We start from the raw sequence: 115,343 nt of genomic DNA on the forward strand, positions 1-115,343 counted from the left end.
GCTGCGCACCCGCGACACGCGGCTGCCCTTCGGCCCTTACCTCTCCATCGGCTGCTTTGCGGCGATGCTCCACGCACAGGATATCGCCGCGCTCTTCGACCGCCTCGCCTCCGCCCTCCAGCCCACGCTGCAATAGGGACGCGACTGAGCATGACAAGGCCCCCGCCAAGCGATGCTCGACGGGGGCCTCGGCGTTGCGGAGGGAGACCGCCTAGCCCGCATTTCCCACCAGCCCGCCAGCCTGGGAGTGCGGAACGCCCCCTTCTTGTCATGCTGAGCCTGTCGAAGCACCTTTCGGAGGAGCGGCCGCCGACAACGGAGTGTGCCCTGTGATGTCAGTCTGCCCCCTTGAAAGGTTCCTCGACTTCGCTCCGCTCCGCTCGGAATGACAGGGTTTCTTGCGCGGCTCCTGCGGGGCCGGTGAGAGATGCGGGCTAGAACCGCGCGATGCCGGCGCAGATGAGGGTCACGGCGAAGAGAATGGCCGCCACGTAGACGATGGCCTGCCGGCGCGGCGCCTGCGTGGTGTGCTGGAACACGTGGTAGAAGAGGAGGATGCTGGCCGGCATCGCAGCGACGACCAGCCCCTGGAACCACAGGTGCAGCCAGCCGAACACGAAGGCCACGGCCGAGGCGGCCACGATCGGGACGTAGGAGATCGCGAGCACGGCCAGGGCCTTCGGCAGCGCCTCGGGCACCCGCAGGATGGCCGCCATCACGAGCATGAGCGCGGCGAAGAGAATGCCCACGGCGATCGCGTCCATGAGCATCGTCTTGAAGAAGGTCGCCACCGCGCTCTCGCCATAACCCCCGCCGCCGCCCGCCATGGCCCGGCCGAGGGCCTCGAAGGCCCCCTCCAGGCCGCTCGCGCGGCTCAACGAGGCGTGCACCTGGAGGGCCAGAAGCCCGGCCAAGAGCACCTTGAGCCCGATCCACACGGCGGCGAAAACGGGGCACTTCTTGTCGGCCACGGCGGCGGAACCCGCATCGGGGTCTCGCACGATGGCCATCGTGTCGCCGAGCAGGCCCGTGAAGAATTCCGCGGCAGGGCTGGGGCCGGCCGGCCCGGCGGGGGCCGCGGGCGGCGGGCCGGGCGGGAGCGATTTCGCCGCTTCCGCGAACTCCGGCACGTCGGCGACCGGTTTCCATTCGGCCATGCCCTCCTTCCACACCACATCGCCGCGGCCCACCTCGCCGCGGCCCAGCATGGCCCGGACGTCCTCCTCAGCGAACGGCCCTTTCTGCTGGCCGCCCTGGCCGACATACCAGATCGCATCTGCCATCGCGGGTCTCCTTGACGGGATCGTGCGGGAAGCCGGCCCTTCGGGCTGTGCTCCCTACGACGAGCGGTCGGTGTTCCGCGCGATGCGGAAGATCGCGTAGGCGATCTCGACGCCCAGCATCGCGAGCAGGTAGGCCACGTAGGCCAGCAGCGGGGCCACGCCGGCCGCCATCACCAACTGGTTAGCCATCTCGTACGACATGGCCGCGGACATCACGGCGAACTGGTCGCTGCCCCACGTGCCGAACATCGAGAAGGTCGCCCACACGGTGCCCGCCGCGGCACCCGCGCCGAGGACGACGGGGGTGACCGCCAGCACGCAGCGGTAGACGAAGGTGAGGATCGCCAGGGCCGTCTCCCCCGCGCGCGCCTTCTTCGGGTCGTGCTCGATGTTCAGGCATTCCTTCGGGTTGAGACAGAAGATCGCCAGGTGTGCGAGCAACGCGCAGGCCACAAGCATGGGCAGCAACGGGCTGAACGCCCGCATGTTGATCGCGGTGATGACGCCGTTCACCAGCGCGCCAATCGCCCCGAGGGCCGAGAGCAGGCCCAAGCAGTCCATGAACGCCTTCGACGACATGACGTGGGTTTCGCCGGCGAGGATCTGCTGGCCGGCGTTGCCGAACTTGGCGGCGATATAGTGCAGCACAACGGCGATAAGGACCCCCTGGAGGCCGCCCAGGACGGGGCTGAAGCTCGATGCCTTGATGGCGCCCACGATGCCGGCGACCAGCCACACGAGGCCCGCGAAGACGAGCGCGATGCAGCCGATGCGGGTGAGGAGGCGCTGGTAGCGGCGGAAGCCCTCGGGCCGCGCGCCCAGGAACCGCACGCAGCCGAGCAGCTTCTCGATGAGCGATACGATGGGCGAGCTGACGGCCTCCTCCGCCGTGCCGCCCGCAAAGAGGTCGTGGAAGAACTTGCCGAAGGCGCTCGGCCCGGCGGGCGCCAGGGGCGCCACGGGCGCGCGGGGCGGGACCGGCGGCCCGGCCGGCGCCGCGCCGGCGAACCCGGGCACGGTGCCGATCGCTGCCCATTCCGCCATGCCGTCCCTCCACACGAGATCGGCTGCCGTGATCTCCCCGCGGGCGAGCATGCCCCGGAGGTCGGCCTCCGAGACGGGGCCCCGCTGTTGGCCGGCCTGAATCACGTACCACGCCGCGTCCGCCATCTCTCGCCTCCTACCCAGAGAACGGAGCGCCATGGCCTGAGGCCAGGGCGCCTTGCGCCGCGGCCCAGACCCTGTCTGCCGGCAACGCGCCTTACGGCACGACGACGGGCTTCATCGGGTTGCCTACGCGATCCTTGACCTTGCCCAGGGCGCCGACCAGGTCGGCCAGCTTGTACGTGTGGCTCACGAGGGGCGACACATCCACCAGCCCCGTGGCGAGCGCGCCCAGCGCCGTCTGCCACACGTTGGGCGCCAGCCACGAGAAGCGAATCGTCTTGTCCCACAGGATGCTCTGGAGCGCGGGCACGCGGATGACCGCCTTGTCGCCCGGCAGGCCGAAGTAGACGATGACCGAGCGGCGCCCCGAGATGGCGAGCGCCAGCTCCATCGCCTCCACCGAGCCCGTGGCCACGACCACGCGGTCGGCCATCTTGCCCTTCGTGAGATCGGCGATCTTTGCCTTGATGTCGGCCACGTAGTAGGGCGAGTTCTTCTCGCCGTCGTTGATGATGAGGTCGGCGCCCAGCTTGCGGCCGATCTCGAGGCGATAGTCGCGCGTGCCGAGCAGCGCGACGGCGCCGGCGCCCGACTTCTTGACGAGCTGCACCATCATGCAGCCGATGGCGCCCGGGCCGATGACGACGACGAACTGGCCGGGCTGCACCTCGAGGTTCTTGACGGCGTAGGTCGCGCACCCGAGCGGCTCGGTGAGCGCGCCGTGCTCGAACGACACGTTGTCGGGCAGGGGGTGGACGCCGGTGTATTTGGACTTGGAGTATTCGGCGAAGCCGCCGTTGCAGGAGACGCCGAGCACGGCCTTGTTCTCGCACAGGTTGGTCTGGCCGCGGTAGCACACGTCGCAGGCGTTGCAGTACTGCACGGGGTCGAGCACCACGCGGTCGCCGGGCTTGAAGAGCTTGAGGCTCTTGGGGATGTCGCCGACCTCGACGACCTCGCCCGTGTATTCGTGGCCGAGGACAAGGGGCCCCTTGCCCGTGGGGGTCTCGAGCGAGCTCATGCCGTAGTAGTAGGCGATGTCGGAGCCGCAGATGCCGCAGGCCTTCACGCGCACGAGCACCTCGTCGGCGGCGATCACCGGCATCGGCGCGTCCTCATAGGCCATCTTGAGCGGCTCGTAGAACACCTGGGCCTTCATCGTCTTGCCAGCGGCTTTCTTGGCCATGCGCGCGTCCCTCACTTTCCATACTTCTTGATGTAGGGCTCGAGGAATTTCTTGGCCGCGTCGGTGACGTTCCACGCCTCGGGCCAGAAGCACAGGTCAATCACCCACCACTCGCTCTTGTAGCCGGCCTTGAGGATGGCGGGGATGATCTTGTCGAAGTCCAGCACGCCCTCGCCGAAGGGGCGGTGGGTGCTCGTCTCGTTGCCGTGGAGAGTGTTGTCGGAGTCGATCAGGTGGATGTGGTTGATATGGCCGGTGAGGTTCTTGATGAGGTCGAGTTCGCCGTTGGGGAGGATTTCGACGGGCTCGGGCTGGCGGGCGCCCACGGCGGCGACCATGTGCGCGTGGCAGGCGTCGAGCAGGATGCCGAAGTTGGGGTGGTTCACCTTCTTGGCGATGCCGACGATTTCGCAGGGCTTGTTGAAGCAGAAGCCGGGCTCGAACTCCCAGGTGACCTTGACCTTGGCCTTGGCGGCCGTTTCGGCGCACTCGCGCCAGAGGTCCGCACACTTCTTCAGCGCATCCTGCCGGGCCTTGCCCACGGGGCCTGGGGGCGGGGCCACCGTGTCCACGCGGATGCACGGGATGCCGATGGCGACGCAGAAATCGAGGTTCTTCTTGAAGGTCGCGCGATAGCCGTCCTGCTTCTCCCAGGGCACAAGGGCATCGGACCAGAAGTCGGCGGCGATGGCGGAGACCTGGAGGCCGTTGTCGGCCAGCAGCTTGCGCAGCTCGGCCTGCTTGGCGGGGGTGGCGTAGTCGTCGGGGTGGGCGTGGGGGCGGAAGCCGCCCAGCTCGATCCCGTCGAAGCCCAGCTCGCCGAGCTTCTTGCACACCGTGGGCAGGTCAATGGGCGCCTTCGCATACGGCCCGAAGGTGTAGGCCCAGCTCCCGATCGACAACTTGACGGCCATTCCTGACCCTCCTTACACGAGTCCTCCCCGGAGTCCGGTTGTGCTGGCGAGTATAATGCCCCTCATGCGGCTTGTCAAGCGTTGACAAGCCGCACGCCGGATTGCTATAATCCCCCGCAGTCACGGTCCGGCCCTCGTGCCGCCGCTGTCGGCAATGGAGCAGTTCATGAGCGACGAGCAGGAACGGGCGGCAGGCCCCGCTGCCGAAGAGACCCCTGGGCAGTCTCCCGACGCCGAGGCATCGCAGCCGCAGCCCGAGGAGAGCGGCGCGCCGACGCCCGGCGACGCCTCCGCGCCGCCGGAAGGCGAGGGGGCTGTCGCGACCTCGCTGCCCGAAGGGGCCGGCGAGCCGGACTCCGAAGAGGAGGGGCCTCCTCCCGAGCCCGAGCCCGCTGCAAGGCCCGCCGCGCCCCCCGAGATGAACTACGACGGTCTCGAGAGCGGCCTGGCGTGGTTCGGCGCCGAGTCGTTCGAGCCGCCCGCTCCGGTGGGCTATGCCCCGGTGGCCGAGCAGGCCGCGGCGCCGCCCCGCGAGCTGTCGGAGCAGGAGCTCGACCAGCGCCGCCGCCGCATCCACGGCCGGTTCGAGACCCGCCGCAAAGAGGTAGAGACGCAGAAGCCCTGGTACCGGAAGATCCCGATGGGCGCGCTCAGCATGCTGCCCATCCTGGTGGTGCTGGCCGTGGTCGCCATCCTCTATCCGCCGTGGGGCGGAGGCAGCACCTTCCCTGCGTCGAAGCAGCCGCTCGACGAGGCCCTCCTCACGGCACAGCCCGTGGCCGATCCGGCGGAGGCGCTCCGCAAGCTGGGCGTCCAGGAGGCCATGCCGCACACCTGGGAGGTGCTGCCCGGCGACATCCTGCGGATGGCCGCCACCGAGACGGCGGCGAAGCTGGTCTTCGCCATTCCCAAGGGCCTCGGCAAGTTCGAGATCGCCTGCGACCTGTGCTTCGTCGAGCGCGACTCGGCCTCCTGGGGCGCCGCGCTCACCCTCGACCAGGCCGTAGGCATCACGCTCCAGGCGCACCCGAGCAAGCCCGGCAGGGACTACGTGGCCGGGCGTCGCTCCGGCCTCACCCTCGCCGGCCACGAGCACGTGATCCAGCCGCGCACGTGGAACGAGGTGAAGATTGTGCTCGACGAGGCGACGGCGCGCTACTTCTTCAACGGCAAGGCGCTGAATGCCGCGCCCGCGCGGCCGTCGGGCCTCACCAAAGTCGAACTCACCACCTACAACACCCGCCTCATGGTGCGCAACTGGCGGATCAAGCCGATCGAGTAAGCACCTCGGGGATGCGCCAATGGCTCCCGGCCGATGGATGGCGACCGCCGCTCTCGCAGCCGTGATGGTTGCCCGGGCGGCCGGAGGCGATCTGCCCCGGCCCGGCATCGGCGTCTTCTTCAGGGCGGACGAAGCGGCGGCCCTCCGCGAGAAGGTGCAGAAGCCGCCCTGCAAGGCCATCTACGAGCAACTGCTCAAACGGGCCAACGAGGCCCTGGCGAAGTGGCCCGAAGACAAGGCGAAGCTGCGCTTCGAGGAGCTGATGCCGAAGCTCCCCGACATTCAGACCGAGTTCGTGCCCAAGGAGTTCCTGCCCGAGGGCGGCAAGGAGGCGGGGATGGCCCTCGGGAACTACGGCAAGGACGGCGCCCCCGCCGCCGCGTTCGTTTATCTCATTACGGGCGAACGCAAGTACGCCGACTTCGCGTGGGAGGTCTTCGAGCTCTGCGCCAAGGCCAATCGCTGGGGCTGGTTCCCCTGGAGCGGCTCGCACATGCCGCAGATCCACTTCGGCATCCTGAGCCGCGGCCTGGTGCTCGTGGCCGATTGCGTGTGGGACACGCTCACCCCCGCCCAGCGCCAGCTCGCCCGCGAGGCCATCGCCGACAAGTGCGTCGAGCCGTACTTCCGCATCGTCCTCCACACGCCGGGCATGGGCCTCTTCCACCTCCGCTCGCTCAACCAGGGCAACAACGCCCTCGCCGCCGCTCTCATCGGCAGCATTTTCGTGGGCGGGACGTCCCCGTCCCGCAATACGCGGCGTGGGGACATGCCGCCCACAATGGAGGACAACCGCATCTGGTTCAACAGCCTGCTCCAGACCTTCCACTGGGCGATCACCCACGACATCGGCTGGATGGGCCAACACCTGGAAAGCGGCCTCGGCGGCTACTGGAGCGTCTCCATGCAGAACCTCTACACCGCCGCCGCCGCGCTCTGGAACGTCCGCGGCATTGACCTCCGCCCACACCCTGGCTTCGACCAGGCCACCTACTACCCCATCATCCACGAGACCACCGTCCCAGCCGTCAACCAGTTCACGGAGCCGATTGACCCGCTCTCCAAGGCACTGCCGGGCATCATCTCGGGCAAGCCCATCGAGCTGCCCCACGGCGGACGCTGCGGCGCCTGGTGGCTCGACTACGCGGCCAAGTTCCCCGACTCTCCCGCCCACTACTTCGTCCGCAAGGAAATGGTCACCCCTGACCGCCTCAACGTCGCCGATGCCCATCAGGGCGCACTCGGCCAGGTGCTCGGCATCGCCTGGTGGGACGATAAGCTCCTCGCCGACCCCAAGCCGCCCACCAGCCTCGCCCAGTTCACCGACCGCATGGCCGGCATCCGCAGCGGCTATGGGCTGGGGCAAACCTATCTCTACTTCAACGGCGACCTCTTCCTGAGCGCGAAGAACGAAATCCTCTGCACCACCTCCGGCATGTCGTGGCATTTCCCCTGGCACCAGTATCAGATCGCCGAGACGGGCATCGAGACGGAGGGGGAGCCTTTCGCCCCCAGCATGATCATCAAGGAATCCTACAACGACGAGCGGTTCGCCTACTTCCGTGCCGAGAGCGGCTTCAGCAACGTCGCCTACTACCCACGCCCCGGCCAGCGCGAGAGCCACACCCACTACGACAAGCGCGAGCGGAGCATCCTCTACGTCCGCCCCGCTGACGACGCGCCCGACTACTTCGTCTTCTCCGACGTCGTTCGCCACAAGGATGAGAAGCCCCGCTGGCACGCCTGGACCTGGCACCTGTGGAACCACGCCGAGAACTCGAAGAACTTCGGCCGCTTCGTGCCGCTGGGCGACAACGCCGTTCGCGCCGAACGGCCCAACGCCGACCTCTATATCAAGTTCCTGACCCCCGACAAACTCGCCTTTGAGCAACATGGCGTCCCCTCGCAGCCCTGCGTCTCCTACCAGATGGACCACAACGGCCAGATGCTCCGCGCCATCGCGGGCGGCTACGAGCCGACGGATGCCAAGCCCGTCACCATTCCGCCCTCCGCCTGGAGGGCCCTGGCCCCTAACCTCCCGAAGGTTCCAAACCTTCGGGAGGTTAAGCTCGACGATGCCCCCGATGTCCCTGCCTTCCTTCATCTCTCCCCGCCTCCAACCGAAAAGACGGTCACGAGTGAAGTCGTCAAGGGCCTGACGGGTGGCATCCGCTACCGGGCCTCGCTCAAGTGCAAGGAGGCCAACTACCGCGTCTACGAGGCCACGGCCTGGGAGATCGGGTTGGAGCTTCTCGACAAAGATGGGAAGGCCATCGCCAAGCCCGAGACGCCCTACGGCCATCCCGACCCGCTGAAACTCGGCGCGCCCAAGAGCGACATCAAGACCCACGACTGGACTGAAACCGTGTCGTACTTCGACGCGCCGGAGGGCGCGATCGCCTGCCGGGCCAGCTTCCGCGCCGTGGGCAGCGCCCACTACTTCACCCTCGGCGAGCTGTGGTTCGGCGAGATCAAGCTGGAGCCTGTCGGCAAGCCGCACCGGGAGCGCGAGCAACGCTTCCTCACTATCGTCATGCCTCTCGCCAAGAATGCGAAACCGCCGGAACTCAAGATGACCGAGAAAGGCATTCTCGCATTATTCCCCGATCCTGCGAAGAAGGGCGGCGCGAGCGCCCTGACCACCAACTCGGACGCGAATGCGAAGCAGCTTCTCGCGGGGCTGAAGCCGGTGCTCGACCAGCTTGCCGCCGAGCGCGATGCGGTGACGAGTAAGGGGAGAAAGAACCTCGCTCTCGACGCCAAGGTCACGGCGTCCGCAAGCCGCGACGAGCGGTTCCCGCCCTCGAAGGTCATTGACAACCAAGTGGCCGAATACCCGCTCGACGGGCATCTCGACTACACGCTCGGCATCGTGTGGACCTCCAGCCGCTTCGCAGGCTACGGCTCGGGCAAGGAATCGCTCCTCGACAACCGCGACTACTTCCCGCTCTACGTGAAACCCACCTACTGGCTGTTGCCAGAGAACACGCTCGGCCACGTGGAGCTCAAGCTGAAGGAGCCGGCCGCCGTGGACCTCGTGCGCCTCTTGAACACCAGCAACGCGGGCCTCAACGACTTCGCCGCCCACACCTTCCGCGTTGAACTCTACAGCTCTGACCGCAAGCTCCTCTCGTGGAAGGAGGACGCGTTCGGCAAGGTCTTCGACCGCCCGTTCCAGCACGCCTTCTTCGCCCCCAAGTGGTTCAGCCGCTACACGCCGACGTTCGCGGGGATGCTGGAGCCGGGCGTCACCGTGCCCTTCGGCGATGGCTGGAAGGAAATCGCCTTCGGCGACGTGAAGGGCGTCAAGCTCGTCCGTGTCGTCCTTACCAAGTTCTGGGGCATCGGCGGCGGGCTCAACGAGGTGCAGGTCTACGGCCGCTGAGGCTCCCCCACCCGGCTTCCAGGGGCCGCCTGAACTGCCAGAGGGGCCGAGCCGCGGTCCTTCAGGCATCGTTGCGAGTGCCGGGCGCTCTGGCTACAATCTGACGGCCGGCAAGCGCGCGCCGCCCTTTGCGACAGTGGCCTTGTTTCGGAGGAGCCAGCATGAGAAGCAGAACCCGGGGCATCCTTCTCCTGGGCGTTGTGGCTGGCGGGGCGCTCCTCGCCTCGTGCGCGGACATGCTCGAGCGCTACGAGCCTGAGGTCCTGCCCAGCGTCGGCAAGGCGCCCTACGGAGAGCTGCCCGACGGCAGTTCGGTGGACCTCTACACGCTGGCGAACGGCACGGGCATGCAGGTCAAGGTGCTCAACTATGGCGCCATCCTGGCCAGCGTGGAGGTGCCCGACCGGGAGGGCACGGTCGCCGATGTGACGCTCGGCTACGACTCGCTGGAGGGCTGGATGAAGAACCCCGCGTACTTCGGCGCCACGGTCGGCCGCTACGCCAACCGCATCGCGCGCGGCACGTTCACCCTCGACGGCCAAACCTTCAAGCTGGCGACGAACAACGGCGAGAACCACATCCACGGCGGCCTCGTGGGCTTCCACAAGGTGCTCTGGAACGCCCAGCCGATGGTCACCTCCACGTCGGCGGGCGTGCGCCTCACCTACGTCAGCCGCGACGGCGAGGAGGGCTATCCCGGCACCCTGAGCGTGACGGTGGTCTACACGCTCTCAACCCGCAATGAGCTCAAGATCGAGTTCACCGCCACCACCGACAAGCCCACCGTGGTGAACCTCACGAACCACGCCTACTGGAACCTGGGCGGCCCGGGCTCGGGCGACGTGCTTGGCCATCTCCTCACCCTGTTCGCCGACCAGTACACGCCCGTGGACAAGGGCCTGATCCCTACAGGGGAGCTCAAGCCCGTGCTGGATACGCCGATGGACTTCACGGCCCCGACGCCGATCGGCAAGCGCATTGCCGAGGTCGAGGGCGGCTACGACCACAACTTCGTCCTGCGCAACCAGCCGCCGCGCGTGGGCATTGCGGCGCGCCTCTACGACCCCAGGAGCGGCCGCCTGATGGAGCTCCTCACCGACCAGCCGGGCCTTCAGCTCTACACCGGGAACTTCCTCGATGGCTCCATCGTCGGCAAGGGGGGCGTCGCCTACGGCAAGCATGCGGGCCTGTGCCTCGAGGCCCAGCGCTACCCCGACTCCCCCAATCGCCCGAATTTCCCTTCGCCCGTGCTCCGGCCCGGCGAGACCTACCGCCACACGCAGATCCTCCGGTTCTCCACCCGGCCATTGCCGCATTCGAACGCCCGTTGAAAAGTGCTCTTGGAACCGGTATGATACCTCGGTCCCCCGCTCAAGCAGCTCCGGGTAACGGTGCCATGCCAGACGCGCGGCCCGCAGGCGGAACCTACTACTACCTGTCGAACCTCCTCGGCGCGAGAGTGTTCGTAGAGGGCGAGGGGCCGGCGCTGGGCCGGCTGCGCGACATCGGCTTTGCCGGCGGCGCGGCCTACCCGCCCGCCGTGAGCCTCGAGGTGGCCGTGCGCAAGAACGGGGTTCGGGTGTTGCCCTGGTCCGCCGTGGTGGAGTTCTCCGCCAAGGGCATCCGAACGCGGAGAACGGACGAGCCGGCGCCGCCGGCGGACTTCTGGGTGCGGCGCGACGTGCTGGACGACCAGGTGGTGGACCTCTCGGGGGCCAAGGTGCGGCGGGTGAACGACGTGCAGTTCCTCTACGCGGAGGGGCAACTGGTGCCCGCCCACGTGGAGATTGGCGTCTACGGCCTCTTGCGCCGGCTCGGCGTGGCCCGGGCCGTGGCCGGGCTCCTCCGCTGGCTCTTCGACTACACGCTCAAGGAGCGTTTCATCACGTGGCGACACGTGCAGGTCGTGAGCCCGGGCGGCTCGCCCGGCGGCGTGCGCGTGACGGCCCTCGCCAGCCGCCTGGCCGACCTCCACCCCGCCGAGCTGGCCGATATTCTCGAGGAACTCGGCGCGAAGGAGCGGCAGGCGCTGCTGCGCACGCTTGACCCCGAGACGGCTGCCGGCGCCCTCGAGGAGGTGACCCCCGACGTCCAACGCACCATGCTGGCCCAGGAGGAGCCGGGCAAGGCAGCCGATATCCTCGAAGAGATGCCCGCGCAGGAGGCCGCGGACCTCCTGCGCGAGCTGCCCGACCCCGAAGCCCAACGGATCATCAGCCGAATGGACTTCGAGGCGGCGGAGGACGTGCGCGAACTCCTCGCTCACGAGGATGAGAGCGCGGGCAGCATGATGTCCACCTCGTGCATCGAGGCGGCGCCCGACGACATCGTCGCGGATGTCCTGGAGGCCATCCGCCGCCGTGCCGAAGAGATCGGCGTGTTCAACATCATCTACGTGCTCGACGAGGGCCGGCGCCTGGTGGGCGTGGTGAGCCTGCGCGAGCTGTTCGCCGCCTCGCCCGACGCCCGCATCGGCCGCCTGATGACCACGCATCTGATCAAGGTGGGGCCCGAGGCACGGCTGCGCGACCTCGCGCGCCTCTTCGCGAAGTACGGCCTGCGGGCCGTGCCGGTGGTGGACGAACGCGGGGGCTTCCTGGGGGCCGTGCGGCTCAAGGACGTGTTGAACGAGCTGGCGCCCCTGATACGGGAGGAGCGATGAGCACCTGGCGGCGATGGCGCGTGCGTCTGGCCCTGTTCGCCATGGTGGTGGGGCCGGGCATCATCACGGCGAACGTGGACAACGACGCCGGCGGCATCGCCACGTACTCGGTCGCGGGCGCGAAGTACGGCTACATGCTCCTGTGGGTTCTGATCCCCACCTGCATTCTTCTGGTGCTGGTCCAGGAGATGTGCAGCAGGATGGGCGTGGTGACCGGCAAGGGGCTCTCGGCTCTCATCCGCGAGCGGTTCGGCCTGAGGGCCTCTTTCTATCTCATGGTTGCCCTCGTGCTCACGAACCTGGGCAATGCGATTGCCGACTTCGCAGGCGTGGTGGCGGGAGCCGGCATCTTCGGCATCCCGGAGTTCATCTCCGCCCCGCTCAGCGCATTCATCCTCTGGCACGCGGTGGTCAAGGGAACGTACCGCTCTGTCGAGCGCTGGTTCTTCGTGGCCTGCCTGTTCTACGTGGCGTACATCATCTCGGGGATTCTGGCCAAGCCGGACTGGGGGGCCGCCTTGCGCGGCACCTTCGTGCCGCGGATGACGTGGGACGCCGGTTGCCTCTACATGGTGGTGGGCATCATCGGCACCACGATCGCCCCCTGGATGCAGTTCTACCAGCAGGCCAGCGTCATCGAGAAAGGCATACCGCTCAAGCACTACCGATACGCGGTGGCCGACACCGTGATCGGCGGGGTCATCGTCACGATCGTCTGTTACTTCATCGTGCTGGCGTGCGGCGCGACGCTCCACCCCCGAGGAATCGAGGTGGAGACGGCCGACCAGGCGGCGGAGGCCCTCTACCCCATTGCCGGCAACTACTGCGCCACGCTCTTCGCGATCGGCCTCATCGCGGCCTCGCATTTCGGCGCCACGATCCTGCCGATCTCCACCGCCACCAGCGTCTGCGAGGCCATGGGGTGGGAGACGGGCGTAGACAGGCGTTTCTCCGAGGCGCCTCATTACTACTCCATCTACACCTTCACCATCGTGATCGGCGCCACCGTTGCCGCCGTGACCAGCACGGCCATGCTAGTCAAGATCATGCTGTTTTCCCAGGTCGTTAACGGCATCCTGCTCCCCGCGGTGGTCTTCTTCATGCTCCGCATCACCAGCGACAAGAGCATCATGGGCAACTACACGAATGGGCGGTTCTTCAACATTGTGGCCTGGCTGGGCACCGGCCTGGTCGCTGCCATGAGCCTCACGATGGTGGTTCTCACCTTCCTGCACGGCGGCTAGGAGCCTGCTCCTAGGAGGCGGTTGACCCGAGCCGGCCTCCGTAGTACTATGAGAGCTGGGGAGCCCGCGATTCCCCCGAGCCGTTGAAAGGAGACGGAAGATGAATGCCAAGCGTTCGCTAGTGATGTTGGGTGTAGCGCTCACTGCGCTCGTCAGTTCGGGCTGCGCGCTGCTGCTCGTGGGCGCCGGCGCTGCCGCGGGCGCGGGCACCGTGGCCTATCTCCAGGGGGAACTCAAGACCAATCAGGACGCCCCGCTCGACAAGGTGCTGAAGGCCACCGACGCCACGCTCAAGGAGATGAAGCTCACGGTCCTCGAGCGCACGGAAGGGGTCGAGCGCGCGAAGCTCACGGCCCGTGTGGAGGCCGACAAGCGGGTGGAGATCACGCTCACGAAGCTTACGCCGAAGGCGACGGCCATCTCCATCCGCGTAGGCGTGTTCGGCGACGAGGCCCTCTCGCGCCAGATTCTCGAGAAGATCCTCAAGCGCCTCTGAGCGGCCTCGCTACTTCCCCGGCGGCGTCTGCCGCACGCGGTAGAGCACCTTCGCCCGGTGCGCCAGGTACTCCACGGAGCCGTCCGGACGCCACGCGGGGCCGTTGGGGATGATGCCGTCGTAGGCGGGGCCGGCCTGGCCGTCCAGCACGATGAACGACTGGCTGGCCTTGGCATCTCCCCGTTTGGCGCGGCAGGCGACGTGTCGCCCGTCGGGGCTGAAGGCCGGCGGCGCGATGTCGTCGAACTCGGGTCCCGTCTGTCCATCCACGACCACGAATTTCCTTGTGGCTCTGCCGGCGACGTAAAGAAGGCGCGAGCCGTCCGGGCTGAAGGCCACGGTGCCCTCGCCGATGCCGCCGAACTCGGGGCCGGGCTGGCCGTCGGCCACCACGAGCCAGGCGTCGCCCTTGCGCGCGCCGTAGGCCAGCCGCTTGCCGTCGGGGCTGAAGACGGGCGTGCGCGACTTGAGGCCGTCCCACGGCGGGCCGGGCTGGCCGTCCACCACCATCAGCCACTTCTCGCCGCGGCGCGCGCCGTAGGCCACCCGCCTGCTGTCGGGGCTGAAGACGGGTGTGCGGTCCATGATGGCATCGAAGTCCGGCCCCGCCTTGCCATCGAGGATCACGGCCCACTTCTGCCCCTTCTTCGCGCTGTAGGCCACGCGCGTGCTGTCGGGGCTGAAGACCGGGTCGCCGCGGCCCAGGGCATCGAAGGGGGGGCCGGGCTGGCCGTCGAGGAACAGGTGGTGTTTCTCTCCCACGCGCCCGCCCCAGGCCAGGCGCGCGCTGTCGGGGCTGAAGGTCGGGCTGCCCTCGGCGAGGGCGTCCATCTCCGGCCCGGCCCGGCCGTCCAGAAACACCACGTGCTTCTTGCCGAGTTGCGCAGCGTACGCTAGGTGCTTGCCATCAGGGCTGAAGAGCGGGCTGCCGGGGAGAATGGCGTCCACCGGGGGCCCCGCCTGACCGTCCACGACGACGACCCACTTGGCGCCCGACTGCGCGCCGTAGGCCAGACGCGTGCCGTCGGGGCTGAAAAAGGGCGCGCCGGCCTGGATCGCGTCGAACTCGGGGCCGGCCTGCCCGCCCACGATCACGGACCACTTGTCGCCCCTCTTGGCGGCGTAGGCGACGCGCGTGCCGTCGGGGCTGAAGACGGGGTTGTCGGCCAGGATGGCGTCGAACTCCGGGCCGGGCTGGCCATCGAGCACGACGGTCCACTTCCCGCCCCTGTGGCCCGCATAGGCCACGTGGGCGCCATTGGGGCTGAAGAAGGGGTGACGCTCGAGGATGCCGTCGAACTCGGGGCCGGCCTGGCCGTCAATCACGGCAAGCTGTTTCTTGCCCTTGGCGGCGATGTAGCCGAGGCGCTTGCCGTCGGGGCTGAAGCGCAACGTGCCCGGGGCGATGGCGTCGTAGGCGGGGCCGGGCTGGCCGTCGAGCACGACGATCACCTTGCCCTCGACGGCGGCGGCGTAGGCCAGGCGCTGCCCGTCGCGCGTTGTGCGCCAGAGCAGGATGTTGTCGTGAAGCGGCCCGAGCTTCTGCTCCTCCACCTTCGCAACGGGCGGGGCCTCGCCGCCACGCGCCACACCCAGGAGCATTACGCAGGACATGACACACAGGACGGTTATGCGCAAACGCTTGCCTCCTAGTGACCACTGCACCAGCAAGGCGACACGCCTGCTTGTGCACGAGGCCGTTCTAGCAGCCCACGAAGTGGGCTACGGCTCAAACGCCCCCATTCCGGGGCTAAGACGACTGCGCTCCTCCTCCCATGGTCAGGGCTTTGTGGGGACGCCTGCTCCCCGCTGTAGCCGTACGGGCGCCTCGGTCATCGCCTCGGCATTATCGTAAATCGCTGTCAGATTGTCCAGTTGCACGCTGCGGTCGGCCACGGGCACCAGGTCGTTGACGTAGATGTTGTGCGTGCGCATCTCGAGGATGATGCGGGTGAGCTTCACCGGCAGGTCTACGATACCCTCGGCCGAGTGGTTCCACCAGACGGTGTCCTTCTCGCGGTAGTTGTCGCCGGGCAGGTTGTTGGGCAGGGGGAACTCGAGCCAGCGCCAGCCATCGAAGTTGAAGTAGGACCACGAATGGATGTCGTCGCAGTTCCACTCGTTCTTGGTGCCGATGCTCTGCCACACTTCGCCCTTAGCGTCCTCGATCTCGTAGATGATGCGGCCCCAGTTGGAGTGGCCGTTGGCCCAGACGCCGAGCGCCCGTGCCTTGCCAGGGATGGCGAGGGGCTTGGGCGGCGTGAAGACGCCGTACCAGGCGGCGAGGGGGCGCTCCTTGTCAGGGTCGGCCAGCGTGATCTGCCAGACGTTCGACTTCCGTTGCTCGGATGCCACGCCTTCGGATTTCATGGGCCCGGGGAAGCGGGGCAGGTCCCAGTGGTTCTTGGCATAGCGGTCGTAGGGCGCGGGGTCGTAGTTCCAGGGCTTGTCGAACTTGTCGAGTACGAGGCTGTGTCCGGCAGGCTGCTCGGCGTGCTGGGGCCGCCAGAGATCGATCTTCGTGATGGGCTGGTCGGTCGTGACCCAGACGGGTGTGGGCGTTAGCTCCACCCCCAGCGCGAGTGTGATCCAGGGCTCCGCGGGCCTCTGCTCATTGCCGCTCTCGTCCGTGAACACCACGGTCTTCGCCTTGGGGGCGTGGAGCATGGCAGGGCGACTCCCTCGAATCGTCCAGAGGCAGTAGATGAACTGCGTCCCGCTCTTGAAGCGGACGCAGTAGGCGGACTGGGAGCCGGTGGGCACGTAGCCGTCGAAGCTCGCCTGGTCGAGGAGGCGGGTCATCGTGGCATAGGCGGGGAAGGCGGGCTTGGGGTTGAACTCAGGCCGCGGCCCCGTGATGCCGATGCAGCCATAGTGGTTGCTGCCCCAGTAGTCCGCGCAGTCGTGGAGCGTGAAACACCACATGAACTTCGCCGTGCCCAGGGCGAGCGACAGGACGGAGGTGCGGACGTAGTGGTCGGCCGCCGTCCGCGGGCCGAGGGCGAGGGGATGGCTCGATGCGAAGTAGCTCTCGGTGTGGATGATGGGGATACCTTCGTAGCCGCAGCGTTTCATCTCCTCGCGGAGCATCCACAGGCGGTTCGGGGCGACCGAGCGAATGGGCATCTCGGGCATGCGCTCGAACTGCGGGGTGTCCAGGCCGATGGCGTCCATCAGCTCCTTCGGGAACTTCTCCCACATGAAGGGCACGCTGAAGATGGGCTCGCACCAGCCGAAGGATATCTTGGCCTTGGGCGCGTGCTTGCGGATGCCTTCGCAGGCAGCCTTGCCCGTGACGATGAAGGCGCGGAGGCGCGCCCTCTCCTCGGCGGTCAACTGCTGTTCGCCCTCGCCCACGAAGCGCGAGAGGATGCCGTAGGTCAGCGTCTCCGAGATGGCCTGCTCGGTGAAGACGCAGAAGTAAGGGATGTCGGGCGACTCCTTGAGCATCTCGGCAACCTTGAGGCCGATCTCGTCGCCGAACTTCTCGTACTCCTTCGGGTCGTGGGGGTCCTGGAAAGCCCACTTGGCGGGGCCGCCGAGGACGTGGGCGGGGTTGGGGATCATGCCCCACTGGCGGCGAGTCTGGATGTCCTTGGCCGCGGCGATGCGGGTGCCGGCGGCGCGGAGGAGGTAGAGGTCCTCCGCCTCGTTGGGGTTGGTCAGGTGGCCGCCGCGCCACCACCAGAGGCCCCAGCGGCTGCTGGACGCATCGGCCTTCCGTGTGTCGGGCGGGAGCTGGACGAATGTGCCCTCCTGCGCAAACGTCTCGCCGCCGACCTCGGCCTCGGTCTTCACGCGGTGCAGGCCGACCACCTGCGGCGCGAGGGGGAAGTCGAGTTGTCCGCTCAGGCCCGGCCCCAGCCGGCTCTCGCCCTCAAGGATCGCCTGCTTGCCATAGGGGTCGGTGATGGTGAGGCGGATGGCGGCGCGCATCTCGCGGCTGCGGAGATTCGCCAACTTCACCTGCCAGACGGGCGTTTCGGGGCTGACGAAGGCGTTGCCCGTGCGGTTGCTGGACGCGATGAGGCGGACAGGCGCCTCCTCCAGCGTCATGGCGAAGATGCGCACGCCGCTCGGCAGGCCGCCCTGGAACCGGTCGTAGACCGCAGGGTCGGGGAACATCCGCCAGTCGTGGACCTGCTTTGTCAGCTCAAGGGAGAGCGTGTGCTCCTCGCGGAAACGCGAGGCGATGGTCACGCTGTCCAGCTCGATGGGCACGAGCCACAGACTGCCGCTCTCCCCATTGGCCCGCGTCACAGGCAGGCGCTGCGTCCCCCTGGGCGCATTGTGGGCCGGGCCTCCGCGCCCCGCGAATGTCGGCACCTCGGCGGCCGCATCCACGGCGAAGCCTGCCCGTGGACGATAGAAGCGGGCGGTGACGACCGGCACCTTGTTCGGCTCGCCATCGGAGGCCGCGACGAGCCACAGCCGCCGCCAGGGGCGGTTGGGCACGCTGAAGCGAATCCGCGCGGGGTCAATCAGCCACGGTTCAGGCCAGGTCGTGAGTGCATCTATGTAGTCGGCGTGGTTCCTGAAGCGGAACAGACTGGCGCCGACGTCCACGTGGTCGAGGCCGCCCCTCTCCCACCAGGCGAACTGGAAGGGCACTCCGCGCACGGCCACGGTGCCAAAGCCCGGCGGCATGGACGCACGGTCGAGCATCCTTGCGGGGCCGGCCATGGCCTCAGCGTTGCACGCCTCCTGGATGCGCACCGGGCAGAAGCCCTCCGGGTTCGTAGTGCGGGCTTCAGGCCGTATCTGAGGAGGCGGGCTGAAGCCCGCACTACGAACGACGCGGAGTGAGGCAACGCGGACGTTGCCTCGGAGCCAGAGGCCCACATCGCCCGTGATGCGCCCCGGCGGCCGCCGCTCGGCTACGAGGAACCCGCCCTTGTAGAGGCGCACAGCGTCCGGCTCAAGCTCGATCCTCAGCGTGAACCACGTCTCAGGCACTCTCTTGATCCTCGCCATCGCCGCCTCGAGCTCCGTCCGTAGAGGCTCGGGCCAGTACTTCGGCATCTCCCTGAAACGCTCGGCGATTGTGACTGGGTGCGGCCACTGCATGCGGACGGGGTCCTCGATGGCGGGCCGAGAGGTCTGGTAGACGCGGCTTCCCGCCATGCCCATCATCGGGGAGAGGGTGAGGTGAAAGCGGCCCGTGGCCGGCGACGAGGTGGCCTCCAGCGCGTAGTCCCACTCGGGCGCAGCGCTCAGCCCCCTCACGCCGCAGGCAAGGGTGGCCCCGTGGCCGCCGGCCTTCTCCTCGGTGATGCGGACGTGTGCGATGATCTCGCAAGGCCCCTCGGCGGCCCTCCGCGTCCGCAGGAAGCCCACGGCCCCGCCCGAGTGCTCGAGGACGGTGGCGCCGAGCGACTCGTCGCCGACCGCCTTCAGCCCCGGCCCCACCTCCCAGTCGTCCTGAGCCTTCTCCGTGCTCATCGGCAACCGGGCGATGTCTTCGCCGGCGGGCACCTCCCTCCACCACCTGCCGCCGAAGAGGCCCGCGTGGGCGGACGCGGCTATGCAGAGCGCCATCAGGCACGGGGCTGGGATTCGGCGCATCGGCATCCTCCTTCATCCTCGAGGCCGCGCTCCCCCTCCGCCGCCGCATTATACACCTTGCGCCCTGTCTTGCCAGTCACGCGCGTAGCCGCAACCGACCCGGTTGCGCTCGGCAAGCGGAAGGCTTGACACTAGGCCCTTACGTACGGCCTGAAGGCCGCACTACGAACTCGCGCGCTTGACGCCTCGCCGCCTTTCTGCGATCATCGGATTCGCGCCGATTCGCGTGATTCGCGGTCCAATGTCTCTCGGGGAATCTGCCTGATGGAGATCAAGCTGAAGTACGGGCTGAACCCGCATCAGAAGTTCGCGCGCCTCGTCATCGAGCGCGACCCATCGCCGCTGAAGATTCACAACGGTACGCCGGGCTACATCAACCTGCTGGACCTGCTGGGCGCCTGGCAACTCGCGCGCGAGCTCAAGCAGGCGACGGGACTGCCGGGGGCGGCGTCGTTCAAGCACGTCAGCCCGGCGGGCGCGGCCATCGCCAAGCCGCTCGACGAGGGCTTCCGCGTCTCGCAGTTCATTCCCGAAGGCGAGCAGCTTTCGCCCGTGGCCACCGCCTACGCGCGGGCGCGGGGCGCCGACCGCCTGTGCTCGTTCGGCGACATCGCGGCCGTGAGCGACGTGGTGGACGTCTCGCTCGCCAGGCTCATCGCCCGCGAGGTCTCCGACGGCCTCATCGCGCCGGGCTACGAGCCCGAGGCGCTCGAGATTCTCAAGGCCAAGCAGGGCGGGCGCTATCTGGCCATCGAGATGGACCCCGCCTACGAGCCGCCCGAGCTGGAGTACCGCGACCTCTTCGGCTTCCGCATCGAACAGACCCGCAACACGGCGAAGATCACCCGCGACCTGCTCAAGAACGTGGTGTCGAAGAAGAAGGCCATCCCCGAGGACGCGGCGCTCTCGCTCCTCGTGTGCTCGGTCGCCCTCAAGTACACGCAGTCGAACTCGGTGGGCCTGGCCTACGACGGGCAGGTGATCGGCATGGGCGCGGGGCAGCAGTCGCGCGTCCACTGCACCCGCCTGGCCTGCGGCAAGGCCGACAAGTGGCTCCTCCAGCAGCACCCGCGCGTGCTGAGCCTTCCCTTCAAGAAGGGCCTGGGGCGTCCCGAGAAGACGAACCTCGTGGACGCGTATCTGCTGTGGGACGAGTTGGCCGCGGCCGAGCGGGCCTGGGTGCTCGACCAGCTCGACGCCGCGCCCGAGCCGCTGAGCCGCCAGGAACGGGAGGAATGGGTGGCCCGCTTCGACGGCATCGCGTGCTCGAGCGACGCGTTCTTCCCGTTCCGCGACTCGATTGACCGCCTGAGCCGCAGCCACGTGCAGTACGTCATGCAGCCTGGCGGCTCGGCCCGCGACGACCTGGTCACCGAGGCGGCCGACCAGTACGGAATGGTGATGGTCCACACCGGCCTGCGGCTGTTCCTCCATTAGGAGGGGATCTGTGGCTGCTCCACACTGTGGGCGGGGCGTCCCCGCTCCGCGAGTTCTGGCCTCCCTGGTTCTTGTCGCTGGATCGGGCTTGCTCGCCGCCGAGATGCCCCAGGTCGTGCACGTCGGCATGGCGGCGCCCGACATCATCGAGGTCGTCGTGCAGGCCGGACGGGCCGAGTACGGCGACCAGGTGCCCTACGAGGCGAAGGCCGGCGATAGCTTTGACCGCAAGACCCACCAGCGCTGGGTCCACCGCGATGGCAAGTTCATCGGTGCATTGGTCGGCAAGGACGAGAGGATTCTCTACACGCCCGACCGCGTGGTGGGGGACAAGCTGGACCTGGCCTGGGCCGACAAGCCCGAGAGCTACGGGGTCCGCTGCCCCGACGACCCCAACTACGCGGGCGACGGCACGGCCCCCGTCGCGGTCCATCGCAAGAGCAAGCCGAGCGACTTCGCGCGGGTCGGGCCTTGGCAGATGGAGGCGCCCGTCGAGCACCATCTCTATCTCCAACTGCCCAAGCCTTTGGTCGTGGGGCGCGACTACCTTGTCTGCTTCCGAGGCGGGCGCCTGCTCGCCACGGGCTTCACGTGGAAGCCCACCGAGCTGCGCAGCGAGGCCGTCCACGTGAGCCACCTCGGCTTCCGCCCCGACGACCCGGCCAAGGCCGCCTTCCTCTCGTGCTGGATGGGCAGCGGCGGAGCCGTGACCTACGGCGGCGGCCTGCGCTTCGACGTGCTCGACGAGGGCGGCAAGAGCGTCTTCCAGGGCAAGGTCGCCCTCTCGAAGGGCGCCGCCGAACCCGAGGATGCCTACAAGCACAACTACAGCGGCGCGCCCGTCTACGAGATGGACTTCTCGCCGCTCGCGACGCCCGGCACCTATCGCGTGGCCGTCGAGGGCGTCGGCTGCTCCTTCCCCTTTGCCATCGCCGACGACGCCTGGCGGAAGGCATTCACCGTCTCGGCCCGCGGCTTCTACCACCAGCGCAGCGGCATCGCCCTGGGCCCGCCGCACACCACCTTCAAGCGCCCACGTGCCTTCCACCCCGACGACGGCCTCAAAGTCTACCACTCGAACTGCGGCCTCATGGACTCGGGCAACGGCCTGAATCGCAAGGACGACGGCAACTTCGGCAATCTCAACAAGGGCCGCACCGACCAGCTTGTGGCCAACGCCTGGGGCGGCTACATGGACGCGGGCGACTGGGACCGCCGCATCCAGCACCTCGCCGTCACGCGGCTGCTCCTGGAGCTGGCCGAGCTCTTCCCCGATTACTTCGCGGCCGTGCCGCTCAACATCCCCGAATCAGGCAACGGCCTGCCCGACGTGGTGAACGAGGCGCTGTTCGGCCTCGACTGCTATCGCCGCATGCAGACGCCCGAAGGCGGCATCCGCGGCGGCATCGAGAGCGAAGAGCACCCGCGCCACGGCGAGGGGAGCTGGCAAGAGTCGCTCACCGTCATGGCCTACGCCCCGTGCGTGTGGTCGAGCTACGTCTACGCGGGCGTCGCCGCCCGCGCCGCGCTCGTCCTGGGCAAGCTCAGGCCCGCGCTGGCCGAGGTCTACCGCGACAGCGCCCTTCGGGCCATGGCCTGGGCCGAGAAGGAACTGAAGGCTGCCGGCGACAGGCAACTCCCCATCGAGGTGCGCGACGCCCGCAACCTCGCTGCCATCGAGCTGTTCCGGCTCACGGGCGAGGCCGCCTGGCACGCCCTCTTCCTGGCGACCACCGTCTTCCACGACCCCAAGGCCGACCTCTTCGTGTGGCAGAAGCACGAGCAGCGCGACGCCGCCTGGCTCTACGCCCGCACCGAGCGGCCCGGCACGGACGCGGCGGTGAAGGCCAACTGCCGCGCCGCCATCCTCCGCGAGGCGGACGAGCGGCTGACCTCGCAGGCGCAGTCGGGCTTCCGCTGGATGAAGCACTTCTGGCGCCCCTTCGGCTGGGGCGCGCCCGTCACGCCCGAGGCCGAGAGCGTCGCCCGCGCCCACGTCCTCACCGGCGAAGCCAAGTACCTTCGCGCCCTCGTGCTGGCCTGCCAGTTCGGCGGCGGGGCGAACCCGCTGAATCTGTGCTACACCACGGGCATCGGCCCCCGCTGGCCCCAGCACCCGCTGCACATCGACTCGCGAGTCACCCACCAGCCGCCGCCCCCTGGCCTCACCGTGTTCGGCCCGCAGGAGGTCGAGCGCGCCAAGGGCGATTGGGGCCAGAAAAACGTCGCCCGCTTCGCCTTCCCCGCCGTGGCCCAGTGGCCCACCGCCGAAGCCTACTGGGACGTCTTCTGGTATCCCTCGGTCTGCGAGTACACCGTCCAGAGCCCCATGGCCGCCAATGCCTACCTTTGGGGCTATCTGGCTGCGAGGAAGTGACCGGGTGGTGGCCACAGCGGCCCCGGAGAGCACGACGGCAATGGGTGGCGGGACCGGCCTTCCTGGACGTGTCATGCCCAGCCTGTCGAGGCATCTCTCTTTCCTGGCGCCATGGCAAGAGAGATTCCTCGACTTCGCTACGCTTCGCGCGGAATGACGCACTGTTGACAATGGGATGGTCCCTCTGAGACCTGGCGATCGCTCTCGACAAGCGCCGCCCGACATGGTAATGTAGTCGTACCCCGTTTCCCATCCCCGGACAAGACTTCCCGGAGGCGATAGCCATGGCCAGGCTGTGCATCGTGGTAACGTGTCTTGCGGGCCTCGGGCTCGCGGCGACCGGCGGTGAGGGCGAGGCGCCCGACGAGACGGCGAAGCTGATCAGCTACCTCGCGCAGGAATTCAACTTCGCGCTCAACGTCGTCGGCGCCACGCCGACCAAACGCCTCGAGGAGATCGTGGCCGACGACGCGGTGATCGTGTGGTCCAACGGCGAGCGCTCGAACGGCAAGGCCGAGTACCTCACGCGCCTCGCCAAAGCCCGCGAGGATATCCGCGGCCTGTTCAAGGACCTCACCGTGTCCTACGAGGTCCAGAAGGTGCGCTTCCTTGGCGACGCCGCGATCATCCTCGGCAAGGTGGCGCTCGTGGGCACCCTGGCCGAGGACGAGAAGCCCTACCGCCGCACGACGTGGCAAACGCTCGTCTTCGCCAAGGCCGACGCCGGGTGGCGCCTCGTCCACGAGCATTCGAATCCGCTCGCCGCCTCCAGGCCCGCCGAGCCCCAGCCGAAGGACGCCCCGCAATGATGACGCCCGCCGAGAACCTCCGCCGCCTCTTCGCCAAACAGCCGGCCGACTACGTGCCGCTCTTCGACAGCCCCTGGGGCGACACGCTACGCAAGTGGGTCACCCAGGGCTACCCCACCTTCAAGAACAAGCGAAAGGTCACCGAGAACGGCCAGGAGGTCGAGAAGGAGTTCGACGACCCCGTCAGCCCCACCGAGCACTTCGGCTTCGACATGGCCGGCGTGGGCGGCTGGTTCGACATGATGCCGCTCAAGGGCGTGTCGGAACTGGTCGAGGAGACCGACGAGTGGCGCGTCACCCGCAACGGCGCCGGCGCCGCCTTCAAGTACTGGAAAAACAAGTCGGGCACGCCCGAGCACGTGGACTTCCGCATGACCAGCCGCGCGGTGTGGGAGCGCGACTACCGTCCCCATCTTCTACAGGTGGACCGCACCCGCGTGGGCATCGAGGGCGCGAAGAAGGCCCTCGAAGAGTGGCGCGGCAAGCAGCGCTGGACCTACTACGGCCACCTCTTCATCTGGGAGTGCATGCGCCAGAGCCTCGGCGACCTGTGCCTCTACCAGAGCCTGCTGCTCGACCCCGCCTGGATCCACGACTACGCCCGCGTCTACACCGACTTCTACAAGGGCCACTACAAGCTGCTCTTCGACGAGGCCGGCGTGCCCGACGGCATGTGGATGTACGAAGACCTCGGCTACAACAAGGGCCTCTTCGCCTCGCCCAAGGTGCTGGCCGAGCTGATCTTCCCCTACTTCAAGGAGGTGGTGGACTTCTTCCACGGCTACGGCCTGCCCGTGGTGCTGCACACCTGCGGCAGCACGCGCGAGGCGCTCCCCATGATCGTCGAGGCCGGCTTCGACGGCCTCAACCCGATGGAGGTGGCCGCGGGCAACGACACGCTCGAGTACGCCGAGAAGTACGGCGACACGCTCCTCTTCGTCGGCGGCTTCGACAAGCGCATCCTCGAGTCGGGCGACCGCCGCCTCATCCGCCGCGAAGTGACGAGGTTCATGAAGGGCATGAAGGCCCGCGGCGCGCGCTTCGTCTTCGCCTCCGACCACTCCATCTCCACCAACACCGACTACGCCGACTTCCTCTACGCCCACCAGGTCTATCGCGAGCACAGGCTCTACTGACCCGCTCAATCGCGCGCCCTGTGGGCAGGACGTCCCCGTCCCGCGGTTCACAGCGTGTGGACACGCTGCCCACCATGTCCGCCGCAGGCGGGGGCGGCTATGTCACACGGTCACCCACTCTCCTGTTTCGCCCCTCGCTCTCACTTGCTCGCCTCCCCCTTGCCCTTAGCGGGAGCGCGCAGCTTCAGCCAGTCGTGCATCTTCTGGAGGTTGCGCGTCAGCTCCCACCAGCCGTTCTTGAACGCCGCGTAGTCGGGGCCGGACATCGCGGAGGCGTAGCGCACTGAGTTCGCGTAGAAGAGCCACTGAGCCACCCAGGCCTGCTCGATGGCCTCGTCGAAGGGGTTCGCCTTGTCGGCCAAGCCGGCGTCCCACGCGCGCACGAGCAGCGTCGTGGCGGCGGCCACCATCTTGTCGGCCTCGGCGATGCTTGCGTCCATCTTGGCGAAGTGCGCGTTGGCCCAACTGCTCCCGTGGCAGCTCTGGCAGATGGCCTTCATCCCCGCCTGGCGGCGCTTCGCCTCGGCCTCGTCAATCAGGAACTCCGCGGCCGGCTTGCCGCCGAACGTGGTGGGCAGCGGCAGGCCGTCGGCGTTCCTGATCGTGTGTGTGGCGCCCTCCCTGGGCTGCGGATGCGAGTAGATGAGGCCGAAGAGGCGCACCCAGAGCCGAGCGCCGAAGTCGTGGCTCCGCTTCGCCACCACCGCCCCGTCGGGCGTGGCGAGCAGGCTGTTGTGGCAGGCGGCGCAGGTGGGGGCCTCGAAGTCGCGCCCCACGGCCCACGGCACCCGGTCCCACGCCTCCTTCGCCTTCAGCGCGTCGTGGAGGTTGCCGTGCTTGCTCTCCTTGTAGACGTTGTAGGCCGGCACGTCGGGCTCGAGGTGGCACTGGCCGCACGTTTCGGGCTTGCGGGCCACCTCGATGGAGAACGTGTGCCGCGGATGGCACGCGGCGCACGAGCCCTGCGAGCCGTCGGGGTTCACGCGCCCCACGCCCTGGTTCGCCCAGCCGGTGAGCACGGGCACCTGGATGTCGCCCGCATCCGTCTTCACCGTCCGCATGCCCTCCACGCCCACCACGGTGCCGTGGCAGGCGTAGCACGTCTCGGCCTTCGTGGTCTCGCTGCCCTTCGCGCCCGTGATGGCGCCGCCCTCGGCCACCGTCTTCAGCCCCGTCACCGTGTCCACCAGCGCGTGGTAGACGGGGTTCTTCTGGAGATTGCCCAGCGCGTGCGCCTTCTTGCTCCTCGCATACTCGTCGGCCTCGGTGGGGTGACACGTCTTGCAGTCGTTCGGCGTCACGACCATGTTGATCCGCGTCTCGAAGTGATCGAAGCTGTCCTTGTGCGCGGCCGTGTTCAGGCTGTGGCACTCGTAGCAGCCCACGGCCACCGCCTGGAGCGCCTCGGGCACGGCCTGGGCCGAGATGCGGCGCTCGAGTTCGGGCGCCGCCATGCCCATTGCGGGCGACGCCTGGGCGTGGCGGCTGCGGCGCCACGACTCGACGATGCCGGGCTGCACGGCCTCGTGGCAGTCAATGCAGGCCTGAGTCTGCTTGCTCACGCGGAGCGGCTTGGGCGCCGCCGCGGCCCCCTCGCCGCCCCAGGCGGCACACGCACACGCCCCCAACAACAGGCCAGCCGCAGAACGAAGCACGGCGTCTCGCATGGCTCGCTCCTCGGGGTTGGTGCCCGGACTCCTGGCGATGCTCTTATCTTACGCCAGGCGCGCGCACAGTCAATACGTTCCCACGGCGTGTGACACGGGAGTCTGGAAAACCAGACATCCTGCCCTCATACTTGCTCACCTCGCCCCTCCCCGCCAGGTGAGCAAGTATGGCGCTTTGGCGATCCGGCGGTTTCTACGGCCATTCCCGCCATACTTGCTCAATTTCCTCCCCCCCAGAGTTGAGCAAGTATGGGGCCGAAGCGGACCGGGGTCTCCAGTCGCCTCCCCCCGCAGAAAAGCGTGATCTGAACGGGGTTCGCAGTTCGCCAGCGAGAAAATCCTTGCTTCATTGACCGATATAGTGTACATTACCGAAAAGGGCCGGCTTCGACCGCAACGGGCCGGGTCAGGAGGTCGCCCCGTGAGCGACGTCGAGGCCAACGCGCTGCGCCTCAACCAGATGATCAGCGGAGCCTGGATCACCCAGGGCATCTACGTGGCGGCCGAACTCGGCCTGGCCGACCTCCTCGCGGGGGGGCCGCGCACGGCCGCCGAGCTGGCCCGCCAGGCCGGCGCGCACGAGGGCGCCCTCTACCGCCTCCTGCGCGCGCTGGCCAGCGTAGGCATCTTCGCCGAGGACGACCAGCGCCGCTTCACCCTCACGCCCCTCGCCCAGCGCCTGCGCAGCGACGCCCCCGCCTCCCAGCGCTGGTTCGCCATCATGATGGGCGCCGAGTTCTACCAGTCCTGGGGCCACCTCGCCGCCGCCGTGCGATCGGGCCGCGAGGTCTGCCGCCAGACGTTCGGCATGCCCTTCTTCGAGTACACCACCAGACACCCCGACCGCGGGCGCATCTACGACGCCGCGATGAACGGCATCCACGACGCCGAGACCGTCCCCGTGCTCGATGCCTACGACTTCTCGGCGTTCCGCACCGTGGTGGACGTGGGGGGCGGCAACGGCCTCGCCCTGGCCGGCATGCTCCGGCGGCATCCGGGCCTCGAAGGCATCGTGTTCGACCTGCCCGCTGTGGCCGAGGGCGCCCGGGCCACGCTCGACCGCCTGGGCCTCGCCGGCCGCGGCCGCGCCATCGGCGGCGACTTCTTCACGGCGGTCCCGGCCGGCGCCGACGCCTACGTGCTGCGGCACATCCTGCACGACTGGGACGACGAGCAGGCCGCGGCCATCCTGCGCAACTGCCGCGATGCCATGGCCCCGGGCGGCAGAATCCTCGTCATCGAGAGCGTCATCCCCCCGGGCAACGCCCCGTGTTTCGGCAAGTGGATTGACCTCATGATGCTCATCGTCGGCGGCCGCGAGCGCACCGAGGGCCAGTTCCGCCGGCTCTTCGCCGCCGCGGGGCTGGACCTCCGCCGCATCGTGCCCACCGCGCACGAGGTGTCCGTCATCGAGGCGGTTCAGCCCTCCCGTCCCTCGGCCGAGCGCGGCGGGGCCAGCCCGGCCGCGGCCTCCCTCGAGCCTGTGAGCTATGGACGCCAGGAAGCAGAATGACCCATGCGGCGGCGTGCTGGCCCTGCCGAGCACGGTGCGGCTCGACGCCCCGGGCGCCACGGCCCCCGCGACGCGCTCGCGCGCCCTCTCGGCCGCCGAGGAGGCCGCCGAGAACAACTCCCACGCCGAGCGCGAACGCCGCGTGATCCTTCACGCCATGCGGGTGAGCCTGTGGGTATGGCCGGCTTTCGCCCTGCTCGACGTCTACATGTGCCTCGTACTCTACCCGGGCGCGCCGCTCCTCCTGTTCGCCGCCTACAGGGCCGCCATCGAGGCCGTCCTCTACGCCGTCTACCGCATCGTGCGGCGGCGAAGCGCCCCGCTCCGGGTGCTTCGGGCGCTGGAGCGCGGGGCCTTCTTCCTCGCCGCCTTCGTCATCGCGCTCATGGCCATCCACCTCGGCGGGCTGCGCAGCGCCTACATGCACGGCATCTCGCTGGTGTGCCTCGTGCACGCCGCGGTCATGCCGCACCCCTGGCGCCAGTCGCTCGTGAGCTTCCTGCCCATCGGCCTCATCTTCCCCGTGGTCATGGGCGTCGCCGCCGCCGTGTCGCCCAGCGAGCGCGCCGAGTGGTACAGCCTGGAGTCCCTGGCCATCTTCGCCAGCCACTACGTCTTCGTGGCCGCCTCGGCCGTGGTCGGCCTGGCCAGCGGGCACGCCGTGTGGACGGCCCAGCAGCAGCTCTACCGCGCCCGCAAGCTGGGCCGCTACCGCCTCCAGGCGCCCATCGGCGCCGGAGGTATGGGCGAGGTGTGGCTGGCGTGGGACGGCGTGCTGCGCCGCAACGTGGCCCTCAAGTTCCTGCGCGTCGGCGGCCCGCTCACGCGCGAGCTCGTCCGGCGCTTCGAGCGCGAGGCCCGCGCGGCCAGCCAGTTGCGCGGGCCGCACACCGCGCGCATCTTCGACTTCGGCGCCAGCGACGACGGCATTTGCTACATCGTGATGGAATACCTGGCGGGCGCCGACCTCCACGCCCTCGTCTAGCGCCACGGGCCGCTCGACCCCGCGCGCGCCGTCGCCCTCGCCATCCAGGCCTGCCTCGCGCTCGAGGAGGCGCACGACGCCGGCATCGTCCACCGCGACATCAAGCCTCAGAACCTCTTCGTCACCCCGGCCCGCGACGGCCAGGAACTCGTCAAGCTCCTCGACTTCGGCCTGGCCCGGTTCCACACCGTCGAGGCGAGCGTGCAGCTCACCCACGCCGGGCTGCTGCTGGGCACGCCCGCCTACATGGCCCCCGAGCTCTGGCAGGGCGGCGCGGCCGACCCGCGCTCCGACCTCTATGCCCTGGGCGCCACCCTCTACTTCCTGCTCGCCGGCGCGCCCCCCTTCGAGGGCACCGCGGCCGGCGACTTCCTGCGGGCCCACGTCGCGCGCCGGCCCGAGCCGCCGTCGGCCCGGCGCGGCAGCGCCCTGCCCGAGGGCCTCGACTCGATCGTCCTGCGGTGCCTGGAGAAGGCCCCCGCCGCGCGATTCCAGGCGGCCCGGGACCTCCGGGCCGCGCTGTCCGCCGTGGGGGCCTCTGCCCGCACCTGACGCGCAGGACACGGGCTGAAGCCCGCACTACGGACTCCCCCCCTCGGCCGACGTGCTACGGCGAGATGAAGTCGGAGATCACGCGCACGAACGGCGCCACGGTGGACTGGCTGTACCCCAGGATGAAGTCGTACGAGCCGTCCCTCTTCTTCAAGTCGGGCATGAAGCACCGGACCACGCGGTCGAGGTCCCGCCAGCCGTCCTTCCCCTCGAAGGCGATCGCCAGGTGCGGGTGAACGCTCAGGCGGCCCTGGGCGTCCACCGCGATCCGGCTGAACTGGATGGCCGTGGCCTCGGGCGCGAGCGGCGCCGTGAGGACGAAGAGCTGGCCGTCGGGCGACGCGAAGAGGAACTCGCTCGGCCGGTGGAACTCCATCGGCTGGACCGGCGCCCCGGAGGGCGCCGTCAGCACGAGCCCGTCGGTGAACTGCTTGTGCGCAATGCCCCAGGAGTAGAGCACGCCATCCTGCGTCAGAATGACCAGGAAGCGGTTGCAGGGGGAGAGGGCGATGTGGCTCTCGACGGGTCGGCCATCCTGCCCGGGCGGCAGCGAGAAACCGTAGAGATCGCGCAAGCCCCCCTTCTCGGCCACCTCGTAGCAGAAGACCTTCGCGTCCAGATTGCTCGGGGCGAGGGCCTTGTCCTCCTCGGCGAGTTCGTTGATGAACTGCCGTCGCACCGAGCCGCTGGCGCCGAAGACCTCCTGACGCCGGCTGCCGTCGCGCGCGTTCCAGACCAGCCGGCTCCGCAGTGTGTTGAGCGCGAAGCACCGGCTCAGGTAGGCGGCCGTCTGCGCGGGCACCGGGCCGCCGCCCGAGAGCTGCCGCGGGTCGAAGAGGCAAAGCCCCGTGGACAGCGCCGTGCCGCCGCGCCCCCCGATGCCGTAGCCGGTGTCTATCAGGCGCCCGCCGAAGACGGGGAGGAGGCCGTCCACCTTCTTCAGGCCGGCGCGCGCATAGCCGTCCGTCGCCTCCGGAGCCAGACGCCGCCCGTAGACGTCCGCGGCAATCGCCGTCAGGGCCTTGCCGCCCCGGGCGTACTGCACGCGCGACATGCCCGTGTAGCCGTTCACGTAGAGCCAGAGCTCGTCCCCGTGCCGCACCCAGCGGGAGCAGTAGGGGCCCAGCCCCACCGAGGTGGGGGCGGTGGCGGGCAGGTAGCGCTTGCGCACGATCCCCTTCTCGTGAAGGGCCGAGAAGTCAAGCACGGACAAGGGGTAGCCGGTGTACTCGCACACGGCCACGGCCGTGTCGGCCTCGCCGGGAACCGCCGAGACCAGGAAGGCGGGCCCCAGGCTCGGCCCGCCGCTCAGCGACGCCGCGAACGCGCCGCGGACCTGCGGCGCCTTCTTGAGCTTCTCCACCAGGTCGTACTGGATCGTCAGCGTCCCCTGCGGCGCCCCGTCGTAGGTCTGGAACGCGCCCTTGCGGATGGAGGCGTGGGCCTTCGCCATCATCTCCGCCGGCCCGTCGAGCAGGAGCAGGCGCACCGAGCCGCGGGGCAGGGTGATCTCGCCGTTCGCCACCTTGAGCAGGCTGCGCCCGCCCCCCGACAGGGGATTCCACACCCGCCCCTTGGGGATGCCGTTGACCAGCACCATCCGGGTCGGCGGCAACGGAGTGCCGTCCGCCGCCACGGGGTCGCCGATCGCACGCACCTCGCCGAAGAAGGTCGTGTTCCCCTTCTCGTCCACGTCGAGCCGCCACGGGCCGCCCTCGAAGGTCGGCCCCGCCGAGATGAGGAAGCACCCGGTCTGTGTGGCCACGCACGCCCCCAGCTTTCGGAGAGCCGTGTCGGGCTTGGGCGGCGTCTTGTACAGCGCCGGGCGCGCGCTCTCCCAGCTTCCCGCGTGCAACCGAATGTCCGCCGCGAAGGCCGCCGCGTCGTCCCAACGGTCCTGCGGGATCGAGAAGACCCCGCCGATCCGCCGCGGGTGAGGGTTGTTCCGCGCGCTGCTCAGGGTGTCGCTGCACAGCGTGAGGAAGACGCGGCCGCGCGCGCAGGTCACTCGGCACAGCGACTCGTCCAGCAGGCCCACGCCGTCGGGAACCAGCTTCTGGAACTCCAGGGGAACGGGCGGCTGCTCGAATCTCCGGCCCTTCGGGTCGAACCGCACCACGTAGGCGCCGCCCCCCTCGACCCGCCAGTAGATCCGCCCCCGGTCGTCGGTGTCTATCTCGCCCTTCTGGCCGAGGTCGCCATCGCCCTCGCCCAGCATGTTCCGGCCGCTCGGCGCGCGCTCCTCGGTCAGGTGCACCTCGAACTGGTCGGCGGCGAGGGTCAGGCGCTCGTCTCCCTGCCCATCGGCCCAGTGGCGTTGGATAGGCACCTCGACGAGGAACTTCCGCCACCGCGCCACGTGCGGCGGCTGGCCCTCGTAGATCGCCTTCTTGTAGGCGAGGTAGAGGCTGGCCTTGGACGGGTCGTCGGGCGCGGCCGTCTGCCGCGACACCACGGCGCCGCCTACCAGCGGAAAATCGGTGTCCGACACCACCGGGAAGGTGATCGCCGCCTTGGCGACCCGCCGGCTGGGCGGCTCGAGGCTCACACGCCGCAACTGCCCCACGTCGGGCAGCACGATTCGCGGCGGCACCGGGCCGCCTCCCGCGGGCGCCCTGCGCATCGCGGTCCCTGGCTCGATGTAGGCGTACTGCTCTCCTGCGGTGGGCTTCCCCGGTTGCGGTGCGGCCACGTGGCTCTCGGGCGGGGCCTGGGGAATCGGAGCGATCGCCTGGGCGGCCACCGTCTGCCCCGCCGAGTCCCTCACCGTCACGCTCACCCCGTCGCACCGGCCGAACTCGGCCAGGTCCACCACCAGCGCACCCTGCACGGCCTCATCGTCCAGATCGACCAGAAGGTCCCTGTCCTTACCATCCCCGCGCAGGGTGAGCGCGGCCGTGAGCCCCCGATGGGCCTGCCGGAGCACGTCGAGCCGGCCCAGGCTCACGACCAACTCGTCCCCGGCCCGGAAGGCGGAAATCGGCTCTCCCGCATGCGCGGCGGCAGAGGCCAGGAGCGCGAGCAGGGCGACAAGCGCGGCGCCGCTGAGCTGATGTTGCGGCACGGCCGATTGGCGATCGCGATTCTGCAAGTCCGCGGCCTCCTTCACGATAGGGCTGCCGAGAACGGTACCTCGCCCTCTGAGCCCGCATGTTACCCGCACCGGGCAGGGGAATCAAGTGTCCAGCATGCGGGGGTCTGGCCCGACCGGATCACCCGGCCGGCGACAGCCTCTCCGGCATGTCGGGATGGGGTTTGGGCTGGGCGATGTAGGGCGCGAGACCGAGGATGTCGTGCAAGATCAGAAGTGCCGCCTGCTTGTCGGGGATGCGGCCACGAACCGACGAATCAAGGTCGCTCAGGGCGAAGGCCGGCACGGCGGCCCCGACGCAACTCGGGCAGCCGTCGCGGCACGCGCACTGGCTGACGACGGTGTGGACGCTCTTGAGCAGGCCCTCGATGGCCTCTGCGCACCGCTCGGCGTAGCCCATGCCGCCGGGGTAGCGGTCGTAGAGGAAGATGGCGTCCTTCCCAAGATTCGTCGCATCCACTGTAGTGCCAATGTCTTGCACGTCGCACATCACGAACATGGGGGCCACCTCGACCATCGCGTTAGCGATGCCTATGAGGCCCTCGGCGAACACGCGGCCCTGCTCGGCCACCCGCTGGCGAGCCTCGTCCGACGGCACGAGCCACATCGCCACGGTCTCGAGCTCCTGTGGCGGCAGCTCCAGCTTCTCGAACCCCAGACTGTCGCGGCTGCTGAACTTGACCTTCTTGAACATCGGGATGTGGGTGGTCACCGTCACATCACCGAGGCCGACCGTGGAGGCGCCCCAGGGCTGCTCGCGGTCCCTCGCGTCAATCCTGATCTGCGACGATTGGATAGACTGGGTGTAGTAGTCGAGGTCGCGGCGCTCGACGAAGGCGATCTTCTTCTCAAGGTCGAGCTTGTTGACGATGTAAGTGTCTCCGCTGTGGATATATACGGCGTGGTCATGAAGTTGAGCAAGAGCCGAAATCTCGTCCATTGTCCCGATGACCTGGTCGCCCTTCGTGGTGTCCTGGATGGTGTAGACAGGGCCGCAGAGGGTGCGCAGATTGGTCTCGGCGGCGGGGTAGTCGCCGCTCGCCCAGTACCACTTGCCCTCGATGTGTCGGGCCACGCCGCCATCGGCCAGGAGTTCGAGGATCGGCTCGGCGTAGGGGCCGAAGGACTCCACATCGGCATCAGGGAGGGGGAGTTCGTGAAGGGCGCACTTGATGTGGCCGACCGCGATGTGGGGGTTGTCTGGGTCAATGACCGCACGCTCGGGCGAGCGCCCGAAGATGAAGGCGGGGTTGTACATAAGGTACTGGTCAATGGGCGAGTTCTGAGCGACGAGGATGACGAGGGCATGGTCGGCGCCGCGGCCGGCGCGGCCTGCGCGCTGCCAGAGGCTGGCGATTGTGCCCGGGTAGCCGACCAGGATGCAGGCGTCGAGCGAGCCGATGTCAATGCCGAGCTCAAGGGCATTGGTCGAGGTGATGCCGAGGATTTCGCCCGAGGCGAGGCGGCGCTCGATGTCGCGCCGCTCCTCGGGCAGGTAGCCGCCGCGGTAGCTCTGCACACGCGTGGCGAGGCGAGGGTGGTGCGGCTCCAGCAGTGTGCGTGCGTGCTTGAGTATAAGCTCAGTGCTGAGGCGGGTTTGCGAGAAGACGATGGTCTGCGTCTCGCGGCGGACCAGGTCGGCGAGCAGCTCGACGGCGGTCCAGAGCGCGCTGCGGCGCTCGCCGCCGACGGCAGGCTGCTCGTTGGCCGGCCGGTCGCGGCTGAGCAGCGGGGGGTTCCAGAGGAGGAACTTCTTGGGTCCGCGAGGCGAACCATCGTTGGTCACCAGCTCGGCCGGCCCGCCGATGATCCGCTCGGCATGCTCCCTGGGGTTGGCGATGGTGGCCGAGGAGCAGATGAAGAGGGGAGTGCTGCCGAAGTGCTTGCAAATGCGACGCATGCGGCGAATGACATTGGCCACGTGCGAGCCGAAGACGCCTCGGTAGGCGTGCACCTCGTCCAGCACCACATAGCGGAGATTGGTGAAGAACCGCGCCCAGCGGGCGTGGTTGGGCAGGATCCCCTGGTGGAGCATGTCTGGATTGGTAAGGATCACGGAGCCTCGGTCGCGAAGCTTGCGCCGCTGAGGCGCGGGCGTGTCGCCGTCGTAGGGACCGGCGACAAGCCTCAGACCCTCCACCCCGGCCGCCAGGTCCGAGAGGCCGCGGAACTGGTCCTGGGCCAGGGCCTTGGTCGGGTAGATGGCCAGCGCCGTGGCCGAGGGGTCAAGCTGTAACGCTTCCAGTATCGGAATGTTATAGCAGAGGGTCTTGCCGCTCGCGGTGCCGGTGACAACGACCACGCTGCGCCCCGCGCGTACGTGGCCGATGGCCTCGGCCTGATGGGTGTAGAGGCGATGAATGCCCCGGGCGGCGAGCGAGGCAGCGACGCGGGGCTCCAAGGGGAGGTCGGCAAAGGAGGCCGGACGCTCGGGCAGGTCCCCCACGTGGTAGATCTGCTGCCGGGTCGCTCGGTCGCGCTGAAGGCGGGCAAGAAAGGCATCCAGTTCCATGGCGCGCTATCCTACTGATCCCCGGGCTTCTTGTCGAGGCCGGGTTTCTTTCGTCTGCGGGCGAGCGCGGCGAGCGGGTCGCCGGCCTTAATGGGAACGGGGCCCGGGCCGATGGGCGATGTCGGACTTGTCTGATCCGTCAGACTGGTCCGACTGGCCTGACCCGTCGGGCCGGCCCGACGGCCGGAACGAAAGGCGGGCGGAATCTGCGGCTCCGGGGTGGAGGGGGTTGGCTTGCGCTGGCCGCGGGCGATGGCCTTCTCGTGGCGGAGCATGCGAAAGACGCGCCGCGCCACGTCGGCGTTGGACAGCGCGCCGCGCTCCTCGGGCTGCGGGAAGCCTGTCTGAATGTTGTGCTCGATGGGGTGGACGGGATGGGGGAGCAGCGGCTCGCGCGCGTGCTCGAGGCGACGTTGAAGAGCAAGGCGAAGGTGTTCGGTGTCTGGTGTTCGGTGTTCGGGTACGAAGGAAGAGTCTGGTTCGCAGAGCAGGGTGAAGTCCCCCAGGAGGTTTTCGAGCATGAAGAGTGCGGCGCGCTTGGAGGGGATCGAGCCTTCGCCGCGCTCGACGTTCCAGGTGGCGTCCTGGCGGAGTGGCTTGCCGACACAGCAGGGGCAGCCGTCGTCGCAGTCGCAGCGGCGGATGTGGTCGAGCACGGCGGGCATGAGGCGGCCGGCCAGCTCGTAGGCGCGCTCGGTGAAGCCCAGACCCAGGGGATAGCGCTCGTAGACGAACATGGTGTTCCACGGGGCATTCACGGCGCCCACGGTGTGCGAGAAATCGAGCGTTTCGCAGCGGACGAAGAGGGGGAGGACCTGGCGCGTGGCGTATCCGATGCCGCGGCAGCCGGCGTGGGGGTCAATGTCCTGCGCGAGGGCGCGGCGGCACAGTTCCTCGGGCGGCACGAGCCAGAAGGCGTGGGTCTCGAACACGAAAGTCGGCAGGTCGAGGGGGTGGCGCGAGAGGGCGTCGAGGGTGTAGAAGTGGATGCGTTCGTAGCCCCAGGTGTGGAAGTGGGTGGTCACCTCGCCGAAGCACAGGGTGCCCGTGCCGAAGGGCCGCTCGCGCAGGCGGGCGTCAATGTGGTGCACGTCGGTGCCGCCCAGGGGCTGCGTGTAGTAATCAACGTCCACCTTTCGGACGCGGGCGAAGGAGCGGTCGAGGTCGAGGGCCTCGACGAACCAGGTGTCGCCCTGGTGCAGGTAGATGGCCTCGGGATGCACGTAGACGGGGGCGTCCAGCTTCGGCATCTCGCCGATGATCTTCTCGGTGGCCGCGTCCACCACCACCACGTTGCGGTCGTCCATCGCGCGGAGCGAGACCTCGTGCTGGGGCGTCTCGGGCGCGCTGTGGTGCCACACGCGGTGCGGCTGGTCGTGGAGGACCTTCTTCTGGCCCTCGAGGACTTCGAGGGCGATGGGCGCAGCGGGGCCGAAGCGACCGACCTCGTCATCGGGCAGCGGCAGCTCGTGGGTGGCGCAGCGGAGGTGGCTAACGACGATGTGCGGGTTGCCGGGCTCCAGCACGCCCTCCTCGATGGGCCGGCCGAAGAGGTAGTCGGGGTGCCGCATCACGTATTGGTTGATGGCGGTGTCGAGTCCCACGAGGATCACGAGGGCCGGCTTGTCGCGGCGGCCGGCGCGCCCCGCCTGCTGGAAGAAGCTGGCGAGGGTGCCGGGGTAGCCGACGATGAGGCTGGCTTCGAGGGAGCCGACGTCAATGCCGAGTTCCAGGGCGCGTGTGGAGCTTACGCCGAGGAGCTCGCCGCTGAAGAGCTTGTGCTCGATCTCGCGGCGCTCGGCGGCCAGGTAGCCGGCGCGATAAGGCGTCACCTTGTCGGCCAGCGGCGACGCCAGGCGTTCGAGCGATTCGCGCACGTACCGGTAGATGAGTTCGGCGGTGACCTTGGCCTTCGAGAAGGCGATGGTGGGCGTGCCGGCGAGGACGAGCGCGGTCATCAGCTCCTGGGCTTCCACGTTGGCCGAGCGCCGCGAGCGCCACGGCGTCGAGCGGATGACGGGCGGGTTCCAGAGCACGTAGGTGCGGGGGCCGGCGGGCGAGCCGTCCTGAGCGACGAGTTCGGCCGGGCGCCCAAGCAGCCGCCCCGCCACCTCCAGGGGATTGGCCAGCGTGGCCGAGCAGGCGAGGAATTGCGGGCGTGAGCCGTAATGGGCGCACACGCGGCCGAGCCGCCGAAAGAGATTCGCCACGTGGGCGCCGAAGAGGCCCGTGTAGGTGTGGAGCTCGTCCACCACGACATGCGTGAGGTGCGAGAAGAGGCCCGCCCAGCGCGGGTGCTGCGGCAGAATGCCCGCGTGGAGCATGTCGGGGTTTGTGAGGATCACGGACGCCTTGTCGCGGAGCTGGCGGCGCTGGGCGGCGGGCGTGTCGCCGTCAATCACCCCGACCGTAACCTCCCGCGGGCTGAGAGCCCGCGGGAGGTTGGCGGGCGGGAGGTTAGCGTGGCGCAGCGCCCGCTCGAACACGCGGAGTTGGTCTTGCGAGAGGGCCTTGGTGGGATAGAGGGCCAGGATGCGGGCATCGGGGTTCCGCTCCAGTTGCTCGACGATGGGCAGCAGATAGCACAGCGTCTTGCCGCTGGCCGTCGAGGTCGTCACCAGGAAATCGCGCCCCGCCCGTGCAAGGTCGAGCGCCTGGGCCTGATGCGAATAGAGCCGCTCGATGCCCATTCCCGCGAGCATACGCTTGCAGGCCGGCGATAGCGGCTCGCTCGGCTCCGCGCAGCGCGCCGCGCGCGCCGCCACGCGGTGCACGTGCACGATCTGGCCGCGATAGCCGGCCGAAGCGCGTAACTGGTCGAGGAATGCGTCGAAGTCCATCACGGTCAGCCTCGGTCTCGCGATTGCCGCGAGACCTGGAGTTCAGTCGGGGACGCCACCCACGGCGAAGCCGCTCGCCTTGCGTCTCCCCCTCACGCATCACGTGTCGCGCATCGAGAGCATCTTCGCCATCAGCTCGGCCACGGTGAGGAGGTCCTGGCGGTTGTGCTGGATGATGAGGGCCAGCTCGCGCGCATCGCCCGTGCGCACGAAATCGTGATAGGCCCGGCCGATGTCGGCGCCGGCAATGTCGCCGACCCGGTGGCGGCGGCACAGGATGCGCTCGAGGGTCTGAAGGCGGCAATCGGGCAACGTGTCGGCATAGCGCCGCCGGGCGATGTGCAAGAGGTCGAAGTGAAACCGCGGCTCGGGAAGCTCGACCCCCGCGGCCGCCGCGCGGGCGCGCAGCGACGGCACGTCGAAGGTCTTGCCATTGAAGGTCACGAGCAACGGCGTGCGGCCGGCCTGCTCGGCGAAGGCATGGAGGATGCTCGCCTCTTCGGCGTACGTGCGGGCCAGGAGCTGTCGGCAGACCGGTTGCCCCCCGCTCCACACGAGCGTGCCGATAAGGAAGGTGAGCGCCGTGCCCAGGCCGGTCGTCTCGATGTCCAGGAAGCAGGCGTCGTTGGGCGTAAGGGCGACGCCGGAGTCAGGCGACAATGCCGCAAGGGCGCGGGGCACCGCCGAGGCGAGGGCCTCGCCTGCCGGCGACTCGATGAGGTAGAAGCCCGGCCCTCTCGGGCTCGGGGCCTCGATGCCCTGCACGAGGCGTTCGAGCGGGATGCAGATGCCGCCGGGATCGGCGGGCGCGGTGTGGGGCGCTGCGCGCGGCAAGTCGCGGCGGTACACGATAGCGCTGGCCGGCGCAGCGGTGAGCGGCGTGGGCGCGCTCTTCGCTAGCTTCTTGTGCAGGCTGCGCAGAGCATCGCCCCTGCGGGCGGGGGCGGAGTCGTCGGGTCTGTCGGCGTTCACAGCGCAGGGTCCAGAGCGGGAGAGAATCCAATGGCCACAGGCGAGATGCCCGTGCCACCCGCGATGCGGGCGCACATCGCTTCTGGGTTCTACTGTACCGAGTCGCGGGCCGCGTTGCAAGCGCATTGTCGGAGGCCCCTGGGGAGGAACTTCTTGGAAGACAGTTCCTCCCCAGACCCCTCCTCAAATGTGAGAGTTCTTTGGAGGATGGGGCCTGGGGAAGGCACCTTTCTTGCAAGAAAGGTGCCTTCCCCAGGTGCCCTATGTGTCGGGCTTGCCGAGGTCATCGAAGACCTTGCGGATGGCCTGAAGCTCGGCGGCGGAGAGGCGGATGCTGGCGGCCTGGGCGTTCTCGCGGGCTTGTTCGGGCGTGCGCGCGCCCACGATGGCGGCGGTGACGCCGGGCTGGGCGATGGTCCACGCGATGGCCACCTGGCCGAGCGTAGCGTTGTGGGCGGCGGCGATGGGCTTCACCCGCTCGAGCGCATCGAGCACGCGCTGGCGGTTAGCCGGCTGGAACCAGGGCCGGCCCGCGCGGTAGTCGCCCTCGGCGAAGGTGCGGTCCATCGTCACCTTGCCCGTCAGCAGGCCCTGCTCGAGCGGGCTGTAGACGATGACGCCGATGTTGTGCTGGCGGCAGAAGGGCAGGACGTCGGCCTCGATGTCGCGTGCGAGGAGGCTGTACTTCGGCTGATCGCTCGCGAGAGGGCCGTGGCGGAGGCACTCGGCCATCATCTCGGGCGTGAAGTTGCTCACGCCGATGGCGCGAACCTTGCCCTGCTGCTTCAACGTCACCAGGGCGTCCATCGTCTCGGCGAGGGGCGCCGAGCTGTCGGGCCAATGGCACTGGTAGAGGTCGATCACGTCGGTGCCCAGGCGCCGGAGGCTCTGCTCGACCTCGGCGAGGATGGCCGCCTTGCGCAGGTTGCGCACCACGGTGCGCTCGGTGCCGTCGAGGCCCTTGTAGGTCCAGGGGTTCGAGCCCTGGCCGGGCGTGTCCCAGCGCAGGCCGCACTTGGTGGCGAGGAGCACCTCGTGGCGGCGGCCTTGGATGGCCTTGCCCACGATCTCCTCGCTGTGGCCCATGCCGTAGATGGGCGCGGTGTCAATGCAGGAGATGCCGGCGTCGAGGGCCGCACGGATGGCGCGGATCGACGCGGCGTCGTCCTGCCCGCCCCAGTACCAGCCGCCCACGGCCCAGGCGCCGAAGATGATGGGGGGAACCCTGAGGCCGCTCGTGCCGAGTTGGCGATGCTCCAAGGGGTGCTCCTCTCACCACGTGTCATAGTGGATCTTCGCCGGGTTGTAGTAGTCGGCGGGCGTCTTGTGCTCGGCGGGCACGCCGACGGCGATGACGGCGAACGGCGCGGCGGTGTCGGGCAGGGCGAAGAGCTTGCGGAAGCCCGCCTCGCGCTCGGGGCGCGGATGCACCCCGCACCAGCAGGTGCCGAGGCCCATGTTCGCCGCCGCGAGCAGCAGGTTCTCGGTCGCCGCCGCGCAGTCCTGTGGCCAGTAGCACTTGTAGTTCTCGTTCGACAGGTCGCCGCACACCACGATGGCGAGCGAGGCGGTCTTGAGCATGGCCGTGTAGGGGTGGAGCTTCATGATGGCGTCGAGCTTCGCGCGGTCGCGCACCACGATGAAGGCCCAGCCCTGCTGGTTGCCGGCCGAGGGCGCGGACATGGCAGCGCGGAGCAGGGTCTCGACCTGCTCGTCGCTCACCGGCGCGCCCTTCACATACTGGCGGATGCTCCGCCGCCTCTGGATGAACATCAGCACCTCGTCCATGGCCGTCCTCCTTCCCTCCCGGGAGCTCCGATGTCTTCGGCGGGGTGCCGCCCGGGAATGCAGAGCGCCGCCGCTCTACCCCCGACGGGGTCGGACCCTTCGGAAAAGGGCGGGGTTCAAACAATATAGGGGGCCGGCAGAGCGGAGTCAAACGACTTGACGGGGCGCGCGTCGAGCGCTAGGATGCACGAGAGCGGTTTCGTGCCCCTCGTCGCGGCAAAGGAGACGCAGCATGGCCGACATCCAGATCGGGCTGAACACCGAGGCGTTCCGCCACGCCGACAAGTCGCTCGAGTACTGCCTCGACGCCACGGCGCGCCTGGGCTACAAGTACGTGGAGCTCAACGTGCAGACGGGCCGCGACCTGTTCAGCGAGGCCGGCTACTCGGCCTCGGTGAGCATGGAGCGCGACCCGCTCGAGATCAAGGCGATGCTGGACCAGCGGGGCCTCAAGGTGAGCGGCCTGAGCTGCCACGCGCCCATGGCCCAGCCCGAAATCAGCGTACCCTTCCACACGCAGGCCATCCTCTTCGCCCACGCGCTCGGCGCCCGCTGCATCAACACCGACGAGGGCGTAGTGCCCGCCTGGATGAGCGACGACGAGGCCTTCGAAATCATCAAGTACTCGCTCCGGCGCATCCTGCCCGTGGCCGAGCGCCACAAGGTGCACGTGGCCCTCGAGCAGCACCAGAAGTTCACCGTCAAGCTGCCGCTCTACCAGAAGATCCTCGACCTCGTCCCCTCGCCCTACATGAGCTGCAATCCCGACACGGGGAACATCTACATGTCGGGCGGCGACCCCTATGCGACCCTCGAGGCCATCGCGCATCGCGTGGTCCACGTGCACGCCAAGGACGTGAAGGTGTCGAAGGAGGTGGGCAAGGTGACGGGCGTGCCGAGCGGCTGCGCCTGCGGCGACGGCGAGATTGACTGGCCGCGCGTGGTGAGGATTCTGCGGAAGGCCGGCTTCAAGGGCGTGCTCGCAGTGGAATGCGGCACCGAGGAGCAGGCAGCCCGCAGCATCGCCTACCTGAGGAAGGTGCTGCGCGCCAAGTAGGCCGCGACAACCCGGCGGCGGCGCGTGGAGGAGCCCGAGCCATGCGCATCATCCTCTATGCCGGCAAAGGCGGCGTGGGCAAGACCACGCTGTCCGCCGCTACGGGCGTCGAGTGCGCCCGCCGCGGCCAACGCACCCTCGTCATGTCGCTCGACCCCGCGCACAGCCTGTCGGACTCCTTCGACCTCTCGGGCTCGCTGATGGACTTCGGCGGCGGGCAGCCGGTGGCCGTGGCCGACAACCTGTGGATTCAGGAGCTGGACCTCCACCGCGAGCTGGAGGACAACTGGGGCGAGGTGTTCCGCTACCTGGCCTCGCTGCTGCGCACCACCGGGCTGCGCGACGTGCTGGCCGACGAGCTGGCCATCTTGCCCGGCATGGAAGAGGTCGCCTGCCTGCTCCACATCAACAGCTACGCGCGCGAGAAGCGATTCGACGTCATCGTGCTCGACTGCGCGCCCACGGGCGAGGCCATGCGCTTCATCAGCATGCCCACCAGCCTCGAATGGTACATGCGCAAAATCTTCCGGGTCGAGCGCAACATCCTGCGCGTCGTGCGCCCCGTGGCCAAACGACTCACCAACGTGCCCATTCCCGAGGACATCTACTTCGACGCCATCCAGCGCCTCTTCCAGCGCCTCGACGGCATCGAGAAGTTGCTCCAGGACCCCGCCGTTACCACGGCGCGCCTCGTGACCAATCCCGAGAAAATGGTGCTCAAGGAAACCCAGCGCGCCTTCACCTACTTCCACCTCTTCGATGTGACGGTGGACGCGATCATCATCAACCGCGTGCTGCCGCCCACGGTGCAGGACGCGTTCTTCGCCACCTGGCGCGAAGCGCAGCAAGGCTACATCGAGGAGGCCGAGAACTACTTCGCGCCCGTGCCGCTGTGGCAGGTGGAGCTGGGCCGCCGCGAGATGCTCGGCCGGGCCGAGCTGGGCCGCCTCGCCCGGAAGCTGTTCAGAGGCATGAACCCTGCCGACATCTTCTTCGCCGAGAAAGCATTCGAGTTCACGAAGGAAAACGGCCGGTACGTCCTCTCCATCCGCGCGCCGTTTCTCAAGAGCGGCGAGATTGACCTGGTGAAGAGCCAGGACGAGCTGATCGTGCGCATCGGCTCGTTCAAGCGCTACGTCACCCTGCCGCGCAGGGTGGCGGCCCTGGAGCCATCCGAAGCCGCGCTGAAGGGCGGCACCGTGAGAATCGTTTTTGGAGGCGACGCCGATGGCGAAGCAGACGACTGACGCGCGCGACTTCCGCTGCCCGGTCTACGAGGTGCTCGACCGCCTGTGCAGCAAGGGCAAATGCCCCTCGGAGTTCGTCAACCACCTCAAGAAGGCCCAGGTCGAGCTGCTGCTCGCCGTGCGCAGCGTGATTGACCAGCGGGTCGAGAAGCTCACCCGCGAGGGCAAGACGAAGCCCGGGGCGCAACGGATCAAGGTCACCGACCAGGCCTGAGCCTGGGCAACCACTCCCCGGGTGGATGCCGCGCAGAGAGGCGGTACGTGGAAATGGACGCAACGAGGGGCGCCCGGAGCGCCACTCGCCGCAGTGTTTGCGGCGGACGGCCTACTCGTTGGCAGCAGGCGCGGCCCCCTCGCCCACGGCCGCGCGGCGATAGCGGGTGCGCCAGGTCTGCTTCTGCTCGTCGGTCAGCACGCTCTCGATATTGGCCAGCCAGGTCTGGTTGAAGGTGGCGTACTTCTTCAGAGTCTCGGTGTACTTCTTGCGCAGCTCCGCATATTCCTTGTGCTCTTCTTCAGTCTTCGGCTTGGGACGATTCTGGAAGGCGGCCGTCGCCTGCTCCAGGGCGGGCCGCGGGTCCTCTGCCAGGAGTTTGGCCTGCTTGGCCACGAGCTGACTCACCTGGTCCTCGTTCAGCTTCAGCCAGTCCACCACCGGCTGCACCTGGAGCCGCACGTCGTACTCGGCCGCGCGGTCCTGCGCCAGGCGGTCCCGGATGAACTTGTGCAGGGCGGCCTCCTGGCTGCCGAGCGCGGCCACGGCATCGTCCACGCCCTTCTGGGCAGCCTGAAGGGCCTTCTTGGCCTCGGCCACCTTCTCGAGCAGCGCGCCCCGGGCCTCGTTGAGGCGGGCCACCTCGTCCTTCACCGCCTTCACGTCGTCGGGCGACATGCCGAGGCCTTTGAGGAGATTCTCGGAGACGGTGATGACGGGGCTTCCGGCCGGCACGCGGACGCGGGGCTCCAGCTCGACGGGTTCCGCACCGTACGCGGCCAGGCCGAAGGCGGCCAGCACAGCCAGCAACACGAAACGCATCGCCTCACTCCTTCGCAGCACCGGGTGGAACGTGGTCATCCGTGGCAACGGAATCATAGCGCCCCACGGGGCGAAAAGCAAGCGCAATTGGCCGTTGCTTGACACGCCGGCGGAGCCTATGGTATAACCATCCGCCCTGACCACCAAGGAGAGACCGTGGCCAAGAACGTCGTTATTGTCGAGTCCCCCGCCAAGGCGCGCACCATTGCCAAGTTCCTCGGCAAAGGGTTCCAGGTAGAGTCCTGCATGGGGCACGTCCGCGATCTGCCCGAGAAAGCTTTCGGCGTGGAGATCGAGGACGGCTTCCGCCCCCGCTACAACGTGCTGCCAACGCGCCGCCAGGTAGTCGCGAAGCTGGCACGCGCGGTGAAGAGCGCCGACACCGTCTACCTGGCGCCCGACCCCGACCGCGAGGGGGAGTCCATCGCGTGGCACCTGGCCGAGGCCCTCAAGCTGCCCAAGAGCAAGGTGCGGCGTGTGACCTTCAACGAGATCACCCAGCGCGGGGTCCGCACCGGCTTCGACCACGCGCGCGACATAGACATGAACCTGGTGAACGCCCAGCAGGCGCGGCGCATTCTCGACCGCGTGGTGGGTTATCAGCTCTCGCCGCTGCTGTGGAAGAAGATCCTGCGCGGCCTCAGCGCGGGCCGGGTCCAGTCGGTCGCGCTCCGCCTCCTCGTCGAGCGCGAGAAGGCCGTTCAGGCCTTCAAGCCCGAGGAGTACTGGAAGCTCACAGCCCGCCTCGCCCCCTCGGGTGATGCGGCAGGGGCCCAGGCCTTCTCCGCCGAGCTTGCGGAAATCGAGGGCGAGAAGGCCAAGCTCTCCACGGGCGACCAGGCGAACGCGCTGGCCGAGCGGCTGCGTGGCGAGAGCTTCGTCGTGGCCTCAGTGGCCACCGAACGGAAGAAGGCTGCCCCGATGCCGCCCTTCGCCACCAGCCAACTCCAGCAGGCGGCCTCAGTGCGCCTGGGCTTCCGCCCGAAGAAGACCATGATGCTGGCCCAACAGCTCTACGAAGGCGTGGAGGTGGGCGCCGAGGGCTCCGTGGGCCTCATCACGTATATGCGCACCGACTCCTTCCGCGTCGCTGCCGAGGCGCAGGAGGAGTGCCGCAGCTACATCCGCCAGCGTCTGGGCGAGAGGTACCTGTCGGAGAAGCCGCGCCACTTCCGCTCGCGCCGCGGCGCGCAGGAGGCCCACGAGGCCATCCGCCCCACCGCCGTCGAGCGCACGCCCGAGGCCCTCGAGCCGCATCTAACCGCGGACCAGCTGAAGCTCTATCGCCTTATCTGGCAGCGATTTGTGGCCTCGCAGATGGCCGAGGCCATCTACGACGTCACCCGCGTGGCCGTGAGCGCCGCCAACGCCGAGTTCCGCACCAGCGGGCGCGCGGTGGTCTTCGACGGCCACACCCGCATCTACGAGCCGCTCCACGGGCGCGACGAAGAGGACCAGCAGCCCCTGCCGCCGTTGAGCCCGGGTCAGCACCTGCGCTGCCTCGACCTCACCCCATCGCAGCATTTCACCAAGCCGCCGCCACGCTACACCGAGGCTTCGCTGGTGAAGACCCTTGAACGCGAGGGGATCGGCCGCCCCAGCACCTATGCGCAGATCATCTCGACGATCCAGGAGCGCGGCTATGCCACCGTGCGCGATAAGGTCTTCTATTGCAATGAGTTAGGCATCGTCACCAACGACACTCTGCTGCCGTATTTCGAGAACATCATCAACACGAAGTTCACCTCGGAATTCGAGGACCACCTCGACAGCATCGAGGAGGCGAAGCGCGACTGGCAGGAGGTGTTGCGGGAGTTCTACGAGCCCTTCAGCGCCGACCTGGCGAAGGCGCAGGCCGAGATGCCCAGCGTGAAGAAGGAGTTGGCCGCGCCCACCGGTATCGCCTGCCCTCGATGCGGTGCCGACATGGTCATCCGCCTGAGCAAGCGCGGGCGTTTCATGGCCTGCTCTGGTTTTCCCAAGTGCCGCTATACCCAAGCCTTAGATGAAGAGGGGGAGCCCACCAGCGTGGAGAAACTCGACGAGAGGTGCCCCGAATGTGGCGAGCCGCTGGTGGTGCGCACCGGCCGCCGAGGCAAGTTCGCCGGCTGCTCCGCATACCCGCAGTGCCGCTATACACGCAACATGGAGAACGAAGCCCCCGCCGGAGGCGCCCCGGAAGGAGCGGCGCCCGCCCCGGCGCGCAAGGCAGCCGAACCCACGGGCGAAAGCTGCCCCCAGTGCGGCAAGCCGCTCGTCGCCCGCGAAAGCCGGCGCGGCAGGTTCATCGGCTGCACGGGCTATCCGCGCTGCCGATTCACCCGCAACCTCGAGGCGGATGAGACGGCGCCCGCCGCCGAGGGCGGCGCTCCGCCCGAAGGCGCGGCCCCGCCACGCAAGGCGCCCGAGCCCACGGGCGAGAACTGCCCCCAGTGCGGCAAGCCGCTCGTGGCTCGCGAGGGCAAGCGCGGCAAGTTCATCGGCTGCACGGGGTATCCCAGGTGCCGCTTCACCCGCAATGTCGAAGGCGAGGGGGCAGCCAGCCCCGACGCCACCGACGTAAAATGCGACAAGTGCGGTGCGGAAATGCGGGTGCGCCGGTCCAACCGCGGGCGCTTTCTCGCGTGCTCCGCTTACCCCAAGTGCAAGAACACCAAGCCCTTGAGGAACGCCGGCCCCGCTCCCGCACCCACGAAGGTCGGGCGCGACTGCCCCGAGTGCGGCAAAGCGCTCGTGCAGCGGCTTGGGCCTCGCGGCACCTTCATCGGCTGCACCGGCTACCCCAAGTGCCGTTACACCGAGAGCGCGGCGAGCGCCGACGCGAACGACGACAGCGCCTCTGAGGGTTAGAGCTGTAGGAGAATCCCGTGAGCGAGGCGAAGAGCCCAGGCGGTGCCGCGCAGGCCACCGAACTCCAGCGTGGGCTGCCCATGGTGGCCAAGTGGGACCCCGAGGCCCTGGCCCGCGAGAAGGCGATGCTGGCCGACCTGGAGACAAAGGGAATGTGGGCGCGGCTGGCCGGCTACTCGAGGAAGATGGGGCCGGGCTGGATGCAAAGCGCCCTCACGCTCGGCAGCGGCAGCTTCTTCTCGTCGTTTTTCGCCGGCGCGATGTTTGGCTACTCGCTGCTCTGGGTGCAGCCGCTGGGCATGCTGCTGGGCATCATCATGTTCATGGCCATCGCGCATCAGACGCTCTCGACCGGGGCGCGGCCTTTCGATGCCATGCGGCGCTACGTGCACCCCGCGGTGGCCTGGGCCTGGGCGCTCACGTCGCTGGCTGCCACGGTGATCTGGCACTTTCCGCAATACTCGTGCGGCGGCACGGCCGCGGCCGATCTCGCCGAGTACTTCGGCTGGGCAGGCGCCGCCAAGCTCGTCGGCGCCCGCCTGTTCTTCGGCGGGGTGATGCTCGCCATCTGCATCGCCGTCACCTGGCTCTACGGCAGCGGCTCGCGCGGAATCCGGCTCTTCGATAAGCTGATCAAGCTCATGGTCGCCGTCATCGTGGTGTCCTTCATGATCGTCGTCGTCCGCACCGGGATTCGCTGGCAGGCCCTTTGGGAGGGCCTCACGCGCTTCCAGGTGCCGAAGACCAAGGTGGGCATCGAGGTGATGATGGGCGGGCTGAGCGCGGCCGTGGGCATCAACATGACCTTTCTCTTCCCCTACGCGCTCCTGGCGCGCGGCTGGGGCCGTGAGCACAGGGGGCTGGCCAAGTTCGACCTCGCCCTGGGCATGTGGCTGCCCTTCGTGCTGGCCACAGGCTTCCTCGTGATGGCCGCGGCCAACACGCTCTACGACCCGGCCAACCCGGTCACCACGCGGATCGGCCCCGACAAGGCGGCCCAGGTGCTCGGCGCCGCGGCCGGGCCGGTGGTGGGCCGCCTGGTCTTCGACCTCGGGGTGCTGGCGATGGTCATCTCCTCGATCATCCTGCACATGCTCGTCGCGGCCTTCATCGCCTGCGAGATCTTCGGCCTGGAGCCCACGGGCTGGCGCTACCGCCTCACCTCGCTCATCCCCATCCCCGGCGTGCTCGGTACGGTGGTGCAGTTTCCCCTCTGGCTGCCGGTGGTGACCTCGGGCATCTGCTTCATCTTCCTCCCCATCGCCTACGTGGCATTCTTCGTGCTGCACAACCGGCGCGACTACCTGGGCGCCGACAAGCCCACGGGCGCCCGGGCCTGGGCGTGGAACATCGCCATGCTCATTGCCATCGGCGTGGTGACCAGTTACGCGGGCTGGTGGCTCGTCGAGATCGGCTTGCCCAAGCTCTTCGGCAGCTAGGAGCCTGTCCGAGAATCCGCGTGAGGCTGCGACGCCGCGACTCGCATCCAGCCCGCTGACGCCGGCAACGCAGCCCACGGGGATTCTTGGACAGGCTTCTAGCAGACACCGGGCGCGCGTATCCGCACCCGGAGGCCTCACTCGGGCAGCGGCTTGCCCTTGGTCTCGGGCGCGAACCAGATGAGGACGAGGCCCACGGCGTAGATGAGGGTGATGGTGGCCCCCGCCCGCGCATAGCTGCCGCCGAAGAAGCCCACGAGCTGCCCCATCTGAAGCGCCCCCGCCGCGGCCAGGATCCGCCCGAAGTTGAAGCTCAACCCCTGCCCCGTCGCCCGCACCCGCGTGGGGAACAGCTCAGGCAGGTAAAGCGGCGACCAACCGTAGAACGCCGCCGTCACCAGCCCCGCCAGCCCCGACGTGATGAGGAAGACCGTGTCGTAGCGGTTCAGCACGCGGAACAGGTAGGCGCACACGCCCAGCGAGAGCAGGCAGAGGACGAAATAGGCGGGCCGCCGCCCGATGCGGCCGCCGAGGATGGGCGCGAGCAGGCAGCCGAGGATCGCCCCGATGGACACGGCCACCTGCACCGCCGCCTTCGCCGCGGGCACCTTGCCGCCCGTGAGCTGGTCCACCCACACGGTGAGCCACCCGCTCACCGCGCCCCACGTGCCGATGAGCGCAATCGAGGCGAACGCGATGGCGAGGAACGTGCGCCTGCGCAGGCCGCGGGCGAAAATCTCATGGAGCGGCTTGGCCACCCCGTGGCTCACCGACGCCCGCCAGCGCTGCGACTCGGGGACGCACAGGGCCACATAGGCGGCCAGCAGGGCCGGCGCCGCGCCCACGAGGAACATCCAGCGCCACGACTCGCGCGTGGCCGGCATGCACGTGCCCAGAATGGCGATGAGCAGGAAGCCCACGTTGGCCGACGCGCCGATCACTCCGGCCATCAGGGGCCGCAGCCGCTCGGGCCAGCACTCCACCACGAGGGCCACGCCAAGCGTCCACTGGCCGCCCATTCCCAGGGACGCGATGAAGCGCAGCACCGCGAGCTGCGGGGGTGCCGTGGCGAAGTACTTGGCCCCCGTGAACAGCGAGAAGGTGAGGATGCTGAGCACCATCGCGCGCACGCGGCCCAACCGGTCGCCCAGCCAGCCGAAGACCACTCCGCCCGCGGCGGCGCCCAGCAGGAAGCAGGCGATCATCGTGCCGTTCCACGAGCTGACGAGTTCCTCGGTGCGCTTGAGCAGCGCCGCCACGGCCTCGTCGCCGCCCCGGCCCTCGGCCTCGAGGGTCGCGCGGGCGCCGGGCTCCACCAGGCTCTGGAGCGCCGGCCGCGCCACGATGGGGAACAGCCCCTGCTCGACGCCGCAGAACATCCAGCCGAGGAAGGCCGCTACCAGCGCCGGCCAGCGGCCGTGGGAGGGGGACCTCTCGTCATTCACTGGAGCTTCCTTCTCTCAGCCAGGGCTTCGCCAGACGCGGGGCGCGTGATACGCGATGCGTGATGCGTGGGAAGAGGCCGATCGAACATCCTCCTTCTTGTCGCGGTTCACGTATCACGGTTCACGCATCACGTCTCCCGCATCGCCTCTCGGATGGCCTTCACGTGCCGCGGCAGGGCGGTGAGCGGGTCCTCCTTGGCTTCGTACTCGATGGAGAGGTACCCGCGGTAGCCGGCCTTGCGCAGGATTCTCACGATACGTGGGAAGTCGGCGGGCTGCGGCTTCTGGCCGGCGGCGCTCACCTCGACCTTGACGTGGGTGGTGATGGCGTAGGGCGCCACGGCGGCGATCTCGGCATAGGGGTCGGCCGAGTGGTAGTTCCCCGTGTCCAGGTTCGCGCCGAACCAGGGGCTCTTGACGTCGCGCAGGATCTTCAGCGTGCCTTCGGCCGTGGCGGTGGGGCCGCCGTGGTTTTCGAGAGCGAGGAAGATGCCGTGCTGGCCCGCGTAGGCGCAGCACTCCTCGATGGTGTCCACCAGCACCTTGTGGGTGTCGTCGTCGGTCTGGTCCTTGGGCTTGCTGCCCGCGAAGATGCGGATGACGGGCGCGCCGAGGGTCTCGGAGTGCTCGACCCACTTCTTCACCATCTCGATCTGCTTGTCGCGTGCGGGGCCGGGCGGGAGGCAGAAGTTGTTGCCCACGGAGGTGCCCGCCACGTCGAGCCCGAGGGCGAAGGCCCGCGCGCGAAGGCGGCGGAGGAACCCGGGCGACGTGTCCTGGAAGTAGTACGAGGTCAGCTCCACACCCTCGAAGTCCAGTTCGGCCGCCTTCTCGAGAAAGGCCTCGAGCGTCATCGGGTCCTCTTTGCGGGTGAGGAGCTGGCGGTAGCTGTAGGCGCAGACGCCCAGCTTGACCCTGGACGGCCCCTTGCGGGGGCTGGGCTCGATGGCATGCGCTGCCCCTGCGACGAAGGCAGCGGCGGTCGCGCCCAGGCGGCCCAGGGCCTCGCGGCGGGTCGGGTGCAGCTCGCTCATGGGCAGGGCTCCTATGCAGTCAAAGCTCGCGCGAGGGTAGATGTGGCTCCAGGCACAACAGGAAAGCATGAACGCGAGGCGAGATCAAGTGAGGCGGCCGGAGGGGTGCGTGGGCGCGCCGGTTTCCCGCCCCCGCGCGCAATCTGCGCGCCTGACGGAAGCCTTGCGTCGTGTCCGCCCGCCCGAAGTGTCTTCGCGACGCTGGCATGCACGCGGCATGGTCGCTGTAAGCCCCGGAGCTACTGGCGAACCGCTGGCCGCTACGCGCACCGGTGGGTGGAGGGGGAATGGGACGGATAAGACGGATGGGACCGATAGGACCCAGGAGGGGAGCAAACGAGGATCCAACCTCCCGCGGGTTGGGAACCCGCGGGAGGTTGGGGGCCAGGTTGGGAAGCTGAGGGCGGTGGAGGGGGAGGACGGGTGAGCGGCAGGGCGGCGAAGGGAGAGGCTCAGACGGCCTCGACGGCTTTGACCTCGGGAATGTCCTTCTTCACGCGCGCTTCGATGCCGCGCTTGAGGGTGATGCGGGACATGGGGCATCCGCCGCAGGCGCCCTTGAGCTTGACCTGCACGGTGCCGTCCTCCAGGACGTTGACGAGTTCGACATCGCCGCCATCGGCCTGAAGCATGGGCCGGATCACGCCGAGCACAGCTTCCACGCGTTCACGCAGTTCGGCCATGAGGGTTTCCTTTCGCGGTAAGCGGGGCCGGCGCGACAGTGCAACGGCCTCTACCTAGAGTGTGCCACAGGCGGCGATCGGTGTCAAGCGCGGGCGGAGGGCCGGGCGGGGCTATTCGTTGTACTTGTCTTCGAAGCGGCCGCGGAACTTGTAGCGCTTGCCCTTGGCGTCCTCGACGATCACCGCGTCGTCGGTGATGCTGGTGACCTTGAGGTCGGCCATGACCACGTCGCCTTCGAACTTGCGGTAGTATTCGCCGGTCTCCTTGTCGCGGAGCACGGCCTGGCGGCGCGGCTCGGGCTCGTGCAATCGCACGATGGCGGTGAGCTTGAAGGGCAGCTTCTCGGCGTCGGCGGCCGTGGGGATGTTGAGCGTGGGGCCTTTCTCCTTCGGCTGGGCCACCACGGGCTCCTCCTTGGGCTTGAGGACGGGCCCGTCGCCCTTGGGTCGGACGATAGGGCCCTTGGTCGGCGGCTGGACGACGACGGGGGTTTTCGACCTGACCTCGACGGTGAGGGTGTAGTTGGGCTGGCGGAAGGAGTAGGCGAGCTTGTTGGAGTTGGCCGCGAGCTCTTTGGGCACAGCCTCGAGAGCCAGCTTGGTGAGGCCGGTTTGCGCGGCCTCCTTGGGGTTCAGCTCGATGTAGTTGCCGGGTGCGGCTACGGCGATGTGGCCGACCTCGCACTGCACGTTGGGCATGGCCGCGGTGCAGGAAACCACGGGCGCGGTCCAGAGCATGGGCGCGGAGAAGGTGCTTTGCGCGACGACGGTGACCTGGCAGCGGTAGTAGGCGCGCTTGAGGAGGAGCGGGTTGACGGGGACGACCAGGTGAGCGCCGTCCACCCCCCATTTGCGGGTATCGTCAATCTCCTTGCAAAAGACGTCGGTGATGCGGAGGCCGGTGGGAACCTGGAAGCGGAGCTCGCGGACGGCGCTGGGCGACATGCGGCAGTCGAAGGTGTAGCGGCTGATGAGGCTGGTGCGCAGGAAGGAGTGCGAGATGAGGGCGCGGATGAAGACCTGGGTGGCCTGACTGGCGGGGTCGCCGAAGGGGTTCGTGTCGCTGCGCTTGAGGTAGCTGTCGAGGTCGCGGGTGGCCAGGATGTCGCCGATGGCGCTGTCGGGCGGCCGTGCGTCCGAGGCGGCGACGAGCGGCGTGCCGGGGGTCTGGGTCCGCTGGGCGAGGAAGAGGCCCAGCTTGAGCACCACCCACAGGCAGAGGGCGGCTCCTACGAGGAAGACGACTTGTTCCTTGGTCATCTGTTTGGTCATGGGCGTGTCCTTTGGCCCCTCTCAGAAGCCGCGGGGAACCACGATCGCTTCGCGGGCCGCGGGCCGCTTCTCCACGGGGGCTGCGGCCTGGACCTCGAGCAGGCTGAGCGCCGCGACGGCCAGGTCCACTTCGAGGTGCGGGGGCGTGACGTCGCTGGGGAAGCCGTCGCTATCGCGTGCCACGGTGCCGGGGGCGGCTTTGAGTTTGAGGCTTCGGATGAAGAAGTAGCGGGTGGAGGCGAAGTCGTTAGGGCGCACGAGGCGGCGCTTGCGGCCGTCGGGCAGCAGGTGGAGGTCGGAGCCCTCCTGCACCGTGGCTTCGAGCTTGATGGCGGCCTTGGCGATTTCGTCGGGATAGGCGGCCTCTAGGAGGCGGCGGTTGAGCTTGCGGATGGTGGCCTCGGGCATGGCCTGGCGGTCGAGCTTGAGGAGGCCTTCGGCCTCGTTGGCGAGGGTCACGCCCGCGAAGTCCTCGGGGCGGTAGAAGTCGCGGCGGGCCGTGAGCATCCGGTTGAGCGAGGCGAGGATGTCGGTCTGGTGGGCCTCGGTGGCGTCCTTGCCCTCGGCGATCTCCTGGATGGCCTTGTGGGCCTCGGGGGCGAGGAAGCCCCACAGGCGCTTGCCGACGTTGGGCTCGCGCTCGGCTGACTGGGCCTTGAGCTTGCGGCACAACCCGCGCCAGTTGAGGATACTGGCGGGGGTGAACGTGGGGTCGCCTGGGTCCAGCACCTTGGTGGCGATGGCGTTGGCGATGAACTGGAATTTCTGGGGGTTGCCCTCCTCGCGGCGGAAGAGGGTGAAGCGTTCCTTCAGGGCGCCGTCGTTGGGCTCGGGGGCCAGGTACGAGGGGCTGCCGACGAGGTGGATGACGAGCTTCTGCTGAGCGGGCGCGTCCTTGGCGGCGGCGGGGGCGGCAGGGGGCGGGCCGGGGTCTTCCGGCTCGTCGCCGTCGGCTTTGGCCTTGGGCTGCGGCAAGAGGGGTTTGATGGCCTCGTGGGCCGGTTCGTCGGCCTCGGGCTTGTTGGGCGCGACAGGGGCCTCGGGCCCGCCGGCCACCGCGGCCACCTGGCCATGCGCGCCGTCCAGGGCGTGCAGGAAGGTGAGCAGGGTGGGCAGGTCGCACCGGAAGCGGATGGCGACGGGGTAGGCGAGGGCCAGATCGGTGTCGTGGAGGCGGACCTTGTAGGGCTCGGCGGGGATGATGGAGGCCACCTCGTCCACGTGGAGGCGGATGGCCAAGTGGCCGAGTTCGTGGACGAGTGCGATCTGGGCGATGCGGACGTCGGGGTCTTTGATGGCCTGGGGGGTGGACATTTCGCTCATGCCGAAGAAGGTGTCGCGCACGGGAATGTTGCGCTGGCTGGCCAGGAAGACCACGCCGTCGTTATAGTTGTCGATCGTGTACTCGGGGCACTTGATCTGGCCGGTGCGGGCGTAGGTGTAGGCGAGGGAGACGTAGCTCTTGCGGTCCTCGTCGGCCTGGCGCAGCTCGGGGATGCGGAAGGGGTAGCGTGGCACGAAGGCCATCCACGAGCGCAGCTCGTCGAGGTTCTGGGTGAGCAGGCGGTTGCTGGCCTCGACCTCCTGCGCGGCGCGCTTGATGGGCACGCCCTTGCCGCTCTTGGGCAGATACTGGTCCATCTTGCCCTGGAGGCTGCGGTGGTCCATCATCGCGCGCTCGTAGCGGGCGCGGTCGAGGCTTACGATGGTGGGGCCGAGGCCGAAGAGCGAGGGCCAGAGCACGAGGAGCGCCAGGAGCGCCAGCCCTGCGATGGCGGCGAAGATCTTGTTCTGTTGCAGAAACTCCACGCGGTGCTTCCTGCTAGCCGCCCTGGAAGGGGTCGGTGAAGACGAGGATCATCTTGAACGTGCGGCGGTCCTCGGGTTCGCGAGGGTCGGGGTACTTGGTCACTTTGGCCCGGCTGTAGAGCTGCTTGCTTTCGAGGAGGCTGGCCAGGAAGTTGTCTACGAGGTGACAGGCGGCGGCGATGCTGATCGGCTGGCCGTTGTGCTTCTCAGCCACGCGGCCCTCGAGGGTCAGTTGGGTGGTGAGCTCTGGCTGGGCCGCGCCGCGGCCGCCGCGGGCGGCGAGGCTGGCGGCGCGCTCGGTGGCGGTGGCGAAGGCGTCGAGCCGGAGCTCGGGCGGCACGGTCTTCTTGAGGACGGCGATGGCCTCGCAGCAGCGGCGCGCGGTGTCGAGCACATGCTTGAGGCCGCTGGCGTGGCCGGCGAGCACGGCGTTCTGGGCCTGGTGCTGGTCGAGGCTTTTCTGGAGGCCGTCGGCTTCGCCGAGGAAGGCGCGCTTGACGCCGAGTTCGCGCTGCGCCTGGGCGGTGGCGAGCTTTGAACAGTAAACCATGGCGGCGAAGGCGAGGGCGAAGACGGCGGCGGCGGCGTAGAGGAAGAAGTCGTGGCGGAAGAACTCGCGGCGGCGGCGCACATCCTCGGGCAGCAGCGTGATGGGCCGCACGCGGCGCTCGTCGAGGTCGCGGAGGGCCAGGCCCACGGCGACAGCGTAGCTGGCCGCGTTCTCGGCCACCTCGGCGCGCGCGTCGGGCGGCAGGGCCGCGGTGTCGAGGCGGGCCATCGGGTCGAGGGTTTCGACGGGCACGCGGAAGCGGTGGGCGAGGAAGTCGCGCAGGCCGCGCAGGTGCGAGCAGCGGCCGCTGAGGACCACCTCGTCAATCCGCAGGTTGGGCATGCGGGTCTGGGTCTGGCAGTACTTGATGGTGGCCTGAAGCGTGTTGTAGATGTTCTCGGCCGGCTCGATGAGGGCGGCGGAGAGGCGGGCCTCGGGGGTGGCCGTGTCGAGGTCGGCGGCGACGTCGAAGTGGCTGGGCAGGATGGCGCCCTGGGCGATCTTGAGTTCCTCGGCCTCGCGCATGGGCAGGTGGAACTCGTCCTGCACGGCCTGGGTGAAGTTCTTGCCGCCCAGGTTGAGGTTGCGGATGAACAGCGGCTTGCCGTTGCGTTGCACCACGACGTCGGTGTGCTCGGCGCCGATGTCCACCAGCAGCGTCGTCTTGTCGTTGTAGATCTCCTCGTCCTTCGAGTGCGCGTAGGCGTTGAAGAGGGCGAGGGCGTCAATGGTCAGGCCGTCGGTCTTCACGCCGGCCCGCCGCAGGCGCGCGAGGTGGCGCCGCAGCGTGTCGTCGCGGGCCATGACCACGAGCACGGTGAACTCTTCGCCGCGGGAGGGGAGGTCGAGGAGCAGGAAGTCGGAGGTCTGCTCCTTGGCGCCGGCGGCGGGGTCTTCGGAGACCTCGTATTCGATGAGCTTGCGCAGTTTGTCGGGCGTGGTGGGGGGCACGTGGAGGTACTTGACGAAGTAGTCGTGCCCGGTGAGGCCGATGGCGGCCTTGGCGCGCGGGATGCGGGCGCGGCGCAGCAGGAGGCGCAGCAGCTCGGCCACGCGCTGGGCCTTGCGCTCGCTCTCGTCGAGGAAGGCCAGGTCGCCCAGTTCGAGCGAGGCGGCCCGCACCACGGCCACCTGGGTGCCGCGCTTGCGCAGCATCACCGCCTTGAGGGCGTGGGCGCCCACGTCAATGCCGATGGCCGTGCGGGTGCTGGGCATACGTGCGTCTCTTCTACGGGGCCGCCGGGGCGGGCTGCACGACCGGCGGGCGGCTGGTCCCCACCCGCACAGGCTCGCGGGCCGGGACGGTGCTCGTGGTCTCCGCGCGGCCCGCGTCGCTGTAGCGGGCGCCGGACGGGGTGATCACCTCCACCTGCACGAAGATCAGGAGGTTGCTCTTCTCGTCCTTGTAGGCTGTGGTGGAGAACAGCCAGCCGATGGCCGGGATGTCGCCGAGAATGGGGACCTTGGAGCGTACCTGCTTTTTGCTGTGCCGGGTGAGGCCGCCGATGCCGACCACCGAGCCGTCGGCCACGGTGAGCTTGGTGGAGATCGAGCGTTCGCTGATGATGGGCCGCGTGATGGTCACTGTGAGCGGCTGCGTGGTCGTGGTGCCGGTGCCGCCGGTGCCGCCATTCTGCGGCTGCGACTGGGTGGACGACTGGTAGGGCAGCACGACGGGGAAGGAGAACTCGTCCACCTTCTCGCGGTAGCGGGGGTTCAGCGTCAGGGTGATGAAGCGCGTGTCCCGGCCCACGCTGGGGGCCACGTCCAGCACGATGCCGGTGTACTCATCCTCGGCGAAGACCGGGGTGATCACCGGCTCGCTCGAGAGCGGCGGGTAGTACGTCTGCGACTGGCCGGGCTGGGAGGGCGGCGGCTGGTAGTAGTAGGGGTTGCCGTAGGACGTGCCCGAGATGTCGGCGCGGTCTACCTCGTAGTCCTCCACGTAGACAAGGGTCTCGGTGGCGTTGATGCTGGCGGTGCAGTTGTTCACGCAGATCACGCTGGGGGCGGCGAGGGTGCGGGTGTTGCCCACGCGCTGGAGCGCGTCGAGCACCACCTCGAACTTGCCGCGGTCGAACACGCCCGTCCATGCGAACTGCCCGGGGTCGTCGCCCTTGGAGGAGAGGGGTTCGCCCTGGAAGGGCAGGGTGATGCTGCCCTCGCGGTACTCGGTGAAGGGCCCTGTCGTCCACTGGTGCTTCGTGAAGTCCCAGCCCTTGCTCTCCGTGTTGGTGCCGCAGAGCCACTCGAGGGTGCTCTTGAGGCCGGCCGACTCGAAGTTCTCGGCCCGCACGTCAATGAACAGGGCGCGGATGTGCACCTGGATCGGGATCTGGTCAATCGGGTCGAGCATGCGCACGACCTCGCGGTAGGCGTCGCGCGTGGTGCGCACGTAGAGGAGGTTCATCTTGCGGTCGAGGTAGGTGAACGAGCCCTGGGGCCAGTCAATCAGTTGGGGCAGGGCGGCGATGAGGCTCTCGACGTTGGACGTTGTGGGCGGGGGCAGGGGCTGTGCGGCGGCGCCCTGGCCGGCCACGGCCCCGGCGGGCGGCATCTCGCCCACGTCAATGAGGCCGTAGTTGAGCGGGATGACGAACGACTCGAGCGCCGGCTGGTCCGGCGTGGTGATCAGCACGCCGTCGGGCGTCGTGGTGAACATCAGGGCGTGGTTCTTGGCAATGTAGTCAAGGAGCTGGCGCAGGGGGTAGTTGGCGATGTGGACGGTGATCGTCTTGCCGGCCACGACGTCGGGATTGTAGATGAGGTTGACGCCGGTCGAACGGAAGAGCAGGTCGAGGAAGTAATCGAGGTCGGCCTCGATGAGGTTCACGCTCACGCGCTGGTTCAGCTTCTCTTCGAGTTCGGGGGTGGCCACGTCGTACTGGGCGCGCGAGAGGTCAATGGGCGGCCGGGTCACCGGGCGCGGGTCCTCGGGCGGCGTGCTCATGATTTCGGTGGCGGCATTGCGGCGCTCGACGATCATCTTGTTCTCGAGGTCCTGCTCGGCCACCTTGGCCTCGTGGGCCTTGATCCGGGCCTCCTGGTTCAGGCTGCGCGCGAGGTGGAACTGGCGGTCCTCGGCGAGAATCCCGGCCGTGGCCTGGACGCATTCGTCGAACTTCTCCTTGCGGAAGAGTTCCTCGGCCTCGAGGTAGCGCTGGTAGAGGCGGGCCTTCTGGGCCTCCTCGGGCGAGAGGGTGCGGCCGCCGTCGGCCAGGCGGCGCGTGAGGCTGCGGCGCAGGAGGGCGGCGGTCTGCTTGTCGCGCTCCGAGTGGGCGCTGGTGGCGGTGATGGGGGCCAGGGTGTCGAGGGCCTTGTGCAGGATGGGCCGGGGGTCGGGCGCCAGCTTGGCGGACTCGGCGAGGTCCCAGGCCTCGCGGATGAGGCGGCTGCCGTCGTCGGGGGCCACCTCGGCGGGCGTGGCGAGGGCGGCGGCCGGGGCCGCGGGGGCGGCGGGCGCGGCGGGCACTTCCCGGTTCTCCTGGGGGCTGACGACCCGCGTGGCCTTGGGCGGTGCGGGCACCAGGTCCTGGGTCGAGCGCACTACGGGCGGCCCGCCCGTCGGCGGGGCGGGAGCGGCGGGAGCATCGCCCTCGCGGAGCGCGCTGCCGGCCTGGGCGATCACCTGCTGGCCGGCGGCGGGGGCGCCCGGCTCGGCGATGATGGAGGCCACGCGGCGGCGCAGTTCGAGTTCGCCGGCGCTCTCGGCCAGGCGCTGCTGGGCGCGGGCGTTCCGGGGCTGGAGGGCGAGCACGGTTTCGCAGGCCTTGGCGGCGGCGTCGTAGTTGCCCGCGGCGAAGTGCGCGTCGGCGGCGGCCAGCAGCTCGGCCACCTGGTTCTCGCGCGCGCGTTTCTCCTGGTCCTGGAGCTTGCTGCGGATGCTGCTGAGGCGCGAGGGCACGCGGCGGAAGTTGGGGTCCTCGAGCGCGATCTGGGCGTAGAGCTTCTGCGCGTCGGCCAGGCGGCCCTCGCGGTAGAGGGCCTCGGCCGCGTCGTAGAGCTTGCCCAGGCGCTCGCGGCGGGCCGCCTCGGTCTCCGCCGGCGCCTCGGGGGCCGGCGCGGCCTCGGGGGCCTTGGCCGCCGGCGTGGCGGGCTCCTTGGGGGGAGGCGCCGGGGCTTCTCCGGCCCGCGACACGGCGCCGGCCAGCGCCAGCGCGAGAACCGCAGCGAGAGGGAACCTCGCCGTCATGCCTTCAGCTCCTTTCGCATGTGGGGGCGGAGGGCCCGAGCCCGCGCCGGCCACCGTTTGCGCGTCACTGGCCCATCGTGTCCTGCTCCCAGGCGGCGCCGCCGACGTAGACGTTGCCGAGGCCCGTGGCGTAGAGCACCTTGCTGTTCGCCAGCAGGGTGGTGCCGTCCACGTGATAGTAGCAGGAGAGGACAGGGACGCGTTGTCCCCAGGCCCTCAGGTTCCAGCTTTGTTTGCCCAGGATGGTGCGCTGCTTGATCTCGTACCAGGAGACGACGTCGTCGTGATTGAAGTCGCAGAACTGGATGAACTCGCCGACGTCGGGAATGGAGGAGCCGACGAACTCGCGCTGGGGGCCCGGCACGCCGGGGGCGCCGTGGTAGGATTCGTCCCAGCAGTAGAGCCAGTCGCAGGGCTCGGCGTTGAACTCGTAGAGGTAGCTGGCGGGGATGGTGTCCTCCGGCATCTTGGCGTACGTGGCGCTGCCGGGGTCGAGGAAGCGTTTCGTGGGCGAGGCAGCGGGGTGGGGGTCCACGTCGGCGAAGTAGAACTGGTCAACCACTCGGCTGGAGCTGCCGTAGCTGGTGAAGAGGTGGTCGGGGCGCCCGCCGCCGTCGCCGGTCGAGCCGTCGCTGGGGCAGAAGAGCACCGAGCCGTTCTGGTGCATGAAGTCGCGGCAGTCGGCCGTGCTGAAGCCGCTGTGGAGGGGCTTGCGGCCGGCGCGGTCGCGCACGTCCTCGAGGTAGCCGTTGTAGAGGAGCTGGGTGAGCCAGCAGGGCCAGTGGTAGTTTTCGCCGTCGTTGATGATATAGCGCTGGGTCGCCTTGTAGAGGTCGGACATCTGGCCCATGCAGCGGGTGCGGCGGCCTTGCTCGCGCGACTTGTAGACGGCGGGCAGGAGCATGCCGGCCAGGATGCTGATGACGGCGATGACGACGAGCATCTCGATGAGGGTGAAGGCGGCGCGGCCGCGGGCCGGCCGGGGGGCAGGGGAGGGCATTCGTGCGCTCATGGTGCAGCTCCTTCGTGGTGACGGCCGGCGCCGGGGTCGCGCACCGGCGTGCGCGGCGCAGGGCCGTCGGCCAGAATCCGTGCCGCGAGGGCTCGCGGCCAGTCGTTGCCCCTGGACAGCGTCACACAACGCTGGTACCAGGCTCGCGCCCGGTCGGGCGCCCCCGCCAACTCCTGCTCGACGGCGAGGAAGTACGCCACGTCGTTGGCGAACTCGTCGTCGGGCAGCTTGGCCCGCCCGGTGCTGGGGGCCTGGCCCAGCAGGCGGGCGGCGATGGCCAGCAGATCGGCGTAGCCGGGCTCGTTGAACTCCTCGAGCACGCGGCGCCAGGCGGCCTGCGCGTCGGCGGTCTTGCCCGCCACGCGAAAGGCGTCGCCCATCCACAGGTGCGCCCAGATCACCTGGGCGAGCTGGCCGGGGTAGTCGGCCTCGACGCCGCGATAGGCCTCGACCGCTTCGGCGAGCCGCCCGCGCAGGCGCTGGACCTCGGCGATGCCGAGCTGGGCCCAGGCGCAGGCGTTCTTGGCGTCGGGGAAGTCCTCCTGCACTTTGCGGTAGGCGGCGATGGCCTCGTCGTCGCGGCCGGCCGCGGCGTAGAGGTCGCCGATCTCTTTCGCCGCGAAGGCGCTGCGCTCGATCTGCCGCAGATAGGTGCTGATGGCGATGGCCTTGCGCAGCGCCGGGATGCTGGCCAGGGGGTCGCTGGCGCGCTTCTCGGCAGCCTGCGCGTAGCAGGCTTCGCAGATGCTGTGGACCACCGACACGTCGAGGTCGCTGAGGAACCGCACGATCGCCTGGGTGCCCGTGCCCGCGTCGGCCACGTTGAACGCCTCGTCGAGCTGCTTGTAGAGCACCTCGAGGCGGTGGGTGGGAAACTTGGCGATCTCGTCGGGGAAGCGGCGCCGGGCCTCCAGCTCGGCCTGGCTCGCCGCCGCGGAGTCGCCGAGGGCGCGGTAGCACGCGCCCAGGCGCAGCAGGGCCTTGGCGGCCAGGGCGGGTTCGGTCGTAGGCGCCGCGGCGATGGCCCGGTACGCCGCGGCCGCCGCGCGCAGGTCCAGCAGGCCGTTCTCCTGGTACCAGGCCTCCTGGTAGGCGGCGCTGGCCGCGACGCCGGCGTGGCTCGCCTCGCCCTCAGCCGATGGGAGAGCCATCGGGCACGAGGCGAGGAGGGCCGCGGCAGTCACTGCGAGGAAGGGCACCACATTTCACCTCTCGGGAGGGCCGGACTCCACCGGCCCCGTTCCGCAAACGGCATCGCCATCATACTACTACCGCGCCTACGGCATGTCAACGTGGGGTAACAAATTGTAAGCACTTGTAAGCCTGCCTCTTGGGTTGGCGTGCGGCGGCAGCCGGACGCCTGCCAAACGCCCCCATGAGGGAGACTCCGGCAGCGGGGCGCGTGCTGCCCCGTCGTTCCGCCTGCGCGAAGTCCCAAGCCTCTTGACACCTGGCGGCAAGGCTCGCGCGAGGCCCCTCGCGGAACCGTTGCGCTCCCGCGGAATCGCCGCTCGCCCATCCTCGGGCTTCCCTGTCCCACGCGGCTGTTCAGGGCAGGCCCCTAGGGTGCCCCGGGCGGCATCCGCACGATGACCATGACCGGGTTGGACGTGCGGGTGGTCCCCTGGGCGTCCCTGCCGAGCACGGAGAAGACGTGGTAGCCGGGCGTCAGGTTCGTGGCGGTGAACTGGGCCGGCGGCGCCGTGATGGTCCCCAGCTTCCTTGCCCCGTCGTAGAACGCCAGCTCTTTCCAATTGGGGAACTTGCGGGCATCCACGACGATGGGGACATTCGCCCCCGGATCCAGGGCCGGCGTCCCGGGGCCGCAGGGGCCCGGCGAGGTGATGGCGAGCGGGTTGTCGTAGGTGGCATAGGCCCGATAGATGAAGGCGATGTCCTCGTTCTGGAGCCAGCTCGAGCGGCCGAGATCGCCCTTGAACTCCTTGGCCGGACAGATTCTCGTCAGGCCGCTCTTCCAGGTGGTGTGATCGGCTATCCAGCCGGCGGCGGGCTCGATGGGGAGGAGCTGGATGGGGCCTTTGGTCACATCCCCGTCTTTGGGATAGCGCGCACGCACAGCGGCGTCCAACAGCGGCATGCCCAGCACATCCTGCCGGTTTTGGTCATACTCGTGGCCGATGCCCTGCCGTTCCAGCCACGCGTACGTGGCGCCCTTGGGGCGGTACGGCAGGAACACTTCATCAATCCTGGCCGGCCCGGTGCTGGGATCAACATCTGGGGGAAGAGGGGCGTTGAAATGCTCCAACTCGCCCGTGATGCAGATCGAGGGGACGCTCAGCACGGCGGGGCTGGGCGGCGAAGCGAGCCTCCTCTTGAAGATGTAGGGGGCGGAGTAGCTCGCGGCCGCGATCGTCTTGTCGGGGGCGAAGACCATGAGATAGAAGGCGAACCCGCCGCCCGCGGAGAAGCCGACGCCGACGTACGGCGCGTTGGCCAGTTCAGGATGCTGGGAGGCGGCGGCGATCACTCGCATACTGTCTTCGAAAGCCTGGAAGATGCCGCGGTGTCTGGCAGAGGGCGTGTCATCGGTCTTCGGCACACTGCGTGGGGGACCGGCGGTGCTGGTGCATCCGACGAGTGCGAAGCCATGCAGATGCATGAACTGGCGGTAGTACTCGCACGTGGTCCAATCGTTCCGCGAGTCGCCCCCGGCGTAACACGCATTGACCAAGAGGCCCCGCACCGTTTTCAGCCCCTCGGGGATCACCACGCGGTAGTTTCTGGTCGCGAGGTCGTCGTAGTCGTATACCGCATACTTGCGGTCGCCCACAGTCACGGCGGATGAGGTCACGGTGGGCTTGGCTTGTGCGGTCGCTGGCGGTGCGACGGCGGGCGCAGGCGTGGCGGAGCCATTGGCGGCCGGGGCGATGCTGTCAATGAGGATGCCGTCCACGCCGTTGACCGTGCCCCGTGTGCCCTTGACCACGTACGTGCCGGTGTCGCCCTGGGAGAACCTGGCCAGCAGGTCGGGCACGTCGGCGGCGGCCTTGTCGGAGGCTTTGAGCTCATAGCGCTTGCCGTCCACGACGAGCAGGGGCCGCTTGTAGGTGCCCGTTCTCGCCGCGGTGCCTGTGAAGGTCTCGCTCTGGGCGGCGAAGGCCGCGGCCGCCAGACACGTCAGCGCCATGGCCATCAGAATGCTCTTGCACAAAGGAGCGTCTCCGCTTGCGAAGGTGGTGCCGGGCACGGGACGACCCGGGGCGATCGTCACGCACACCATACGGCATTCGTGCCCACGGCATGTCAACGCGCGGTAAGAGATTGTAAGAAACTGTCTCAGAACCCACGCGGGCTGCGTTGCCGGCGCCAGCGGGGCGGATGCAAGACGCATCGCCTCCTCTTCTCTCCTTGCCTGCGACCAGAACCGGGGGCGCCGCCTGCCCATGCTGTATCAACCCTGTGAGGGGGAGAGTGATACAGCATGGGTAGATGGGCGAGAATGGGCGATTCTCGCGGCTCCGGCCATACTCGCTCATCTGCGGGATGAGCAAGCATGGGAGGGGGGATGGCCGGAGGGCGTAAGGCGTTGCGGCATATAGGGTTATGGGGCGGTGCTCGCCGGCGCTGCCACCCCTGTCCCACGCGCCCCAGGGCGGCGACGTCGGGCTTGCTGAACCCGGAGGAGGCTTCTCTCGCGTGTTTCGGGGGCGGGTTTCCCGTCCTGATTCGCGCAGATTCGTGTGATTCGCGGTCGTGTTCTCTCCTCCCGCGGCGCGCGCTCAATCCACGAATTTGTAGCCCATGCCGTGGACGGTGAGGATGTGGGCGGGGTTGTGGGGGTCGTCTTCGAGCTTCTGGCGGAGCTTGACGACGTGGTTGTCTATGGTGCGGGTGGTGGGGTAGAGTTCGTAGCCCCACACTTCGTCGAGGATGCGGTTGCGGGCGATGGGCTCGCCCTTGTTGGTGACGAGGAGGCGCAGGATGCCGGCCTCGTAGTGGGAGAGCTCGACGGGCCGCCCGGCCTTGGTGGCGACCGACTTGCGGAAGTCGATCTTCACGTCGCCGAACTGGTAGGTCTCGATCTGCTGCGGGGGGGCGTGGCGGCGGCGCAGCACGGCCTTGATGCGGGCGAGGAGCTCGCGGATGCTGAAGGGCTTAGTGATGTAGTCGTCGGCGCCCAGCTCGAGGCCGAGCACGCGGTCCACCTCCTGGCTCTTGGCGGTGAGCATGATGATCGGGGTGTCCATGCCCTTCTGGCGGAGCTGTTTGCAGACCTCGAAGCCGTTGAGCTTGGGCAGCATGATGTCGAGCAGGATCAGGTCGGGGCAGGTGCTCATGGCGAGGTCGAGGGCGGCCTGGCCGTCCTTGGCCGTGGTCACCTGGTAGCCCTCGATCTCCAGGTTGTCCTGGAGGCCCATGAGCAGGTCGGGTTCATCTTCGACGACGAGGATTTTTTCCATTGGCAACTCCTGGTCAAACACGGCATCGCGGAGGATGAATGGATGGGTGGATGAATGGATGGATGCGAAGACGCGCTCTGGCAATCGTCCATTCCTCCATTCATCCAGTCTTTCCGTCGGTGAGCGTCTTCCTAATCGGGAGAGTGATGGTGAAGGTGGAGCCCTTGCCCTTTTCGCTGGCGACGGCGATGGTGCCGCCGTGCGCCTCGACGGAGTGTTTGACGATGGCGAGGCCGAGGCCGCTGCCGCGCGTCTCGCGCACGCGGTCGTCGCGCCCGCGGAAGAACTTCTCGAAGACCTTGTCGAGGTCGGCCTTGTCTATGCCGATGCCGTGGTCGGCGACGGCGACCTCAAGCGAGCCGTCATCCCCTGAAAACCGCGAATCGTGCGAGTCCGGCGGAGCGGAACCGCCCATTCGCTCGATTCGTTGGACTCGCGGTTTCACCTTGAGGGCGACGCGAATCCACTTCTCGCCCCCCGAGTACTTCACGGCGTTCGACAGCAGGTTCAGCAGGGCGAGGGCGATGGCGTTGCGGTCGAGCAGGGTTTCGGGCACCTCGTCCGGGATGTCAGTTTCCACGGTGAAGCCCTGCTTGTCAAGCTCGTAGCTGTAGGCGCGCAGGGTGTCGCGCACCACGTCGGCCAGGTCGTCGAGGCGCAGGTCGTAGGTCTTGCGCCCGCTCTCGATGCGCGAGAAGTCCAGCACGTTGTTGATCAGGTGCGTGAGGCGCTCGCTCTCGCGCATGATGATGCGGTAGTACTCCTGCACCTTCTCGGGGGTCTTGGCGCGGCCCATCTCGAGGGTCTCGGCGAACATGCGGATGAGGGCCAGCGGCGTCTTGAGCTCGTGCGAGACGTTCGACACGAAGTCGCTCTTGAGCTGCGAGAACTCGAGTTCGCGGGCCGTGCCGCGGAGCATGATGACGACGCCGACGATGATGGCGACGATCATCAGGAGGTTCACGGCGGGGAAGAGGAGCACGTTGTAGAAGGCGAGGCGGCGCAGCTCGGCGGGGCGGTGCTCCACGAGGCCCAGGCGCCAGGCGGGAAAGATGCCGGGGAACGGGGCGGCCGCCGTGGGTTCCCGGCCGCCGTGGCCTGCGACGACGCTGCCCTTGCGGTCGGTGACCACGAAGCCCACGCCCGGCCCGAAGGGGCTGACGCGGAGCGCCCCGGGCAGCAGCGTGGCGGTCACGTGGGCGAGGTTGATCTTGAGGCCCAGGATGCGCCGCGAGCCGTCGTCGCCCCCCACGGCCGTGTAGGCCAGCAGGTAGGGCTGGTCGGCGAACTCCTCGTCCCACAGGTGGCGGAACCCCTCTTCGCCCAGGCGCAGCGTGGGGGCCTGGAGCTCGAGGCGCGGGAGCACGACGCGCCGCACGTAGGCGAGAAAGTGGGCCCGGCTGCTGCGCTGCTTCTCCTCGTCGCGCAGGGCCGCGTAGCGGCGCGGCTCGGGCGCTGGCACGCCGGGGCCGGCCAGCAGCGGCTCGAGGTCGGCCTGCACGCGCCGCTTGAAGTAGGCGACGCGGTCGGGGTCCGCCAGGCGGGTGCGCTCGCGCACCAGGTCGGCGTAGAGGTCGAGGTAGGCGCCGATGGCCTCCTGGGTGCGGCCCAGCCTGGCCAGGGCCACCGCGATCTGGTAGCGGGCCAGCACGGCGAGCGAGGGGCTGAGCACGGCCACGTTTTCCGTGGTGAGCAGGCGGCGATGCTCGGCGATGGCCTCGTCGAGCTTGCCCGTGCGCAGGAGCAGGACGGCGATGGCCTGCGTGGCGCGGATGCGCGCGGCGGGCGACAGCGAGCGCTCGCGGTAGCGGCGCAGGCTGGCCACCTGGGCGGCGGGGTCGGGCGGCGCGGCCTCGCCGTCGGGCGGCGCCGCGGCGGCGAGGGGCGGGAGGGGCTCGGTCCACAGAAAGGTCTCGGGCAGGGGGGGCGCGGCCTCGGGCTCGTCGGGGTAGAGCATGGCGCCGCGCTGCTCGAGGGCCACGCGGCGGTCGAGCAGCCGACGCTCGTCCAGCAGGAAGACCTCCTCCACCAGCTCGGTCTCGCGGCGCGCGCGCTCGAGCGCCGGCGCGATCTGGCGGGGTTCGAGGCGGTCGGCGGCCTGGCGCAGGCGCTTCTCAGCCGCGGCCACCAGGGCCTCGATCTCCTCGGCCCGAGAGCGCGCGGCCATGGCATATTGTTCGGCCAACGACTGCTCGAGCTGGCGCTTGAGGTCCAGCGTCAGCTTCAGCCCCACCAGCGTGAGCACGAGGCTGGGCAGGATGATCGCCAGCACGGCGATGGTCACGATGCGGCGAATCGAGATGTGGGAGGTGTAACGCGGCATCGGGCCACTCGGCAGTGGGCAGTCGGCAGTCAGCAGCCGTCAGAAGCTCTTGCGCTGGAGCACGGTCTCATACGTCTCGGAGTTCCTGGCCTCGGCCGGCTCGTTGGGGTCGCCCCAGCGGATGAGCAGGGTCACCCGATAGTAGCTCGTGCCGCCGTAGAGCGGGGCGAACGTGGCCGTGTACGTGAAGCCGGGGAAATCCGGGTGCGTGGCGTCCGAGGGGGGCGCGACCGTGGGGTCGCGGGGGTCCTTCGGGTCGGCGTACTGCTTGAGGCCGGCCTGGAGCTGGTTGGCCACGGCCTCGGCCAGAAGGGCCGCGCGGCTGCGGTCCAGCGCCCGCTTGTGCGAGCGCATGCCCATGGCGAACAGGAAGAGCACCGAGGTGATGCTGATGGCGAGAATGCCGATGGCCAGCAGGATCTCGATGATGGTGAAGCCGCCGCGAGGGCGGAGTGCGGAGTGCGGAGTGCGGAATTCAGGACCCATCATCTGCGCTCATCCGGGAGTTCCGTGGTTTTCCTCTTCTCAGTCCTCTCCCATCGCATTCCGAAATCTCCAATCCGCGACAGGCTACCGCTGCCAGTGGTGGTAGGCGGGGATGCGGACGGTGAAGACGGCCACATTGCCCCGGAACACGTCGGCGCCGGCGGCGTGCGCGACGGGTCTCGTGCCGCGGCAGCCGCGTGCGGCCAGGCCGTCGCTGCCCTGGCGGGGGATGATGAACTCCGTGGGCGAGCCGATGCGGGCGTAGAAGAGCCATTCGTCGCCCACCTTGATGAAGCGGCGCGGGTCGCGCGCGAAGGCGGCCGCGGGGCGCTGCACGTCGTCGAAGCCTCGGGTGCTCAGGACGCCGAGCCGGCCCTCCGCCGCGGCGGGGAAGTCGGCGCCGATGGCCTGCGCGAGGCCGGTGGTGACGCGCTCGCCGCGGTCGGGCTCCAGCACCACGGTCACCTGCACCTGCTCGGGCAGGTAGCGGCTCGAGAGCCACTCGGCGCTGGCCGGGCGGGGGCGCCAGAGCCGCGGGTCGGGGCTGGTGTCGTCGTACTTCGTGTCGTAGCCGGGCTCGAGGTCGGGGCGGTCCTCCCAGGTGGTGGTGTCGGCGCCCCAGAAGCTCATGCCCAGGTGCAGCACGTTGGGGATGAAATCGTTGCTGCGAATCTCCTCGAGCTGCGAGACGACGTTGGGGATCGGCAGTTCGTCGGCCGCCGCCGCGGCGGGCTGGCGCAGGGGCGCCTCGAAGGCGCGGCGCAGCACGCCCAGCCCCGGCTTGCCCAGGCTGGAGTGATAGGGCTGGATGCGATAGACCACCTGCGCGCGGCCGGCCAGCGGGCGGTGGCTCTCGTCGATCTGCTTGTTGTCGTTGTCGTCGGCGTAGTTGAGGTACTCGGGCGAGGCGGGCGAGCCGGCGGTCTTGAGGGCGGCCTGCTCGACCTCGGGCGGCAGGGTGCGGGTGAAGGTGATGATCTGCGCGCCATCCCTCACGAACGCCGCGAAGGTGGGCCGGGGCTGCTGGGGCAGCGCGGCGGGGTCGCGGTAGCAATCGAGGAGGAGCACGGGCCGGCCCCCGGCGCGCATCGCGTCGCTGCGGAGGAACTGGGCGCGGTCCGAGAGCTCGGCCTTGATGAACACGATGTCGCCGCCCTGGACGGCGGGCGAGATGTCGGCCTCGCCGCCGCCCATGCCCTCGGTGGGGAGGTCGGCGAAGAGCCGCCAGCTCGTGTCGTCGGGGGCCGCGGGATCGCCGGCCGGGGGCGCCAGGGTGGGGTCGTTGCGGCCCACGAACACCTGCGCGGTCGCGGCGGGGTCGCGCCAGAGCGCGTCGGTGCGGGCCTGGAGCAGGGCAGCGCCGATGCGGAAGGGCACGCGGATGCGCAGCACCACCGTGCCCGGGCCGGCGAAGCAGGTGAGCAGGCGGCCGTCGGTGGTGTCGGACGTCACGTCCTTGACCGTGGAGAGGGCCGTGTCGAGGATGGCGCAGGGGTCGCCCGGCACGGTGGAGAGGTCGTAGAGGGTGTCGAGGGCGAAATGGAAGTCGGGCGCGGGCGGCGGGTCGAGCACGGCGGCGGCCAGGTCGTCGGCGATCTGGCGCTGGAGGGCCTGGAGCTTCTCGTTGGTGAGGCGGCCCGCCTCGCCGCGGCGCCAGGCGTCCACGGCGGCCGACATCAGGCCCACGAGCGCGGTGCCGAGGATGACGAAGACGCCCATCGCCACGAGGATTTCGACGAGGGTGAAGCCGCCGCGAGTGCGGAGTGCGGACTGCGGAGTATGGGAGTCAGAGTTCTTCATCCGTGCCCATCCGTCCAGGCCGTGGTTGGCTTCTCTATAGTCCGCACTCTGGAGTCCCCAATCCGCAATCTCAGTACGGCATCTCCCTGTGTTCCATCACGTGGGTCGGGGCCTTGTAGCGGAGCGTAATGGAGTCCACCCACGGCGTGCGCCAGGGGACGTTGTAGTTGGGTGCGGCGCCCTCGGCGGCCTTGTAGTCATTGTACTTGAAGTAGACGCGGAGGCGAATGCGGTCGCCGTACTGGCCGAGGGGGGTGCTGTCGTTGCGTGCGTTGATGTAGTTGTGGGCCGTCGGGTCATCGAAGAGGTAGATGACGGGCTTCTTGAGGCGATAGCCGGGCGGGTCGTAGACGGCGTCGGTGCGCGAGGGCACGGCGCTCCAGAGGACCGGCTGCGCGACGGGCTTGCCCGTGGCCGGGTCGGCGGCCGCATCGTCCCAGGCCGGCGCGTTGTCCACCTGGGCCATCACCTGGATGTCCCACGGGTCGTCGGGGTCGAGGGGCTTGTCGTTGACGATCGTGCCCGTGGCCGGGTCGTACTGGGCCTCGGTCCACTTCACCTGGGTCCACAGCGCGCCGGGCAGGGAGCAGGCGAACTCCCAGTAGCCCACGGGCGTGGCGGCGCGGTGGGGGGTGAACTCGCCGGTATGCGAGAGGGGATAGCGGTCGTGGAAGCGGGCCTCGCGCAGACGCACGATGCGGCGGCCGAGGGCGCCGGCCGCGTCGGCGTAATAGGCCGGCTCCTCCTCCGTGAAGTCCACCGCGCTCACGGCATTGGTTGCGCCGGGCGTGAGGTAGTCCTCCCGCGGGGTGCCGAAGCGCTGGCGGAGGAGCTTGATACCGGTGAGGAGGGGCATGTCCTGGTAGTCCCAGGTCCCCGTGGCGGCATCGTAGGTGCCGGGCAGGGGCACCTTGCCGGTCCAGATCGGGGTGTTGCCGTTGCGGTCCTGCGCGTAGCCGACGATTTCGTTGCCGATCTGCACGTAGCCCTCGGCGGGGAAGTTGTCGTGGTGTTCGACCACGATGCCGTACTCGTATTCGGGCTTCGAGAGGTCGAAGGCGGGGTCGTTGTCGGGCAGGACCTTGATCTTGCCGTCCTCGAGGAGCAGGCGGCCGGCCTCGTCGCGCTGGAGCTTGACCATGGGGCGCGGGGCGAGGCTGGTGTGGATGTGGTCGAGGGGGTTCACGCGGGCGCCGAGGGCGTGGCTGTCGGGCGTGGTGCCCAGGCAGCCGCGCTCGAGGATGAGCAGCTCGACGCTGATGATGCTGACGCTGGCGCTGCTGGACCTTCCGTTGGGGTCGAGGAACCAGCTCGTGGTCGCGGGGTCGTACATCTGGATATCCTGGGCCGTGGAGTTGAGGATGCCGCGGTGGGTGAGGGTGATCTCGAGGGCGTTCTTGCTCGTGTCGTAGCGCTTGCCGCTGAAGAAGACGCGCTCTTCGGCATTGATGTAGTGGTTGCCGTAGATGATCTTGCCGTCGGCGCTCCGCACCTCCTGGCCGGCCTGGAGGTCCTGGTTGATCGCGTCCCACGTGACGCCGTAGGTGGTCATGATGTCGCGGATGCGGTTCCAGTAGTCGAGGTTGGCCCAGGAGTTGTGGATGGTGAGGTAGCCCATGTCGGGGAAGTCCTTGGCCTCGTCCTCGGTGAGGTCGAGATAGAGCTTCGTGTCGTCCTTCTTCGCCACGACCACCAGGTCGTTGGCGAAGGGGAGGGGGTTGCCGTCGTTGTCGAGGGGGCGGATGAACTTGATGGGGGCCGAGGTGCGGCCGACGGGGCGGCGGTACATGACGCGGTAATACATCACCTCGTCGTCCATCTTCAGGTAGCCCTCGAGGGGCCAGGAGCCCACGTGGCCGTTGGAGTGGAAGCGGAAGGGCTCGGTCGCGTCGCGCGGCACCACGTCCTCGAGGTTGCCGATGCGCAGGTAGAAGGGCGGGGTGTAGCCGGCGGGCAGGCCGCTGAAGTCGCGCACGTGCTTCGCGCCGTCGGGCGCGCCGCCGGCGGAGGCCGGCTTGCAGTCCCACAGCCGTGCGACGCCGTAGGGGGCCTGGTAGATCTTCACCTCGTCGAAGGTGGCGTTGGCGGGGCGCTCGGGCTCGCCCGTGCTCGGGCCGCCGCCGTCGGTGGCCGGCGCGCCCTTGTCGCCGTCCTTGTACATCGTGTCGCTGCCGAGGTAGAAGTGCTTGTCGGGCTCGATGGGCAGGCCCGAGGGGAACTTGATGAGCCGCGGGCGGTTGACGTAGGAGAAGACGTGCGCCGGCGGCGGGGCGATGGACTCGCGGAAGGCGAACATGTTGCCCCGGCCGTGGTGCACCCAGTGGTCCTCGCGCTGGCCGGTGTTGTCGGTGAGCGTGACCTCGTCGTGCACGCCCTTCTCGAGGTCCATGTACCGCTCGACGAGGTCGTTGCCGAGCACGCGGAGGTAGCCGGAGCAGAAGAACACGGGCATGACCTTGGAGGCGGGCGCGGCGGGGAAGGCGAAGGGGGCGGGCGGGTCGGTCGTCTTGTCGCCCGTGCCGGCCGCGGCGCGGGTGATGTCGTAGAGGAACTTGCCGGCGAGGAGCTTCTCCTCGACGTCGTCCTGGCCGACGGGCACGGGCGGGTGCGGGAAGCGCGGGTAAGTGAACTGAATCCACTCGAAGGGCTGGTTGACGTCGAGGGCGTTGGGCTCAGCGGCGCTGCGGAAGCCGATCTGGAAAATGCCGCGGCCCTTGCGGTCGCGCAGCTCGTCCACCGTGGCGTCGGTGCCCACGAGGTCGTGGGTGATGGTCTGGATGCCGCGGTGGCCGCGGGCGAGGTCGTGGTTGCTGGAGAGCTTGAGGCAGTTGAAGCGCAGCTTGGCGCCCTCGACGATGGGCTTCTCGGCGGTGTCGAAGCAGGCGCGGCGGCCGGTGTAGTTCGCGGGGTCGTTGAAACCCGCGACGTAGCCGATGTACCAGGCGATCCGGCGCTTCTGGTCGTCGGTCTTCGTCGGGTCGGCGGCATCGTCGGGGTGATAGCGCCAGACGAGCACGACGCCGGCTTTGCCGAACTTGACGGCCTCGCCGGCGTCGGCGGCGTCGGGGTTGGCCTCGACTTTGAAGAAGCCGAAGCCGTCGGTGGTGTCCTCGATGAGGCGCTTGGCGATGGTGGGGCGCTGGGTCGTGCACGTGAGCATCGAGAGGAGACCCGGGTCGGCGGCCACGGCGTCGAATCGCGCCGCGTCGTCGGCCAGGGCTCCGCCATCCTCGACCGAGGGCACGATCCACTTCTCGCTGGCGGCGAGGGGCAGCCAGTCGCCCGAGGGAATCGTGTTGTCGGGCGCGCCGCCCAGGGTGGCGGCCTGGTACGAGCTGGAGAACTGGTCCCAGTAGTTCGTGGTGCCGACGGCGGTAGTGGCGGCGGGGGCGGCGACGCCGGCGGGATTCGTCTCGTCGCCGTCGGTGACGGTGACCTGGGGATAGCCCGTCGGGCCGTTGCCGGCGGGCAGGGCGTGGAGCAGGGCCGGCTCCTGGCTCGCGTCCATCATGTTGTCGAGCAGGTGCTCGATGTCGCCCTCGCCCCACTCGTCGCTGTCCTTGTGCACGTAGTCCACATAGCCGTGCAGCTCGATGCGGGTGCCGTCGGGGTGGGAGAGGGCCTTGGTGCCGCGCGAGCCGCGGCCGACGGGGGCGCTGGTGGCGTCGGTGAGGATGGTGAGGGCGTTGCCGGCGATGCCGGTGTACTCGATGATCTCGCCGCCCAGGATGGCCGCGCCGGCGACCGGCCAGGGCTGATGGCGGAAGGGGCTGGTCGGGTTCGGGTCGCTCGTGCCCGTGCCGGTGCAGGGGATGCTGGCGGCGGTGTCGAGCACGCCCGTGGTGCGGGCGACGGGGAAGTAGCTGCCCACGCTGCGGCCGTTGATGAGCAGGGCCATCTCGTTGTAGCGGATGCCCTTGACGATGGCAACCAGGTGGTACCAGCGCTCGGGCAGCATGGGGAACCACTCGTGCGCGAGCAGGCCGGCGGGCGCCGACGAGTCGCCCGTGATGCGGCAGCGCACCTGGGCGGCGATGGGCTGGTTGGTCGAGTCGGCCACGTGCAGCACCAGGTCGCCGCTGGCCGAATCGCGGCCGTAGTAGACGAGCGCCAGGCGGTTGCTGAACGGCTGCTGGCCGAGGTCGAAGAGCACGCGGTCGCGCGAGTAGTCGAACTTCGCGCTGCCCGAGGCGCCGGGGTCGGCGTCGAACTTCACCCACGTTTCGAGGATGAGCGGCAGCACCACGTTATCGCCGCTGTGGGCGATGTTGTTGGCGTCAATGGGCTTGCCGTCGGCGTCCTTCGCGCCGTCCACGCGGGCGGGGTAGACGAGGGTGCGGGTCTCGGCGGACCCGTCGGCCAGGGTGGCCCGGCCGATGTGGATGCCCTCGGGGCTGAGGTCCGTGTCGTCGCCGGGGTCCTTCTTCACGGTCGTCAGGTCGGCGAAGGGCTGGGGCCACACGGAGTCGCGTCCGCCGTCCCGCCCGCCCCAGAGGGCTTTCTCGAGGAGGGGGCCGTTGAAGCGGGCGACGAAGCGCGCGGCCACGTGGGCCGGGTCGGCGGGGTCGTACTCGACGAGCGGCAGCCCCAGCCGGCCGTGGCGGGCGACGGCGCTGGTGGGCACCTCGGTCTGCTTGGGCGCCACGTCGGCCACCTGGGTGGGGTTGGGCCAGGTGGCCAGGCGGCGGGCGAGGCCGGCCTGGAGGGGCCGCTCGAACTCCTCCTGGCTGTCAATCTTGATCTCGAGGTCCACGCACGGGGCCACCTGGGCGACCTCGCGCACAGTGTAGCGGGCCAGCTCGCGGCCGTCGGCCGCGTTCATCACGCCCGTGGCCTCGAGGGTGTAGATGTTGAACGAGTGGCAGCAGAGGGGGGCGGTGGTGGTGCTCGTGTCGAGCACGGCGGCGTTGCGGGGGTTGATGGCGGCGGCCAGGATGGCCGCCTTGCTGTCGGGCGTGAGCTTGTCTTCCTTCACCAGCTCGTCGAGCACGCCGGCCAGGTCGTGCTCGATGTCGGTGAAGAGCAGGCGCACCTCGACCGGCGGGTCGGCCCTGCGGTCGCGGTCCACCCGCGCAGCGAGAGGGTGCGAGGGGTCCTTGTCGTCGAACCACACGGTCAGGCCCGAGGCGGTCTTGGCGTTGTAGCGGACGGCATCGCCCTCGACCGAGATCCAGTAGCCGTCGCCCGGGGCGGGGGTGGGGAAGTCCGCGGTGCTCTGGAGGGTGACTTCGGCGGCGTTGACGCTGAGGTCGGCGGCCAGCGTGGTGAAGACGCGCAGGCGGCGGATGAGGGCCTCGAAGTCGTCGGTCACCGTCTTGTCCACGGTGCCGTCGCCGTCGGTGTCGAAGCTCTGGGTGGCGTAGCCCACGCCCTTGTGCTGGTCGGCGGCGCGGTCGGGCTGGTGCAGGCGGAGGCCGCGCAGCAGGGCGCGGAGCACCTCCTCGCGGCACGTGTTGAGGTTCACGGGGTGTTGCGGGGGGGAGCCGGCCGCCGCGTCGCCCACGAGCGGGGCCGAGTGGAGCGTGAGGAAGCGGACGATGCGCTGGAACTCGGCCTCGGAGAGGAGCGTGCTGGCCTGACGGGCCTGGGGGAAGCTGGTGAAGGGGGGCCGGCCGATGGGGTCGGCGGGGTTGCGCCACAGCTCGTCGGCGATCTTCTCGGCGCGCGTGTTCCCGGGATTCGCCGGGTCGAGTGTTTCGCCCGTGATCAGGGCCAGAAGGTTGGCCAGGAGGGGGCGAGGGGCGCTGTTGAGGTGAATCTTCGCCTGCTCGTCCTCGGCGCGGGCGCTCCACATGGCGCCGGCGGGGTTGGCCAGCACGATGCCGCCGGGCGGGTCGTCGAGGAGGCTCACGCGCAGCTCGCCAAGACAATCCACATAGGGCGAGTTGTAGACGGTGGGCGGTGGGGTGCGGGTGGGGTCGGCCTCGATGCGCTCGTAGAACTCGTGGGACCGTTCGAGCTGGGCCTTGGCGAGGTTGAGGGCGCCGAGGGCGACCAGGCGCGCCTGGGTGCGCGCGGCGAAGTTGATGCTCGTCAGCTCGGCCTGCCGCATCGAGATGGCGAAGGGGGCGCCGATGATCACCAGGCCCACGAGCACGAGCACGACCATGAGGATGGCGAAGCCGCGCTCGCGCGAGGAAAGGGAAGCGCGTCCGACGAGTCCGACAAGTCGGACAGGGCGGACAAGTTGGATAGGTCGGGCAGGTCGGGCAGGTCTTGCGGGGCTCATTCCTGTGTCCTCGGGCGGGCCGCTAGTCGGCCGGCGGCTCGCCGTTGAAAACCTCGACGGACCCCAGCCAGGTGATGCGCACGGTGCGCAGCAGGCGGTCCTCGGCCGACACCACGCGGAAGAACACGGGGCCGGTGTGCTGCGCGGGGTCGAGCTTGCCCTCGCGGTCGAAGTGCACCCGCCCGTCGCGGCTGCCGCCGGGGTCGAACGCCACCTCGGTGTTGCTGGGGATTCTGTGGACTTCCCCCGCCACGAGGCCGGCGATCTTGAGTTCGTCAATCCGCCCCTTGAAGTGATTCGCGCCATCGCTCCCGATGGTCAGGGGCTGCGTATTGGGCACGAGCAGCAGCGTGTTCCCCACGTCGGGGGGCCTCGGCGGCTCGGCCTCCTCGCTGTTGACCCGCAGGAGGAAGCGGGCCTGGCTGTCGCCCGCGCTGTCCTTGCCGTCGCGGGCGTAGGCCAGCCCCACGTGAGTCCACTCGCCGGCGGGGATGGGGACCTCGCGGCTGGCAACGGTCAGCTCGTGGGCGCTGCCGCCCAGGTCCACCCTCACGGCGCCCTGAAGGCTGAACGTGTTGTCGCCGTCGTAGACGAGCTCGAGACGGTAGCTGGAGGCGGCCCGGGCATCCTTGCAGGCGATGGGCAGAATGGCGCCGCTCGAGAGGCCGGCCGCGTCGGGCCACACGTAGGCCTCGATGAACACGCCCTCGCGCAGGCCGTCGAGATAGGGGCTGGTGACCTGGAGGCTCGTGGTTGCGCCGTCCAGCAGCAGCGCCGTGCCAATGCGCCCGGGCGCCGGCGTGGGCGAGCCGGTGGCCGTGGCCTCCTGCCCCAGGGCGCCCAGCACTTTGCTGCCCGCGAACTGCGAGGGGCTCTCGAAGTGCCAGTGGCTCACGGTCTGGCGGCTCAGGGCGTAGAGGAGGCCGATCTGCTTCGGCTCGTCGGCGCGCGGCTCGGCCACGACGACGGCGGGCCCCCGCTCGTGGATGGCGGCGTGGCGGGCCGCGCGGAGCACGGTCTCGATGCTCGACGTGGCGGCCTGGAGCGCGAAGCCGCGGTTCATGCGCCAGTACACGCCGACCCCGCCGAGCATGAGGATCGCCACGACCGACATGGCGACGAGGAGTTCGACCAGGGTCATTGCGGATGGCGGATGGCGGATGGCAGATCGCCCAATGGCCATTGTGGGCCTCGTCATTTCGCCACGAAGTTCGCCAGGTCGTCGGCGCCCAGGGCCTCGCCGCGGCCCTGGTCGTTGGTCTCGTTCGGGCCGCACGACCAGAGCTGGAAGCGCCCGAAGTTGCAGTAGTCGCCGCCCGCGGCCCGGGCCGGCCGCACGGCCCGGTCGCCCAGGACGTCGTAGTCGTGCACCGTGGCGTCGCGCATCGCGGCGGTGTCGAAGTAGATGAACGGGCGCTCCCACTCGTCGAGGAGCAGGGGCATGCGAATCTCGCCGTCGTCGTAGAAGGCCGAGGGCAGATAGGGCGCGCTGCGCCCGCCCTTGGCGTTGAGCAGCACGACGAGCGAGCGGTTGCCTCGGTTGGTGCCGACCACGTGCTCGGACGGGGGGTAGAGGCCGAAGTCGTTCTGGTAGGCGTCAATGCCGCTGGCGATGGCCTCCAGGGTGGCCTGGGTGCGGCGGACCTTCTGGTTGCGGCGGATGGCGTTGAAGGCGGGGAACAGAAGGGCCACGAGCAGTGTGACAATGCCCATGACCACCAGCATCTCAACCAGGGTAAAGGCGGCCGCGTGTCGGGACGGTGCGGGACCTCGTGCGAGCATGGGCACAGTATCCTCCGGGGCGAACGCAGGCGGACCCTCTCCTCACAGGCATGCTACTCGCGTGCCCCCTGCGCCTTGTCAATGGCTTGTAAGCGAATTGTAAATAATTGTAAGCGCGATGCGTTGGCGGGGCGTGCCGCCGCCGTTCCCGCCCGTTCCGGCCCTCCCGGGCCGGCGGCGTCAGAAGAAGAGGAACGACTTGCCCGAGCGCACGCGGAAGAAGGCGATGTTCGAGTAGACGCGCCCCGTCCACACCGGGACGTAGGCGGCCTCGTCGCCCAGGGCCTTGACCTTGTCGGCGGTGAGCTCGGGGGAGAGGATCACGCGGGCGGAGTCCTGGGTGACCTCGTAGGTGACGACGAAGAAGTGGTCGCCCGGGGGCAGCCACTGGCGGGCCGGCGCGAACTCGAAGCGTCGTCCGATGAAGCCCGCCGGGGGCAGGGTGATGTGGTGGTAGAGGTTGAAGCGCTTCTCGGGCGGCACGGCGAACCTCTGGCTGGTGTAGTGGGCCCGGCCCGTGTAGACGTCGTAGGCGTAGAACTTGAAGAGCCATTCGGCAGTCTCGCCTTGCGGGTTGGTGGCCACCGGCTCGAAGTAGACGGTGAGGTCGCGCGGCTTGTGGCCCCAGCCGCGCCGCAGGCCGGTCGCGTTCACGAGCTCCACGTCCAGAGCGATCGGCTCGTCCATCGTGTAGACGGGCTTGTCCGTCCGGGCGACGAGGCGCAGGCCCTCGTGGGGCTGCGAGAGGCGGGCCGAGAGATCGCGGAGTTTCTCCTCGCGCGAGGCCTGCTTGGCCGCCCGGTCGTCGTCGCCCACGATGTCGAGCCCGAACCAGCCCAGGAAGAAGTCGGGGATGTCCTTATAGTTGATGTTCCCGGTCACGCCGAGGAAGCCCAGGTGCAGGTAGTGGGTGCACTGCGGGCGGTAGACGGGCTTCCCCTCGGCGTCGGTGTTGAGGCCCAGGAGGCCGATCTTGTAGTCGCCGCCTGTCTCGCCGCCCTCGTCGTTGGGGTTGCCCCAGGTCACTTTCTCGTGGCCGGCGACGATCAGGCCCAAGGCGTCCTGGTGGTGCTCCACGATCCCGAACTTGCCGCCGCCGATCCCCGCGTAGTAGCCGTCCACCTTGGCCCCGCCGACGGGCACCGTGAAGGGGCAGTTGGCGTAGAGGCCGAACTGCGGCTTGAGTGAGAACGTGAGGCCGATGTCGAACATGTCCAGGGCGTCCTGGCCGCGGTTGCGCAGGTATGTGAGGGCGCACCCCTGCGTGGCGGCGGCGGCCGCCAGGAGGCCCAGTGCCCCCAGGGCTCGGCGTACTGTTGTGGGAAACCGCATGCGTCCTGCCTCGAAGGGGGCCGCGGGCCGTCGCCCGGCCACGTGGCCCGTATCCTCCAGGGTAGACTCCCGGGCGTCGAAAGTCAACCGCCTGGGTGTTCGGCCAGCGGTCAGCGGCTCTCCACGGCGCCGAGGTCGGCGGCCGCGCCCACGTAGCGGGCGTTGCCGTAGTGGTCCTTCGCGATGTAGGGGATTCGTCCCGTCGCGGCGTCGCGTGCAGGGCTTCGCTCGCCGGGGGCGAAGGTCTCAGTGTCCACCAGTCCCGCCTCGGCCCAGGTGCGGCACACGAGGTTGTTCTCGACCACGAGGCCCTTCTGCGGGCCTGCGCCCAAGTGGTAGACGTAGTCGCGCTTCGGGTCGAACGGCGCGTCGGCTTCCGGCTCGATGACGAGGTTGTGCTTGACCGTGACATTGGGGCCATAGATGTCCGCGAGCACGCCGCAATAGGGGTCGCCGCTGTCGGCGGCCCGCCGCGACCGGTAAAGGGTGTTGAAGCAGACCTCCGAGGCCGCGTGCGAGAAGTAACCGCGCGAGGCATCAATGTCGGCCTGCTTCACGCGGTTGTGCTCGTACATGGGGTACTTGCGCTTCTCCCAACTGATGTTGTTGTAGAAGCGGCACACGGCCTCGGGGCCGTCGTAGCCCAGGGCGTTGAGCTTCATGGGGAACATCCGCACGTCGTTGGCCCACTGGCGGGTGAAGCGGTTGCCGGAGACGGTGAAGGTGCCCGAGCCGCCGATGCAGATGTTGTGGCCGATGGGCGAACGGGCCATGCCCATGTCGCTGAAGGAGCAGCCGTGGACGCGCAGGTTGAAGCACTTGTCGAGGGCGATGGCGCCGAACGCCTGCTCGGCATTGTCGAACCGGCGGAAGGTGCAGCCCACGATCTCGAAGTCGAGGGCGACCGACCGCATCGCCGCGATATTGTAATCGGTGTTCGTGATCGCGTGGCCGTTCACCTTGCCGTCAACCGTCACGTTCTCCCACCTGAAGTCGTGGAACGTGCTCTCGCGCGTGCCGTCGAAGACCTTCCTCGGGTCGTAGACGTGGAAGCAATAGCCCGAGGCATCCTTGATGACGAAGTCCTTGAAGGTAACGTGATGGCTGTTGCCCGCGATTCGCATGCAGGTGCTGTTGTAGCCGATGTAGCGGAAGCCCTCGAAGCGCACGTGGGCGAGGTTGGCGAAGTCGTTGGGCTGCGGCGTGGCCGTGGTGAAGTGGGCCTCGGGGTCGCACGTCACCGTGATGGGGGCCTCGGCCGTGCCGGTGAGATTGCCAAGCGCGAGGCCGCTGTACCTGCCGGCGGCAATGTAGAGCGTGTCGCCCGGCCGCAGCTTCAGCGTCGCCTGCGCGTCAGGGTAACTCAAGTGCCCCGAGCCGGCGCCGATGGTGACGCGCCGGGGGGTGGCCGCCCCGCCCTCGCTTGGCACGAAGAGAAATGGCACAAGCGCGGCCAGCAAAATACAGCCCGGAGCTCTTGCTGTCATGCCCGCTCTCCGCTGTGGGGTCTCACACTCGCAACTGCGTGTATTATACGCACTTGGCGCCGGCTCACAACGCACCTTGACGCGATGGCCCGAGAGAGCATAATGTCCGTGGCCGTCCGTGTATATCCGTGCCATGCCGGCGAGGGCCATTCATGGTGACGCGGTTCTGCTCCATCGTGCTGGCGATGGCCACGGTGCCCGCCTGGGCCGAGGTCGTCGGCTGGCGCTCGGCCAACGCCACCTACCCCGACGCCGCGCCGCCGCTGGAGTGGGGCGCCGAAGGAAAGCCGAGCATTCGCTGGAAGACCCAGGTGGGCAGGAGCTACTCGTCGCCCATCGTAGTCGGCGGCAAGGTGTTCGTCACCGCCGAGCCCGACTGGCTCGTTTGCCTGGACGCGGCGAGTGGGCGGGTGCTGTGGAAGGCGTCGAACGGCTTCGGCGACCTGCCCGCTGGGCTCCAGGCCAAGGAGCGGCGGATAAAGACCAACGCCGGCAACACGGCGGCCACGCCCACGAGCGACGGCGAGCGGGTGTGGGCCGTGTTCGCCAGCGGCATCGTGGCCTGCTACGACGCGAACGGCCAGCGCCAGTGGATGCAGCACTTCGACCTGCCGCAGGAGCTGGAGTTCGCCCGCAGCGCCTCGCCCGTCCTCGCGGGCGAACGGCTGCTCGTGATGATCGGCCACCTGTTTGCCCTCGAGGCGAAGACGGGCAGGCTGCTCTGGAAGGCCGAGGACGTGAAGGAAACGTACGGCTCGCCAGCCGTGGCGGATGTGGGCGGGGGCTCTGTCCCCCGCGCAAAGGAGTGGGAGAAGACGCGGGGCGCGGAGGCCCCGCCCACAGCACGGAAGGTTGGCGATGCCGAGGTCGCCATCACATCCAGCGGCTACGCCGTGCGCCTGGCCGACGGCAAGGCGCTGGCGAGCGAGCTCGGCGAGCTGAAGTACGCCACGCCACTCGTGCACGCGGGCGCGGTGTACTTCGTGGGCTACAACTCGCGCGCCCTGCACCTCTCGGGCGTGGCGGGCGACAAGCTCGAGGCCAAGGAGCTGTGGACGGCCGAGCTGGAGGGCGATTTCTTCTCGTCGCCCCTCCTGCACGACGGGCTGCTCTACACGGTGAACGACTTCGGCACGCTCTACGTGCTCGATGCGAAGACGGGCAAGACCGTGGCCGAGCGAGAGCTGGACATTCCGAACGCGAGCGGCAAGCCTGGCGTGCTGCCCGCTCATATCTACCCCAGCATCGTGCTCGCGGGCAAGCACCTGTTCGTCTTCAACGATGTTGGCACGTGCCTCATCCTTGCGCCTGGCCGCGACCCGAAGCCGGTGGGCCGCAACTCGCTGCCCGAGGGCGCCCCCGGCACGCCCGTGTTCGCCGGCAAACACATCTTCGTCCGAGGCGGGGAGAACCTCTACTGCATCGGTGAGTAAGGAGCAACGAACTTGAGGCCGTTTGCCACCACGCTCGCCCTCGCCTGTGCGTCCGCAAGTGTCCTTGCGGACGCAATCCCCCCCGACAAGGTGCCGGCGTTCGCCATCCCGAGAATGTCGAAGCCGCCGACGCTCGACGGCAAGATTGACGCCGACGAGTGGCGCGAAGCGGTGGCTGTCAGCGGCGTGGTGAATCAGGCCGACAACCTGCTCGTGCCGCGTCCGACCCTCTTCTTCCTGGCCTGGGACCCCGGCCACCTGTACCTTGCCTGCCGCACCTGGGTGATGCCCGGCTACAAGCCGCGCGTGGGCGGACGCGAGCCCGGCGCCGCCAACGCCGGCGACGATGGCCTGGAACTCCACTTCAAGCCGATGGGCAAGAACGTCCCCACCGGCCGCACCGACAGCTCCTACAAGTTCTTCATCAACTGCCTGGGCTTCCCGGGCGAGACCGTGCGGGTGGCCGTGGGCCAGATGTTCCGCAACTGGCTGCCCGACTTCAAGGTCGCCACGCGCCTCACCGAGCCCGGCTCCGCGCCGAACGGCGGCCGCTGGTGGGAGTGCGAGGTCGCGGCCACGCCCAGCGACTTCGAGCTCAGCGGCCCCCACCAGGCGGGCGACACGTGGCGCCTGATGCTCGGCTTCAACCACATGCCCATCTGGCTCCAGGCTCGTATCCCCACAGCCACCAGCTACTTCGACCCCAGCGGCTACTGCCTCGGCACCCTGGTCGAGAACACCGCCGCCGTGCAACTGTTGATGGATACCTTCCCCGGCCCCTGCGACGGCACGGCGGCCGCCACCTTCCGCGCCTTCAACCCCACCCCCAACCCCGCCAAACTGTCCATCCTTGTCCATTATGTCCATCAATCCGACCTCCTGAAGCGCGAACAGGCGCTCGAAGTGCCGCCGCGGGCCTCCGCCGAATGGAAGCTCAACGAGAAGCTCCCCCGCGCCATCGGAAAGGACGCGGCGAGCATCGAGTACCGCGTGGCCGACGGCGGCCGCGAACTCCTCCGCTACTTCGCCTTCTTCAAAGTCGGCTACGACGAGGCCCTCGTCAAGCACACGCTGCCCAAGGACGCCTTCCCCTTCGCCGCCACGTTCAACCCCATTCGCTCGACCCTCCTCGTCAGCGGCGACGCCTACTACCTCGATGCGCCCGAGGCGGCGAAGGCCCTCCGCTACCGCGTGGTGCGCGAGGGCGCCTCGAAGCCCCTCGCCGAAGGCACCATCGAGAAGCCCATCACCCACTACTTCCGCGACCTCATCCAGCTCCCCAGCCTGCGCGAAGGCAAGCACACCGTCGAGGCTTCGCTCCTGCTCAACGACGGCAAAGCCGCCGGGCCTGTCGCCACGACATTCGAGAAGCTCGACGAGGCCAAGGCATTCCCCGAATGGTGGCAGAAGGGCCTCGGCGACGCTGAACGCGTTATCCCGCCCTTCGTCCCGATGACGAAGGAGCGGGACAAGGTGACGGCCTGGGGCCGTGCCTATCGCCTCAACGCCCTCGGCCTGCCCGCGAGCATCGAATCGCAAGGCAAGGAACTCCTCGCCGCTCCCGCCCGAATCGTCGTGACCGTGAACGGCCGGGACGAGGCGATCAGCCTGCGGGGCAGGCCCAGCTTCACCGAGAGCCGCGACTGGCGGATGAGCTTCAAGGGCAACGCAAGCGGCGGCAGCCTCGATTTCACCACCAACGGCTTTGTCGAGCAGGATGGCCTGGCCTATGTCGAACTGACCTACGCGCCGCGGAAGGGCAAGGCCACGATTGACGCCCTCCGCATCGAGTTCCCCCTTCTCACGGACGAAGCAGAGTGTCTGCTCTGTCTGGGAACTGGTGGGAACTTCTCGGCCCGCACTACCATGCTCGTTCCCGACAAGCAGGGCCCGATCTGGTCCACGCTCGACACGGGCAGGACCGGCTCTGCAATGTCCATCGGCTCCTTCTACCCCTGCGTCTGGCTCGGCAGCGAGCGCCGTGGCCTCCTCTGGTGGGGCGACAGCGACCGCGGCTGGGTGCCCGACAACGATGTGCCCGCCCACGACGTGGTGCGGAAGGGCAACGAACTGGTCCTCCGAAACCACATCATCGGCAAGCCGTTCACCCTCGATGCGCCCCGCACCCTCGCGTTCGCCTACATCGCCTCGCCCTTCCGCCCGCTCGTAAAGAACTGGCGGTGGGCCGTCCACTCCACCGACGGCACCTTCTCCGGCGGCGAATCGTGGGGCTTCAAGTGGCGCAAAGACCCCAAGACCGGCAAGGTCATCGAGGGCTGGAACTGGCTCACCCCGCCTTCCACCGACCCCGCCGAATGGAGCGCCATCTGGGCCGAATACAAGGCGAAGTCGGACGAGAAACTCCGCCGCGAGCAGCCCTTCGACCCCGCGCAGGCCCGCAACTGGATGTTCGCCCACACCTCGCTGCCGCTGGTCGGCTACGGCTGGAAGTCGCCCGACGAGCGCGTCACCCGCTACTTCGCCCCCGCCGAATGGGGCGAGAGCGAATGCTACACCGACAGCAACATTGACTACTACCTCTACCTCGCAGATAGGGCCTTCCGCGAGGGCGGCCTGAGGACGATCTACTGGGACATCTTCTTCCCCATCCTCCACCATTCGGTGCAGAACGGCGTGGCCTACACGCTGCCCGACGGGCGGATTCAGCCCGGCTACACGGGCCTCAACGTCCGCCGCTTCATGATGCGCATGTACGCCCTCATGCACGACCGCGGCCTCACCCCCGGCTCCCAGGTCTCCCACGCCACCAACGACTACCTCCTCGTCGCCGCCCCCTGGATGGATGCCATCCTGGACGGCGAGTACCACCAGCTTACCGACGCCTCGACGATGGACTGGGTGGACGGCTATCCGATTGACCGCATGCGCGTGCTCTCGTGCGTCCACAACTGGGGCGTCGTCATCAGTTGGATGAACCTCATCCAGGTCACCGACAAGGCCCGCGCCGCCCGCATCCATCGCGGCATCCAGGACTACCTGCGCCTCTACGACTCCTGGCGCGGCCCCGTGAACACCCTGAAGCAGCCCGTCCTCGAATGGGGCATCCTCGACGCCGAATACGTCCCCTTCTGGCGGAACCCCTTCGCCGCCTGCGAGGACAAGGACGTGTTGGTCTCCGCCTGGCGCCTGCCCGACCGCATCCTCCTCGCCATCTTCAACAACCACAACAAGGCAGGGAAAGACGCAGCGATCAAGGTGGACATCGAGAAGCTGGGCCTCGTGCCCAGACTCCCCTGGCAGGAGTTCATCCGCGTGACCGACGTGGACAAGGGCGAGGGCGAGCTGCCCTGCCAGTTCGACTTCTACGCCCGCGCCCTCAAGGTGCCGGCCCTCGCGCCCCACACGGGGCGGTTGATCAGCATCCGACGCTACTGAGGCAAACCTCCCGCAGGTTGCGAACCTGCGGGAGGTTAGACCTGGAGACCCCCGCGTGAAAGCCTTCATCAGCGCGTGCCTGTGCCTTGCATCTATGGTCGTGGCGGCGGCCGAGGAGGCCGCGGAGAAGCTCGAACTCAGGACGCCCCAGGGCGTCGTCTACACGATCACCGCCGATGGGCTTTCCTCGATTCGCCTCGGCGGGCGCGAGGTCGCGCGCGGCAGTTGGCGGGCCGATAGCGGCGACTGGATTCTCAACACCGGCTCGGGCAAGATCGACGCCACGGATGTTCAGAAGAAGTCCGTTCGGGCCGACGAGGGCATTGCCTGCGTGGACCACGTGCACAAAGACATCGAGGTCCGGTACCTCTACGCCCTCTTCGGCGAAGACCTGGCGGTGCAGGCGCTTGTGCGCAACCGCCACGACACGCAGCCCCTCGGCGCCGTGTGGTTCCGCGGCCTGACGTTCGACTTCGGCAAGGTGCCCACGGGCCTGATGTTCCACCAGCACGGCAGCTACCTGCGCGCCCACGGCGTGGGCCTGTGCCATCCCAGCTTCGCATCACGCATCGGCGGCAGCTACGCGGTGGGCGAGGGCTTCGGCGTCGGCCTCTCCCCCGCCGGGCCGCAGCTCGAACGCACGCTGCTCTGGTGGGACTTCACGGACTGGCGCGAGGGTCAGCGCGAGAAGCTGCCGACGCGGGCTCTTAACTACCTCGTCGCCGAGCCGATCCCGCGAAAGGGCATGCGCCTCTTCGAAATGACCCTCCGCGTCAGCGCCAACGCCGACTGGCGGCACCTGCTCGATCCCTACAAGCGCCACTTCACGGCCCTGTGCGGCGAGGTGCAGTACAAGGCCGACCACCGCGTATTCGCCCAGGCCTGCGTGAACGGCGCGCCAAGCTTCATCAAGCCCGATAACCCCTACGGTTTCCACAGCGGCTTCCGCCGCCTCGACCTGCCCGAGGGCGCCAAGGCATTCTGCGACACCCTCATCACCGGCCTCGCCGCCGCCCGCGGCCAGGGCGTCCTCATCTGGGGCCAGGGCGGCGAAAACCCGCGCGGGGCCATGTACCGCCCCGACTTCGACATCCTGCCGCCCGAGGTCGAGGCTAACTGGCCGACCCTCGCCGCCCGCTTCAAGGAGGCGGGCTTCCGCCTTGGCGTCTGCGCCCGCCCCGGCGAAATCGCCTACCAGGCGACCTGGAAGCAGGACGCCACTCTCCGCATCAACCCCGACGACCCGGCCCACATCCAGATGATGGTCAGGCGGTTCAAGAACATGACCGACAAGGGCTGCACGGCATTCTACCTCGACACCTTCGGCTCGTCGCTCGACGACGTGAAGGCGATGGTGGCGTATCGCAAAGCCCTCGGCCCCGACGTGGCGACCTACGTCGAGCACGCCTGCGACGCCGTCCTGCCCCACTCGGGCGTCTACACCGAGCTGCACTTCGACAAGAAGGCCAACGCCTACGTCCTGGCGTTCATGAGCGTCCACACCTGGGAGATCTTCCGCTGGCTCGTCCCCGGCGTCACCTGCGTCGTCCGCTCCCACGTCGAGCCGAAGGACGTGCCCGAGGGCATCGAGAAGCCCTTCCCCTTCATGTTCCGCCACCACCTCACGCCCCTGGTCGCCGACTGGCTCGTCAAGGGCCACGCCGCCGAGCTGAAGCCCCTCGCCGACGAGTACCTCGACGACAAGGGGCAGTGGAAGAAGTAGGCGCTCCCCGCCTCCCGAAGGTTCCAATACCTTCGGGAGGTTAGAGCACCCCGCGGCGCGCCACGTGACATGAGGCAGTACTATATCGGGGGGAGCTTCCGCTTGGGGGCATCGTTTTCGGCGGGGACGGTCTCGACGAATCTCCTGAGCGCATCGAGCCTGCGAAGCTCATCCAGCAGTGTCTTGACTTGTTCCTGAATCTTCGCGCTCTGCGGCGGGCCGCGCGTGCCTGTAGCGACAAGCGTCCCGCCTATAGAGCCGCAGGGCAGACCGCAAGTGGGACGCTTGCGGCTACTTGGCGTCTGTGTACGGATTCAGCCCGAACCAGCGGCGGCTGCCCGAGCCGTTCGAGCGGACGCCGAAGGTGCAGGGCTTGCCGGGGGCCAAGAGGTCGGCGGCGAGGGCGACGTAGAAGAGGCCGATGCCGTCCTGCGGCATCGGGCGCAGGGGGACGAAGTGGAGGGCGACCCGCTTGTCGGCACTCTTCCACACCGAGCGGTCCTGCGTCACGTCGAAGGCCAGGGCCTCCTTGCCGTTGACGAGGAGGGTGAAGCCCTTGGTCCGCGGCTGGTCAACCCAGCCGATGCCGCCGGCGAAGACGAATGTGGCCGTCGCCCCCCGCCAGTCGGCGGGCAGGGGCGCGGTCTCCCATTCGACGATGTGGCCGGGAGCGGTCTGGCGGCAGATGTGATAGGTCGCGTTGTCCTCGCGGACGCTCACCCACTTGTCGGTCTCGCCCTCGTTCTTCACGAGGCGCTGGAAGCCCGATATGAAGGGGCCTTCGGGCGGCTCCATCGCGGCGACCCGCTGGCGGAGGAACTCGATGGGCAACTCCCCCCTTGGGCCTCGGCAGCGTGCCCGCGTGCTCCACCATCCGCGCCAGAAGCCACTCCATTTCTGGGGGCCTATCCGCTGTGGGCGGGACGTCTCTGTCCCGCGACCCGCGGGGCGCGGAGGCCCCGCCCACAATCGGGGACAGGTTCAGGCCGCTGACGATGAGGGTGCCCTTGCCAACACGAGCCTGGAAGAGGAGGGCCTTGCTGCGGCAGAGGCGGTGGACCTCGATGGCGCGCACCAGCACCTCGGGCTGAGAGGGCAGGCTGTCGAGGATGACCGCCTGTGAGCCTTCGACGACTCGGTGCCAGCCGATGTCGCACCAGCCGTCGGGCGCCATCTCGCGGGTGATGGGGTTGTCGTAGACCACGGTGCCCACGTTGCTGTCGCCCGGCCCGCCGAGCCACCAGCCGGTCTTGAAGCGGTTGCGCTCGGTCGGGAAGAAGCCCTGGGGCGAGAGCATCACCAGGCAGGCTCCCTCGGCCACCGCGTCGAGCACCTGCTTCGTCGGCTGGTTCATGACGTAGACCGCATCGGCGGGCAGCTTCTCGCTCCCTGGCAGCGGCTTCATCCTAAGCCACTCCAGCGCCCGCGCCAGCTCCGGCCCAGCGAAAAGCGGCACCTTGAGCTTGGGGGCAGGTGCTTCACTCGGGTAGACCCACGCGGTCCATTCGTTCCTGGCCTTCACCTCGCCGGCCGCCATCTCGGCCTCGATGGTGAGCAACTGCGGCGCCGGCGCGTCGGGCAGGCTGAGTGTGCTGGCCGCAACCTGCTCCACGGTTCCCTGCTTCACCTCGTCGGTGATGTTCGTAGTGCGGCCTTCAGGCCGTATCCGAGGGCTACGGGCTGAAGCCCGCACTGCGAACTGGGCGCCGGCAAGCGCCTGTTCCGAGTAATTTGAGGCCGAGAGCTTCAGGTCGAGCGCCTGGCCTCCGCGGCAGACCGGCGGAAGGCCGTCGAGAAGGAGGACCACATCGCCGACGAAGGGGCGGACGCGCTCGGGGGGAATCTCGGCCTTGGGGCGGAAGTAGGCGTCCACGATGCCGTTCGAGCCGGTCCAGTAGTCCTGGAACAGCCACCACTGGTGTCCGCTGGCGAAGGGGTTCTTCCGCAGGTCCTCGATGTTGAGCTTGTGGCAGAGGAGGTAGAGGCGCTCGGAGTTCCGCGCCCAGAGCTCCGCCTCGCCGAGGAGGCCGAGCTTCTGCATCTTCTCGCGGGCGGGCGTGAGCCAGAAGGGCTTGAAGTTGTGCTGGAACGCCTCGATCTGATCGAGGCGCGGGAAGGTGATGAAGTTGCCCATCTCGTGGGAGATGACGGGCTTCTTTGGCTCGGGGAAATGGTGGCGCTTGGGCTGCTCAAGGGGCGTGTGGCGGAGGTCGAACATGTAAACGAAGAAGTCGAGGGTCGGGCGGTCGCGCTTGCCGTCGAGCCAGCCGCCGCCGCTGATGCCGTTGCTGTCTATCACCGGCCGCGTGGGGTCGAGTTCCTTGGCGATGCGATAGAGTTCGGGCGCCAGCGGCACACCGTCCCACATCTCGTTGCCCATGCACCAGTCGAGGATGCAGGGGTGGTTGCGGAAGCGCCTGATCACCGCCGCCCACTCCTGCTTGTAGAGTTCCAGGGCGGGGCCTTTGGCCCGCTGGTAGTAGTTGAGATAGGCGATGGGCAACTCGGGCGAGATGAGCATGCCGACCTCGTCGGCGGCATCGTAGTACTCGGGCGGCAGGAAGTGGCTGTGGTGGCGGACGTAGTTGAAGCCGTAGCTCTTGATGAGCCGCAGGCGTTTGAGGTAGACCGCCTTGTCGGACGGCGCGGCCATCGTTTCGGGGTAGACCGCGTCGTCGCCGTAGCCGTGGAGGAAGAGCCGCTTGCCGTTGAGCAGGATGTGCGGCTCCTTGATCTCGATGACGCGGAGGCCAAAGCGCGTCTCGACGCTGTCGAGCACTTCGTCGCCGCGAACGAGCGACAGGCGGGCGGTGTAGAGGTCGGGGTGGTTCGGCGACCAGAGCCTGGCTGCCGGAATCTCCGCCCGGATGCTGATCATCTCCCTGGCCTCAGCTTCGGCCCGGGCTGCCACCCGTCCATCCGCGTCCACAATGTCCATCTTCAGCTTCGCCCCCTCGGCCTTGCCATTGAGCCTGGCCGACACGAGGCAGGCCGGGGGGTCGAGCTTCGGCTGCACGAAGAGGTCGCTGAGCCAGGCCTCGCCGCGGGCCTCGATGGCCACGTGGCCCCAGATGCCGCCCCAGGCGGTGAACATCTCGTCAATAATGTCGAAGCAACCGGCCAGCGTGTCAACGTCCCACCGCTGCTTGGAGTCCACGCAGATGGCGAGGGTAGCGGTCTCGCCGGCCTGCGCGAACTCGTTGATCGGATGCTCGATGGGCGAGAGGTAGCCGATGTGCTCGCCGAGGCAGGTGCCGTTCACCCAGACCTTGGCGTAGCGATGGACTCCGCCGATGATGAGGAAGAGGCGCTTGCCCTTCCATCCGGCGGGGATAGTGACTTGGCGGCGGTACCAGGCTTTGCCGACGAAGTTGTGCCGCAGCTTCGACGTTTCGGGGCCGAAGCCCTGGGCGTCCCACGCCCCAGGCACCTGAATTGTCGTGTCGAGAGGCGCCTGGGCGGCGAACCACTGCTCCCTCTCGCCCTCCTCTTTGGGGTCAAGCCTGAACTGCCAGGCGCCGTCGAGGGCGATGGTCGGCCGCTCCGCGGCGAGTGCCGCGGCAGCCAGGGAGAGCAGAAGCGGGAGTCCAGGGGCCAGCTTCTGCACGGCAGATTCCCTCAACGCTTCTTGAGGGTGAAGGAGAACCCCTGGCCGCCCACGGAGGTGAACAGCGTCTCCAGGTTGGGGTCGGTGGTGACGGCCTTGAGGAAGTCCTGCATGTCGCCGCTCTGGGAGTTCGTGTTGTGGGCGAGGATGAGGCCGCCGGGACGCACGAGGGGGAGCAACTTGGTCAGGTAGTCGGCGTAGCCGGGCTTGTCGGCGTCGAGAAACACGAGGTCAATGGGGCCCTTCAGTTCGGCCACCTTCTCGTGCGCGTCGCCTTCGACGAGGGTGACGAGTTCCTCGACGCCGGCCCGCTTGAAGTTCTCGCGGGCGAGGTTGGCGCGGGTGGCGTCAATCTCGTGGGTCGTGAGCTTGCCGCCGGTCGTGCGCAGCGCGAGGCAGAACCAGATGCCCGAGTAGCCGTTCGACGTGCCGATCTCGACGACGTGTTTGGCGCCGAGCGCCTCGGTGAGCAGGCGGAGCAGGCGCCCGTCCTCCGGCGGCACGTTCATCATGCCGCGGGACTGGTTCTGGCGCAGGTCGGCCAGGACGTCGAGGATCTTCTTCTCCGCATCGTCCTTCGGGAGGGGGGCGGCGGCCGTGGGCGCGATGCGGGGCGGGCGGGCCGGCCCCTTGCTGCCCGGCCCTTCGGCGCAGAGCGCCGTGCCGCCGACCCAAAGACTCGCCGCCAACGCCGCTGCCAGCCATCTGGTCATTGTGGCTCCTTTCCGTCAGTAGGTTCCGCCTGCCGTCACCGCGCGGTCTCGCGCCGGAGCACCTCTGCGAGTTGCTCCCGGAGGCGGGGGAGTTTCGTGCGCACCACGTTCCAAACGATATCATAGTCCACGCCGAAGTAGGCGTGGATCAAGCGGTCGCGCATACCCGCCATGGCCCGCCAGTCAACGTCGGGGTATCGCTCACGCCATGCCGCCGGCACCCGCTTCGACGCCTCGCCAATGATCTCAATGCTCCGCACGAACGCGCGCGTGAGAGTCGCATCGGCCTTGAAGCGCGCCTTGGTCAGCCCGCGGCTCGCGTCCAGCAGGTACTGAGTCTCGGCAAGGATGTGCCGCACATGCTCAAGCGGCGAGGGAGACATACTCCACTTCCTGGAGGATGCGGGGCCTGAGGAAGGGGCTCAGCGATTCCGGGGTCACCAACTCGACCCTGCGCCGGAGAATCTCCTCGAGGAACGAGGCGAGGGCCAGGAAATTGTCGAGAGTCTTCTGCCGCGGCTCGAATTCGACCAGGATATCCACGTCGCTGTGCCGCCGCGCCTCGCCACGCACGAAGGACCCGAACAGGCCAATCCGCCGCGCGCCCAGAGCGGCGATGCGCGCCCTGTGTGTGTGCAGCAACCGCATGATGGCGCGCTTGCTCTTCACGGGAGTGGCCATGGCAGCCTCCTGTTCTCAGATCACGATACCGGCCGGGAGCGCGGCTGTCAAGGGAGCGATCCGCATCCCGCCGACGCGCAGGGGCGCAGGACCGCGCCAACGCAAAGGGGCCGCTGCCTCGGGCAGCGGCCCCTCGCGGTGCGTTCACAGGCGGGCCGTGTGCGCGACGGTCACTTCTTCTCGGCTTCGGGCTTGGCTTCGGCCTTGGGCGCCCGGGCCGGCACCTTGCCGACGGGCGGCAGGGGCATCCGGCCCCGGCCGAAGAAGCTCGACACCGACGCCGGCGCGGTCGCGCCCGGGTCCTTCTTGTCGGTCAGGCCAAACATGTCCTCGCGCAGCGCCACGGCCTGGGCCGAGGCCTGGTGCTCGGATTCCCAGGGCCAGAGGCCGAAGCGCAGGCCGTCGTCCTGAGCAGGGTCCAGGCCCAGGAAGCCGGCGGCGAGGTCGAGGGGTTGGAGGTAGTTAATGTTCCCGACGAAGCCCACCCAACCTAGGTGGAGGTAGTGTATTCATGAGGGCTTCCAGCCGGGATTGCCCAGGGGCCCCATGAGCAGGCCGGCAATGCCCGTGCCTTGCGCGTTCACCGTGTTGAGGTCGTGCTTATCGAAGTCGCCGAAGGCCAGCTCTTCGTAGCACCACACGATGGCGCCCACGTCGGCCGTGTAGAAGCGGGTGTAGCCGATGTTGCCGCCGCCGATGCCGGCGAAGTAGCCGTCCACCATGCCGAACCCGCCGCCGCCCATCGAGACGCCGTTGGCGTAGAGGCAGAACTGCGGCTTCGTCGAGATCGAGAAGCCCACGTCCACGATGTCCAGCATGTCGGTGGCGCGATCGGTGAGGTAGTTGCCGATCGCCTCGCCGACGCCGCCGGCGTTGAGCAGGCGCTTCGAGCAGCCGGGCGTGGCCGCAAGGGCCAGCGCCAGCAACAACAGCCCGCTTCTGCGTAACACAAGGCCGCGCATACACGTCTCCTTTCCACTCCGGGGCCACGGGGACCAGACCGGGGAATCCGCCCTCCTATGGTGCGCACAACGCCACGCGTTGTCAAGGGGGATGGGGCAAACCCTGCCTCGAAGGCGCGGGCGCCGAGGAGGCCGGAAAAGCAACGCGGCACAAGCCGATGGGGCCTGTGCCGCGTCTTGGACTGCATCGGAAACCACCCGAGTCGCAGACCGCTGCCTAAGGGATCCGCTCCGTGAGCCGCTCAGCGGTTCGCGGTGTGGCGGGTTTGGCGGGGGTCTTCGCTTCGGGGGGCGGCTTTGGGGCATCCTTTGGGGCCGCCTTGGGGGTTTCCTTCGGGGCGGCCTTGGGGGTGTCCTTTGGAGCGTTCTTGGGCGCGTCCGCCCCTGCCACGGGGCTGGCGGGGAACACTTTGCCCGTGGGGAGGGGCCACCCTTCGATCTGCCACGGCCAGTAGCCGTACTTGTGGCCATCGTCACCTGCCGGGTCCAGGCCCATGAAGCCTGCACCGAAGTCCAGCATCTGTACCCAGGAGGCATTCAGCACAACGCCCACGCGCCATGCGTGGAAGTACTTCGTTCAGGTGGGCCTCCCGGCGGGTCGGGCGTCGTAGGGCGGGGTGAAGAAGCCCAGGATGCCGACGCCCTGGCAGTTCATCCGGTCGTCGGGCGTGTCGGGGTCGAACTCCGGGAAGTCCCAGATCGAGTTGCCCCAGGCGACTTCTTCGCGGCCGATGAGGCCGAGGCCCCAGTGGCGGTAGTGGATCCTCATGGCCCCGAAGTCGCCGCCGCCCAGGCCGAAGAACGTGCCGTCCACTTCGCCGTAGCCGAAGGGGACGGCCGACATGAAGGCCGCGTAGAAGCAGCCTTGCGCCCGGTCGCTGATGGTGATGCCGATGTCGGCGCACTCCATCGCGTCCTTGGCGCGGTTCCGCAGGAAGCCCGCGACCCCGCCCTGCCAGTTCGTGCAGCCTTGGGCGGCCAGCAGCACGACGGCGAGGGCGAGCCCCGGGCCTGCTCTGCCCACTGCCCTGATCATACCCGTCTCCTAAACAAGTGCCCCGCGAGGTCCCCGCGCCCGCGAGGGAACGCCTCCGCTCTTCGGCCTCTCCCTCGGGCGCCCGACGGTGTGCCGCTTGCGGCGTGTCCGGCGCCCCGGGGCCTCTGCTTCGGGGAACGAGAGAGGCCAACCACGGGGAGTTGCCGGTATTCTACGGGAAAAGCGCACTGACCGCAAGCGATTCTTTTCAGCCGCTCGCGCTGCCGCGCCCCTTGGGTCAAAGGGGCCGGGCGCCCGTCAGGCCGCCCCTGCACGGGGACCCGCGGGGTCGGGCCGTTCCGCCAGGATCGCGGCGATGGGCCGGAGCGCGGGCACGTGTTCGCAGGTGACCACGAGCGCGACCGAGAGCGGCGTGCCGAGCACCACTCCCGCCATGCCCAGCAGCCAGCCCCACAGGATCACGCTCGCGAGGAGGAAAAGGGCCGAGATGCGCAGGGCGTTCCGCATGGCCAGGGGGTCCAGCACGTAGGCGTTGATGCACTGCACCCCGACCAGCACGATGGTGGCGATGACGACCGGCGCGCGACTCTCGAACTGGATGAAGGCCAGCAGGATGGGCGGCGCGACGGCCAGCGGCTGGCCGACATAGGGGATGAAGTTCAGCGCCAACGCCAGAAAGCCCCAGAAGAGGGCGAAGTCTATGCCGATGGCGTAGCAGGCGATCCCCACGGCCACGCCCACCACCACGCTGATCCAGGTCTTCGTCCACACGAACACGGCCACCCGGCGGCTCACGGCGTTCAGGGTGGCGATGCAGGCCTGGCCCTTCTCGACGCCGCAGGCCCGGAGAATGCGCCCTCGGAGCTGTCGCACCTCCGAAAGGGCGAACACCGTGAGCAGCATCGTGGTGAGCAGGCCGCCCAGGAACTGACCTACCGAGGTCAAGCCGCGCCCCACGAACTGCGCCAGCTTGCGGGCGTCGTCCTCCGTCGTCACGGCTCCCACGTGGAGGCCGTGCTGGCGCGCGTACTCGAGCAGCGGAGAAGCCACCTGCTCGATCCGATCGCTATACTTGGGCAGATTGCTCACCACACCCCGCACGGCCCCGACGAGGAAGAAACCGGCCACCGTTGCCAGGGCGGTGATGCCCAGGATGATGGCGGCCACGCTCGCCCAGAAGGGCAGCCAGCGGTCGAGCTTCTTGGCCAGCGGATAGATGAGCGCCGTGAGAAACACCGCGAAGAGCATGGGCACGACCACGGAGCGGGTGTGGTAGACGACGATCAGGCAGAGGATCGCCGCGATGATGGCGAGCAGGCTGTTTCGCAGCGTGTCGTGCGAGGAAACGGGCCTGACCGCGCTCGACGGGTCCATGCCTCTCTCCCTGTGTCGCGCACGCTCCCGGCTCACCGCAGGCCGCAGACAGCCGCGACGGGCGACCCCCTACGGTGCCGGCTCGGGCCAGCGCAAGTGGCGGTGAAGGAATCTGAAGGTGCCGACGCCGTGAATTTCGTGCGGGCCGTCGAAGAACTCTATCTCCGTGCGCTCGGGCAACTTGAGGTCGGCGTAGCGGCGGCGGACCTTGGCGTACTCGTAGGCGACCCACTCGTCGGGCGCCACCCCGTCCCTGTGGCCGCGCTCCACCATGAACGGGCGTGGGGCGATGAGGGCGGCCATCTCCGCGTAGTTCGCGGTGTGGCCGAGGTCGAATTCGAACATCTCGTACTCGCCAGTGAACATGTAGCTGTATGAAGCCTCGATGGTTACATTCTTCACCACCCACTCATTGAAATCTGCCGAGCAGATGGAGAGGCAGTAACGGGGCACGAGGGCTGGGACGCGCATCGCCGACTTGCCGCCATAGCTAAGTCCATAGAAGCCAATGCGTTCCGCATCCACGAAGGGCAGCGAGGCGAGCCAGTCAGTGATGACCTCGTGCTGGCGGATGATCAGGCTGAAGAGCGAGCACTTCAGGGGATTGGCCATCCGCTGAAGGACGCGAAAGGCGTTGCCCCCAATGTAGGGGTTCTGGGGGGCGAAGACCACGAAGCCGCGGTCCGCAAGTCGAGCAGCAAACCGGTGATAGCAGTTCTGTGCCCTCGGGTCCGCCACATCCTGTGGGCGGCCCTCCAGGCCGTGCTGGCAGACCACGACTGGACGGCGCTCGCCCGGCTTCAAGTCCTTGGGCAGCAAGAGGATGCCGTAAGCGAAGGCACCAGGCCAGACGTCGAGGACCACCTCGTAGCCGGTCCACTTCGCCTCATCGTAAATCACCCGGCTGCGAGGGTTTGGGGAGGCGGATGGCGACGGAACCTCGCCGATGAGGTCTTTGCGGAACATCTCGCGGTAAGGTTCGATAGACTTCGCGTAAGCATCGACGCTTGAATGGTTTACCTTCGCCCACAACGCCTCGCGGCGGTACTCGGAGAGGCGCATCAGCCGTTGGGTGAAGGCGACGAGCTGGTCGAGTTGGCGCTTCATCCGCGGAGCGGGGTCGAAGCCTCGCCGCAAGTCGGCGGTGGGCTGGCCGCCGGCCCTCACGCCCGCGTCCGCGGCGAGCGCGTTGAGAAAGGCGCTGAGGGTGTCCTCGCGGCCGGGCGGGCCGTCGCCGTCGCCTTTGAGGCTGGAGTTCATCGCACGGGCCCTCTCGAACTCGGCCTTGGTGGACTCGAAGGGCGGGGAGACCAGTTCACCGGGGGTCGAGCCCTGCTTGCCGACGACTGGGCCGCGGCTCGCCTCGACGATGAGCGGCCTTGGGGCGATCAGGCGGGCCAGGCCAGCATCGCCAAACTCGTGCAGTAAACCCCAGACGTTTCGATAGATAGGCTCTTGCCACACCTTCTCGCGGGCCTGGAAGTAGCCGCTCACGACGGCGGCGTGAATGCGTTCATCGAGAGCGGCGGCATAGAGGGCCAGAAGGCCCCCTTCGCCATAGCCGAAGACGCCGATCCTTGCCTGGCCGCCCAAGCGAGCAAACCAGTCCACCGCGGCCAGCACTTTCTGGACCTCGTAGCCGATGATGTGTCGGCCCATCTCGAATGCCTGCCGATAGATCCATTCGCGGTGGGACTGGTCGGTCTTTCGCCCGATGCGCGGGTTGCCCGACCACGTGGTCTGGCGGTCAATGATGGTGGGGATGAGGACGAGGCAGCCGTTCTCAGCAAGGCGGTGGGCGAACTGTGCGCCGGGCGGCAAGCCGGGCACCAGCCCGACCAGCATCTCCGGCGAGCAGTCGGCGTCGGGGATCGCCACCACCTTCGCCATCGGGTCGCCCTTGGGCCGGAGCATAAGCCCTTCCGCATCCACACCTTCCAGCACGGGCCAGCGAACGGCGAAGACCTCGTAACCCCGAGCCTCTGCCACCCTGGCGGGCGTGGCCGTGGTGCCCACGAGCTCGATGCCTTCGAAAGACACGCGCGGGTCCACGGCGCCGATGCAGGTCCTGAGGCGCTCGCGGGCAAGGGCGGATGCCTCTGGCGATGCGGAGTTGCGTTGCCAGAGCTGCGCGCGGCTGGCGGCGGGGTCGTCAATCTGCCGGAGCATGAACTCGCGGAGCCCGGCGACCATCTGGGCGGCGAGGTCCCCCGTCATCTCGAGTGGCCTGGTGCCCGGCAAGGCACGCTGTTCCGACACGGCGAACTCCTCGAATGCGGCGACGAGGACCAGCGAGAGGGAGAGCAGGTGTTTCATGGTTGTCGGAGAACAACTTCTGGTGGCGGAAAGCGACCGATTTCATGCCAGGTCAGCCGCGGCCTCGTGGCAGAAGCGGCCGGCGACCGTAAAGCCTGCCCTCTGGTAGACTTCTGTCCGCTCGGACGCGCAGAAGGCCCGGGCCCGCTCCTTGGCGTTCTGTTTGGCGAGGAGCAGGGCCTCGTGGAGCAGGAGCGCGTCGAGGCCGCTCTTGCGATGCACCTCGTCTACGAAGTGCGGGCCGAGGTGCGGGCAGGGGCCTTCGAGGGTCCAACCCAGGTAGGCGGCGAAGCCGATTATCTGCCGGCGGTGCTCGACCACGAGCGTGGCCTCAGGGCGCAGGTGGCGGACCACGAGGTTCCAGAACTCCTGCGAGTGCTGGCGGGTGTGGCGCGGGTCGTACTGGCGTGCGACAACGAGCGCCTCGTCGGGCCGCGCGGGGCGCAAGAGGAAGCCCTTCTGGCGCGCCTCGGCCTGACGATCGGCAAGCTCCTTAGGCGTGGCCAGTTTCTTCAGCTCGGCCGACAGCTCGGTGCTGGCGACCGCGGTCTGGAACCCTCGCTGCTTCAGCACGTCGAGCAGCTCGGCGTCTTCGGAGACTCGCGGCTCGCTGAGGAGCAAGCCGGCCGTCTCCTTGCGCGCCCGCGTGGCGCCCTCACGGCGCCAGAGGGCCTTGGTCTCATCGAGCAGCACCTCGAGCGCGCGTCGCGCGCCGGGCGCGCTGCCGAAGAGACTCCAGGTTGCCTCAGCGGTTTCCCCGGTCCGCTGGAGGCGGGAGACAAGAAAGGCCACGGGCTCAGGCCCCTCGTAGGCCACGAAGCTCAGCGAGGGGTCGAAGTCGGGCCGCGCCCCCAGGCGCGCCACGTCGTCGGCCTCCACCGCTGCGGGAGGGCTGATGATCCCGCGCCGGAGCACCGTGGCCGTGCTGGTCGCAACAGCCTTGTGCAGGTCCTCAAGCGGGCTGCGATAGAGGTCGCGGATGATCATCCCGGCGTTTCCAATTGCCGATTTCCGATTGCCGATTTGAGACACAGGCCAAGCGACAGGCCGCTGCGCGCACCTTGCATCTGAAATCGCAGATCGCAAATCGCAAATCGGCAATCACTTCTTCAGGCCCCACTTCTTGTTGATCGGGCCTTGGTACTTCTCGACCTTGCAGGCGACCACGTCGTCGTAGGCAATCGCCTTGCCCGCGGCGGCGGATTCGTAGACGGTTTCGCTGAATGCCTTGGCCTTCAGGCCGTCCCAGGCATCCAGGTCGGGGCGGCGGCGCTTCGCACAGGCGTCCACGAAGTCCCAGCACTCGATGTAAACGCCGTTCGTGATCCCGTAGGGGAAGAGCCGCTCCTTGTCGTCGGGCGACAGGCTCAAGAGGAACTCGATCGCCAGGTCGTTCACGCTCTTCGTCTTGCCGTCCTTGAACATCACCTCGCCGGCGAGGGACTGGAAGCCGTGGAAGACGTCGCCCGTGTCCTTGATCGAGCCTTCGGAGCCGTAGTAGAGCACGGTGCGGTAGGAGTGGCCTGGCTGAACGTTGGACCAGCTCCAGGTGCCCACGAGGCCGCTCTTGAAGGTGAGGATGGCGGACCAGGAGTCCTCGCAATCGCTCACGACGGTGTTGCCCTTGTCGTCGGTGAACTTGGCGGGTTCGAAGAGGCGCAGTTCAGCGTAGGCGCGCTCGAGGTCGCCGAAGAAGTAGCGCATCGAGTCCACGAAATGCGCGCCGCTGTCCATCACCATCAGGCCGCCGGAGAGGAGCTTCTGGATGCGCCAGCGGAAGGGGGGCGCATCGCCGGGGAAGGGGCTGTAGCCGGCGCCCTGGGAGAAGAAGCTGCGCATGTCGCCGATGATCTTCTTCTCGTTGAGCGCCCAGTGGATGGCCCGCTGGCCGAGCGAGCGGCGGATGTTCTCGGCGGTGGCCGCGATGCGTTTCGTCTTGTCGGCCGTTTCGGCGATCAGGCGGCTCGCCCGCACCGTGATGCCGATCGGCTTCTCGATCATCACGTCAATGCCGTTCTCGAGACACGCGCAGCCGATGGTGTGGTGCAGGCCGTGGGGCGTCACGATGTCGGCCGCGTTGGCCAGCTTCTTGCTGATCATCTCCTCATAGTCGGCGAGGACGGCGGGGCGCTTGCCCTGGAACTTCTCGGCCGTGTCGGCGAACTTGCCCGCGGCCTCGAGATTCGGGTCCACGCAGGCCGTGATCTCGAAGTTCCGCATGCCCTTCTGCCAGAGGAGCTCGTAGCCGCGGAGATGGCCGTTGGCCATGCCGCCGCAGCCGATCATCGCCAGCCGCACCTTGTCTGCCATGTTGCCAGCCCTTTCTCGAACTGTTGCCCTCAGGGTCATGCCACCTTAGCGCGGTATCTTAGCCCCGTGGGTCGGGTGTGTCAAATGAAGATGAACGAACGTGGCGATCGCGGACACGATGGACATCATGGACGCTATGGACAGGCCAAGGGGGGAGCCACGGGGCCGCCTCGTCCAGGTTGTCCATGGGGTCCATTGTTGCTCTCGTTCCCAGGCGCCCGCTTGGGAAGGCCCTGCTTGCGGCGCCCGCCGCCGAGGCGGTTGCTGACCCGCGTTCTACCGGGGCAAGCTCGGCGGGGGCGAAGCTCACTTCGTCACGGTGAGTTCGCTGAGGGGATACCAGCCATCCTGCGCGCGGCCTTGGATGCCGAGGCGAATGGCGGGGGCGAGGGTATCCGAGCCGATAACGGCGATGGAGAGGCGATAGCGGCCAGGGGGGAGGTCGGCGGGGAGAGCTGCCTCGTCGGCCACGTCGTTGACCTCGCCATTCGGCAGGTCCCAGTCGCCCTTGTAGAAACCCTCGGTGAAGAGGGGCACCGAACCAGGCATCCACCTGTTGACGGTGACGGTGCTGGGGATGACCTTGGCAAAGCCGTTGTCGTTGGAGAGGCGGTAGGCGAGGCGATAGGGGCGGTAGCAGGGGGCGGAGCCGACGTTCTGCCACTTCATCGAGAGGGCGAATCCCTTGCCCGCGGCGGCGGCCGCGGGGTGCCTCAGTTCGCGCAGGACGAGGCGGTAGCCGAGCCGCCGCACGAAGCGCTCGATCTCGGGGCGAATCTCGGGGCCTTCGGGGAGGGGGGCCGACTTGTTGTTGAGCACCGAGCCGTGGAGGGCGAGGGCGTAGCTGAAGATGAAGCGCAGGGGCCACTTCTCCTGGACCCAGCGGCGCATGTCCCAGCAGCTCTCCCACGCCACGGGCGCGGTCTTCCAGGCGTCGCCCACGCCGGCCTGCTGAATCCAGAAGGGGTAGCCCTTGCGCATGTGGCACCAGGTCTTCGAGAAGCCGCCCATGTCGCCCAGGCAGTCGGCCCGCCAGCCGCAGCCGCGCTGGGTGGCGTAGGTGAGCATCTTGCCGCCGCCGATGAGCATGAGCAGTTGCGTCTTCTTGAACGCCGCGAGCCAGGCGTCCACGATCTTCTGCTGGGTCTCGGGCTTGGGCATGGGCGCGGCCTTGGAGTTGCTCATATGCCACTCGCCCCACCAGCCCACGGAGCCGAGGTCAATGTGGTCAAGGTCGGGGTGGCCGTCGTAGCGTTCGCCCAGGCGCCTGATGAAGTCGAGGTGGCGTTCGAGGACGATGGGGTCGTCGAGATCGGGCACGGGCAGCGTGGGGCCGCCGTCGCCGTACTGCGTCTCGAGAATGCGCCCGCCGGCGTCCCTGAGCCATTTGGGGAAGTAAGGGTCGCGGGGCGTGGTGGAGCAGCACATCACGCGGAAGGCGAGTTGCTGGCCGGCGTCGCGGGAGTCCTTGAGCACCTTGTCGAGAAAGGCGTGGTCGATCTTGCCTGGCTGTGGCTCAAGCGTTCCCCAGCCCCATCGTGCGTAGTGGAGTGTTGAGGGGAGCCATTCGGGCAGACTCTTGTCCTGCGTGCGTGTGCGGTGGAACGTCTGCCAGCCGATGCCGGGGTTCGCCAGCAGCTCGTCGGTGTCCCTGGGCGACACGGTGACCATAGCTGTTTCCCCCGCCGACAGGTCAAGTGAGGCTAAGAGCATGACGGCGACGAACCACCCTCGCATGTTCCCACTCCTCGTTCCCGTTACCCTCCCGAAGGTATTGGAACCTTCGGGAGGGAAGGCTACGGAGCAAGCTCCAGGAAGCCGGCCTTGGCGACCTCCCAGCTATAGCCGCCGGTGCCGCGCCACATGAGCCACTGGTCGCCGGCGGTCTTGCGGACCGTGAGATTGAATTCGAGCCGCTTGTGCTTCGCGGGGTCAATGCCCAGGGCGGCGAAGGGGATGAGGTATTCGGCAGTCCAGCGCTCCTTGCCGACGACCTTGGCGGCGAACTTGACGGCGTCGGCGGCCTTCTTCGCCGCGGCGTCGGGCGCGCCGGCCTCGGTGCTCGCCTCGAAGTGGCCGTTGGGGAAGCCGCGCAGGACATAGATCGGCGCGCCCTTGCCGGTTGCTGGGTTCCGGATCGCCACCTCCACCGCGTCATCCTGGCCCCACGTCGAGCCGGGGCGAAGGGGCTTGTTCGGGTCAACGGCGTTGTCGAAGGCGACGCGAAGGCTGGCTCCATCAAGGGTGAGCATGGCAGTGCTGCTGGGGCTGAGCTTCTCGCCGTGGATGCCCTGCGCGAGGAGGAGCTTCGCGGGGAGCTTGGCTACAGGCGGCGGGCCTTGGGGCACGCGGGGCTTGGGGGCCGGCGGCTCAGGCATGGGACGGACCGTGTGCTCGACGGGCCACGAGGCACGGTCGGCGCTCTTATACAGGCCGATCTTCTCGAAAGGGATGGGCTGGAAGCCGAGTTTCCAGGCGGGGGAGTCCTTGCGCAGCTCGAAGCTGGCCGGCGGCTTGGCGACGAAGAGCGGATCGGTGTCCGTCAGGTTGTCTCGCATCACGACGTAGGGCTTGGCGCGGCTGTCCACGTCGTTCCAGCGCTCGCCGACGAAGAGGTTGCGCTCGACGACGTTGCCCTTGGGCGCGTGCGGCTCGTCGTCGAGGATCGTGAGAAGCTGCGGCCAACGGGTGCTGTAGGGCGGCTTGAGGAACTCGATGCCGAGGTGCGTGCCCTTCTCCTTGCCCTCTTTGACCCAACTGTCGGTGTGGTCGCGCGCCCAGCCGAGGGCGCGGGAGTCGATGTGCAGCGCCCGCGGGCAGTCCACAAAGATGTTGTTGGCCACCGTGCAGTCGCGTCCGCCGCCGACGAAGGCGGCCATGGTGACCTTGTAGAAGACGTTGCCCACGATGTCGGTGCCGCAGAACATGTCATCGAGGTACACGCCCACGCAGCCGCGCCCCTCGAAGCCGTTGATGTGGTGGAGGTAGTTGTGGCGAACGACGGTGCCGCGCATCGTCCAGTTGCGGCCGGCGTACATAGCCCCGGCATCGTTGGATTCGTAGCAGACGGAGTGGATTTCGTTGAACTCGATGACGTGGTCGTTGCCGCCGAAGCCAATGGCCATGTGGGGCGCGTTGTGGATGAGGTTGTGGGCCGCGCGGTTGCCCACGCCGCCGATCTGGATGGCGGCCTTGTACATGCGGTTCCAGCGGCCGTAGTGGTAGATATGGTTGTTCTCGGCGGCGAGGCGCGCGGGGGTGAGGGTCTTGCGGTCGCCGCCATCGAGCGAGATGCCGCCGTCGCCCACGCCATAGATGTCGCAGCCCACCACGCGGCTGTCGGTCGCGCCCGCGATGCGCACGGCGGAGCCGCCCAGATTGCGGAGCGTGCAGGCGACGATGGCGCAATGGTGACCGCCCTCGATGCTCACGGCGGTGCCGCGGCAGGTCTCGAGCGTGAGGCCGCGGAGCGTGACGTGCGAAACGCCCTTCATCGCCACGAGCGACTCGGCCAGGGAGACGACGGCCCGGCCCTTCTCGACGGGCGAGGGCGGCCAGAAGTAGAGCAGGCCTGCCTCGCGGTCGAGATACCACTCGCCCGGCTGGTCAATCTCGCTCAGCAGGTTGAACGCGTAGAACCACTGGCCCACGCGATAGCCGTAGCCGTGGTACGGCGGCTTCACCGCGATGACCCGCTTCTCGACGTCAATGGCCTCCACCGCATGCCGCTGGTCGCTCCAGTCCCAGAACCAGTAGCCATGCAGCCAGGGCTCCTTCTCGCCGGCCCAGCGCTTCGGGCGGTCGCCATCGTAAAGGAACTTGCCCGTCTTGGAGCCTTTGGTGCCTCGGACGTTCACGGTGTCGGGCTCGACGAGCCCTGTGATCCTGACGAAGCCCTCGTTGGGCCAGCGGGCGAGGGTCATCGGCTGGTCGTTGAAGAACAGCTCGAGGCGGTTGGCGTTCACCCCGCCGAGGTCGGCGACGCCGAGGGCCCTGAGATCGGCCTGCATCACCCGGCCGCGGGCCGCGGGCTCCAAGCGGGCGAGGACCGCCGGATCGGCCACAGGCTTCCAGCCCGCCACCGCCTTGCCGCCGACCAGGCGCACCTCCTCGCCCCTGCGCGCGCGGTAGACGATGGGCGCATCCTGGCTGCCGCTATCCTCGGCGGCCAGCTCGAAGGGCTTCGAGCGCTCGTAGACGCCGCCCGCGAGTTCCACGGCCGCGCCGCCCCGGGGCAAGCCGCCGGCCCTGTTGAGCGCGCGGATCTCGTCGCGGGCGCGTTCCAGCGTGGCGAACGGCTTGCTCTGGGTGCCGGGATTGGTGTCGGCGCCCGCGGGCGCCACGTGCAATGTGATCGCGCGGGGCGGCATGGCGTTCTCCTCCAGCCTGACGCACGAGACAGCCATCAGCGCCAGGGCGAGGACGACAGGATTGCTTCTCATGGAGCATTCCCTTACGTACGCGGCAGAGAAACGTGGGAGGCCACATCTCCGCACTTCGGCGGCCCATCGTATTCGTTGCGCCGCCGCAGGTCAAGCCGCATTGCCCTTCGCGCCATTGACTGCTGTGGGCGGGATTGTACAATGATGACAAGGGGCAACTGCTCATCTACGGCCTGTGTACGCAAGGGGGGTGCGCAATGATGGGGCGGGACCCAATCGGGCAGAGGGAGGCGGCGAGCGGCTCGGACAGGAGGCTTCTCGCCGCGGCTGGGCTGTTCCTGTTCGGCCTCCTCATCACGGTTGGCGTCGTGGCGGGCTCCGTTCTCCTCCGCAGCTTCGCAAGGCTGGAGGAGGAGGACGCGCAGAACGACGCGCTCCAGGTGGCCGGCGCCCTGATGGCCGACCTCGCCTCCTTGGAGAACACGACGGCCGATTGGGCCTTCTGGGACGACGCCCGCCAGTTCGTGCAGCAGCCCACCCCCGCGTTCGAGGCCGCCAACCTCAACCTCGAGTCCCTCGACAACCTGCGGATCAACACGCTGGTCTTCCTCGACAACTCGGGGCGGATCGTGTGCGCCAGGTCCTTCGATCTGGAGACACGCACCCCGGCGCCCCTGCGGGCCGAGGCCCTGAAGCCTGACCGCTTCGCGCTTCCGCCCAGCGCCGGCCAGCGCGACGGTTGCTCGGGCCTCCTGCTCACTCCCGACCATATCATGCTGGTCGCCGCCCGCCCCATCCTCAACAGCAAGCGCCAGGGGCCGGCGGCAGGCACCCTGCTCATGGCCCGCTGGCTCACGGCCACCGAGCTGGAGCGCCTGTCGGCCATCACCCACCTGAGGATCGTCCTGTGGCGCCTCGACGACGGCAAGTGCCCCAACGAGGTCCGCTCGCTCGCGTCCGACCTGTGCAACGGTAACCGCGTCGCGGCCTGCCTGCTGGACGGTGACACGGTCAAGGGCTATGCGATCTTGAACGACTTCGCGGGCGACCCGGCCGTGCTGGTCGAGACTCGGGCGCCCCGCCTGATCCACCACGCCGGCACCCACGCGGTGCGCTACCTCGTTGCGGGAGTCGTCACCGTCGGCCTGCTCTTCGGCCTGGCGGGCCTGCTGCTTGTGCGCTGTCTGGCCGCCTCGCAGCGGGCCGTGCGGCGACGGGCGGAGTTCGAGGAACTCATCGCAAGGGTGGCCGCCCGTTTCCTGCGGCTCGCCCCCCAGAAGATGGACGATGCGATCCGCGACTCCCTGGGCGAGATCGCGGCCTTCGCCGGAGCCAGCCACTGCTGCCTCTTCCAGCTCTCGCAGGATGGCGCAACGGCGGCGTGCACCCACGCGTGGGGCGGCAACTCCGCCGAGTCCACGGCCGTGGCTTGCGGCAGCTTGCGCCGCGATGACTTCCCCTGGGCGGCCGCACGCCTCGAGCAGGGCGAGTCGGTTGCCGTAACCAGCCTGTCCCAACTGCCCGCCGCGGCGGCCGGGGAGAAGGCCGCCTTGGAGGCCCGAGGGCTGAGGTCGCTCCTCGTGGTGCCGCTTGTGACGCGCGACGGCCCGAGGGGCTTCCTCGGCATGGCCACAGCGGCCGGCGAGCGCGCCTGGGCCGAGGAGGACCACCTGCTGCTTCAAATGGCCGGCGTGGTCTTCGCGAAGGCCATGGAGCAACGCCGCGCGGATGAGGAACTGATCGAGGCCAACCAGCGCCTGGAGAAAGCCCTCGACGAACTCCGCGCCACCCAGGAACAGATCGTGCAGCAGGAGCGCCTGAGCGCGCTCGGCCAGATGGCCAGCGGCATCGCCCACGACTTCAACAATGCCCTCCTGCCGATCCTGGGCTACACCGACCTGCTGCTCACGGTGCCCGAGACCCTGGGCGACCCGCTGGAAACGCGCGAGATGCTCCAGACCGTGTGCAACGCCGCCAGGGACGCGGCCAGAGTGGTGCGGCGCCTCAGCGACTTCTACCGCCGGCGCGACGCCGCCGAGCGACTCGAGGCGGTGGACCTCGGCAAGACGATCCAGGACGCGGCGCGTCTGAGCCAGCCCCGCTGGAAAGACCAGGCCCTGGCCGAGGGCAGGAACATCGCGCTGAGCATCCGCACGCACGGCGAGCCCTGGGTGCTCGGCGACCCGAGCGAACTGCGCCAGATGCTCCTCAACCTCATCCTCAACGCCGCTGACGCCATGCCCGACGGCGGCACCATCTCCATCCAGGCCCGGCGCGACGACGACGCCGTCCTCATCGAGGTGCGCGACACGGGCGTCGGCATGACCGACGAGGCGAAGCGCCGCTGCTTCGACCCGTTCTACACCACCAAAGAGGGACGCGGCTCGGGCCTGGGCCTCGCGATGGTCTACGGCATCGTGCATCGGCACGGCGGCACCATCCGTGTCGAGAGCGCGCCGGGCGAGGGAAGTGCCTTCCTCATCCACCTCCCGGCCCTGCGCGGCGGCACCTCCCCAACCGCGCCGACCAGTCCTGGCGAAGGGCACCCTCGCTCCAAGCCCCTCCACGTGCTGGTCGTGGATGACGACGTAGTGGTGCGGCGCGTGCTCCAGTCGTTCCTCGAGACCGACGGCCATCAGATGGTGGGCGCCGCGAATGCCGAGGAGGCGCTCGAGAAGCTGCGCGGCGCCGCATTCGATCTCGTCATCCTCGACCGGGCGATGCCCGGCATGAGCGGCACCGAGTTGGCCGCCGTCATTAAGCGCGACTCGCCCGGCCAGCGCATCATCATGCTCTCGGGCTTCGGCGACACAATGGCAACCTCGGGCGAGGCGATCCCGTGCGTGGACCTGCTCCTCACCAAGCCCATCTGTCACGAGGAGCTGGCCGCGGCGATTCGATCGTGTCTTGCCGGAGCGCCCGGCCGGCTGACCGGCTGACCCCCCGACCCCCTCGACCAGGGCCGCGTTTGACTCGCAGGCTCCCGAGAGGTAACCTGAAGCCGTTCCATTCACCCCCTCCGGCCAGAGGCCACGCAAGGAGAGCAGCATGAGCAAGTCGAGGTTGTCGCGTCGCGAGTTCGTGGGGGCGTTGGGCGGCACGGTGGCCGCCTTCACCGTGGTGCCGCGGCATGCCGTGGCCGGCACCACGGCCAACCCGCCCAGCGACAGGCTCAACATCGCCGGCATCGGCGCCGGCGGCATGGGCGGCGGCGACATCGGCGCCGTCGCGGGCGGCAACAACATCGTCGCTCTGTGCGATGTGAACGCCAACACCCTCAAGGACGCCACCACCCCCAGGACGAAGCAGTCCAAGGACGGCAAGACCGAGGAAGTCCCCGCCAAGTACCCAAAGGCCAAACTATACGCGGACTTTCGCAAGATGTTCGACGAGATGGAGAAGGACATTGACGCGGTGACCATCGGCATCCCGGACCACACGCACGCGGTCGTGGCCATGGCCGCCATCAAACGCGGCAAACACGTCTACTGCGAGAAGCCCCTCGCGCACTCCGTCCACGAAGTCCGCGAACTCATGAAGGCCGCCAAAGAGAAGAATGTCGTCACCCAGCTCGGCAACCAGGGCCACTCGTCCGAAACCATCCGCATGTTCTGCGAGTGGATCTGGGATGGCGCCATCGGCAACGTGCAGCGCATCGAGCTCGGCTGCGCCGCCGTGAACTCGGGCGTGGACCGCCTGGAGCAGGTGCGCAAGGAACGGCCCGAAGTGCCCTCGCACCTGAACTGGGACCTGTGGCTCGGCCCCGCCCTCGACCGCCCCTACCACCCCGCCTACTGCCCGGGCGCCTGGCGCGGCTGGACCCCCTTCGGCAACGGCACCGTGGGCGACTGGGTGTGCCACGTGGTGGACCCCGTGTTCTGGGCGCTCGATCTGGGCGCGCCCAAGTCCATCCAGGCCGAGGTGAAGGACTGGGACTACAAGACCCAAGGCGATGCCTTCCCGAAAGGCGACAAGATCACCTACGAGTTCGCCGCCAAGGGCCAGCGCGGGCCGATCACCATGGTGTGGCACAGCGGCACCGTCAAGGTCCCGCGGCCCAAGGAGCTGGAGCCCGACCGCAAGCACTATGAGACGGGCGCCGTCGTCTACGGCGACAAGGGCGTCATCGTCTACGGCTCGCACGGCGCCGGCGGCGTGCGCATCATCCCCGAGACGGCCATGAAGGCCTACAAGCTGCCCGAGAAGAAGATCCCCCGCGTGCCCGGCCACCACGGCGACTGGCTCCAGGCCATCCGCCAGGGCAAGAAGGCGGGGAGCGACTTCGCCCTCTACGGCGGCCCGCTCACCGAGATCGCCATGCTCGGCGTCATCGCCATCAAGCTCCACGGCGCCAAACTCGAGTGGGACGCCGAGAAGGTGCAGTTCACCAACTCCTCCGAGGCCAACGCCCTCATCAATCCGCCGTATCGCAAGGGCTGGGCGCTCTGAGGCGGCGGCTCACGGCAGTGGGAAGGGGAGGGCGAGGAGAGTGCGCGCCACGGCCCGGAAAACATCGGCCCCCTTGCGCCGCGCGGCCTGCACGCCGTGGAAGGCGTGGTTGATCTCGTAGAACGGCACGAGCGTGCCGCACGCGCGGGCGAGGTGATACTCCAGCATGTCGGCGCTCAGCGTGCCCGGGCGCGAGCGGGCCGAGAGGCCGGGAGTGTCCCAGAACAGCGTGTCGCGGATGGCCCGGTAGGCGTTGAGCCGCTCGGGCGAGGGGTAGAGCTCCTCGGGCTTCTCGAGCACATAGCAGCCGTCGCAGGGCGGGTCGGCGAAGCCGCGGGTGCCCAGGTAGCCGTGGAAGTCGAGCGACAGGTCGGGCCGCAGTTCCTGCCACAGCCATCGCCAGAGCAACTGGTCCTCGACGGCCTTCGGCGGCGCGCCGTCGCTGGCGCCCGTGAAGTCCGAGCACGGGTTCACGTCGGCCGCCGTCCAGCCGTTGCGGCCGCGCACATTGCCGTCGGGGTTGACCATCGGCACGAGCCACACGTCGCAGCGCTCGCGGATGCCCCTGGCCTCGGGGTGGCTGGAGGCGAGAAACTCGGCGATGCCGCAGACGGCCAGCGGTCCGCAGTGCTCGCTGGGGTGCTGGCCCGAGAGCACAAGGACGGTGAGCGGCCTGCCGTGGCCTGTGCAGGGCAGGCGTAGGCGCGGAATGTCGCGCCCCTCGTGGCTGCGGCCGAGCGAGTCCACCAGCGCGCCACGCTCAGCCATTGCCGCTGCCCAGGCCACGAGCTTCGAATAGGGCAGCACCACGTTGCTCGCGACGAAGAGCGCCGCGCCGGGCGGCACCACGATCTGGGTCGAAAGGTGGTCGAGGCCGTAACGGTCCGCGCCAGGCCAGCGGTGGGCCACGGGCAGCCAGTGGTCGAGGTCGCCCTCGCAGAACCACAGCGGCGCGGGGTAGTGGTGCAGCATGCCCAGCCGCCCCTCGTCGCCGAGCAGCGGGTCGGGGTAGACGTCCAGACGCACGGGGCCGCCGTCGTCGCCGGCCTCGACCCTCACGCAGAAGTACTTGCAGTAGGGGGCCCTCTCGCCCACCTCCTCGAGGCGCCAATGGCCGGGCGCCACTTGCTGGATGTTCTTGCCGTTCCCGCACTCGAAGTCGCTGGTGACCCTCATCGCTCGTCCCCAAAGCCAGTGGCCGTGGAACACCCGATGAGGGCCATTATAGCAGGCGCGCCCCGCTTGCGGAATTGCGCCGGCCCGCCCGCTCGGGTAAGATGAGCGCCTCGACTCTGCTGACCGGATGGGAAGGAGAACCGCCGATGAAGCTCGGGCTGGTGACCTACAACCTGGCCAAGGATTGGGACGTGCCGACGATCCTCGCGATGTGCGAGAAGACCGGCTTCGAGGGCGTGGAACTGCGCACCGGCCACGCGCACGGCGTCGAGGTCACCCTCTCGCCGGCCCAGCGGGCCGAGGTGCGACAGCGCTTCGCCGACTCGCGCGTCGCCCTCGCCGGGCTGGGCAGCGCCTTCGAGTACGACGCGATTGACCCCGCGGTGGTGCGGCAGAACATCGAGGGCACGAAGGCGTATGTGAACCTCGCGGCCGACGTGGGCGCGCCCGGCGTCAAGGTGCGGCCCAACCGCCTCCACGAGAAGGAGGGCGTGCCGAAGGCCAAGACCCTCGAGCAGATCGGCCTGGCGCTCCGCGAGTGCGGCCAATACGCGGCCGACTGCGGCGTCGAAATCCGCCTCGAGGTCCACGGCCACGAGACGTGTCTGCTGCCCAACATCCGCGCCATCCTCGACGCCGCGGACCACGACAATGTGTTCGTCTGCTGGAACAGCAATCTCGAGGACCGCGACGCGGACGGCTCGATTGACGCGAGCTACGCCCTCGTGCGCGGCAAGATCCGCCTCGCGCACATCACCGATCTGGCCGACGAGCGCTATCCCTGGCGCCGCCTGTTCGCGCTGCTGGCCGCCGACGGCTACAGGGGCTTCACCCTCGCCGAGATCGGCCAACCGAGCCTTGAGCCCGAGCGCTTCCTGCGCTACTACCGCGCGCTGTGGCTCGCCTATCAGCCGAGGTAAAGAGAAAGGGGGAAACTTCCTGCAAGAGGCTCCCCCCACACCCGCCTCGAGAACTCTCACACAGGGCGGCGATTCGCCGCCCCTGTGTAGAAGTTCTCGGGAGGAGGGGGCGTGGGGGAGGAGCCCTTCTCCCAAGAAGGGCTCCTCCCCCGCCGATCATTGCTTCACAGTGACTTTCGGCGGCGTGGCGAAGTCGTTGTAGAGGCGCTGCACCTCGGCCGGCGTGAGTGCCTCGGGCGCCTCGCGCACGTAGAGGCGGTAGCGGAGCGTGATGGGCTTGTCGGCGGGCAGCTTCATCGGGGCGTAGGAGCCGAAGCGCCCGTAGTCCCGGTAGGCCGAGTAGATGGCCCCCTTCGGGTTCTCGGGGTGGTTCAGGTGCGCCACCTCGAAGGCCGAACCGCGCAGTGTGAACCGCACGGCGGCCCACGGCATGTCCTGCGTGCCTTTGCCCCCCGGCGTCATGTTCGGCGGGAAGACGTATTTCGTGTTCTTCTTGTTCTCCGCGTTGCCGACGTCGAAATGGGGGCGGAACTGGACGCCGGCGTGCTCGGGGTCGCCGCCAATATCCAGGTCACCCATCCTGGACGCCAGCGTGGACACGAAGTCGAGCAGCACCTCGGGCTTGCTCTGGCGGTAGACGGTGATGGTGCGTTCCTCGACGAGCACGGGTTCGCCCTTCGGGTCGGCCCAGTTCACCAGGGCGGTCATGCGGCCGAGCACGGGCCCGGCCGCCTGCTGGGTGAACCTGTCGAGCCGTTGCCAGCAATTGGGCACGTGCCAGAAGTCATAGGTGGGGCCGTTGGGCAGCTTGACCTTGTAGCCGAGGAAGAGCCCGCGATGGTGGGGGAAGGGCTGGCCGCCGGGGCTGGTGATCACGTCCTGGCCCTTCGAGTCGAACACGTGGGTGAAGGGCTTGGCGTCGGGGAAGCGTTTCTTGGCGTCGGGGTCGTCGGTGAAGCGGTACATGAACCGCGTCACCTTGCGGCCGTCGAAGAGCAGGTCGAGGTGGTCGCCCTTCGCGTCCTCGAAGGCGAAACCTCTCGGCGCGTCGCCCTTTTCGATCTTCGCCTTGTAGGTGGCCTTTTCGCCCTTCTTGAGCGACACGAGCCAGGCGAGCATGAACGAGCCCCTTTCAGGGCCGGGCACGAGCTGGCCGGGCGTCTTGCCGCCGGGACCCTCGACCTCCACCGCCACGTCGGCCCCCGGCGTCGCGGGCAGCATGACGGGCGCGCACACGGGCGTCTCCACGCGGTCGCTATCACCCGCCTCGACCTCGAGCGTGACCTCGAAGGCTCGGGCGGGAAGAGCCAAGAGGGCCAGCACGACCCAGGCCAGTGTCAGCCTTCTCGCGAGCATCGTTTTCTCCTTGGACAAGGGATGCCACTCCGGTAACCCACGGGGCCACAGGCCATCCGACGCCCGTCAGGCTCCCTCGGCAAGAAGAGCCTGGACCTCCGCCAGCAGGGCCGGCAGCTTATGGCGCACAACATCCCAGACGACCTGATCGTCCACGATGTCGTCCCCGTGTATCAGGACATTGCGGAACGAGATGATCTGCCTGCGGTCGGTGATCTTCGCGGCCGCGGCGGGCTCACGCCTGGCCAGGCGGCTGAGGGCTTCGCCGATGATCTCGAACTGGCGCTGAACGGCGGACCGCAAGAGCTTGTCGCCGGCGTAGTCCTCGAAGGTCTTGCCGGCCGTGAAGTCGAGGACGAGGGCGCCGGCCTGCCGCATGTCTTCGAGCAGCTTCTTCGCCTCAAGCCGCATAGAGCACCGTTCGCGTCCGGTTGACGGACTCCAGGAAGTAGGGGTTCGTGATGGCGCGGGTCATGACCAGATCCACGGGCCGCCCAAAGAGGTCCTCGAGCGCGGCCAGCAGGCCGAAGTAGGCATCCGCATGCGCCCCCGGCTCCAGCGGCAGGAACTCGACGAGGAAGTCCAGGTCGCTGCTCTCCGCGAGGGGGCCTTCGCTCGTCGCGGCCGAGCCGAAAAGCTCGAGGCGGCGAACCCTGAACTCTCGGCACAGGCTATCCAAGGCGGGCTTGTGTTGCTCGACCAGTGCGACCACGGCAGGCCTCCTGTCGCCTATTATCCGGCGCAGGGCAGGAAATGCAAGGAAGGAACCGGGGCCTGTCACGCCTCGTCTATCTCCACCGTGCGCTGCTGCTCGATCGAGCGAAGCGCGGCCTCGATGATCTGGGTGGCCGCGAGGCCGTCCTCGGCAGTGACGACGGGCGGCCGGCCGTCGAGGAGGCAGTCCACGAAGTGGTAGATGGGCATGACCACGAAGCCCTGGGGCACGCCGAAGGCGTCGAGCAGGCCGGCGGTGAAGGGCGTTTCGAACCGCCGCGGGCCGGCCACGCGCAGGCCCTGCTCGGTGCACTGGATCTGCGCGGTGCTCTTCGAGCCCACGAGGCTCATCTGGAAGTCAATGAGCGTGGGCCAGCTCTTGGGCAGAATCCAGCAGGTCTCGAAGGTGATGAAGCAGTCCTCGAACGCCACCGTGGCCTGGAGGGCGTCGTAGGTGTCGGCGCCCTTTCGCTTGAGGATTTCGCGGCGGGCGTGGGCGGTGACGCGCAGGGCCCTCTGCCGCCCGATGAGCCAACGCATCAGGTCCACAATGTGCGGCAGCAGGAACCAGTGGGGGCCGCTTTGGCCCGCCCAGGCGAGCATGCCGAAGGGGATCGAGAGGGGGTTGGAGAGGCGGATGTAGCCCATCACCGGCTTGCCCAGCTCGCCCGCATCAATCCGCTGCTTGAGGGCGAGGAACGGGGGATTCCAGTGATTATGGAAATCCACCATCACGGTGCGGCGAGCCTTCTTCGCGGCGGCGAGGATCTGCCTGGCCTCGGCGGTGGAGGTGGCGAGGGGCTTCTCGATGAGCAGGTGCTTCCCGGCCGCGAGCAGCGCGAGGGCCGTGTCGGTGTGCGCGAAGTCGGGCGTGGCGATGGAGACCGCCCGGATGCTCTTGTCGCCCGCAATCTCATCGAGGGTCCGCGCGGCCTTCGTGCCGTACTTTTTCGCCACTGCGGCGGCGCGGGCGGGGTTGAGGTCGAAGACGGCGACGCACTCGGCGCCCGGGCAGGCGGCGTAGGCCTTCACGTGGTTCTCGCCGAAGAGGCCGCAGCCGACGACGGCGGTTTTCAGGGACTTCATGGGCCACCTCCGGGGCTATGCGATGAAGTGGAACCACAGATGCGTGAGTGCGGCCGCGTAGAGGCCGGCGATCACGTCGTCGAGCACGATGCCCCAACCGGCGTTGAGCGCCTCGGCGCGGCTGGCCGGAAAGGGCTTGATGACGTCGCACACTCGGAAGAAGAGGAAAGCGGCGAGCGCGGCCTTCCAGCGCACCACGCTCATCACCAGCGGCGTGACGGCCACGAGGGCGAACATCTGGCCGGCGGCCTCGTCGAGCACGAACTGGCGGGGGTCGCGGTTGTCGTAGTGCACCTGGGCCCAGTGGCCGAGCGCGATGCCGATGGCGGCGAAGACGACGCCCGCCGCGCCCGCGGCGAGGCTGAGCGTGGCCCCTTCCAGCCGCAGCGCCGCGAGCAGGTAGAGGGCCACGGCCCCCAGGCTGCCCACGGTGCCCGAGGCGAAGGGGAACTCGCCGAGGTAGAAGCAGCTCACGGCCCACTCACGCACGCGGTCCATGGGCCTCCTTTCGGCGCGCCGTTTGGCCCCCCACCCGGGCTTCCAGGTCGTACCCCACTGCATCGGTGATCTCCACTTCGACGAACTGGCCGGCTTCGAGGCCGCGGCCGCGCACGCGGATGAGGCCATCCACGTCGGGCGCCTCGGCATAGCTGCGGCCGGCGAAGAGGCCGGCGCCCAGGCGCCGGTCGAGCACCACTTCGGCCCGGGCGCCCACGCGGGCCTGGGCCTTGCGGAAGGCGATGGCCTGCTGGCGCCGCATCACCTCGCGGCGGCGTGCCTCGCGGGCCGCCGGCGGCACCGCGGGGCCCGCGGCGGCGGCCGGCGTGCCTTCCTCTTCCGAGTAGGCGAAGGCCCCCAGGCGGTCGAACTCGACGGCCTCGATGAACTCCAGCAGCGCCGCGAAGTCGGCCTCGGTCTCGCCAGGATACCCGACGAGCACGGTGGTGCGCAAGACGAGGTGGGGGATTCGCTGGCGGAGGCGCGCGATGAGGCCGGCCATGGCGGCGCGGGTGGTGCGGCGGCCCATGCGCGCGAGCACGGGGTCGCTGGCGTGCTGGATGGGCAGGTCCACGTAGGGGCAGAGCTTGGGCGTGGCGGCGAAGGCGTCGAGCGCGGCCGCGTCGAAGTGCGCGGGGTGCGAGTAGAGCACGCGGAGCCAGTGCAGCGGCCCGATTTCGGCGAGCTGGGCGAGGAGCCTGGGCAGCGAACGATGGCCGGTGAGGTCGAGGCCGTAGTTCGTGGTGTCTTGCCCGATGAGCACCAGCTCGCGGCAGCCGTCGGCGGCCAGGTCGCGGGCCTCGGCCAGACAGGTTTCGAGGGGCTTGCTGCGCAGCGGCCCGCGGATGAGCGGGATGGCGCAATAGGCGCAGCGGTTGTCGCAGCCCTCGGTGATGCGCAG

The 115,343-nt window shown here is 68.7% G+C and carries 78 protein-coding genes and 1 pseudogene (2 of these 79 running past the window's edge); 25 read left to right on the forward strand and 54 right to left on the reverse strand.

The window, feature by feature from the left end; translation table 11 throughout:
* Positions 1-136 carry the final stretch of a prepilin peptidase gene (locus tag PLE19_00360; GenBank protein ID HPD13368.1) on the forward strand. 755 nt of this gene lie to the left of the window's left edge, so only the last 136 of its 891 coding nucleotides appear in the window; its start codon lies off the left edge, out of view; its stop codon occupies positions 134-136.
* A 298-nt stretch (positions 137-434) separates the two neighbouring features.
* Here PLE19_00360 and PLE19_00365 read toward each other — a convergent pair whose 3' ends face one another.
* The 4 genes from PLE19_00365 to PLE19_00380 form a co-directional block, all read right to left on the reverse strand.
* Positions 435-1,283: a DUF4339 domain-containing protein gene (locus PLE19_00365; GenBank protein ID HPD13369.1), complete on the reverse strand. Its 849-nt coding sequence runs from the start codon at positions 1,281-1,283 to the stop codon at positions 435-437.
* A gap of 54 nt (positions 1,284-1,337) precedes the next feature.
* Positions 1,338-2,453: a DUF4339 domain-containing protein gene (locus tag PLE19_00370; protein ID HPD13370.1), complete on the reverse strand. Its 1,116-nt coding sequence runs from the start codon at positions 2,451-2,453 to the stop codon at positions 1,338-1,340.
* Positions 2,454-2,544: 91 nt separating this feature from the next.
* Positions 2,545-3,636 (reverse strand): alcohol dehydrogenase catalytic domain-containing protein, encoded by a 1,092-nt coding sequence (locus PLE19_00375; protein HPD13371.1) that lies wholly within the window; start codon positions 3,634-3,636, stop codon positions 2,545-2,547.
* An 11-nt stretch (positions 3,637-3,647) separates the two neighbouring features.
* On the reverse strand, positions 3,648-4,550 hold the full coding sequence (locus PLE19_00380; protein ID HPD13372.1) for a sugar phosphate isomerase/epimerase family protein: 903 nt from the start codon (positions 4,548-4,550) through the stop codon (positions 3,648-3,650).
* A 166-nt stretch (positions 4,551-4,716) separates the two neighbouring features.
* Here PLE19_00380 and PLE19_00385 point away from each other — a divergent pair, with 166 nt between their 5' ends.
* The 6 genes from PLE19_00385 (at position 4,717) to PLE19_00410 (ending at position 13,619) form a co-directional block, all read left to right on the forward strand.
* Positions 4,717-5,832: a hypothetical protein gene (locus PLE19_00385; protein HPD13373.1), complete on the forward strand. Its 1,116-nt coding sequence runs from the start codon at positions 4,717-4,719 to the stop codon at positions 5,830-5,832.
* A gap of 19 nt (positions 5,833-5,851) precedes the next feature.
* A complete protein-coding gene (locus PLE19_00390; GenBank protein HPD13374.1) occupies positions 5,852-9,217 on the forward strand; it encodes a hypothetical protein in 3,366 nt (1,121 codons plus the stop codon).
* Positions 9,218-9,378: 161 nt separating this feature from the next.
* Positions 9,379-10,548 carry an aldose epimerase family protein gene (locus PLE19_00395; protein HPD13375.1) on the forward strand — a complete coding sequence of 390 codons (1,170 nt, stop codon included), beginning with the start codon at positions 9,379-9,381 and terminating at the stop codon, positions 10,546-10,548.
* 65 nt (positions 10,549-10,613) lie between these two features.
* Entirely contained in the window at positions 10,614-11,879 is a 1,266-nt protein-coding gene (locus tag PLE19_00400) for a CBS domain-containing protein (protein HPD13376.1), read from the forward strand.
* A complete protein-coding gene (locus tag PLE19_00405; GenBank protein HPD13377.1) occupies positions 11,876-13,123 on the forward strand; it encodes an Nramp family divalent metal transporter in 1,248 nt (415 codons plus the stop codon). Before PLE19_00400 ends, PLE19_00405 begins: the two co-directional genes overlap by 4 nt.
* Positions 13,124-13,223: 100 nt before the next feature.
* On the forward strand, positions 13,224-13,619 hold the full coding sequence (locus PLE19_00410; GenBank protein ID HPD13378.1) for a DUF3568 family protein: 396 nt from the start codon (positions 13,224-13,226) through the stop codon (positions 13,617-13,619).
* A gap of 9 nt (positions 13,620-13,628) precedes the next feature.
* On the opposite strand, the gene PLE19_00415 is transcribed toward PLE19_00410, so the two are convergent.
* Positions 13,629-15,257, reverse strand: coding sequence for a hypothetical protein (locus PLE19_00415; GenBank protein HPD13379.1), 1,629 nt, complete (start codon positions 15,255-15,257; stop codon positions 13,629-13,631).
* A 141-nt stretch (positions 15,258-15,398) separates the two neighbouring features.
* Positions 15,399-19,184 carry a hypothetical protein gene (locus PLE19_00420; protein ID HPD13380.1) on the reverse strand — a complete coding sequence of 1,262 codons (3,786 nt, stop codon included), beginning with the start codon at positions 19,182-19,184 and terminating at the stop codon, positions 15,399-15,401.
* Positions 19,185-19,448: 264 nt separating this feature from the next.
* On the opposite strand from PLE19_00420, the gene PLE19_00425 reads away from it, so the two are divergent.
* The 4 genes from PLE19_00425 to PLE19_00440 all read left to right on the forward strand — a co-directional run bounded on the left by PLE19_00425 (position 19,449) and on the right by PLE19_00440 (position 24,943).
* Positions 19,449-20,621 (forward strand): phosphoribosylaminoimidazolecarboxamide formyltransferase, encoded by a 1,173-nt coding sequence (locus PLE19_00425; protein HPD13381.1) that lies wholly within the window; start codon positions 19,449-19,451, stop codon positions 20,619-20,621.
* 88 nt (positions 20,622-20,709) lie between these two features.
* Positions 20,710-22,998: a glycoside hydrolase family 9 protein gene (locus tag PLE19_00430; protein ID HPD13382.1), complete on the forward strand. Its 2,289-nt coding sequence runs from the start codon at positions 20,710-20,712 to the stop codon at positions 22,996-22,998.
* A 284-nt stretch (positions 22,999-23,282) separates the two neighbouring features.
* Positions 23,283-23,807: a nuclear transport factor 2 family protein gene (locus tag PLE19_00435; protein ID HPD13383.1), complete on the forward strand. Its 525-nt coding sequence runs from the start codon at positions 23,283-23,285 to the stop codon at positions 23,805-23,807.
* Positions 23,804-24,943 (forward strand): uroporphyrinogen decarboxylase family protein, encoded by a 1,140-nt coding sequence (locus PLE19_00440; protein HPD13384.1) that lies wholly within the window; start codon positions 23,804-23,806, stop codon positions 24,941-24,943. Before PLE19_00435 ends, PLE19_00440 begins: the two co-directional genes overlap by 4 nt.
* A 140-nt stretch (positions 24,944-25,083) precedes the next feature.
* Here PLE19_00440 and PLE19_00445 read toward each other — a convergent pair whose 3' ends face one another.
* Entirely contained in the window at positions 25,084-26,610 is a 1,527-nt protein-coding gene (locus tag PLE19_00445; GenBank protein HPD13385.1) for a multiheme c-type cytochrome, read from the reverse strand.
* Positions 26,611-27,031: 421 nt separating this feature from the next.
* On the opposite strand from PLE19_00445, the gene PLE19_00450 reads away from it, so the two are divergent.
* The 3 genes and pseudogenes from PLE19_00450 to PLE19_00460 all read left to right on the forward strand — a co-directional run bounded on the left by PLE19_00450 (position 27,032) and on the right by PLE19_00460 (position 29,660).
* Positions 27,032-28,123 carry a methyltransferase gene (locus PLE19_00450; GenBank protein HPD13386.1) on the forward strand — a complete coding sequence of 364 codons (1,092 nt, stop codon included), beginning with the start codon at positions 27,032-27,034 and terminating at the stop codon, positions 28,121-28,123.
* On the forward strand, positions 28,101-29,108 hold the full coding sequence (locus PLE19_00455; protein HPD13387.1) for a hypothetical protein: 1,008 nt from the start codon (positions 28,101-28,103) through the stop codon (positions 29,106-29,108). Before PLE19_00450 ends, PLE19_00455 begins: the two co-directional genes overlap by 23 nt.
* A 24-nt stretch (positions 29,109-29,132) precedes the next feature.
* Positions 29,133-29,660 (forward strand): annotated as a pseudogene (locus PLE19_00460) (serine/threonine-protein kinase).
* 55 nt (positions 29,661-29,715) lie between these two features.
* Here the strand turns inward: PLE19_00460 and PLE19_00465 are convergent.
* The 6 genes from PLE19_00465 to PLE19_00490 all read right to left on the reverse strand — a co-directional run bounded on the left by PLE19_00465 (position 29,716) and on the right by PLE19_00490 (position 40,863).
* Positions 29,716-32,751: a hypothetical protein gene (locus tag PLE19_00465; protein HPD13388.1), complete on the reverse strand. Its 3,036-nt coding sequence runs from the start codon at positions 32,749-32,751 to the stop codon at positions 29,716-29,718.
* A gap of 121 nt (positions 32,752-32,872) precedes the next feature.
* On the reverse strand, positions 32,873-35,263 hold the full coding sequence (locus tag PLE19_00470; protein HPD13389.1) for a DEAD/DEAH box helicase: 2,391 nt from the start codon (positions 35,261-35,263) through the stop codon (positions 32,873-32,875).
* 11 nt (positions 35,264-35,274) lie between these two features.
* Entirely contained in the window at positions 35,275-38,103 is a 2,829-nt protein-coding gene (locus PLE19_00475; GenBank protein HPD13390.1) for a DEAD/DEAH box helicase, read from the reverse strand.
* 99 nt (positions 38,104-38,202) lie between these two features.
* Positions 38,203-39,075, reverse strand: a complete 873-nt coding sequence (locus PLE19_00480; GenBank protein ID HPD13391.1) for a ribonuclease H-like domain-containing protein — start codon at positions 39,073-39,075, stop codon at positions 38,203-38,205.
* 261 nt (positions 39,076-39,336) lie between these two features.
* Complete coding sequence (locus tag PLE19_00485) at positions 39,337-40,335, reverse strand: aldo/keto reductase (protein ID HPD13392.1); 999 nt, start codon at positions 40,333-40,335, stop codon at positions 39,337-39,339.
* Positions 40,336-40,347: 12 nt separating this feature from the next.
* Entirely contained in the window at positions 40,348-40,863 is a 516-nt protein-coding gene (locus tag PLE19_00490; protein HPD13393.1) for a nitroreductase family protein, read from the reverse strand.
* A 232-nt stretch (positions 40,864-41,095) separates the two neighbouring features.
* On the opposite strand from PLE19_00490, the gene PLE19_00495 reads away from it, so the two are divergent.
* From PLE19_00495 to PLE19_00505, 3 genes are read left to right on the forward strand one after another with little or no spacing between them, the layout of a single operon-like run.
* Positions 41,096-41,920 carry a sugar phosphate isomerase/epimerase gene (locus tag PLE19_00495; GenBank protein ID HPD13394.1) on the forward strand — a complete coding sequence of 275 codons (825 nt, stop codon included), beginning with the start codon at positions 41,096-41,098 and terminating at the stop codon, positions 41,918-41,920.
* A 41-nt stretch (positions 41,921-41,961) separates the two neighbouring features.
* Positions 41,962-43,167 (forward strand): ArsA family ATPase, encoded by a 1,206-nt coding sequence (locus PLE19_00500; protein ID HPD13395.1) that lies wholly within the window; start codon positions 41,962-41,964, stop codon positions 43,165-43,167.
* Positions 43,148-43,381: a hypothetical protein gene (locus PLE19_00505; protein ID HPD13396.1), complete on the forward strand. Its 234-nt coding sequence runs from the start codon at positions 43,148-43,150 to the stop codon at positions 43,379-43,381. The genes PLE19_00500 and PLE19_00505 overlap by 20 nt, the downstream gene beginning before the upstream one ends.
* A gap of 111 nt (positions 43,382-43,492) precedes the next feature.
* Here PLE19_00505 and PLE19_00510 read toward each other — a convergent pair whose 3' ends face one another.
* Complete coding sequence (locus tag PLE19_00510) at positions 43,493-44,203, reverse strand: hypothetical protein (GenBank protein HPD13397.1); 711 nt, start codon at positions 44,201-44,203, stop codon at positions 43,493-43,495.
* A 156-nt stretch (positions 44,204-44,359) separates the two neighbouring features.
* On the opposite strand from PLE19_00510, the gene topA reads away from it, so the two are divergent.
* Both topA and PLE19_00520 read left to right on the forward strand, forming a co-directional pair.
* Positions 44,360-47,053, forward strand: a complete 2,694-nt coding sequence (topA, locus tag PLE19_00515) for a type I DNA topoisomerase (GenBank protein ID HPD13398.1) — start codon at positions 44,360-44,362, stop codon at positions 47,051-47,053.
* A 17-nt stretch (positions 47,054-47,070) separates the two neighbouring features.
* Positions 47,071-48,492: a divalent metal cation transporter gene (locus tag PLE19_00520; protein ID HPD13399.1), complete on the forward strand. Its 1,422-nt coding sequence runs from the start codon at positions 47,071-47,073 to the stop codon at positions 48,490-48,492.
* Between the two features lie 137 nt (positions 48,493-48,629).
* On the opposite strand, the gene PLE19_00525 is transcribed toward PLE19_00520, so the two are convergent.
* From PLE19_00525 to PLE19_00615, 19 genes are all read right to left on the reverse strand, one after another.
* A complete protein-coding gene (locus PLE19_00525; protein ID HPD13400.1) occupies positions 48,630-49,937 on the reverse strand; it encodes an MFS transporter in 1,308 nt (435 codons plus the stop codon).
* Between the two features lie 128 nt (positions 49,938-50,065).
* Complete coding sequence (locus PLE19_00530; GenBank protein ID HPD13401.1) at positions 50,066-50,971, reverse strand: sugar phosphate isomerase/epimerase family protein; 906 nt, start codon at positions 50,969-50,971, stop codon at positions 50,066-50,068.
* Between the two features lie 452 nt (positions 50,972-51,423).
* Positions 51,424-51,645: a NifU family protein gene (locus PLE19_00535; protein ID HPD13402.1), complete on the reverse strand. Its 222-nt coding sequence runs from the start codon at positions 51,643-51,645 to the stop codon at positions 51,424-51,426.
* A gap of 120 nt (positions 51,646-51,765) precedes the next feature.
* Positions 51,766-52,926: a hypothetical protein gene (locus tag PLE19_00540; protein ID HPD13403.1), complete on the reverse strand. Its 1,161-nt coding sequence runs from the start codon at positions 52,924-52,926 to the stop codon at positions 51,766-51,768.
* Positions 52,927-52,947: 21 nt separating this feature from the next.
* Positions 52,948-54,735, reverse strand: a complete 1,788-nt coding sequence (locus PLE19_00545) for a hypothetical protein (protein ID HPD13404.1) — start codon at positions 54,733-54,735, stop codon at positions 52,948-52,950.
* A gap of 13 nt (positions 54,736-54,748) precedes the next feature.
* A complete protein-coding gene (pilM, locus tag PLE19_00550) occupies positions 54,749-56,500 on the reverse strand; it encodes a type IV pilus assembly protein PilM (protein ID HPD13405.1) in 1,752 nt (583 codons plus the stop codon).
* A gap of 13 nt (positions 56,501-56,513) precedes the next feature.
* Positions 56,514-59,477 (reverse strand): tetratricopeptide repeat protein, encoded by a 2,964-nt coding sequence (locus PLE19_00555; protein HPD13406.1) that lies wholly within the window; start codon positions 59,475-59,477, stop codon positions 56,514-56,516.
* A 64-nt stretch (positions 59,478-59,541) separates the two neighbouring features.
* Positions 59,542-60,489, reverse strand: a complete 948-nt coding sequence (locus PLE19_00560) for a type II secretion system protein (GenBank protein ID HPD13407.1) — start codon at positions 60,487-60,489, stop codon at positions 59,542-59,544.
* Positions 60,486-61,688, reverse strand: a complete 1,203-nt coding sequence (locus PLE19_00565) for a tetratricopeptide repeat protein (GenBank protein HPD13408.1) — start codon at positions 61,686-61,688, stop codon at positions 60,486-60,488. The genes PLE19_00560 and PLE19_00565 overlap by 4 nt, the downstream gene beginning before the upstream one ends.
* A 362-nt stretch (positions 61,689-62,050) precedes the next feature.
* Positions 62,051-63,661 carry a hypothetical protein gene (locus tag PLE19_00570; GenBank protein ID HPD13409.1) on the reverse strand — a complete coding sequence of 537 codons (1,611 nt, stop codon included), beginning with the start codon at positions 63,659-63,661 and terminating at the stop codon, positions 62,051-62,053.
* Positions 63,662-64,229: 568 nt separating this feature from the next.
* Complete coding sequence (locus PLE19_00575; protein ID HPD13410.1) at positions 64,230-64,910, reverse strand: response regulator transcription factor; 681 nt, start codon at positions 64,908-64,910, stop codon at positions 64,230-64,232.
* Positions 64,911-65,010: 100 nt separating this feature from the next.
* The gene (locus PLE19_00580; GenBank protein ID HPD13411.1) at positions 65,011-67,233 is read right to left on the reverse strand and encodes an ATP-binding protein; all 2,223 of its coding nucleotides are present in this window, start codon (positions 67,231-67,233) and stop codon (positions 65,011-65,013) included.
* Positions 67,234-67,272: 39 nt separating this feature from the next.
* The gene (locus PLE19_00585) at positions 67,273-67,719 is read right to left on the reverse strand and encodes a hypothetical protein (GenBank protein ID HPD13412.1); all 447 of its coding nucleotides are present in this window, start codon (positions 67,717-67,719) and stop codon (positions 67,273-67,275) included.
* 84 nt (positions 67,720-67,803) lie between these two features.
* Positions 67,804-69,519 (reverse strand): type II secretion system protein, encoded by a 1,716-nt coding sequence (locus PLE19_00590; GenBank protein HPD13413.1) that lies wholly within the window; start codon positions 69,517-69,519, stop codon positions 67,804-67,806.
* 70 nt (positions 69,520-69,589) lie between these two features.
* Positions 69,590-75,628, reverse strand: a complete 6,039-nt coding sequence (locus tag PLE19_00595) for a type II secretion system protein GspK (protein HPD13414.1) — start codon at positions 75,626-75,628, stop codon at positions 69,590-69,592.
* Between the two features lie 142 nt (positions 75,629-75,770).
* Positions 75,771-76,931, reverse strand: a complete 1,161-nt coding sequence (locus tag PLE19_00600; GenBank protein ID HPD13415.1) for a prepilin-type N-terminal cleavage/methylation domain-containing protein — start codon at positions 76,929-76,931, stop codon at positions 75,771-75,773.
* 11 nt (positions 76,932-76,942) lie between these two features.
* The gene (locus PLE19_00605) at positions 76,943-77,530 is read right to left on the reverse strand and encodes a prepilin-type N-terminal cleavage/methylation domain-containing protein (GenBank protein ID HPD13416.1); all 588 of its coding nucleotides are present in this window, start codon (positions 77,528-77,530) and stop codon (positions 76,943-76,945) included.
* A gap of 180 nt (positions 77,531-77,710) precedes the next feature.
* Complete coding sequence (locus PLE19_00610) at positions 77,711-78,862, reverse strand: hypothetical protein (protein HPD13417.1); 1,152 nt, start codon at positions 78,860-78,862, stop codon at positions 77,711-77,713.
* A 110-nt stretch (positions 78,863-78,972) separates the two neighbouring features.
* On the reverse strand, positions 78,973-80,349 hold the full coding sequence (locus PLE19_00615) for a choice-of-anchor Q domain-containing protein (protein ID HPD13418.1): 1,377 nt from the start codon (positions 80,347-80,349) through the stop codon (positions 78,973-78,975).
* Between the two features lie 152 nt (positions 80,350-80,501).
* Between PLE19_00615 and PLE19_00620 the strand changes: the two genes are divergently transcribed.
* The 3 genes from PLE19_00620 to PLE19_00630 are packed head-to-tail and all read left to right on the forward strand — an operon-like array spanning position 80,502 to position 86,901.
* Entirely contained in the window at positions 80,502-81,782 is a 1,281-nt protein-coding gene (locus tag PLE19_00620) for a PQQ-binding-like beta-propeller repeat protein (GenBank protein HPD13419.1), read from the forward strand.
* 12 nt (positions 81,783-81,794) lie between these two features.
* Positions 81,795-85,178, forward strand: coding sequence for a DUF6067 family protein (locus PLE19_00625; protein ID HPD13420.1), 3,384 nt, complete (start codon positions 81,795-81,797; stop codon positions 85,176-85,178).
* Between the two features lie 55 nt (positions 85,179-85,233).
* Positions 85,234-86,901: a hypothetical protein gene (locus PLE19_00630; protein HPD13421.1), complete on the forward strand. Its 1,668-nt coding sequence runs from the start codon at positions 85,234-85,236 to the stop codon at positions 86,899-86,901.
* A gap of 571 nt (positions 86,902-87,472) precedes the next feature.
* Here PLE19_00630 and PLE19_00635 read toward each other — a convergent pair.
* From PLE19_00635 to PLE19_00700, 14 genes are all read right to left on the reverse strand, one after another.
* Positions 87,473-90,508: a glycoside hydrolase family 2 TIM barrel-domain containing protein gene (locus tag PLE19_00635; GenBank protein HPD13422.1), complete on the reverse strand. Its 3,036-nt coding sequence runs from the start codon at positions 90,506-90,508 to the stop codon at positions 87,473-87,475.
* Positions 90,509-90,519: 11 nt separating this feature from the next.
* Positions 90,520-91,221, reverse strand: a complete 702-nt coding sequence (locus tag PLE19_00640) for an O-methyltransferase (GenBank protein ID HPD13423.1) — start codon at positions 91,219-91,221, stop codon at positions 90,520-90,522.
* 35 nt (positions 91,222-91,256) lie between these two features.
* Positions 91,257-91,604: a DUF86 domain-containing protein gene (locus PLE19_00645; protein ID HPD13424.1), complete on the reverse strand. Its 348-nt coding sequence runs from the start codon at positions 91,602-91,604 to the stop codon at positions 91,257-91,259.
* Positions 91,585-91,902 carry a nucleotidyltransferase family protein gene (locus PLE19_00650; protein HPD13425.1) on the reverse strand — a complete coding sequence of 106 codons (318 nt, stop codon included), beginning with the start codon at positions 91,900-91,902 and terminating at the stop codon, positions 91,585-91,587. Before PLE19_00650 ends, PLE19_00645 begins: the two co-directional genes overlap by 20 nt.
* Positions 91,903-92,072: 170 nt before the next feature.
* A complete protein-coding gene (locus PLE19_00655; GenBank protein ID HPD13426.1) occupies positions 92,073-92,387 on the reverse strand; it encodes a hypothetical protein in 315 nt (104 codons plus the stop codon).
* A 24-nt stretch (positions 92,388-92,411) separates the two neighbouring features.
* Entirely contained in the window at positions 92,412-92,864 is a 453-nt protein-coding gene (locus tag PLE19_00660) for a hypothetical protein (protein ID HPD13427.1), read from the reverse strand.
* Between the two features lie 217 nt (positions 92,865-93,081).
* Positions 93,082-93,384, reverse strand: coding sequence for a hypothetical protein (locus PLE19_00665; GenBank protein HPD13428.1), 303 nt, complete (start codon positions 93,382-93,384; stop codon positions 93,082-93,084).
* Between the two features lie 57 nt (positions 93,385-93,441).
* Positions 93,442-93,900 (reverse strand): hypothetical protein, encoded by a 459-nt coding sequence (locus PLE19_00670; GenBank protein ID HPD13429.1) that lies wholly within the window; start codon positions 93,898-93,900, stop codon positions 93,442-93,444.
* Positions 93,901-94,158: 258 nt separating this feature from the next.
* On the reverse strand, positions 94,159-95,235 hold the full coding sequence (locus PLE19_00675) for an AI-2E family transporter (GenBank protein ID HPD13430.1): 1,077 nt from the start codon (positions 95,233-95,235) through the stop codon (positions 94,159-94,161).
* A gap of 69 nt (positions 95,236-95,304) precedes the next feature.
* On the reverse strand, positions 95,305-97,494 hold the full coding sequence (locus tag PLE19_00680) for a dienelactone hydrolase family protein (protein HPD13431.1): 2,190 nt from the start codon (positions 97,492-97,494) through the stop codon (positions 95,305-95,307).
* Between the two features lie 99 nt (positions 97,495-97,593).
* Entirely contained in the window at positions 97,594-98,538 is a 945-nt protein-coding gene (locus PLE19_00685; GenBank protein HPD13432.1) for a GNAT family N-acetyltransferase, read from the reverse strand.
* Between the two features lie 114 nt (positions 98,539-98,652).
* Positions 98,653-99,861 carry a Gfo/Idh/MocA family oxidoreductase gene (locus PLE19_00690; GenBank protein ID HPD13433.1) on the reverse strand — a complete coding sequence of 403 codons (1,209 nt, stop codon included), beginning with the start codon at positions 99,859-99,861 and terminating at the stop codon, positions 98,653-98,655.
* Between the two features lie 306 nt (positions 99,862-100,167).
* Positions 100,168-101,598: a DUF4832 domain-containing protein gene (locus tag PLE19_00695; GenBank protein HPD13434.1), complete on the reverse strand. Its 1,431-nt coding sequence runs from the start codon at positions 101,596-101,598 to the stop codon at positions 100,168-100,170.
* A gap of 59 nt (positions 101,599-101,657) precedes the next feature.
* Positions 101,658-104,303: a right-handed parallel beta-helix repeat-containing protein gene (locus PLE19_00700; GenBank protein ID HPD13435.1), complete on the reverse strand. Its 2,646-nt coding sequence runs from the start codon at positions 104,301-104,303 to the stop codon at positions 101,658-101,660.
* Positions 104,304-104,503: 200 nt separating this feature from the next.
* Here PLE19_00700 and PLE19_00705 point away from each other — a divergent pair, with 200 nt between their 5' ends.
* Both PLE19_00705 and PLE19_00710 read left to right on the forward strand, forming a co-directional pair.
* The gene (locus tag PLE19_00705) at positions 104,504-107,182 is read left to right on the forward strand and encodes a CHASE4 domain-containing protein (GenBank protein ID HPD13436.1); all 2,679 of its coding nucleotides are present in this window, start codon (positions 104,504-104,506) and stop codon (positions 107,180-107,182) included.
* A gap of 109 nt (positions 107,183-107,291) precedes the next feature.
* The gene (locus PLE19_00710) at positions 107,292-108,692 is read left to right on the forward strand and encodes a Gfo/Idh/MocA family oxidoreductase (protein ID HPD13437.1); all 1,401 of its coding nucleotides are present in this window, start codon (positions 107,292-107,294) and stop codon (positions 108,690-108,692) included.
* Between the two features lie 9 nt (positions 108,693-108,701).
* On the opposite strand, the gene PLE19_00715 is transcribed toward PLE19_00710, so the two are convergent.
* Positions 108,702-109,868 (reverse strand): M14 family zinc carboxypeptidase, encoded by a 1,167-nt coding sequence (locus PLE19_00715; protein HPD13438.1) that lies wholly within the window; start codon positions 109,866-109,868, stop codon positions 108,702-108,704.
* Positions 109,869-110,014: 146 nt separating this feature from the next.
* Here PLE19_00715 and PLE19_00720 point away from each other — a divergent pair, with 146 nt between their 5' ends.
* Positions 110,015-110,788, forward strand: a complete 774-nt coding sequence (locus PLE19_00720) for a sugar phosphate isomerase/epimerase (protein ID HPD13439.1) — start codon at positions 110,015-110,017, stop codon at positions 110,786-110,788.
* A 156-nt stretch (positions 110,789-110,944) separates the two neighbouring features.
* Here the strand turns inward: PLE19_00720 and PLE19_00725 are convergent, their stop codons facing one another.
* The 6 genes from PLE19_00725 to rimO all read right to left on the reverse strand — a co-directional run.
* Positions 110,945-112,144: a PmoA family protein gene (locus PLE19_00725; protein HPD13440.1), complete on the reverse strand. Its 1,200-nt coding sequence runs from the start codon at positions 112,142-112,144 to the stop codon at positions 110,945-110,947.
* Positions 112,145-112,210: 66 nt separating this feature from the next.
* Entirely contained in the window at positions 112,211-112,555 is a 345-nt protein-coding gene (locus PLE19_00730) for a DUF86 domain-containing protein (protein HPD13441.1), read from the reverse strand.
* On the reverse strand, positions 112,545-112,856 hold the full coding sequence (locus PLE19_00735; GenBank protein HPD13442.1) for a nucleotidyltransferase domain-containing protein: 312 nt from the start codon (positions 112,854-112,856) through the stop codon (positions 112,545-112,547). The genes PLE19_00730 and PLE19_00735 overlap by 11 nt, the downstream gene beginning before the upstream one ends.
* 65 nt (positions 112,857-112,921) lie before the next feature.
* Positions 112,922-113,944 (reverse strand): Gfo/Idh/MocA family oxidoreductase, encoded by a 1,023-nt coding sequence (locus PLE19_00740; GenBank protein HPD13443.1) that lies wholly within the window; start codon positions 113,942-113,944, stop codon positions 112,922-112,924.
* Positions 113,945-113,959: 15 nt separating this feature from the next.
* Entirely contained in the window at positions 113,960-114,442 is a 483-nt protein-coding gene (locus PLE19_00745) for a phosphatidylglycerophosphatase A (protein ID HPD13444.1), read from the reverse strand.
* Positions 114,426-115,343, reverse strand: the 3' portion of a protein-coding gene (rimO, locus tag PLE19_00750; protein HPD13445.1) for a 30S ribosomal protein S12 methylthiotransferase RimO. The gene runs 474 nt beyond the window's last position; only the last 918 of its 1,392 coding nucleotides appear in the window; its start codon lies off the right edge, out of view — the gene reads right to left on this strand; it ends in the stop codon at positions 114,426-114,428. Before rimO ends, PLE19_00745 begins: the two co-directional genes overlap by 17 nt.

It is taken from the genome of Planctomycetota bacterium (genome assembly GCA_035384565.1).
Classification (GTDB): domain Bacteria; phylum Planctomycetota; class PUPC01; order DSUN01; family DSUN01; genus DAOOIT01.

Coding starts and splice junctions, on each gene's coding strand:
- PLE19_00365 (HPD13369.1), bottom strand. CDS start 1,283: ATGGCAGATGCGATCTGGTATGTCGGCCAGGGCGGCCAGCAGAAAGGG.
- PLE19_00370 (HPD13370.1), bottom strand. CDS start 2,453: ATGGCGGACGCGGCGTGGTACGTGATTCAGGCCGGCCAACAGCGGGGC.
- PLE19_00375 (HPD13371.1), bottom strand. CDS start 3,636: ATGGCCAAGAAAGCCGCTGGCAAGACGATGAAGGCCCAGGTGTTCTAC.
- PLE19_00380 (HPD13372.1), bottom strand. CDS start 4,550: ATGGCCGTCAAGTTGTCGATCGGGAGCTGGGCCTACACCTTCGGGCCG.
- PLE19_00385 (HPD13373.1), top strand. CDS start 4,717: ATGAGCGACGAGCAGGAACGGGCGGCAGGCCCCGCTGCCGAAGAGACC.
- PLE19_00390 (HPD13374.1), top strand. CDS start 5,852: ATGGCTCCCGGCCGATGGATGGCGACCGCCGCTCTCGCAGCCGTGATG.
- PLE19_00395 (HPD13375.1), top strand. CDS start 9,379: ATGAGAAGCAGAACCCGGGGCATCCTTCTCCTGGGCGTTGTGGCTGGC.
- PLE19_00400 (HPD13376.1), top strand. CDS start 10,614: ATGCCAGACGCGCGGCCCGCAGGCGGAACCTACTACTACCTGTCGAAC.
- PLE19_00405 (HPD13377.1), top strand. CDS start 11,876: ATGAGCACCTGGCGGCGATGGCGCGTGCGTCTGGCCCTGTTCGCCATG.
- PLE19_00410 (HPD13378.1), top strand. CDS start 13,224: ATGAATGCCAAGCGTTCGCTAGTGATGTTGGGTGTAGCGCTCACTGCG.
- PLE19_00420 (HPD13380.1), bottom strand. CDS start 19,184: ATGCGCCGAATCCCAGCCCCGTGCCTGATGGCGCTCTGCATAGCCGCG.
- PLE19_00425 (HPD13381.1), top strand. CDS start 19,449: ATGGAGATCAAGCTGAAGTACGGGCTGAACCCGCATCAGAAGTTCGCG.
- PLE19_00435 (HPD13383.1), top strand. CDS start 23,283: ATGGCCAGGCTGTGCATCGTGGTAACGTGTCTTGCGGGCCTCGGGCTC.
- PLE19_00440 (HPD13384.1), top strand. CDS start 23,804: ATGATGACGCCCGCCGAGAACCTCCGCCGCCTCTTCGCCAAACAGCCG.
- PLE19_00445 (HPD13385.1), bottom strand. CDS start 26,610: ATGCGAGACGCCGTGCTTCGTTCTGCGGCTGGCCTGTTGTTGGGGGCG.
- PLE19_00455 (HPD13387.1), top strand. CDS start 28,101: ATGGACGCCAGGAAGCAGAATGACCCATGCGGCGGCGTGCTGGCCCTG.
- PLE19_00470 (HPD13389.1), bottom strand. CDS start 35,263: ATGGAACTGGATGCCTTTCTTGCCCGCCTTCAGCGCGACCGAGCGACC.
- PLE19_00475 (HPD13390.1), bottom strand. CDS start 38,103: ATGGACTTCGACGCATTCCTCGACCAGTTACGCGCTTCGGCCGGCTAT.
- PLE19_00490 (HPD13393.1), bottom strand. CDS start 40,863: ATGGACGAGGTGCTGATGTTCATCCAGAGGCGGCGGAGCATCCGCCAG.
- PLE19_00495 (HPD13394.1), top strand. CDS start 41,096: ATGGCCGACATCCAGATCGGGCTGAACACCGAGGCGTTCCGCCACGCC.
- PLE19_00500 (HPD13395.1), top strand. CDS start 41,962: ATGCGCATCATCCTCTATGCCGGCAAAGGCGGCGTGGGCAAGACCACG.
- PLE19_00505 (HPD13396.1), top strand. CDS start 43,148: ATGGCGAAGCAGACGACTGACGCGCGCGACTTCCGCTGCCCGGTCTAC.
- PLE19_00510 (HPD13397.1), bottom strand. CDS start 44,203: ATGCGTTTCGTGTTGCTGGCTGTGCTGGCCGCCTTCGGCCTGGCCGCG.
- PLE19_00530 (HPD13401.1), bottom strand. CDS start 50,971: ATGAGCGAGCTGCACCCGACCCGCCGCGAGGCCCTGGGCCGCCTGGGC.
- PLE19_00540 (HPD13403.1), bottom strand. CDS start 52,926: ATGACCAAACAGATGACCAAGGAACAAGTCGTCTTCCTCGTAGGAGCC.
- pilM (HPD13405.1), bottom strand. CDS start 56,500: ATGCCCAGCACCCGCACGGCCATCGGCATTGACGTGGGCGCCCACGCC.
- PLE19_00555 (HPD13406.1), bottom strand. CDS start 59,477: ATGACGGCGAGGTTCCCTCTCGCTGCGGTTCTCGCGCTGGCGCTGGCC.
- PLE19_00560 (HPD13407.1), bottom strand. CDS start 60,489: ATGAGCGCACGAATGCCCTCCCCTGCCCCCCGGCCGGCCCGCGGCCGC.
- PLE19_00575 (HPD13410.1), bottom strand. CDS start 64,910: ATGGAAAAAATCCTCGTCGTCGAAGATGAACCCGACCTGCTCATGGGC.
- PLE19_00580 (HPD13411.1), bottom strand. CDS start 67,233: ATGCCGCGTTACACCTCCCACATCTCGATTCGCCGCATCGTGACCATC.
- PLE19_00585 (HPD13412.1), bottom strand. CDS start 67,719: ATGGGTCCTGAATTCCGCACTCCGCACTCCGCACTCCGCCCTCGCGGC.
- PLE19_00590 (HPD13413.1), bottom strand. CDS start 69,519: ATGAAGAACTCTGACTCCCATACTCCGCAGTCCGCACTCCGCACTCGC.
- PLE19_00595 (HPD13414.1), bottom strand. CDS start 75,628: ATGGTCGTGCTCGTGCTCGTGGGCCTGGTGATCATCGGCGCCCCCTTC.
- PLE19_00600 (HPD13415.1), bottom strand. CDS start 76,931: ATGGCCATTGGGCGATCTGCCATCCGCCATCCGCCATCCGCAATGACC.
- PLE19_00605 (HPD13416.1), bottom strand. CDS start 77,530: ATGCTCGCACGAGGTCCCGCACCGTCCCGACACGCGGCCGCCTTTACC.
- PLE19_00610 (HPD13417.1), bottom strand. CDS start 78,862: ATGCGGTTTCCCACAACAGTACGCCGAGCCCTGGGGGCACTGGGCCTC.
- PLE19_00615 (HPD13418.1), bottom strand. CDS start 80,349: ATGACAGCAAGAGCTCCGGGCTGTATTTTGCTGGCCGCGCTTGTGCCA.
- PLE19_00620 (HPD13419.1), top strand. CDS start 80,502: ATGGTGACGCGGTTCTGCTCCATCGTGCTGGCGATGGCCACGGTGCCC.
- PLE19_00640 (HPD13423.1), bottom strand. CDS start 91,221: ATGACCAGATGGCTGGCAGCGGCGTTGGCGGCGAGTCTTTGGGTCGGC.
- PLE19_00645 (HPD13424.1), bottom strand. CDS start 91,604: ATGTCTCCCTCGCCGCTTGAGCATGTGCGGCACATCCTTGCCGAGACT.
- PLE19_00650 (HPD13425.1), bottom strand. CDS start 91,902: ATGGCCACTCCCGTGAAGAGCAAGCGCGCCATCATGCGGTTGCTGCAC.
- PLE19_00660 (HPD13427.1), bottom strand. CDS start 92,864: ATGCGCGGCCTTGTGTTACGCAGAAGCGGGCTGTTGTTGCTGGCGCTG.
- PLE19_00665 (HPD13428.1), bottom strand. CDS start 93,384: ATGCTGGACTTCGGTGCAGGCTTCATGGGCCTGGACCCGGCAGGTGAC.
- PLE19_00670 (HPD13429.1), bottom strand. CDS start 93,900: ATGATCAGGGCAGTGGGCAGAGCAGGCCCGGGGCTCGCCCTCGCCGTC.
- PLE19_00675 (HPD13430.1), bottom strand. CDS start 95,235: ATGGACCCGTCGAGCGCGGTCAGGCCCGTTTCCTCGCACGACACGCTG.
- PLE19_00685 (HPD13432.1), bottom strand. CDS start 98,538: ATGATCATCCGCGACCTCTATCGCAGCCCGCTTGAGGACCTGCACAAG.
- PLE19_00690 (HPD13433.1), bottom strand. CDS start 99,861: ATGGCAGACAAGGTGCGGCTGGCGATGATCGGCTGCGGCGGCATGGCC.
- PLE19_00695 (HPD13434.1), bottom strand. CDS start 101,598: ATGCGAGGGTGGTTCGTCGCCGTCATGCTCTTAGCCTCACTTGACCTG.
- PLE19_00700 (HPD13435.1), bottom strand. CDS start 104,303: ATGAGAAGCAATCCTGTCGTCCTCGCCCTGGCGCTGATGGCTGTCTCG.
- PLE19_00705 (HPD13436.1), top strand. CDS start 104,504: ATGGGGCGGGACCCAATCGGGCAGAGGGAGGCGGCGAGCGGCTCGGAC.
- PLE19_00710 (HPD13437.1), top strand. CDS start 107,292: ATGAGCAAGTCGAGGTTGTCGCGTCGCGAGTTCGTGGGGGCGTTGGGC.
- PLE19_00715 (HPD13438.1), bottom strand. CDS start 109,868: ATGAGGGTCACCAGCGACTTCGAGTGCGGGAACGGCAAGAACATCCAG.
- PLE19_00720 (HPD13439.1), top strand. CDS start 110,015: ATGAAGCTCGGGCTGGTGACCTACAACCTGGCCAAGGATTGGGACGTG.
- PLE19_00725 (HPD13440.1), bottom strand. CDS start 112,144: ATGCTCGCGAGAAGGCTGACACTGGCCTGGGTCGTGCTGGCCCTCTTG.
- PLE19_00730 (HPD13441.1), bottom strand. CDS start 112,555: ATGCGGCTTGAGGCGAAGAAGCTGCTCGAAGACATGCGGCAGGCCGGC.
- PLE19_00740 (HPD13443.1), bottom strand. CDS start 113,944: ATGAAGTCCCTGAAAACCGCCGTCGTCGGCTGCGGCCTCTTCGGCGAG.
- PLE19_00745 (HPD13444.1), bottom strand. CDS start 114,442: ATGGACCGCGTGCGTGAGTGGGCCGTGAGCTGCTTCTACCTCGGCGAG.